Raw genomic sequence first — 115,343 nt, 5'->3', positions numbered from 1 at the left:
GGTGACGCGGTATTTCGTTGTCAAACGCAAACCCGCCATCCCGTCCGGTGTCAAAGCCGTGCTCTGTCAGGCCGCCGGCGTAGCCATGCCAGCGCAGCGGCTGGGGATGGATGCCGGCCAGCGGCCAGCGTCTGGCATAGGCGGGCCGCTGCGGATTGAAGGACAGGGCATGCTTGATGTCGGTGAGCAGCAGCTCCTGATGCTGTTGCTCGTGATGCAGGCCCAGCGTGACGAGTTGCGCGAGTTCGCCCTGGCCGGCCCGCCGGCCTGCAGCCAGCACGTTCAGCACACGTTCATTGACCTGTGCACGGTAAGCCAGTACTTCCTCAAGCGAAGGGCGGCTGATCAGGCCGCGCTGTGGCCGCGGGTATTTAGCCCCAACGCCGTTGTAATAGCTGTTGAACAGCACGCGGAAGCCAGGATTGAAAGGTGTGAAGCCCGGCTCGAACCTCTCCAGGACGAAGGTCTCAAAAAACCAGGTGAGGTGCGCCAGATGCCACTTGGCCGGGCTTGCCTCCGGCATGGACTGGAGCTGGCAGTCTTCAGCGCTTAGCGGCTGTATGAGAGCCTCGGTCTGGGCGCGGACCTGCTGAAAGCGCTTTTCCAGATCGGAAGCCGGCGTGACGGTGCGAAGCACGGGTTGTGAGGGAGTCATGGGTTATCGCCTTGGGGGTGATTTCCGCAGCTTTCCATAGCTTGCCCCCGTCAGCTGTCAGACAAAGCGCCGACCTGCACCCGGGGATTGAGCGCCGGATCCAGGGCCCGGCGTTCGTCAAAGACAAAACACTCGCCCTCAAAGTGGGCGTGGCCGCTTTCCTCAAAATACTTCAGGATGCCGCCGTCGAGCTGGTAAACATGCGCCACGCCTGCCTCCTGCATGAGAATCGCGGCTTTTTCACAGCGAATCCCGCCCGTGCAAAAACTTACAACGGTTTTGTCTTGCAACTCTTCACGGTGATCCAGCAAGGCTTGCGGAAACTCGGTGAACTTGTCGATGCGCCAGTCGATGGCATTCCTGAAGGTGCCGACATCGACCTCAAACGCGTTGCGCGTGTCCAGTGTCACCACGGGGCGACCCTGGTCATCGTGCCCGCTGTCCAGCCAGCGCTTGAGCGTGGCGGCGCCAACGGCTGGTGCCCGGCCGGCAGAAGGCCGGATAGCCGGGTGATTCGTGCGGATGATTTCAGGCTTGATCTTGATCAGCAACTTGCGAAAGGGCTGTCCTGCGGACCAGCTTTCCTTGGTTTCCAGGCCATGAAAACGGGCGTCGGTTCGCAGCCATGCCAAAAAATCATGAATGTCGGTGCGGCCGGCGGCCAGAAAGAGGTTGATGCCTTCTTCCGCGAGCAGCACGGTGCCCTTGATGCCGCGCGATTGCGCGGCCGCCAGCACCCCTGCCTGCAGCTCGGGCAGGCCGTCCAGCGCGACAAATTTATACGCTGCAATGTTCAGAATTTGCATGATGCGGCTAATTGTAGGCAAGGCGCGGGCGGGCAATGGGGGTATTGGCGAAATGGGCGGTGGCCCCAGCCCTAAAATGAAGCACATGTTTGTCCATTTACGTATCCACACCGAGTTTTCAGTCGTCGACGGGACCAACCGCATTGATGAGATTGTTCAGGCCACCGCGGCCGACCAGCAGCCGGCACTGGCCATTACCGACCTGAGCAACCTGTTCGGCACGGTCAAGTTCTACAAGGAAGCCCGTGGCGCCGGGGTGAAGCCTTTGATAGGTGCCGACGTCTGGGTGCAGGTTCCGGGAAAAGATGCTGCGACGCCTGCGGCCCGCCTGCTGCTGCTGGTGCAAAGCCACAGGGGTTACCTCAATCTGTCGGAGCTGCTCACGCGCGCCTGGACCAAAAACGTGGTGCGCGACCAGGCCGTGATCAAGCTGGAGTGGCTTGAAGAACTGAACGAGGGCCTGATTGCGCTGTCGGGCGCCCAGGGTGGCGCCGTGGGCCAGGCCTTGCTTCAGGGGGACGACGCACGGGCGCTGGAGTGCGCCCTGCACCTGGCGGGTCTGTTTCCCCACCGCTTTTACCTGGAGCTGCAGCGCGCCCAGCGTCCGGATGACGAGCGCCATGTGGCGGCGGCCGTCCAGCTGGCTGCCCGGCTTAAGCTGCCGGTGGTGGCCACGCATCCCGTGCAGTTCCTCACCTACGACGACTACGAGGCGCACGAGGCGCGTGTCTGCATTGCCGAAGGTGAAATACTGGGGAACACACGCCGTGTGCGCAAGTTCACGCGCGAGCAATATTTCAAGTCGGCAGCGCAAATGACGCAGCTCTTTGCCGATGTGCCATCGGCGCTGGCCAATACGCTGGAAATTGCCAGGCGCTGCAACCTCAAGCTCGAGCTGGGCAAGCCCATGCTGCCCGACTATCCGACGCCGGAAGTCGATGGTGTGCGCCTGCCCATTGATGCCTACTTTCGCCATGCCTCGTTCGAAGGGCTGGAAGAGCGCCTGGCGCACCTGTACCCTGATGCGGCCTTGCGCGACCAGAAGCGGCCGGGCTATGTCGAGCGGCTGGAGTTCGAGATCAACACCATCCTGAAGATGGGGTTTCCGGGCTACTTCCTGATCGTGGGCGATTTCATCAACTGGGCCAAGAACAACGGCTGCCCGGTGGGGCCTGGCCGCGGCTCGGGTGCGGGCTCGCTGGTGGCCTATGCCCTGAAGATCACCGACCTCGACCCGCTGCAGTACAACCTGCTGTTCGAGCGTTTCCTGAATCCTGAGCGGGTTTCCATGCCCGACTTCGATATTGACTTTTGCCAAACCAACCGCGATCGCGTGATTGACTACGTGAAGGACAAATACGGCAAGGAGGCGGTGAGCCAGATCGTGACCTTCGGCACCATGGCGGCGCGCGCCGCCATTCGGGACGTGGGGCGTGTGCTGGATTTCCCGTACGGGTTTTGCGACGGCATTTCCAAGCTGATTCCCAACAAGCCGGGCCAGCACATCACGATTGAAAAGGCCAAGGAGGCCGAGCCGATCCTGGCCGAGCGCGAGCGCAAGGAAGAAGACGTACGCACCCTGCTGGAACTGGCGCAAAAGCTGGAAGGCCTGACCCGCAACGTCGGCATGCACGCCGGGGGCGTACTGATTGCGCCGAGCAAGCTGACCGATTTTTGCCCGCTCTACGCCCAGCCCGGCAGCGACTCCGCGGTGAGCCAGTTTGACAAGGACGACGTGGAGGCCATTGGCCTCGTGAAGTTCGACTTCTTGGGTCTGGCCACCCTCACCATTCTGGAAATAGCGCGGGAATTCATCATCCAGCGCCATCCGGCGCAAAAGAATTTCAGGTTCGAGGACCTGCCGCTGAACGACCAGAAGGTGTATGCCCTGTTTGGCAGCGGTCAGACCGAAGCCGTGTTCCAGTTTGAAAGTATCGGCATGCAGCGCATGCTCAAGGATGCCAAACCCAACCGGCTGGAAGACCTGATCGCGATGAACGCGCTCTACCGCCCCGGGCCGATGGAGCTGATCCCGACTTACATTGCGCGCAAGCAGGGCAAGGAAGAACCGGAATACCCCGACCCACGCGTCAAGCCCATCCTGGAAGAGACCTACGGCATCATGGTCTACCAGGAGCAGGTGATGCAGACCGCGCAGATCCTGGGCGGCTATTCACTCGGCGGCGCCGACCTGTTGCGCCGTGCGATGGGCAAGAAGAAGAAAGAGGAGATGGATGCCCAGCGCGAGGTGTTCCGCAAGGGCGCCGGCGAGAACGGCCTGACGCTGGAAAAAGCCGACGAAGTCTTTGACCTGATGGAAAAGTTTGCAGGGTACGGCTTCAACAAGTCGCACTCTGCCGCCTACGCGCTGCTGGCCTACCATACGGCCTGGCTCAAGGTGCACTACACCGCCGAATTCTTTGCGGCCAATATGACCGTGGAGATGGACGACACCGACAAGCTCAAGGTGTTGTTCGGCGATGCCCAGAAAATGGGCATCCAGTTTGAGTCCCCCGACATCAACCGCGGCGACTACCGGTTCGAGCCGATCAGCGCCACATCGGTGCGCTATGGCCTGGGCGCTGTCAAGGGCACCGGCCAGCAGGCGATTGCGGCGATCGTGGTGGCCCGCAAGGAAGGCGGCCCCTTCACTTCGCTGTACGACTTCTGCGTTCGCGTGGACCGCAGCAAGTTGAACAAGCGCACCGTGGAAGCGCTCATCAAGGGGGGGGCGTTTGACAACCTGCATCTGAACCGTGCCGAGCTGCTCGCGTCGGTCGACCGTGCCTTCGAGTTTGCCGCCGCCACTGAAGCCAATGCCAACCAGGGCGGACTGTTTGACATGTCCGACTCGCATGCCGCCAGCACCCAGGAGCCGGCGCTGGTCGAGGCGGTTCCGTTCGGCGTGAAAGCGCGCCTGGTGCTTGAAAAAACCGCCATCGGCTTTTACCTTTCAGGCCACCTGTTTGACGAGGTCGAGACCGAAGTGCGGCAGTTTGCCAAGCGCAAGATTGAAGACCTGATTGACTCCCGAGAGCCACAGCTGCTGGCCGCCATTCTCAGTGATTTGCGGGTGATTAACGGCAACCGGGGCAAGCTGATAATTTTCAAGCTCGACGACAAGACCGATGTGCTGGAAGCCTCGGTGGACGAGACTGTCTTCAACGCCAACCGCAACCTGCTGAAAGACGACGAACTGGTGATTGTGCAAGGCACGCTGCAGGGCGCTTCCGAGCGTTTCGGGCGGCGCTTCAAGGTCACACAGGTCTGGGACCTTGAGACGGCGCGCTGCAAGTTCGGCAAATATTTGCGCGTGGCGGTCAATGGCGCAGCGCCCGATATTTCGAGGCTGGTTCGAGACTTTCCACCGCGCCCCGAAATGACGGAGCAGGGGGAACTGAAGCGCGGTTTACCGGTGCGCCTGAGCCTGCGCCGGCAAGACGGCAGGGTGGGCGCCACCGCCGAACTTCATCTGGGTGAAGCCGCCCGGTTCTTTCCGACCGATGCCGCGCTGGCCAGCTGGATGGCGCAGGCCGACCGGGGGTTGGTGCAGATTGTTTATGAGTGAAAAAAGGCCTGAGCCGAACCGATGCAAGGACAGTAAGCTACTGTATTGATAGCGGTCGTCGGTCGTCGTACCGACATGCGGGCCTGTGCCAGGCCAGCGCATGCTAGCCCTTGGGCCTGAATTCCAGAATCATCGGAGTGGGAACCCGCCCGTCGTCGTCGCGCGGCAGGGTGCCGGTACGAATGATGGCTTTGATCACCGCCTCATCCCAAGCCTTGTTGCCGCTTGACTTGACCAGCCGCTGACCGAGGATGACGCCGTCGGGTGTGCTGCGCACTTCAACTTCGGCCGTGGGGTTGCCGGCAATATCTTCGGTGAACACCACATTGGGCAGGACCCTGGCCCTGACCTTTCCGGCGTACCCGGCAGACGGTCCGCTGGATTTTTGGCCTGAACCTTTGGCGTTGGCGTCACCCGTGGCGCCAGCCAGTCCCATCATGCGGTTCAGTGCATCCTGCCGTTGCTTTTGTGCCAGGGCTTCAGCCTGTTTTTTCTTCTCCAGGTCTTTGGCATCCTGCTTTTTGGCTTCAGTTTTCTGGGCTTCTTCAGCGGCTTTGCGCTTGGCCAGTTCTTCCTTGGCCTTTTGCTCTTTTTCTTTTTTGGCCTGCAGCTCGGCTTTCAGTTTTTCCTGCAGCTTCTGCGCCTTCAGCATCTCGGCTTCTTTTTGCTGCTGTAGCAACTTGCGTTTTTTCTCTTGCTCCAGGGCAATGTCCACATTCGGTGTGGGTGGAGCCACCCTGGCTTCCGGCGCTTTGGGCTCCGGTGGCGGCGGAGGTGGTGGCGGTGTTTCGACCAGCTTGGGCGCCGCCTCCTGCGGCACACTGGACCACAACTCGGCTTCAAACGAGGCGGCCCGGTCACTGCGTTTCCAGTGAACGCCCCAGGTCAGTGCGGCCATCAACAGGATGTGGGCAAGCAGTGCCAGGGCGAAAGCGCGCAAGTAGCCCGCATCGCGAGGCGGGCCAAACTCAAGGCGGTCTGCAGCGCTGGGCATGGTGAAGTTGGTGAGGATAGTGGAGATGGTGGATATGGTGAGGAGGGTAGGTTTGAGCCGGCTTGGGGTCAGTTGCTGGTTTGTACCGACAGGCCAACCCGCGACACACCGGCCTTCTGCAGGTTGTCCATGACCTGGACCACGGTTTCGTACTTGATGGACTTGTCGGCACTGATGACGACCGGGACCGCGTCTGCGCCTGCCGCCTGGACGGCCGGCTCCCGCTTCACGATGTCGGCGGCCACGTTGCGCACGTTGCTGGGCAGGGCGTCCGTCTTGATCCTGATCTGGACCTTCTCGTCCTTGCCGATCTCGATCTGCACCGGATTGGGCGGTTTGCTGCTGGCCTTGCCAACCTTGGGCAAGGCAATCATGCTGGGCGTGATCAGCGGTGCGGTCACCATGAAGATGATGAGCAGCACCAGCATGACGTCGATAAACGGCACCATGTTGATCTCGCTGATGGTGCGTCGGCCGCGGCCGCGGGAAGTGACAGCTGGCATGGCGATCTCCTAGGCGGACGGCCGCCGCGAAGGGCCGCCCCGAGATAAATTGGCCCCCGAGGGGCTGGAGCCTGCGGCTCCAATCCTGCTTGAGCAGGATTGGACAGGCGACAGAGGCGAAGCGTCTGGCGAGCCGCGGCCTGCAAGGCCTCGCGCATTACACGAAGTGAAAAGCGTGGGGGTCAACATTTCAGTGGCCCGAAGGCGACTGGGCGCCCAGGTTGCGCTGCAGGATGTTGGAAAACTCCTCGATGAAGGTTTCCAGCCGGTTCGCTACGCGGTCAATGTCATGGGCGAATCGGTTGTAGGCCACCACGGCTGGAATGGCAGCAAAAAGGCCGATGGCGGTGGCCACCAGTGCTTCGGCGATGCCGGGGGCTACCGTGGCCAGCGTGACATGCTCCAGGGCCGCCAGTCCGGTGAAGGCGTGCATGATGCCCCAGACCGTGCCGAAGAGGCCGACATAAGGGGAGACCGAGCCGACAGTTGCCAGAAACGACAGGTTGACTTCGATGGCATCGAGTTCGCGCTGGTAGCTGGCGCGCATTGCCCGGCGCGCGCCATCCAGCAGCGTGCCCGTGTCGGCGATGCGGCGCTCGCGCAGTTTCTGGTATTCACGCATGCCGCTGGCAAAAATACGCTCCATGGCACCCGAGTGCTTGGCGTTTTGCGCGGCCCCTGCAAACAAATCATTCAGGCTGGTGCCGGACCAGAACTCACGGTCGAAGTCGTCGTTGAGTTTCTGAACCTTTTTAAGCGCCACAATTTTCCTGAAAATCGCGGCCCAGCTGGCTATGGAAACGCCAACCAGCAGCGCCACTACCAGCTGGACGACCCAGCTGGCGTTGAGGATGAGGCTGACAATGGAGAGGTCTTGGTTCATGTTGAAGCTTTGCCCGGTTTTAAGCTGTCAGGAAAGGAAGCAGGAAATTATCGATTCGGGTATGCGCGCGGGCTTGAGGCTGGCGGCCTCGACCCAGCCAATCCTGATCGTGCCTTCACAAAGCAAGAGGGGCGATTGCCCGGCCGCCTGCTCTGTTTTCAATAGCGCCTGCTGTCTGATTATCAAAGACGCGCGGCCTGTTTCGACCATGCATGCCGTAACAATCAGTTCATCGTCGAGCCGGGCAGGGCGGTGGTAGCGGATCTGGGTGTCGCTCACCACAAACATGCCCCCCGTGCTGTCCTTCAGGCGCTGCTGTTCAATGCCCAGTGATCTGAGCCATTCCGTGCGCGAACGTTCAAAAAATTTCAGGTAGTTGGCGTAAAAAACGATGCCGCCGGCGTCGGTGTCTTCCCAGTACACCCTGAGCGGCCATTCGAAGACCTGTCGGAGCTGCGGTTGCCGCAACCCCTCGACAGGCTCGGGACGAACGAATGCGCTCATGCCAGCAAGGTCCTGAGCCGCGCCACTGCTTCCCGCAATTGCTCCATGGAGTTGGCGGTTGAGAAACGCACAAACTTTTCCGGTGCTGCCTGTCCGAAGTCGCGTCCGGGCGTGACGGCCAGATGCGCGCGCTTCATCAGCTCGAACGCGAGGTCCCAGCTGCCGCTGACGCCCAGTCGCGCGGCGGTTTCCGTGCAATCGGCATACGCATAGAACGCCCCGTCCGGCATGACCGGAACGCGCAGGCCCAGCCCGTTGAGTTCTGGAATGAAGTAGTCACGGCGCGCCTTGAATTCGGCGCGGCGGCGCTCGTATTCCAGCAGGCTGTCGGGCTCAAAGCAGGCCAGCGCGGCATGTTGCGCCACGGTGCTGGCGCAGATAAAGAGGTTTTGCGCAATGCGCTCCACGACGGGCGCCAGTGCCTCGGGCACCACCAGCCAGCCCAGCCGCCAGCCCGTCATGTTGAAGTATTTGCTGAAGCTGTTGATGCTGACCACACTTTGCCCCAGCTCGCCGGGCATGGCCAGCGCGGAATGCCCGAAGTGTTCTTCATAACTGAGGCCCAGATAGATCTCGTCAATCAGGGTCACGCCGCCCTGGCCATGCACAAACTCATGGATGCGCTGCAGTTCTTCAGGGGCAATGGAGGTGCCCGTCGGGTTGGAAGGCGAGGCCAGCAGCACGCCGCGGGTCTTGTCATTCCACGCCGCCTGTACCTTCTCGCGCGTGAGCTGAAATCGCTCCTCGGCTGTGGTTGGAATCAACACCGCATTGCCTTCCGCCGCGCTGACGAAATGCCGGTTGCACGGATAGCTCGGATCGGGCATCAGGATTTCATCCCCTACCTCGATGAGTGCCAGGCACGCCAGCTGCAGCGCCGCCGACGCACCCGCCGTAACGATGATGCGGCTGGGCGCCACCTGGACACCAAAGCGCGAGGCGTACCAGCCGCTGATGCGTTCGCGCAAAGCCGGCAAGCCCGTCGCCTGCGTGTACTGCGTGGTGCCCCGGGCGATGGCGCGTGCGGCTGCTTCCTGCACCAGCGGCGGGGCCGTGAAGTCCGGCTCGCCGATGTTCAGGAAGATCATGGGTTTGCCGCTGCCGGCAAATTCCTGGGCCAGCGCCGAGGCTGCCTTGGCAACCTCCATGACGTAAAACGGCTCAATCCGCTGAGCCCGCTGGGCGATTTTCACGGCAAGCCTTTCATGGTCAGCAATTTATTTTGTCTGGTCAGCGGCGACTTCGGCGGCGCGCAGGGAGGGCGCCATTTTATGCAGAACCCCGTTGACGTATTTGTGCCCGTCGGTGCCGCCAAACGCCTTGGCAAGTTCGATGCACTCGTTGATCACGACGCGGTAGGGAACGTCCAGGCACTGCCTGAATTCGTAAGCACCCATCCAGAGCACGGCATGTTCAACCGGTGAAATTTCGGCCATGGGCCGATCCAGCAGGGGGGTAATGACCGCGTCAAGGGCGCTGGCGCCCTCAATGCAGCCATGCAGCAGCGCATCGTAGTGCGCCGAGTCTGCCTTGTGGAAACCGACCAGGTCGCGGGTAAAGGCATCAATCGAGTCGGCGTCGTTACGGCCCACCAGGTGCTGGTACAGCGCCTGCAGGGCGAACTCGCGCGCTCGGGTGCGGGCCGATTTGTCGGCTGCTTTTTTGACACCCGTGTCGGTCAGGCCGGTGCGGATTTGGGGTGGTCGTTTGGGTTTGTTGAGGGGTTCAGCCATGAAGCGCCGGTTGGTAATAAATGTTTTCTGGAACTGGGCTTACGCAAGCTCGTCCAGCAGATTGGCCATTTCGACGGCAACGCGCGCCGCATCACGTCCTTTTTCAACCTGGCGCACCTCGGCCTGCGCCAGGTTCTCGGTTGTCAAAATCGCGTTGGCAATCGGTAACTGGTAGTCAAGCGCCAGGCGTGTCACGGCCGAGCCGCTTTCGTTGGCCACCAATTCAAAGTGATAGGTCTCACCGCGAATGATGCAGCCCAGGGCGATCAGGGCATCGTATTTGTCACTTTCGGCCATGGCCTGCAGCGCGCAAGGCACTTCGAGCGCGCCGGGAACCTTGACATGCTTGATGTTTTTTTCTTCCACGCCCAGGGCTGCAAGCTCCTGTTTGCAGGCTTTGGCGAGGGCATCGGTGACGCTTTCATTGAAGCGCGCCTGCACAATGCCAATGGAAAATTTCCTGCCGTCAAGCTTGTCAATCGAACCTTTTTCTGCACCAAACACAATGAGCTCCCTTGATTGAATTATTGAATGAAGTTATTGAATTACTGAGTGATGTAGCCGACGATCTCCAGGCCATAGCCGGTCATGCTGGGCATGCGGCGCGGGTTGCCCATGAGGTTCATTTTGTGCACGCCGCATTCGCGCAAGATCTGCGCGCCGATGCCGTAGGTGCGCAAGTCCATGCGGCCGCGTTCGGGTGCCTGGCTGGCACGGGCGGTGCCTTCAAACTGGGCCAGCAGCTGCGCCGCGCTTTCACCGCAGTTCAACAGCACGGCCACACCTTTGCCTTCCCTGGCGATATGGCTCAGGCTCTGGTCCAGGCTCCACGAATGCATGGAACGCTGGACCTCCAGCGCGTCGAGGACTGACAGTGGCTCATGCACCCGCGCGGCGACGGTATCGTCCGCCGACCACTGACCCCGGACAAGTGCCAGGTGCAGGCCCTGGCTGGGTTTATCCTTGAACGCATGTACGGTAAATTCGCCGAACGCGGTTTGCAGCGTGCGGTTGCCAATTTTCTCGATCAGCGACTCGTTGCGGCTGCGGTGCTCGATCAGGTCGGCAATGGTGCCAATCTTCAGCCCGTGTTCAGCGGCAAATAACAGCAGGTCCGGCAGGCGGGCCATGGTGCCGTCGTCCTTCATGATCTCGCAAATCACGGCGGCCGGTGAGCAGTCGGCCATGCTCGCCAGGTCACAGCCCGCCTCGGTGTGGCCAGCGCGCATCAGAACGCCGCCATCGACAGCCTGGAGCGGAAAGATGTGGCCGGGCTGCACCAAATCGCTGACCTTGGCGTTTTTGGCTACGGCGGCCTGTACCGTGCGAGCCCGGTCAGCGGCAGAAATACCCGTGGTGACGCCTTCGGCCGCTTCAATGGACACGGTAAAGGCCGTCGAATGCTTGGTGCCGTTACGGGTAGCCATGGGGGGTAATTGCAGTAACTCGCAGCGTTCGCGCGTCAGTGTCAGGCAAATCAGGCCACGACCGAAGCGGGCCATGAAGTTGATGGCCTCTGCGCTGACGTGGTCTGCTGCCAGAACGAGGTCGCCTTCGTTTTCGCGGTCTTCTTCATCGATCAGGATCACCATGCGGCCGGCGCGCATGTCGGCAACGATGTCTTCAACAGGGGAAATTACAGTGGTCATGGTCAGCTTTTTCGGGGTGAATGGGTGTCTTTGAGCATGCGTTCAACATAGCGCGCGATCAGGTCGATTTCCAGATTGACTTGGGAGCCCGGCGCCAGTTGGCCCAGTGCCGTGTTTTGAACGGTGTGGGGGATGAGGTTGATGCTGATTTCGCTGCCGCCGGCATCGTCGTCCGTCAGGTCCACGACACGGTTCACCGTCAGGCTTGCTCCATTGACGGTGATGGAGCCTTTGTAGGCCAGGTATTTGCTCAGTTCCCGGGGCGTGCGGATGCGCAGTTCCCAGCTTTCGCCGACCTGGGCAAAGTGCGTCACACGGCCAATGCCATCGACATGGCCGGAAACAATATGCCCACCGAGGCGGTCATTTGCGCGAAGGGCTTTTTCCAGGTTGATGATGCCGGTTTGGGTCAGGCCGCTGGTTTTGGCAAGGGATTCGGCGGAGACGTCGACGCAGAAGCGGTTGTTGGCGCTGTCCAGTGAAGTCGCGGTCATGCAGGCGCCGTTGAGGGCAATGCTGTCGCCCAGACCCACATCGTCGAGATAACCCGCGGGTGTTTCAATGGTCAGTTGCTTGCCATGGTCTGAAGAGCTGCCCAGGCTATGGATGGCGACGATGCGCCCCATGCCGGTGATGATTCCGGTAAACATCCCGCCATTTTCGCAGGGAATCGAGCCATTGCGCCCCGAAAGGGCACTAAAGGCCTGGAAAAGAGCGCCTGAACACCAGATTCCCGGGTATCTGCGCGGCGTTAGAACCGGTCCCGTCCCGCGACGCGGGCGAGTACACGCAAATCGACACCTACCCTCTCGGTGGAAAGAAATTCCAGCGGGATTCCGTCAGAAAGTTGTTGCAAGGGGCCAAAAGAAGCCATGCCATGGCCAGCGCCGAGCAGTTTCGGGGCCAGGTAGACCAGGAATTCGTCGATCAGCCCTTCCCGGAGCAGGGAGCCGTTGAGCTTGTGACCTGCCTCAACGTGCACCTCGTTGACTTCACGCTGCGCCAGATCGCGCAACATGGCGGCCAAGTCCACTTTGTCCGGCGTTCCGGTTTGCCGGCCGGGCAAATAGATCACGGTGGCTCCGCGCTCTTCCAATGCAGTCTTCCTGGCATCATCCGGCACGGCAGCATAGACATAAATCGTGCGGTTACCTGTGAAAAGATTGGCGTTCAATGGCAGTTGAAGCCGGCTGTCCACCACCACCAGATGGGGCTGGCGAGGCGTGGCAGCCAATCTGACATCCAGGCGCGGGTTGTCTTCAAGGACCGTGCCGATGCCGGTGAGGACGGCGCTGGCACGTGCGCGCCAGGCATGCCCGTCCGTGCGTGCCACTTCCGAGGTAATCCACTGGCTTGCGCCATTTTCCAGCGCTGTTTTGCCATCCAGCGATGCCGCAATCTTCATGCGTACCCAGGGGGTTTTGCGGATCATGCGGCTGAAAAATCCGATGTTGAGTTCCCGCGCTGCCAAAGCCACGGGATTATCCGGGTTGAGCACGCTCACTTCGATTCCCGCCTTCTGCATGCGCGCGATACCCTGTCCCGCCACCAGGGGATTAGGATCCTTCTGCGCCACCGCTACCCTGGCAATGCCGGCTTCAATCAATGCATCGCAGCATGGGGGGGTGCGGCCGTGGTGGGAGCATGGCTCCAGCGTGACGTAAGCGGTAGCGCCGCGCACATCGAAGCCCGCCGCACGCGCGGCCCGCAATGCCATGATTTCTGCATGCGCCTCCCCCACGCGCTGGGTATGGCCCTGTCCCAGTGTGCGGCCGTTGGTATCCACGATGATGCAGCCGACGCGGGGGTTTGGATCGCATGCCAGGGTGGCTTGCACGGCTTGCGCGGCGGCTTGCTGCATGGCAGTCTCTGAAGGAAAAGGAGTGGGCATAAACCTGTTTTTACCATTTGTCCGGATGGACCGACCATTTGTCTGCTGCTGCTGGCGGGCGATGGTGGGGCTGCGAATAATCCGGGCATGAAGGAAAAACTTTTGATGCGATGCTTCCGGCAAAGGGGCTTTACCCTGATAGAGCTCATGATCACTGTGGCCGTGATCGGCATTCTGGCTGCTGTGGCCTATCCTTCGTACACCCAGTACATCGTCAGGGCCAACCGCTCTGCGGCGCAGAGCTTCATGTTCGCTGTGGCCAACAAGCAGGAGCAGTACATGCTGGATCGCCGTTACTACGCGGGGGGAGCTACTGCGGTGACGGACTTGAGCATGACGGTGCCTGCGGATGTGTCAAGCAAATACACCATCACTGCCATCTGCACCATGCCCACGGCCGTCGGAAATTGCACGGCATTGGCAGGCATACCGACTTATGTCATCACCGGTACACCGATTGGCGCGCAGTTGACCAACGATACCAAGTGCGGCACCCTGACCCTCAACCAGTTGGGCGCCAAAACGCCTGGCACTTCCGGTTGCTGGTAAGAGGAACTCGCAATGCAATCCAGGTCCCGTGGCTTTACCCTGATCGAGTTGCTGGTGGTGGTCACCATCGCGGCCGTGATGTTGGGCTTGGGCATGCCTTCGTTCAAGAACTTTGTTGCCGGGCAGCGTGTGAAGACGGCGGCTTCGGATTTTTCAAGTGCCGCGGTCTATGCGCGTTCCGAGGCCATCAAGCGCAACGCAGAGGTCGGCGTGCTGGCTGCTGCAGGCGGCTGGAAGGACGGCTGGAGCGTCAAAACCGGTACCGTCACGCTGAATGTGCAGGCGGCCTATCCAGCGCTGACGATGACGAGCGCTGTCACCGAGATCGTTTATCTCGGCAGCGGCAGGCTGAAGGAGCAGGCGCTCGCGTCGAGCCTGCAAGTCGCGGGCGAGGGCGGCAGCCCGGCGCGCTGTGTGTCGTTCGATCTGAGCGGCTTACCCAAAAGCAGACTGGGAAATTGCTGATGAATCCTACCTTCAGGCAACGCCAATCCCAGCGGGGATTCGCCCTTATAGAGGTGCTTGTGACGCTGGTCATCCTGATGCTGGGTCTGCTGGGGCTGGTCGGCCTCATGGTGCAGAGCCAGCGGTCCCAGATGGAGTCCTATCAGCGTGTGCAGGCGCTCGTGGTGATCCAGGACATGGTGAATCGCATGAATACCAACCGCAAGGCCGCGGTTTGCTATGCGGTCACCACGGCGGCGAATGGGGCCCCTTTCTTGGGGACAGACTCTGCTGTGACGCCTACGTGTACCGTAGGAACGGCAGAACAACAGAGTCGAGCTGTTCAGGATTTGACGGAGTGGAATAACCTGTTGCTGGGAAGCGCCGAGAAGTCCGGTACAAGTGATGTGGGTGCCATGCTGGGTGCACGCGGGTGTGTCAGTGTTGTATCTCCCGGGGTGTACCAGGTCAGTGTCGTGTGGCAAGGTAACGGTAAAACAGTGGCGCCTGCGGGCGTGACCTGTGGTACGGGTCTCTATGGGGATGAGGCACAGCGCAGAGCGGTCACTGTCCCCCTTCAAATTACCAGTTTGAGTTGAGATGCCGCACATGAAACCGACCCCATTCCCGAATCCGCGTCCCCGTCCCTTGCAAGGGCGGCGCCATCAGCGGGGCATGACACTGATGGAGTGGATGGTCTCCATCACCATCGGTCTTATCCTGCTCACGGGCTTGGCGGCCTTGATCGCCCGGCAAAGCGGCACCCAGGCGGAACTTGAAAAATCGAGCCGGCAGATCGAGAACGGACGTTATGCCATGCAGCTTTTGCAGGATGACATTCAGCTCGCTGGCTACTATGGAGCGTTTTCCGCTGTGTCTACCCTGGCCGTCCCGGCCTCCCTGCCCAATCCCTGTCTGGTTGCGCCTGCCGACCTGACCAGTGCCGTGCCGTTTGCAATCCAGGGCTACGATTCCCCGGGGGCTTCTTTGCCCGCGGCATTTGCCGACTGCCCGTTGAATGCAGCGAATCACTTAAGTGGAACCGATATCCTGGTTCTGCGGCGCGCCGATCCTGAAGTGGTCACGGGGGCGCTGGTGCCGGGGCAGGTTTATCTGCAGGGCGGCTTGACCGCGTCCGGGCTTGAATTCGGCTATGTGGTGGACAAGGCAACCACCACATCGGTCGATACCGGGGTCTTCAACCTGAAACTGAAAGACGGCATTTCAACCGCCCCCCTTCGCAAGTACCTGGTGCATATTTATTTCGTAAGTCCCTGCAGCGTACCGGCTTCGGGTTCGAATTGTTCAGCCGCCAATACGGATGATGGCGGTGTGTCCGTGCCGACGCTCAAACGTCTGGAGCTATCCGTGCAGGGAGGTGTTTCGAAATTCCTGACGACTTCGCTGGTTGAAGGTATCGAGACGATGCAGGTTGATTATGGGTTCGACTCGACCGGTGACGGTGCCCCCGATAGTTATGCGAAGGATGCGGCGGCGGTGGCGGATTGGGCCAATGTGATGGCTGTGAGGCTTAACCTGCTGGCGCGCAACAATGAACGCTCAGCCGGTCATCAGGATACGAAAACCTACAACCTGGGCCTGGAAGGCACGACGGCTGCGACCAATGACGGTTTCAAGCGCCGGGTATTCAGTCAGTTGATCCGGGTGGTCAACCCGAGTTCACGGAGGGATCAATGAATTCCCCGAAAAACGAGAGGGGGGCCACCTTGCTGGTGAGCATGATCATGCTGGTGGTGCTCACCCTGCTGGTGGTGTTCAGCATCCGGTCCGGCAATATCAATCTTCGCATTGCCGGCAATATGCAGTCCCAGGCGGAAGCCGCTGCTGCGACCCAGCAAGTCATAGAACAGGTGATCGAGCAGATCAAGGGCACTGAAAACATCGCCCTGATCCCCGGGCAGTCGGTGGTGGTTCCCATGGGAGCAACAACTTATACGGTAAAGGTCGAACCCATCACCAAGTGTGCTGTGGAGATTCCCGTGCTTAATTCATCATTGGATCCGACCATCGCGAATGACATCCCCTGCTTTGAAAGCCTGGATGAGGACAAACCGATCAAGGTCGATGGCACGCTGGCGACCAAGCCCTCGGCTTGCAAGTTGCAGCAGTGGGACATCCAGGCGGGTGTGACAGATGGTGCTACGGGCACGAAAGTCACCCAGGTTCAGGGAATCGCCGTCCGGGTGCCGGCAACGGTGGATTGTCCATAAATTTGCACGGGTTATGCCATGAAAACTTTCCGAATTCTCCTCCTTTGCCTGTTGCTTGGCATGTCCTTATTCACCCAAGCCGAAGACATTGATATCTACAGCGACAATGCCGGCACGACAGGGGCGCCTAACGTACTGCTGGTGCTGGACAATGCGGCCAATTTTTCAGCCAGTGCCGGTAATTGCACCTATGTAGATGGTACGGCGCCATCTCTCAACGGGACGGCAGGTGGTATTGAGCAGTGCGCGATTTACAACGTGATATCAAGCTTGCCGGCGGGCTCGGTCAATATCGGCCTGATGGTCTATAACGCCAACAATATTCACGACATTAACAACGCCAATTGCGGTGGCTCGAATGGGGGATGTCTGGTCCAGCCGATCACGCCCATGACCGGCACTGCCAAGTCAAATTTCCTGGCCTGGATCAAGACCTGGAAAACCTCGGGAGGGGCGGGCGATGGTTATATCAAGGCTAACGGCGAGGCCACCGGGGCCACCATGCAGGAAGCCTGGGCCTACTATGCCGGCAACACCGGCCTGTCCGGGCGATCTTACGCGGGCATCCAGCCAACGGCGGGTTGCCAGAAGAACTTCGTCATCTTCATTGGCAATGCGTTCACTACCGCGGGCACGCCGGGCGACGGTGGCAGCACCAGCCCCATGAGTGCTTTGAATACCGCGCCTGGTGTCACGGCAGCCCAGAAGGTAAACATCACCATTCCTTCGGGGTCCTACGGAACCAGCGCTTTCAGCTGTGGCAACTACACCATGGGTACGCACTCGGATTCGTCAGGCCTGTACGCGGACGAGTGGGCGCGCTACATGTACCAGACCGATATTTACGGCGGATTTTCCGGCAATCAGGGCATCACGACCTACACCGTGGGACTGCTTGGATCGAGCTGCAAGCCCGATTTTCCGGCCCTCCTGAGCAGCATGGCCAAGTATGGTGGCGGGAAGTACTTTGCCACGTCGAGCTATGACGAAATCACAACCGCCATCCAGAAAATCCTCAATGAAGTTCAGGCAGTCAACAGCGTGTTCTCGGCAGCCAGCCTGCCGGTCAGCGTTAATGCACAAGGCACGTATCTGAACCAGATCTTTCTGGGCATGTTCCGTCCTGACGCGAGCGCCAGTCCGCGCTGGCTGGGCAATCTGAAGCAGTACCAGTTCATACTGGAGTACCCGGATCCCAGCAATCCCGATCCGAACAAGGCCACACTCAGGCTGGGCGACGCCAATGGTAATCCCGCTATCAGCGCGGCGGGAACCGGCTTCATCACGTCGGACGCGGTCAGTTACTGGACTCAAAAAAATACCGCAACAGCACCCGATTCGACGGGTGGCTTCTTCATCAATGATCAGCGTGGCGCTGGTCTGGCCTTCGATTCGCCTGATGGTGAACTGGTCGAAAAGGGAGGCGCGGCGCAGCAATCGCGCCTGAGCAACCTGACGGTGAATTACAACAGCACACCGTCTTCCCCCCGCAAGCTTTACACGTACTGCCCTGCCGGTTCGGGATGCAATGTGAGCTTGTCAGACAGCAGCAACGCATTTGCAACGACCAACAGCGCCATTACCGACGTCATGTTGAGTTCATCTTCGGGTTTTGCTGTGTCCTCCATTGTGAGAGGCGGCACGGTTGCTACGGTCACAACCGGCTCGAATCATGGTTTCACCACGGGCGATTCCGTCACCATCAGCGGCGCCAACCAGACGGAATACAACGGCAAGAAGGACCTGATTACCGTACTGAGCCCCACCTCCTTTAGTTTCACCGTCGCGGAATACCCGCCCAGCCCGGCAACTGGCGCCTTCACGGCCTCAACCCCGGGCACTCCGCAGGCGGTGAGTTCCATCACACGCACCGGTACCGTGGCAACCGTGACCCTGCCGGGGCACGGTTATTTCCAGGGGCAATCCGTGACCATCACCGGGGCTGCGCAGACCCAGTACAACGGAACCTTCGCGATCACGCTGATCGATGCGAATTCTTTTTCCTACCCTGTCGTGGAGGGGCCTGCATCGCCTGCGGGAGGCGGCACAGCGACGGTCGGAAGCACCAGCCGCACGATCGAGGCTTACAACAGCAATCCAACCCCGGGCGTGGTGCGTGTCGCAGGCAGCACCACGGTCACGGTGACCACCACGTCGAACCATGGTTTTTCGACTGGAAACGTTGTGACCATCGCCGAAGTGCGTGACACGACGGGCGCACTGATTCCGGAATACAACATCGGTCCGGTGAGCTTGACGAAAACAGGAAATAAATCGTTCACCTATACGATTTCAGCTACGACTCCTACGACTCCGGCAACCGGAACCATCAAAGCCGACGGCAGCACATCGCCGAAAACGATTTCCAGCCTGACACGCAGCGGAACAGTGGTCACCGCGACGGCTGCCGGGCATGGTTTCGTCAATGGCGAGACGGTAAGCATCGGCGGCACGGCGGGCACCAATGAAGGAGGCTACATTGGCAGCTTTGTAATATCCGGTGTTACGGCCAACACCTTTAATTACAGCGTGGTGACAACACCTGCCTCACCAGCGACGGGAACGATCATCGTCCAAAAGAGTGGCATCAGCGACCGCACGGCCCTGATCAACTGGGTGCGCGGTGAAGACAATTTCGGTGACGAAGCCAGTCCCGGCAGCGGGTACACGGTCCGCCCGTCCATTCACGGCGACGTGTTGCATTCACGACCGGTCGTGATCAATTATGGAGACACCCGAGGCATTGTGGTTTATTACGGGGCCAATGATGGCGTGTTCCGTGCCGTGAATGGCAGCCAGACGGGCTCCATAGGTTCCGTTCCTGCCGGCGGCGAATTGTGGGGTTTGGTATTGCCTGATTTTTTCGGCAAACTCAATCGCCAGCGGGTCAACAGTCCGGAGTTGAAGCTGCCATCTACCGTGCTTCCCAGTGCCCAGCCCAAAGATTATTTTGTTGACGGCTCAATGGGTGTTTTTCAGCAGCTCAAGGCTGACGGAACCATCGACAAGGCCTACATTTACCTGACCATGCGCAGGGGCGGGCGTTTCATTTATGCCCTGGATGTGACGGAGCCGACCAACCCGAAATTCATGTGGAAAATCAGCTCTACGGATGCCGGGTTTGATGAGCTTGGGCAGACTTGGTCGCGCCCCCGGGTGACGCTGGTCAATGGTTATGCAAACCCCGTGCTGGTGTTTGGCGCCGGCTATGACCCGGCCGAGGATGCCGAGCCACCTACTGCCGACACGATGGGGCGTGGTATTTTCGTGGTGGATGCGGTTACCGGCGTGCGGGTGTGGAAAGCGGTCTACACAGCGGGCGCATCGTCCTGCAGCGGTACCAGCACCCAGGCAACATGCGCAGTGTCCGGCATGAACTGGGCCATTCCGGCGGACATCAGTTTTGTAGACCGCGATAACGACGGAAAGACGGATCGTTTTTACGCTGCGGATGTGGGCGGCAATGTTTGGCGTGTGGACCTGGAACCTGCGGCGGGCAGAACCCCTGACAAGTGGCAGGTCACCAAGCTCGCCGCTCTGGGTTGCGCCACGGGCACCTGCGCGATTGGCACAACGCCGCGTAAATTTTTCTTTCCTCCCAATGTTGTGTCAATCGGCGCCACAGGAGCGACCGGTTCTTACGATGAAATCCTCTTGGGATCGGGGGACCGGGAGCATCCGCTCATAAGCACGGCGACAGGCTCTGCCTACAACGTGGTGAACCGTTTTTACATGCTCAAGGACACCAAGACTGGCAAGGATGCCAATGCCTCACCTGCAAGTACCGTCATTACGGAGGCGGCTTTGTTCGATGCGAGCTCCGTGGCTTATGCGGGCACCGACAAAGGCTTTTTTGTTACCCTTCTTTTCACGGATGAAGATGGCAATTTGCTACGGGGTGAGAAGTCCGTGAATGCGCCCACCACGGTCAGGGGAACGACATTTTTTGGGACCAACGCACCCAAGTTGCCGAGTGCAACATCATGCGTGTCGAACTTGGGCGTCGCCAGGGGTTATGCCTTGAATCCATTTACCGGGGCACTCAGTTTCACGGAGTACGACGGTGGCGGCTTGCCGCCCAGTCCGACGACGGGCATCGTCACGATTCAGACTGCCAATGGACCCGTGAAGAAGACCTTTTGCGTGGGCTGCGGCGGCGGTGGTGGCGGCGGAGGCGGCGGCGGCGGCGGTGGGGATTGCAAATCAGCACTGGGGGTGTGCGATCAGACCAAGCCAGTACCCAAGAACGCGCGCCGGACCTACTGGTACAAGCAATAAGGCCTGCCTGATTGGTGCCACGCTTGTTGTTGGGTTGTGGTTAATGCCCCGGACTTATCCTCCAAATGCAGGATGGTAACTTCTTGATACTTTAGATACGATTTCGGCCATACCCTGTCTCGCCCTTGAGGTAGGAACTGGCCGGCTCAAGACCGGTCTCAACTATCGGGTGGAGGCGGGTTTGAGCAAGCATGGACGTTCCAGGTCTGGCGGCGTCACTTTGATCGAGTTGCTGGTGCTGCTGACGATTGTGGCGATAGTTCAAACGTTGGCGGCTCCGGCCCTGTCGGGGTTTGTCGATTCCATGAGGTTAACTGCGGGGATCAATACACTGTTCTCCAGTGTTCACTTCGCACGCAGTGAGGCGGTCAAGCGTAGTGCCCGGGTTGTACTATGCAAGTCGGCCACGGGTAACGGCTGTACCAGCACGGGTGGATGGGAGCAGGGGTGGATCGTTTTCCACGATGCCAACAACAACGCCTCGCTGGATGCGGGAGAAATACGGCTGTTATGGGAGCAGGCCTTGCCTCACCGATTACGGCTCGCAGGCAACAGCCAGGTCGCCAGTTATGTGTCCTACACCTCCGCGGGGACTACAGGCCTCACGTCGGGCGCATTTCAGGCCGGTACCTTCACACTTTGCCTGCAGTCATCTACTCCTGTGGAAGCCCGGCAGATGGTTATCAGCAGTGCAGGGCGATCCCGTACAACGAAGGCAATGGTGAGTCAGTGCCTTTGAGTCCATTAGACCTCAGGTCATCCAAGGCAGAAACACCTTGCGCCTAGCGCCTCACCTCATCCACCAGTGTCTTGAATTCATCAATGTCTTCAAAGCTGCGGTACACGCTGGCAAAGCGGATGTAGGCTACCTTGTCGAGTTTCTTCAGCTCCCGCATGACCAGCTCGCCGAGGCGGTTGGAGGCGACTTCCCGAACGCCCAGGCTGAGAAGTTTTTCTTCAATCCGCTCGATGGCTGAGTCGATTTGCTCTGTGCTCACCGGCCGCTTGCGCAGCGCCAGGTTCATGGAGCCCAGGATTTTGCCGCGCTTGTATTCAATGCGGCGTCCATCTTTTTTGACAATCGCCGGAAAATTGACGTCTGGCCGCTCGTAGGTCGTGAAGCGCTTTTCACACGCGCCGCACTGGCGGCGGCGGCGTATGAAATCTGCATCTTCCGACACCCGCGTTTCCACCACCTGGGTCTCAAGGTTGCCGCAGAAGGGGCATTTCATCGGTTTGCCAAGACGTCGACGTGCGCTTCAGCGGTAAACAGGGAAGCGGCTGGTCAGGGCATTGACCTTGGCGCGAACCGCTTCGATATTGGCGGCATCGCGGGGGTTGTCCAGCACATCTGCAATCAGGTTGGCCGTGATGCGCGCCTCTTCGTCCTTGAAGCCGCGCGTGGTCATCGCTGGCGTACCGATGCGCACGCCACTGGTGACCATCGGCTTTTCCGGGTCATTCGGAATCGCGTTTTTATTGATGGTCATGTGGGCGCTTCCCAGTACGGCTTCAGCTTCCTTGCCGGTGATTCCCTTGGCGCGCAGGTCGACCAGCATCACGTGGCTCTCTGTTCTGCCGCTGACAATACGCAAACCGCGTTGCGTTAGCGTTTCGGCCACGATGCGCGCGTTCGTCAGCACCTGCTGCTGATACGTCTTGAATTCGGGGGAAAGCGCTTCCTTGAAAGCCACCGCCTTGGCGGCAATCACGTGCATCAGCGGGCCACCCTGCAGGCCGGGGAAGATCGCGCTGTTGATGGCTTTCTCGTGCTCGGCTTTCATCAGGATGATGCCGCCGCGCGGGCCGCGCAGGCTCTTGTGCGTGGTGGACGTCACGACGTCGGCGTGCGGCACCGGGTTCGGGTATACGCCTGCAGCAACCAGGCCCGCGTAGTGCGCAATGTCGACCATGAAGATGGCGCCTACGGCTTTGGCGACTTTGGCAAAACGCTCGAAATCGATGCGCAGGCTGTAGGCCGAGGCGCCGGCGATGATGAGCTTGGGGCGGGTCTCGTGCGCCTTGCGCTCCATCGCGTCGTAGTCGATCTCTTCCTTGTCGTTGAGTCCGTATGAGACAACGTTAAACCACTTGCCGCTCATGTTGAGTGCCATGCCGTGGGTCAGGTGACCGCCTTCGGCCAGGCTCATTCCCATGATGGTGTCGCCGGGCTTCAGAAAGGCAAGAAACACCGCCTCATTGGCGGAGGCACCGCAATGCGGCTGCACATTGGCGGCATCCGCGCCAAAAATCTGCTTGATGCGGTCAATCGCCAGCTGCTCCGCCACGTCCACATACTCGCAACCACCGTAATAACGGCGGCCGGGGTAGCCTTCGGCGTATTTATTGGTGAGCTGCGAGCCTTGGGCGGCCATGACGGCGGGCGAGGCGTAGTTCTCGCTGGCAATCAGCTCGATGTGGTGTTCCTGCCGGGCGTTTTCAGCCTGGATGGCAGCGAAAATTTCGGGGTCGGTCTGTTCGACCAGAATATTGCGATGGTACATGGCAGTCCTTCAAGACTTTGATCCTTGTCCTTGGGTAGCAAGGAAACAAGGGCTGCCCAGGCGAACGGCTGAACGCTGTGGCCAAACGGCTTTGAGCGGTGCGCTTCCCAGTGGTGTCCCCACGTCAGCATCAATGGCCGGCAAGACCATGATACCTATCGCCAGTCGCGCACCTCGCTAGTGTAACTGAGGCCGGGCGTTCGGGGGCAGGCGTGGGTTCAAAAGTAAAAAGCCGGGGAGAAGCCCGGCATGGAAGGAGCGTGCGCCGAACCACCCGCAAAGGTCTGGCGGCCAGCAAGAAGAGGGGCTCAGGACCGGCTGAGGAGCGCTACTTTCTCAGGCGTTTTGCTGCCGTCGCCAGCATCTACCGCGCCGGGTTTTGCCGGCAACGAGGCTGGCATGGGGCGCGCAGGCGCCGGGGAAGCAAAGAACGGCGAGGGCAAAAGGCGCTTGCTCCCCACCACCGCCAGCAGGCGGGCGTGCTCGGCCATGACTTTCCCGGCGTAACCGCCGTCATCTTCCATGTTCGCCGCACCCACGTAATACTTCAGGCCACCCTCGATCGAGCCGGCCCTGGCAATGCACTCCTGCAGCACCTTGACCCCGACGCGAAGGTTGGTAACCGGGTCAAACGCCGCCAGTTTGCCGCCAAAGTTTTCATACTTGTCGTGATGCACCTTGGTCATCACCTGCATCAAACCCTGTGCGCCGACCGGGCTTTGGGCAAAAGGGTTGAAACCCGACTCGATCGCCATGATGGCCAGAATCAGGGTGGGGTCAAGCTTGGCCTTCTGGCCAATCTCAAACGCCTCCGACACCAGAACGCTCAGGGGCTCCGCCGCCACGCCGTATTTTTTACTCAACCAGTAAGCCACTGCCGCCTGTTGGGACGGCAGGTCTTTCGGGTTGGATGCGGTGGCCCGGTCAATGGCGGCGGGCTCGGTAAAGCCGATCGCTTCCTCCTGGCGCTCCTGCAGCCAGGTGATGAGTTCGGATTCACCGGCCTGACGCAGATCGGGCCGGGCAACAAGCGTAATCACCGCGAACACAACGGCCAGCCCCAGCAGGGCAAAGCTGTTGTGGATGATCTCGAAAAAGCCTTGGGCAATGTCGTCAGCAATATTTGAAACACTGCTGCGTGCACTTTTGAAGTGCGCCTCAAGGTACGGCATCAAGCCATGGTTTCCTAGCGCTGTCATAGCACTCCTTTCTACGCCTGCAAAGGCGCGGGGGCCATGCAGACTTTGATTGGGTCGCCATCAAACCAAGGCTTGGCCTTGCGGGTGTTGACCCTCGTTTGACGTTGCCGGGATCGGCAGCGGATTCGGGTTGCCCCTAGGTGGTTTTGGGAGCAAGCCGAATTTTAGTGGCCGCTTTAATAACCTGTCAAGAATAACAAAGTGGTTTGATATGCATTTTTGTGAGATTAGACCCTGCTTTTTATCGAAAAATGGCCAAAGAGCGAGCTGTAGCGCTGCCTTTTAAAGAACCGCCCCAGTTAAATTTACTTACTCAAATTTCACTGTCATCCAAAATCCCGTGTGTCTGCCAGATAGCTTCTCATTGCAGGCGCAGGGCTCCCCCGGCGCTGCCTCAAGAAAACGGCAATCACTCCTGTGCCGACGATTGAAAATTTGGACTTGCCCCCGGCCTGTCGAGGGTTTAACCTCTAATTGCCTGATTAATTCAGGCTCCCGCTGGGTAACCAACCCCGGTAAAACTGGAAGCAATCACTTGCTTCTATCGCACTGTGAGACGATTACTCTCTCCTTTTGCGAAGACCGACGGCATGAGCATTACGCCCGCCGTCAACCCCGGTCAGTCAAGCTGGTCGGGGTTTTTCGTTTTGAATCACCACTTTTTTCAAATAAATCATTGACCTTTTGGCCCGGCCATAAAAAACTCGGGTCTTATGCCAAGCAATGAATTGAAGAACAAGTGGTGGGAGAGGGGACGGAAATTTCAGGCCAAGGTCGGCGTTTGGGTCCGGTCACCGTCGTGGCGGCGCCGTGCGAGCTGGGCTTTCGGGGGGCTGTTGCTGTTGTGGGTGCTGGCCTATGCGGTGGTCCCCGTCATCCTGACATCGCAACTGGAAAAAATTGCCTCTGAAAAGCTGGGTCGCCGGGTGACCGTGGGACAAGTGGACTTCAAGCCGTGGTCGCTGGAGCTGACACTCAATGACCTCGTCATCGCAAAAACCAGCCGCGCCGGCGCCACTACACCGGGTGCAGCCGGGAGCGCCCAGGCCGGCGCAGCGGCTCAGCTCACGATCAAGCGTATCTATATAGATGCGGAACTCGAGTCCCTGCTGCGGCTGGCACCGGTGGCCGATGCGATCGTGGTGCAGGAACCCGTGGCTTCGCTGACTTATCTTGGGGAAGGGCGTTACGACATTGACGACATCCTGGACCGTTTCAAGGCCTCCGCAGGCGAGGTGCCTGGCGAGCCGCCGCGGTTTGCCCTCTACAACCTGGAGCTCAATGGCGGTCAACTGGACTTTATCGACCAGTCGGTGAGCAAGACCCACGTGCTGCGGGACCTGCAACTCACCGTGCCTTTTTTGAGCAACCTGAAGTCCCAGCGCGAGATCAAAACCACGCCGCACCTGGCTTTCCGGCTCAATGGCAGCAGTTTCGACACGGCGGCCGTCGGTACGCCCTTTGCACAGACCCGCAAGACCGACGCCAGCGTCACGCTTAGCGGCTTTGACCTGAGCCCCTACCTGGCTTACTGGCCAGCCAGCCTGCCGTTCCGGCTGCAAAGCGCGGTGCTGCATGCCGATGCCAAGGTGGCGTTCGAGCAGACGCCGGATGCCGTAGTCAGGATATCAGGAACGGCCACGGCAGAGAAAGTTCGCCTGCTGACTGTTCCAAGCCCCGCCCTGCCGGAGGCTTCATCGTCAAGCCGGGACTTCCTGTCCTTCGATCGGCTGCAGATCAGCATGGACGACGTGCGCCCGCTGGAGCAATTCGTCAAACTCTCTGCGGTGGAGCTCGCCGCGCCTACGCTGCAGATCACGCGGGACCGGGCTGGGCGCCTGAATGTGCTGCCTTCCAGTGGACAAAGCGCTACAAAAAACATAGCTGCCGACGGCCAAAAACCGGGAGCAAACCCGCCAAACGATGTCCAACCAAAGGCCGCGGTCAGCGCACCGGTGATCCCGCCCGCTGCAGCGGTTTCCACGGCGGCGACGCCCTGGAAAGTGCAGGTGGGCAAGGTCACCGTGCGCGGTGGTGCACTGAACTGGCTGGATGAAACCCTGAGCTCGCCTGCCCAGATCCGGCTGGCTGGCATCGCACTGGACGCGTCGGCCATTGCCGTGCCGTTTGCTGCCGGCGCACCCTTGCAGTTCAACGGATCGATAGGGCTGGATCAGTCCGTCCAGGAGCCGCCCGCTGCAGCGGCAGGTGCCAACGCAAGCGCACAGACAAAGGCGAAGGCGGCCGGGGTTTCTGCGAAAGCCACCGCGCCCGAGCCGGCCGCCACCCCGGCGTTGTTGACCTTCAGCGGAACGGCCACTGACCAGGCGGCCCAAGTCACGTCCACAGTGGCTGCCTGGCCGCTCAACATGGCAGCCAAGTACGTTGGCGAGTTTTTGCTTCCGGCGTTGAATGGTCAACTCGATGCCCAACTGGGCGTGACGTGGCAGGCCGCTAGCGGCGACAAGGGCCAGGCGCTGCAGGTCACGGCCCCGCAGATCGCCGTCAGCGACGTGGTGCTGGCGCAAGGCAAAACTTCGCTGGTGTCCATCAAGCGTGTGGACCTGTTTGAGGTGGGCATCGATGTGGCCGGCCAGACCTTCAAATCCGCCAAAATGCAGCTGACCCAACCCAGGGCGAAGATCGACCGCGACAGCGACAAACGCTGGATGTACGAGCGCTGGATGGTGAGCCACAGCACGCCATCGCCATCGTCGCCGTCAGCGCCTGTCGCCACCAAAGCAGACGCGCCTTCCTGGGCGGTGGCCATTAACGAGGTGCTGCTCGATGGTGGCGCCATATCGTTTTCCGACAAGGCCGGCGCCAAACCGGTCGCGTTTGAGGTTTCGGCGGCCAGGGCTCAGCTGGGCGGGCTGGTGCTTGATGACCGGCCTTCGGCCAGGGCGCAAGCGGCCAAGCCCATGCCGCTCACCGCCTCTTTGCGTCTGGCTGCCGGGCATTTTGAACCCGGCAAGCTTGACTTCAAGGGCAGTGTGGGTCTCGTGCCGCTGCAGGCACAGGGCCAGCTGGTGGTGGACCGGCTGCCGGCGCAGGCGTTTGAACCTTACTTTGCCGACACGCTCAACATCGAACTGCTGCGCGCCGACGCCAGCTTCAAGGGCCGCGTGGCCTACCGCCAGACCCCGGCCGGGCCGCAGGCCCAGATTGCCGGCGATGTGGCGCTGGAAGAGTTCAAGGCCAATACGCTGGCACCCAGTGAAGACTTGCTGGCCTGGAAGGCGCTGAACCTGCGCGGCCTGAATGTGGCGCTGGATCCGGCCAAGGCCACGCGGGTGGACGTGAAGGAAACCGTGTTGACCGACTTCTTCGCCCGCGTGATCGTCACCTCCGAGGGCCGCATCAACCTGCAGGACCTGCTCAAGCCGGCCACGTCTGCCAGCACCGCGGGGGGCACGGCAACGGTCGCTGCTTTCACGCCTGCATCTCAAGCGGCTACCAAAACCATAGCTGGTGGTGTCCGTCAAACAGAGGCTGTAGCGCCAAAAGGCTTGCAAACCGTAGCGCAATCGCCTGCTTCGACCCCTCCCGTAGCCAGCCCCGGCCCGCCTCCGGCAGTGAGTTTTGGCCCCATGAGCCTGGTCAACGGCAAGGTGCTGTTTTCGGACCGTTTTGTCAAACCCAACTATTCGGCCAACCTGAGCGACCTGACCGGCAAGCTCAGCGCGTTCTCCTCGGTATCCCCGGCGGTGCCATCCACGCCGGGCAGCGGCACAGCTACGACGCCCAACATGGCCGACCTGGAGTTGCGAGGTCGGGCCGAGGGCACGGCGTCGCTGGAGATTTTGGGTAAGCTCAATCCGCTGGCCAAGCCGCTCGCGCTTGACATCACCGGCAAGGTGCGCGACCTGGAACTGCCGCCGCTCTCGCCCTATGCCGTCAAATACGCCGGTTACGGCATCAACCGCGGCAAGCTCAGTATGGACGTGAACTACGTGGTGCTGCCTGACGGGCGGCTCATCGCCACCAACAAGCTCATCCTCAACCAGCTCAGTTTTGGTGACAAGGTCGAGGGTTCCACCGCCAGCCTGCCGGTCAAGCTGGCGGTAGCGCTGCTGGCCGACCGCAATGGCGTGATTGACCTGGACTTGCCCATCAGCGGCTCGTTGAACGACCCGCAGTTCAGCCTCGGCCCCATCATCGTCAAGGTCATTGTCAATGTGATCGTCAAGGCGATTACCGCACCGTTCAGCCTGCTGGCCAGTGCGCTGGGTGGTGGCGGGGACGAGTTGAGTACCGTCAGTTTCAAGGCCGGCAGCGCCCAGCTGGGGCCAGAAGCCAGGGCAGGGCTCGACAAGGTGGCCAAGGCGCTGGCGGATAGACCCGCCCTCAAGCTCACGGTAGTTGGCACCAGCAGTTTGGAGGCCGAACGTGAGGGTTTCAAGCGCGAGCGGCTTGATGAACTGGTAGGGGCCGAAAAGCGCCGCAGCACAGTCAAAGAGGGCGGTACCGCCGGGGCCGCGGTCAGCATCAGCGCCGCCGAGTACCCCGCCTTGCTCAAGGAGGTGTACAAACGCGCGGACATGCCCAAACCGCGCAACCTCATTGGCCTGGCCAAAGAGCTGCCTGTGCCCGAGATGGAAAAACTGCTGCTGGCCGCCATCAATGTGAGCGATGACGCCATGCGCGAGCTGGCGGTGCAGCGCGGCATGGCAGTCAAGGACTACCTCGCCACCCGAAACCTGCCACCTGATCGCCTCTTTCTGGGGGCCGCCAAAGCGGTGCCGCCAGAGGCCAAATGGACGCCACGCGCCGAACTTAATTTGGCGATGCCCTAAAAACAGCGAAAATACGCGCAGTGCTTTATTTTTTAAAGCGTGAGGGTGGGGCGCAGGAGGCAAAGGCCTTGTACGCCGCGACCCGCTTTCCCCGCTGACGGTTCACCACCCATTGCCCTACCTGTGGCAGCAAGTGCTGGCAGGCGCAAGCATCCCGGAGCACAGGGCGCCCCGGCTCGCGTGCCGTCTTCGGCTGTTTTTCTCGAACCGAGTGTTATTAATTTTTTATGCTGCGTTTTCCCATGTCCAAATCTTCCAAAGCCGACGCCACCCCGGCACATGCATCCGCCGTGAAAACCGGCCCGGCCAAATCGGCTGAAGCCCATCCGCTGGACGGCCTGACGGGCGGCGCGTTTTCAGCGCCCACCTCGGGCGAGCGCACGGCGCGCATCCGTCAGTGGCTGGCGACGGAACCCACGGCAGAGCAGATGGCCGAGGTCTACAAGGACCTGGCCAACCGCGACAAGGGCGCCGCCAAACCCCTCAAGGAAAAGCTCGACGAAGTCAAACGCAGCAAAGGCCAGGAAGCCGTGGCGGCTGAATGGGCGGAAAAAGCGCAGGGCCTGCTTGCCTTGCCCAAGCTCAATCTGGCCGATGCCCTGGCCTGGCAGCGCGATGCCGCCAAAGCCGGCGCCCCCTTGTCCCGGGATCCCCTGGCCAGCCTGAAGGTACAACTGGCCGAGCGCGTCAAAACCATCGAGGACCTGCAGCATCGCACCCAGGTGCAGCGCGAAGCCGCCGTGCTGATTGCGCAGCGCATCGAGGTGCTGTCGATCAAACCCTGGCGCGATGCGGAAGCGGCGCTCGATACGCTGCGCACCGACGTGACGCACTGGCAGAACCAGGCCGACGAGATCATGCACGACGCCAACTGGGCCAGTGTCGATGCCAAGTTTCCACCGCTGCTGGATGCCTCGCGTGGCCAGTTGCTCGCTGTGTGGGACGCGTTCCAGGGGGCCCTGGCCGTGGCTGTGAAAGCCGCGGAGGACGTGGCGGCGCCGCTGCCCGCCGTGCCGGTGTGGGCCGACGAACTGCGTGCCGCGCGCGGTGTGCCGGCGCCCGCGGGCGAGCAGCCGGCGCGCGCGCCCAAGGCCAAAATCGACCCCGCCGTGTTGCAGGACATGCGCGAGAAGGCGACGGCGGCCGTGCAGGAGGCGCTTGCCAGGCTGGAGCACGAAGTCACTGAAGGCCATGGCAAGTCCACGCCCAAAGTCGCCGCTGACCTGCGCCATGCACTGAAAGAGCATGTCCGCCACATCGACAGCAAGCTCGAAGCCGCCGCCCACGCCGCGTTGACCGCTGCCGGTGAACTGGAAGGCTGGCAGCGCTGGCGCGCCGACCAGATCCGTGAAGAGCTGGTGGTGAAAGCCGAAGCGCTGGTGGCGCACCCCATGGGCGGCCGCAAGCAACAGGAAGCCTTGCGCGCCATGCGCGAGCAATGGAAGACCAGCGATCAGGGCGGCACGCCCAACCATGCGCTGTGGAAGCGCTTTGACGACGCCTGCAATGAAGCCCATAAAGTGGTCGAGACCTGGCTCGAAAAAGTCAAGGAGCAGACAGAGGCCAGCAAGGCTCAGCGCCGCGCACTGATTGATGAAGTGCTGGCCTGGGCCGAAGCCAACAAGACCAACACCGACTGGAAGCACCACATTCGCAGCCTTAACGGGTTTGTGGAGAAATGGCGCGAAGCCGGGCACCTGGGTGAAAAGGCCTTTGCCGAAATCCAGCCTGTCTGGAAAGCCGCCATGGATGCGGCTGATGCACCGCTGACGGCCGCCCGCAACGAGAGCCTGGCGCACCGCAAAGCCATGATTGAAGAGGCGCAAGTTCTGGGGGCTGAGCCCCAGTTGCGCATTGATGCCGTCAAGACCCTGCAGCAGCGTTGGCAGCATGAGGCGCAAAGTGTGCCGATTGAGCGCAAGCAGGAGCAAAAACTGTGGGATGCTTTTCGCAAGCCGATTGATGACGCCTTCCAGCGCAAAACCGCCGAGCGCGAAAAAGCAGCGGCTGCGCTTGGCGAGTTCGACCGCATGGTGCTCGAGGCCTCCAAAGCGGTGGAAGCCGCCACGGCCAGCGGCGATGCGCAAAAAATCCACGCCGCCGCCAAGGCGCTTGAGGCGATTGTTCGCGGCCAGGTTCCCGTGCCAGCCCCTGTGCCCGTGCCTGCACCTGCGGCTACATCGGAGTCCGACGTGCCGTCGGCTCTTTCGGTCGAGGCTGTGCTTGCCGCCGCCAATGAAACGCATGTTGCAGCAGGAGATGATGCTGAAGCCATTGTTGAACCTGCGCAGGAAGCTACAGAAACAGCAGCAGACCAATCGCCCGTCATGGAAGCCGCTTCTGAAGCGGCCGCCGCCGAGTTTGCGCAAGCCGGCGAGCCTGCCTCTGCACCCGCTGAACCCCCGCCGCCGCCCAAAGCCGCACCCAGGCCTATCGTGGCCATGCGCGGTGACGACCGCCCAGGCATGCGCAAGGCTGAAGCAGCGCCCGCAGGACGAGGCGGCAAATTCGGTGACCGCAAGGATTCGCGCCCAGGCGGCCCGCGCCAAAGCACGGACAACAAGTTCGAGCCTTACCGCCCCGACCGCGATGGCAGCCGTCCCGGCCGTGACGACCGGGGCCCTCGCGGCAATGACCGCCCGGCCTTCGAAGACCGTGGTCCGCGCCTGGGCGATGCCGCTTTCCGCGCCCAGCGCGAAGCCTTTGAGGCCGCCAACCACGCGCTGAAAAAGCTCGCCATGCAGGCCCATGGTGAAGTGCTGACCCACTTGATCACCGCCTGGGAAAAGCGCGATCCGTCGCTGCTGCCCGGCGCGCAGGAGCTGGGCAAGCAGGTCGCGCCCGCCGTGCGCAACCGCTGGGTTCAGGCGGTTGGCGCGCCCTCGGGCAAGGATGCGTCCGAGGCCTTGCTGCGCCTGGAGATTGCCGCCGAACTGCCCACGCCTGCCGAGCACCTCAGCGCCCGTCGCATGTTGCAACTGCAGCTGCTGACCCGGCGCAACGCGCCCGCGCCCGCTGAAACCTGGGGTGAAGACGCCGCCCAGGTGCTGGCAGCCGACTTCGATGCCGGCAACGCCAGGCGTGTGCAGAACGTGTTGAAGGTGTTGCTCAAGCGTTGAGCTGAACTTTAAGCTGACCTCCCGCCCCGCATGGGTTTGAGTTGGGCTTTCACGCTCCCGGTCTGCGTTCTTCGTGTTGCGTTCTGGTGCGGCATGGATGCATGAGGCAGCCGGGAGTGTTCATCTCAAGGATGTCGGTGCCAGCGGCCTGACATCACTGGGCAGGAAATGGGCGGTGCAGTCGCTCATGGCTGGCCGGCTATCGCGTCGACATGCCGTACGAGGAAATACTCAAGCACCTGCCAGCTGCGAATTTCCCGTGCATGCGGTCAGGATGCTATTAAATAGATAGCTTCTTTCTCCTGCACTTCTCTGCTCTTCTCTTCCCTGTGCTTCCCTGTCCTTAATGGGCTGAGGCCCTGTTTCTCTTGAAGTACTCATCAAACAGCCCAGCCAGGGCCGCAAAGTCCTGCGCAAAGCGGGAACGGTTCACAAAATACGCTTCGCAGGTCACGGCGAAGAATTCGGCCGGTGACGTGGCGCCGTAGCGGTCCAGCCAGGGCGGCGCACCGCCAAAACGTTCGGCCATGGCCACCTGTTCGCAAAAGTCGTCGTAGGCCGGTTGCATCACGGCTTGCCAGGCCTCGCGTGCAGCACGCGAGGGCAGGGGTGGGCAACCGTTCGCGGCGCCGTCACGCATGTCGATCTTGTGGATGAATTCGTGAACCACGACGTTGTAGCCGTGGCTGGCCGATTCACCAGCGGCAGCGACATCCTGCCAGCTCAGGGTGACGGGGCCCCGATCCATCGCTTCGCCCAGCAGGACTTCGCTGTAGCGGTGCACCACGCCGCTGCCGTCCGTGACCTCGCGGCGCGCCAGCATGGCCCCCGGGTGCACCACGATGCCTTTGAAGTCGTCGTAATAGTCGAGGCCCAAGTGCAGCACGGGCAGGCAGGCCTGCGCAGCAATCGCAACCGCCATCTTGTCCGTCACGACGAGGCCGTGCGCACCGCTGAATTCCTTTTGGGTCAGAAACTGGCTGACCAGGGTCCGCAGGTGTAACTGCTCGGCCGCGGGGCGCCGGGCCAGAAAAGGGTAGTGGGCCAGCGTGTCCAGCCACAGGGTCTCGGGAATGGCGCCAGGATCGGCGCGGACGAGCCCCAGCAGTGTTCGCAACCAGTTCAGCATGAAGCGGGTGTGTCGATTGCAGGCTTTTGTGAGCAGGCCGGCAGCCGGACCTACAGCAGGGGAATGCGCCGCAGGCCGCCGGCAGAAAGGCGCAGCACTTCGGCGCGCGGCGGTTTGGCCTCTGCGTGCCAGTCGCTGAGGACCACACGTGCAAAACCCTGGCCGAGGTCATGCACCGCCGGTTGGTGGGTGTGGCCGTGAATCAGGGTGCGTGCCCCCGCAGCCTCCAGCCACTGGCGGGCGGCCTGGGCGTCCACATCGGCATAGCCGGCCCCCGATTGCCGGCGGCGTTCATGCTGCTGCTGGCTTTGCTGGCGCAGCCCGCGCGCAATGGCCTGGCGTTCGGCCAGTGGTCTGGCCAGGAAGGCCCTCTGCCAGTCGGGGCTGCGTACCTGCTGGCGAAACTTCAGGTAGTCCACATCACCCAGGCACAGCGCGTCGCCATGCGACAGCAGCCAGCGGTGGGCGGACTGGCCTGGAAACACCAGCACAGTCGGGTCGGCCAGCAGGGTGATGTTGCACAGGTCCATCAGCGTCGGGCCGGTCGGGGTCTGGCCCACCAGGAAGTCGCGGTTGCCGTGCATGAAAAAAACAGCCAGCCGGCCAGCCGTCTCGCCCAGCAGGCGGGCGCAGCGGTCTTCAAAGCTGGTTTCCGGTTTGGTCTCCAGGCCAGTCGCTGGGGCCGACAGATCAGCACTTACCGCGTCGTCGCCGACCCAGACTTCAAACAGGTCGCCCAAAATGAACACCGCATCGGCAGGCGTGCTCTCAAGGTAATGCCTCCAGGCCGTGAAGGTGGCAGGCTCCCCGGCCTGCAAATGCAGGTCAGCAATGAAATCGACCGTGCGCCAGGAAGGCGGTGCATGGAACTCCGCGATCTGGGGCACGGTCAAGGAGGATGTCACGGGCTGGACTTGGGCAGGCTCAGTCCGAAGGGCTTCAGGCCAGCGCTACCGCTTTTTCGATCACCACGTCTTCGAGCGGCACGTCGTCATGAAAGCCTTTGCGGCCGGTCTTGACAGCCTTGATCTTGTCAACGACCTCGGTGCCCGCCACCACCTTGCCAAACACGGCATAGCCCCAACCCGATGCGCTGGGTGCGGTGTGGTTCAAAAAGCCGTTGTCAGCCACGTTGATGAAAAACTGTGAGCTGGCCGAGTGCGGCGCATTGGTGCGGGCCATGGCGACGGTGTAGTTGTCGTTCTTCAGGCCGTTGGTGGCTTCGTTCTCGATCTCGGCGTCGGTGGGCTTTTGTTTCATGCCGACTTCAAAGCCGCCGCCCTGCACCATGAAGCCGGGAATCACCCGGTGAAAAACGGTGTTGGCGTAGTGGCCCTTGTTGACGTAGCTCAGGAAGTTGGCGACGGTCTTGGGTGCCTTGGCGGCATCCAGCTCCAGCGTGATCACGCCGTAGTTCTTGATGTGGAGTTCGACTTTTGGATTGCTCATGGTGGTTCCTGTATCAGTGAGTCAATTGATTAATTGACGAGGGTTGCAGATTGGATGAGAACGGGCGTTTTAGGCACGTCCGTGGGGAAGGGGCCGCCGGGGCCGGTGGGCACCGATTTGATTTTGTTCACCACGTCCATGCCGCTGATGACCTTGCCAAACACCGTGTAGCCGTAGAGCTGGGGAGCGTTGACGAGTTGCGCGCGTGGCGTGTTTTCATAGACCTGGCCCTGGTACTCAAACCGTGGCACCGGGTCGCCCGGCGGGATCGGCGTCGGGTTCAAAAAGTCGTTGTCCTTGACGTTGATGAAAAACTGCGATGACGCCGAATGGGGGTCGTTGGTGCGGGCCATGGCCAGTGTGCCCACCACGTTTTTGGTGCCGCCTTTGGCCAGGGCTTCGCGGCCTTCATGGACCACCGGCGGACGGGTCTTTTTCTCGGCATATTTCGCATCGTAGCCACCGCCCTGCACCATGAAGTTGCCGATCACGCGGTGAAAAATGGTGCCGTCGTAGTGTTTGTCCTTGACGTACTGCAAAAAGTTTTCAACTGTTTTGGGCGCTTTGTCGGGGTAGACCTCGACCACGAACTCGCCTTCGCTGGTCACAAACTTCACCTTGGGGGCACTTTGCGCCAGGGCCGGGCCGGCAAGGCAGGTGATGACGGCAGATGCAGCCATTGCTGCAAGCGCTGCGCGGCGAGCTGCGCTGAATGGGGTCAACGTGGCGGACATGGTGAGCTTGGCAAATGCCATTGAATTACCTCTTCAAAAAAATATTTTTCACTGGCTACCCCGGCGAGGGCTACTACCACTGCGGGTGGCTGGCCCGGCCTGTTCCAACGTCCCAGACCAGTTTGCTAAAGGTTACCACCATCGTGTCGCTGCTGTCGGTCCAGCGCAGGTCTCAGGGCAGCGGCTCATGCAATGCGAAGCACGTGCTACCGGGGCGATGCCCCGGATGCAGGGGCGGGCCTGGCAACCGTCGGGCTGGATGCCTGCGCGCCAGCGGCGGCCGGCTTTTGGCCTTTGGGGTCGGCTGACAACAAGGTGCGGATCAGCGCCAGCTTGGACGGCACGCTGGTGTTGCCACCGTCAAGCTGCAGGGCTTTGCTGTAGGCCTGGCTGGCGAGCTTGGCGTAGACGTCGCCCAGGTTTTCGTGGGCGGTGGCGTAGCTGGGGTTGGTGCGGATCGCCATTTCAAGCGCAGCCCTGGCCTTGTCAAACTGGTTCTGGCCGGCGTAGAGCACTGCCAGGTTGTTGTAAGGCTCCGGCAGCTCGGGATATTCTTCCGTGATTTTGGTGAAGGTGGCAATCGCGTCGCCGGTCTTGCCGGTTTCGGTCTGGATGACACCCTTGAAGAAACGCATCTGGGGGTCGCGTGGCTTTCCGGCGATGTACTGGTCGGCCTTGGCCAGCGCTTCGGGGTATTGGCCGGCCCGTATCAGGTGGCTGACATCGGCGTAGTCGTCGGCATGGGCTGCGGATACCGACAGCATGGCGGCCAGCAACAGCATGCGCAGGGCCGCCGGCAAGGGGTTGCGTGAGTTGCTTGAGAACGGTGCGCGCGTGGGCATGAGAAATCTCGCAATTGTTTGGAAGCGTTGGTTACCCGTCGGGCAGAAAATCGCCATGAAACAGTCCGGCTTTTCAGTGGCCCCTGGATTTGCCGCATGCTGCATGCTGTCAGGTCGGCTGGATATACTGACCAATTGTAGCTGAGGGGGTATAGTTCGTTGCCGCCCGAAAATCGTGCTTTCCCCTTTATGGCAGCTTCTTTTGCATTCCGTTTTTATATTTTTCTGCGCCCAAAACTGTCCGCCAGATTCCGTTTCCTGTCTCCCCTCTGACCGATCGACCGATTCCAGTCAGGCCACGCATCCAGATACTCCATGAGCCTTCGCATTTACAACACGCTGTCGCGTGACGTGGAAGATTTTTCTCCCCTGGTCCCCGGTCATGTCCGCATGTATGTGTGCGGCATGACGATTTACGACCTGTGCCACATCGGCCATGCGCGCATGATGATGGCGTTTGACGTGGTGCAGCGCTGGCTCAAGGCCAGCGGCCTGCAGGTGACTTATGTGCGCAACATCACCGACATCGATGACAAGATCATCAAACGGGCGGTCGAGCGCGGCATCACCATTCGCGCACTGACCGACGAGATGATCGTCGCCATGCACCAGGACATCGGAGCCCTGGGCATCGAGCCGCCCACCCTGGAGCCGCGCGCGACGGAATACGTGCCGCAGATGCTTTCATTGATCGGCACGCTGGAGGCCAAGGGCCTGGCCTACCGTTCTTCGAATGGGGACGTGAACTATGCGGTGCGCAAATTTCCGGGCTACGGCAGGCTTTCCGGCAAATCACTCGACGAGCTGCGGGCGGGCGAGCGCGTGGCGGTGCTGGACGGCAAGGAAGACCCGCTGGACTTCGTGCTCTGGAAACGCGCCAAGCCTGCCGAGCCACCGGAAGCTAAATGGGATAGTGACTATGGGTCCGGCCGGCCAGGCTGGCATATCGAATGCTCTGCCATGAGCTGCCAGACGCTGGGCGAAACTTTTGACATTCACGGCGGCGGGGCCGACCTGCAGTTTCCGCACCATGAAAACGAAATTGCGCAGAGCGAAGGCGCCAACGGCAAGCCGCTGGCACGCTTCTGGGTGCACAACGGCTTTGTGCGGGTTGATAACGAGAAGATGTCCAAGTCGCTGGGCAACTTTTTTACCATCCGTGAAGTGCTGCAGAAATACGACGCCGAAACGGTGCGGTTTTTCATCGTTCGTGCGCACTACCGAAGCCCGCTGAATTACAGCGACGCCCACCTCGACGACGCCCGCAATTCGCTCAAGCGCCTCTACACGGCGCTGGATCTCGTCAGCCCGGCCGACGTGTCGATTGACTGGGCCAATCCGTTTGCAGCGCGCTTCAAGGCTGCCATGGACGAGGACTTCGGCACACCCGAAGCCGTGGCGGTGCTGTTTGATCTGGCCGGTGAAGTCAACAAAACCCGTTCCGCCGAACTGGCCGGTTTGCTGAAGAGCCTGGGCGGCTGCCTGGGCTTGCTGCAGGGCGCCCCCGGTCGCTACCTTCAGGCCGGCGCGGGGCTGGATGACGCCAGCATCCAGAAACTGATCGCTCAGCGTGCCGATGCCAAGAAAGCGAAAAACTTCGCCGAGGCAGACCGCATCCGCAACGATTTGCTGGCCCAGGGCATTGTCCTCAAGGATTCACCTGCAGGCACTACCTGGGAGGTGCAATCGTGAGTTCAGGGCGTAATCATTTTTTTGCGCATTCTGGCTACCCGTCGGCGCAGTGCGGGCGCGGGCAACCATGAAAAAGATAGTAAAAACCGGCCCCGCCAGCGTTGAACTGGCCGATGTTCCCGAGCCCGCCACCACGGTGCCAGAGTACTGGGGCGACGCCTGCAAGCACCTGGTCAAGAAAGACCGGGTGATGAAGCGGCTGATTCCCCAGTTTGGTGATGCCTGTCTTCATGCAAGAGGCGATGCCTTCAGCACGCTGGCGCGCAGCATCGTGGGGCAGCAGATCTCCGTGAAAGCGGCCCAGAGCGTCTGGACAAAGTTCTCGGCCCTGCCCAAGAAAATCACGCCCGCCAACGTGCTCAGGCTCAAGGTTAACGACATGCGGGCTGCGGGCCTGAGTGCACGCAAGGTGGAGTACCTGGTAGACCTGTCGATACACTTCGATACCGGCGCGGTCCATGTGAAAGACTGGCAGGCAATGGACGACGAAGCCATCATTGCCGAGCTGGTGGCCATCCGCGGCATTGGCCGCTGGACGGCCGAGATGTTCCTGATTTTTTACCTGATGCGTCCCAACGTGCTGCCGCTGGACGATCTCGGCCTGATCAGCGGCATCAGCCAGAACTATTTTTCGGGTGAATCCGTCAGCCGCAGCGATGCGCGCGAGGTGGCTGCGGCCTGGGCGCCGTATTGCAGTGTCGCAACTTGGTATATTTGGCGCTCGCTGGACCCATTACCGGTTCTGGGTACCGAGCAAAAATAACGGTAACAGGCCTTAAGTTTTAAGAAGCCTTGAGGAGCATTACATGGCGAAAAAAACCTTTCTCGATTTTGAGCAGCCCATTGCGGAGCTTGAAGGGAAAATTGAAGAGCTGCGCTACGTGCAGACCGAGTCGGCTGTAGATATCTCGGAAGAAATCGACCAGCTGGCCAAGAAAAGCCAGCAGCTGACCAAAGACATCTACAGCGACCTGAACCCCTGGCAGATCACCAAGATCGCCCGCCATCCGGAGCGGCCTTACACGCTGGATTACGTCAACGACATCTTCACCGATTTTGTGGAGCTGCACGGCGACCGGCATTTCTCGGATGACCTGAGCATTGTGGGCGGCCTGGCCCGCTTCAACGGCACCGCCTGCATGGTGCTGGGCCACCAGAAAGGGCGCGACACCCGGGAGCGCGGCCTGCGCAACTTCGGCATGAGCAAGCCCGAGGGCTACCGCAAGGCCTTGCGCCTCATGAAGACCGCCGAGAAGTTCAAGCTGCCGGTGTTCACCTTTGTGGATACCCCCGGCGCCTACCCCGGCATCGATGCCGAAGAGCGCGGCCAGTCGGAGGCCATCGGCCGCAATATTTTTGAAATGGCGCAGCTCGAAGTGCCCATCATCACCACCATCATCGGCGAGGGCGGCTCCGGCGGCGCGCTGGCCATTTCGGTGGCCGACCAGGTGGTGATGCTGCAGTATTCGATTTACTCCGTGATCAGCCCGGAAGGCTGTGCATCCATTCTCTGGAAAACCTCGGAGAAGTCGCAGGAGGCCGCCGATGCGCTGGGCATCACGGCGCACCGGCTCAAGGCCCTGGGCGTGATCGACAAGATCGTCAACGAGCCCGTGGGCGGCGCCCATCGCGACCACAAGCAGATGGCGGCATTTTTGAAGCGGGCACTCAACGACGCGTTCCGGCAGGTCAGCGACCTGAAGGTCAAGGAGCTGCTGGACCGCCGCTACGAACGGCTGCAAAGCTACGGCCGTTTTACCGATACCAAAGCCGACGCCGGGAAATAGGGCGCCACGGCAAGCTCAAGCGAACAAGGCCATGGCCAGCCTGTCCGATCAGGAAATCCGGCACTACCGGGAGCAGGGCTACGTTATTCCGCAGTTCCGGCTCAGCGATGCCTGGGTCCTCCGGATGCAGGATGCGCTGAACACGTTGATCCGCAACAACCCGGGCGTGCGCCCGGAAAAGCTGGTGAGCGCCCATATCGAGGGCCAGAACGATGAGGGTGTGCGGGGCAGCCGGGATTTTTTCGATCTCGCCATGAACCCGGATATCGTTGACCTGGTCACGCAGGTGATCGGGCCCGACGTCATCCTGTGGGGCTGCCACGTATTCTGCAAGCCGGCCAGCGAAGGTTTTGAAACGCCCTGGCATCAGGACGGCCATTACTGGCCCATCCGCCCGCTGGCCAACTGTACCGTCTGGGTGGCGCTGGAGCCGAGCACGCGTGAGAACGGCTGCCTGCGCGTGATCCCCGGCTCGCACGCCGCCAAAGTGCTCTATCCTCACCTGCATGAAGACCGCACCGACCTGACCCTGAACCAGCGCATGGCCGAAGGCAGCTTTGACGTGAATGAGGCGGTCGATCTGGAACTTGAGCCCGGCCAGATGTCTTTGCACGACATTTACATGATCCACGGCGCCCAGGCCAATACCTCTGGCACCAGGCGCACCGGCGTGGCGTTGCGCTACATGCCGGGCACCTCACTGTTCGACCGCAGCCTGCGCCCGTCGGACGGCGAAACCGGCGTCCCGGTCAGCTTCGCCACGCGGCCTTTGTGGCTGCTGCGGGGCGAGGACCGAACGGGACGCAATGATTTTTCGGTGGGCCACCGTGGCTCGTAGCGGACCGGCGCACGGCTTATCCGAAGCGCTGGCTTCTTTCTCTCCGGGCCTGCCTTTCGCTGTAGCGCTCAGCGGCGGCGCCGATTCAACCGCCTTGCTGGTGGGCTGCGCCGAGAAATGGCCCGGTCAGGTCCGGGCCGTTCATATCCATCACGGCCTGCAGGCTGCGGCCGACGACTTTGAACGGCACTGCCAGGCCCTGTGTGCGCAGTTGAACGTGCCGCTTGCCGTGAAACGCGTGCAGGCCCGCCATGCATCCGGCGAAAGCCCCGAAGACGCGGCCCGCAAGGCCCGCTATGCGGCTTTTGGTGCTGTAGCTAATGAGGAATGGGCGCAGATTGGTATCAGAGACATAGCAATTGCCCAGCACGCCGATGACCAGGTTGAAACCATGCTGCTGGCGCTGTCGCGCGGTGCGGGGCTGCCGGGACTGGCAGCCATGCCGGCGCGGTGGGAGCGAGACGGCATCACCTACCATCGCCCGCTGCTGGCGGTGCCCGGGGCGCTGCTGCGCGCCTGGCTGGTCGAACGGGGCGTGCCCTGGGTGGAAGATCCGACCAATGTCGACGAGCAGTTCACGCGTAACCGCATTCGGGCCCGGCTGTTGCCCGCGCTGGCGGACGCCTTTCCGCAGTTCCGCGAGACCTTTGCGCGCAGTGCCCGGCATGCGGCCCAGGCCCAGGCGCTGCTGGTGGAGGTGGCGCAGCAGGATCTGGCCGCGGTCGGCTTGCCGCCTGCCATCACGGCCCTGCAGGCGTTTTCGCAGGCGCGCCAGGCCAATGTGCTGCGCCATTGGCTGCAGCTGCAACAGGCAACGCCCAGCGCGGCGCAACTCGATCAGTTGCTGGTGCAAGTGGCCTCCTGCACCACCCGCGGGCACAAGATTCACCTCAAGGTGGCGACAGGCCACGTGACGCGCGCCGGTGCGGTGCTGCACTACACCGCCGGGGCGGGCCAGACGGACGATTAGGTAATAGCCCTGGGTATAATTGAGGGCTTTGCTGGCTGCCAAAGCCTTCTTCTCACCTTCTTCTCAGAATGCGGGAAGGGCGTCAGGGGCCTGCAAAAAGCAGCACGCAATGTTCGCAACCAACTCCTGAATTGACATCCTGCAATGGCTTTGATCGTTCATAAATACGGCGGCACATCGATGGGCTCAACCGAGCGCATCCGCAATGTGGCCAAGCGCGTCGCCAAGTGGGCGCGGGCCGGCCACCAGATGGTCGTGGTTCCCAGCGCCATGAGTGGCGAAACCAATCGTTTGCTGGGCCTGGCCAAAGAGCTGGCCCCCGGACGGCCCGGTGACGACTATCACCGTGAACTCGACGCGCTGGCCGCGACCGGCGAGCAGGCCTCCAGTGCGCTGCTGGCCATTGCGCTGCAGTCAGAAGGCATGCAGGCCGTGAGCTACGCCGGCTGGCAGGTCACCATCAAGACCAACAACGCCTACACCAAGGCCCGCATCGAATCGATTGACGACGAGCGCGTGCGCGCCGACCTGGACGCCGGCAAGGTCGTGATCATCACCGGCTTCCAGGGCGTGGACGAGGGCGGCAACGTCACCACGTTGGGTCGCGGCGGCTCGGACACCTCGGCCGTGGCGATCGCGGCAGCCCTGAAAGCCCACGAGTGCCTGATTTACACCGACGTGGACGGCGTATACACGACCGACCCGCGCGTGGTGCCCGAGGCACGCCGCCTGCACACCGTGAGTTTCGAGGAAATGCTGGAGATGGCCTCCATGGGCTCCAAGGTGCTGCAGATCCGCTCGGTGGAATTTGCCGGCAAGTACAAGGTGCCGCTGCGCGTGCTGTCCAGCTTCACCGACTGGGACATCGACATCAACGAAGAAGCCAAATCAGGCACTTTGATCAGTTTTGAGGAAGACGAAAACATGGAACAAGCCATCGTATCGGGCATCGCTTTCAACCGCGATGAAGCCAAAATCTCCGTCCTCGGCGTGCCAGACACCCCGGGCATTGCCTACCAGATCCTTGGCGCCGTGGCCGACGCCAACATCGAAGTCGATGTGATCATCCAGAACATCAGCAAGGACGGCAAGACGGACTTCAGCTTTACCGTGCACCGCAACGACTATTCCAAAGCCGTTGACCTGCTGAAAACCAAGGTGCTGCCGGCGCTGGGCGCACAGGAAGTCACCGGCGACGCCAAGATCTGCAAGGTCAGCATCGTGGGTATCGGCATGCGCAGCCATGTGGGCGTTGCCAGCAAGATGTTCCGCGTGCTCAGCGAAGAGGGCATCAACATTCAGATGATCTCGACCAGCGAAATCAAGACCTCCGTGGTCATTGATGAAAAATACATGGAGCTGGCCGTTCGTGCCTTGCACAAGGCTTTTGACCTGGACCAGCCCGCCGCCTGAAAACCGGCGTTAAGTCGTGAGATAATCGCTTTATTGGAAACGTGACCGAGTGGCCGAAGGTGCTCCCCTGCTAAGGGAGTATGGGGTGTAGAGCCTCATCGAGGGTTCGAATCCCTCCGTTTCCGCCAGTACAAAAAGCCGCCTTCGGGCGGCTTTTTTACGTCTATCCCAGGCTGGCCGACAGATCAACTGGACAGCCGGGTTCCACGGGCCACCAGCAGCTCATTTGGCCCTTCCCAGCCGCCTGGCGACTGAAATGCGCTGAGCCTGCTTTCCATCTCAGCCCAGGCGGCGTCCTGTGCTTCCTGGCTCAAGTTGCCCAGAATCTGCACGATCGGCGAGGCCGACGTGCGTATGAAAGTCAAATAGTCCTGGGTCGAGGGCAGGCGAAAGGGCGCAGAAACCCGGGTGCTTGTCACGTCTGTGAATCCCGCGGCGTGGAACAGCTCGTCAAGCAGGCCCGGCTTGCCCAGACTCATCAGACTGCCGGGTTGGTATGGATCTCTCGGCGGCAGGCCTGCATGCTTGAGCGCCGTTGACATCAGGATGCCGATGCAGGGGTTGTGTTGCGGCTCGGAGAACACCAGCACAGCGGCATGCCCATCGGGTCTCAGGGCGTGGTGAACCTGCTGCAGGGCCTGCAGGGGATCGGGGCAGAACATGAGGCCGAGCCGGGACACGGCCGCATCGAAGCTCGCAGCATCAACGCCCAGATGTTCCGCATCGCAGACACGGGTTTCGACATTGGGCAAACCGGCATCGCGCGCGTTGTCTTGTGCGAACTGCAAAATCCCTGGGGAAATGTCGGTGGCCAGCACATAACCGCCGGGCCCGACCCGCCGGGCGATGTCCAGCGTCTGGTCCCCGGCGCCTGCGGCGATGTCGAGCACCCGCATGCCGACTGTGATGCGGGCAGCATCCAGCATGGCCGGTGTGGCTTGTGCGAGCCAGCCATGGATATGCTGTGTTTGAGCGTTCCACCCGCTGGCAGACTTATCCCAGGCTTGCCTGGCGGCCGCCTTGAACTGTTCCGGGCTCAATGCGTTCATGAAAGCTCCCTGGGAGAAACGCGCGGCAGCCAGTTTGATCCGAACCAGTTGCGAACGCAAGCGTAAGCGTTTCCCCTGCCATCCCGATACACAATTTCAGGACACAGCTCGCAAACGTTCGCTGGCTATCGGGTGCCCGTGCGCCCGGTTGACGTCGCCGCACACCATAATCCGGAATTGTTCGAAAAACCGAGTCAACAGGACACCCATGCGCCTTCGCCACATCGAAGTTTTCAATGCCGTCATGCTCACTGGCAGTGTCAGCGGTGCGGCGCGCCTGATCAATGTCACCCAGCCGGCTGTCAGCCGTGTCCTGCAGCATGCGGAGCTGCAGCTTGGTTTCGCGCTCTTTCAGCGCGGCAAGGGCCGACTCACGCCAACTTCTGAAGCGCTCACCCTGTATCCGCACATCGAGCGGCTGTTTGCCCAGCTCGATGAGGTGCAGCGTCTGGCGGCCAACCTCAAGACGGGCGAGAGTGCCAGGGAGTTGCGCGTCCTGACCGTGCTGGCGCTGAGCTACGAAATCCTGCCGCACACCATCAAGCTGTTTCGCGTCAGGCATCCTGATGTGGCCATCACGGTCAAGGCGCTGCATTCGCCGCAAATTGTCTCGGCATTGGCGTTGCAGGAAGGGGATGTCGGCTTTTTGTTCAGCCCGGTAGTGCATTCAGCGCTGGCGCAGGAGCATCTGGCCGACGGCCGCATGGTCTGTATCGCGCCCAAAGGCATGCTGGCCGCGCGCCTGACCAAACGCGGCAGCGTCACGCTGACGGATTTAACCAAGGTGCCCGTCATCGGGCTCGACGTCCTGGATCCGGTGGGCCGCAGCCTGAACCAGGCTTGTCGTGAGGCCGGGGTGGGGCTGGAGTTTTCCATTACCGTGCAGACCTACCATTCGGCGTTAGCACTGGCGCACCACGGGCTCGGCATTGCCGTGGTGGATACCTGCACGGCGGTATCCGCCGATCTGTCGCGCGTGGATGTGTTGGCGTTGGAGCCCCTGATTCCGGTGCCCATCAAGGCTGTGTTGCCCGCGGGCAAGCCGGGCTCGGTCGTGGTGCGGGCGTTTGTGCGATGCTTTCAACAGGCGCTGGCACGGACAGTCTGAACGGGCTCCCGTGGTCCGTGCGGTATCGTGCTTGGTCGTGCTCGGGGGGTAGGAGTCAGGGGCTCAGCAAGCGGCTGATGCGTTGTGCCGAACCAAATGCCAGCGTAAAGCCCAGTGCGCCATGGCCTGTGTTGAACAGCAGGTTGCGAGGGCCTTTGGCGTGCTTGCCGATGATGGGCAAGCCGGTGGGCGTCGCCGGGCGCATGCCGGCCCAGGGGCTCAGGTCCGCCAACGCATTGCATTGCGGGAAAAGCATTTGGGTCGTGGCCTTCAGTGAGGCGATCTGTGCGGGGCAAACAGCGGTGTCATACCCCGAGAGCTCAGCCATGCCCGCCACCCGCAGGCGCGAGCCGATGCGCGCAAACACCACTTTGCGGGCGCTGTCCGTCACGCTCACGGACGGCGCCGCGCGTGGCGCCTCGCCCACCTCCACCGTGATGCTGTAGCCCTTGAGCGGGTAGACGGGAAGGTGCACGCCGAGCGTGCGGGCCAGGCGGGGGGAGTGGGCGCCCAGCGACATCACATACTGGTCGGCTTCGACGAGGCCTTGCGGCGTGGCTGCCGCCACCACCAATCCGCCGCGCACCACCAGTTGCTCAATGGGCGAGGCGAGTAAAAACCGCACACCCTGGCGGCGCAGCACAGCCATCAGCGCACGGCAGGTTTTCAGGCAGTCGGCGGCGCATTCACTGGGCGTGTAGATGGCGCCGGCAATGTGGCGATGGCGGCTTGTCAGCGCAGGCTCAATCTCCACGCAACGGTCGGCACCGACCGCTTCCTGTCTGCTGCCCAGTTCACGCTGCAGCAGCATTTGCCGGCGCGCGGCCGTGAATGACGGCTGGTCCGGATACAGTACCAGCTTGCCGGTGGTGGAAAAATCGCAGTCCAGTTGTTCCTCGTTCATCATGGCGTCGAAGGTCTGCCGGCTGAGCGCCGCCAGTTCGAGCAGCCGGGCCGTGGTGCTGCGCGACGTGCTGCCCTTGCATGCGGCCAGAAACTGTGCGCCCCACAACCACTGTCGGGGGTCCAGGCGCGGACGCAGTTTCAGCGGCGATGAGGGCGAGAGCAGCAGTTTGGGGAGTTGCCGCCAGATGCCCGGATCAGCCAGCGGCTGAACATAGGAGTAACTCAGCTGTGCACCGTTGCCGCCACTGGCGCCGCTGCCGGGACTGGCGCGGTCAAGCACCGTGACCTCGTGGCCGGCACGGCGCAAGCTGTAGGCCGTGGCCAGCCCCACAATTCCCGCGCCGAGTACACAGACATGCATGAAAGTCCTTTCGTCTTTTGTTCTTGAAAGAGGGCCACTTTACGCAGCGCTGGCAGGTTTGAACAATGCTGAATTCGGCACCGCCCATGACCTGTGGTTATGCCCGCGGGCCTGACGCCCCGGAATGGGTAAACCATGAGTTTTTGGCATGGGTTTGCCGTGAAAATGAATGGCACGCATCCTGCTCATGTTCCTACACTGGCAATGCCTTCTTCCTGAAATTCCCAACTCCCTGCCCCCGAAAGGACTCGCATGAAATTCTCGACCCTCATGACCGCCGTGCTGCTGACAACAGGCTTGGCCGCCACCGCCAGCGCGCAGACGCTGAAAAAAGTGGCCGACAGCAACAAGATCACCGTGTCTTACCGCGAGGCGTCGGTGCCTTTCAGCTACCTGATCGGATCGACCAAGGCGGTGGGTTTTTCGGTCGAGCTGACCGAAGCCATCATTGATGACGTGCGCAAGAAGACCAAAAAACCCAATCTGGAAGTGGCCTACATGCCCGTGACGTCCCAGAACCGCATCCCGCTGCTGGTCAACGGGACGTACGACCTGGAGTGCGGCTCGACGACGAACAACTCGGTGCGCGGCAAGGACGTGGCTTTCTCCATCAACATGTTTTACACCGGCACGCGCCTGCTGACCAAGAAGACCTCCGGCGTCAAGAACTACGCAGACCTGGCCAAGAAAACCGTTGCGAGTACCACAGGCACCACGAACGCCCAGGTGATTCGCAAGTACAACACTGAAAAGAACCTGGACATGCAGCTGATCCTCGGTAAGGACCATGACGACTCGCTGCTGCTGGTGGAAAGCGATCGCGCCGTGGCCTTTGCCATGGACGACATCCTGCTGTTCGGTCTGATGGCCAACTCCAAGAATCCGGCTTCCCTGCAAGTGGTGGGTGACTCGCTGCAGGTTGAGCCCTATGCCTGCATGCTGCGCAAGGATGACCCGGAGTTCAAGAAGCTGGTGGATGGAACCATTGCGCGCCTGATGAAGTCCGGCGAATTCACGAAGCTGTACACCAAATGGTTCGAGTCGCCCATGCCGCCAAAAGGCACGAACCTGGGCTTGCCCATGAGTCAGCAGCTCAAGGACAACCTGAAGGCGATGAGCGACAAGCCCGCCACTTAATTCCGAATTCCAGCGAGGCGGGGTTCGCTCACGCCTTGCTGACCGCGCCGTGCTGGCCTCGCGCAAGGCCGCACAGCTCTCACTTAAAAAAAAGACGGGTTTCAGCCCCTTCCGGCCAAGCCGGGAGATGGGCCTTGGCGCGAGCATGCGCGCCGGTTTTACAGGAGCGGCACCACATCATGAATGGGCTTATGCACAAGACAAGGGTTGTAGGCATTCTGGGCGGCATGGGGCCGGCCGCAGGCGCGGACTTTGTCCGGCTGTTTGTACAGGCCTGCGCAGACCGCATGCGCGAGCAGAATATCCCCGTATCGGACCAGGCGTTTCCCGAGCACTGGCTGGCGCAGGTGCCGGTGCCGGACCGCAGCACGGCCCTTGGGTCGCCCGGCCCGGGCGGGCACCAGCCGCTGGACCCAATGCTGCAGGCCATGGGCAAGCTGGCCGCGCTGGGAGCCACCACGGTGGCGGTGGCCTGCAACACGGCGCACGCCTGGCATGCTGAACTGCAAGAGCGCTTTCCGCAGCTCGAAGTGCTGCATGTGGCACGTGAAGTGGCCCGCGCGCTGGCCGGCCGCGGTGTGCGTGAAGTGGGCTTGCTGGCCACAGAAGGCACCTACCGCGCCGGGTTGTATGACCAGGCGCTGCGCCAGGCCGGACTGCAATGCCACATTCCGCTGGCCGAAGAACGCGAACGCTTGATGGACGGTATCTACCACGGCGTCAAGGTCGGCAACATGGCGCTGGCCCGAGACTGCTTTGCCGGTGTGGCCCAGGCGCTGGCCCGGCGGCACGGGCTGTCCACGCTGGTGCTGGGGTGTACGGAAATTCCGCTGGCGCTCGGCGCTGTTCCGGAAATGGATGAGCTGGTTCTGGTGGACCCGGCGGCTTTGCTGGCGCGGGCGCTGGCCAGACGGGCTTACGCCGCCTGAAGGGCTTGGAAAAACCGGATATTGGATAAAACGGGTTCCGGGTGAGTCAGGGTTTATGCAACGTGCTATAAAAAAATAGCAAATTACCCGCCGCCACCACGGCGTGTCATTTCACCCGCTGCACCATCAAAACCCTGCGCGCGTCAGCCGGGTACGCAATGAAAAGCGCTCTGCCGGGTGGTGCGTCACGCTGATCTCAACGACTTCACCCTGCTGGTTGAGGTAGTGGCGCACGATGCGCAGTCCCGGCGCTTGCGGCTCCACGCCAAGGCGGCGGGCCACGGAATCGGGCAGGGGGACGGCACACAGGTCTTGCGTCATCTCCTTGATGTGCTGGCCGTAGTGCGTCTCCAGCAGCGTACTCACCAGTGTGCCGGGGGACTCGCGCACGCGTCCTTCCAGCCCGTCGTAGTCGGGTGCGACATAGACCTCGGTCCAGCCAATCGGTTCACCCTGCGGCTTTTTGGAGCCGGGCCCCTGGCCGTCCAGGCGCAGGCTGGCAATGCGCAGCCAGGGCGTGCCCTCGGCACAGTGCAGCAGGCGCGCCAGCGCCGCCGGGGTGGCAATGCGGTCAATCTGTTGCACCACGCGCGAGTGGGTGGCCCCAAATTGCACCAGATCGTCAATGGACGCCAGCGACTGATGAAAGCCCACGCTGGGGGTGACTGACTCCACCCGCGTTCCCGCATTCTTGCGGCGCGACACCAGCCCCTGTTGCTGCAATTCCTGCAGGGCGGCGCGTACCGTGTGGCGGCTGGTCTGGTAGTGGGCGCACAACTCCAGCTCGGTGGGCAACACGCTGCCCACGGCGAAATGACCAGTGCGGATGGCCTCGCGCAGGTGGTGCGCAATGTCGGAAAAACGGGGCTTGGCAGTCATGGCATCAAGTGTAGGGTGCGCGGCTTGCCATGGTCTTGGCGTGACGAGCAGGGCTGTACGGGTAACTACTGATTTTATTTATGTCCGGACTTATTAACATTCAATATGTCCGAACATATAAAGCCATTTCTGCTTGAACCTAAACCATGAAAACACCGCCACCCCTCTTCAGCGCCAGCACCGTGATGGATTCCATCCTGTTTCGTGATGCCTTCGGCACCCAGGCCATGCGCAACCTCTTTTCAGACCAGGCACTGGTTCAGCGCTACATCGATGCCGAGGTGGCGCTGGCGCGCGCCGAGGCGCGCTGTGGCGTGATTCCGGCTGAAGCCGCCGAAGTGATTGCGCGCGAATCCCGCCTGGACCGCATCGACTTCGACCACATGCGCGAAGAGACCGACATCGTGGGCTATCCCATCCTGCCGCTGGTGCACCAGCTGGTGGCCATGTGCGGCGAAGCCGGGCGCTATGTGCACTGGGGCGCCACGACGCAGGACATCATGGACACTGCCGTGGCCCTGCAGGTGCGCGATGCGCTGGACAGCATCGACGCGGACATCCGTGCGTTGCGCCAAATCCTCGCCAACCTGGCGAAGAAACACCGCGACACGCCCATGGCGGGCCGCACCCACTTGCAGCAGGCCCTGCCCATCACCTTTGGCTACAAGGCCGCCATCTGGCTGGCGATGTTTGACCGCCATCAGCAGCGTCTGGCGCAACTGCGCCCGCGCGTGGCGGTGGTGGAGTTTGCTGGTGCGGCGGGCACGCTGGCGTCACTGGGCGACAAGGGGTTTGCGGTGCAAAAAGCCATGGCCGACGAACTGGGCCTGGGTGTGCCGGCCACCACGTGGCATGTGGCGCGCGACGGTTTTGCCGAGGCCGTGAACCTGCTGGCCCTGGTCACCGGCTCGCTGGGCAAGATCGCGCTGGACATCATGATCATGGCCTCGACCGAGTTTGCCGAGGTCTACGAGCCCTTCGTCAAGGGGCGCGGCGCCAGCAGCACCATGCCGCAAAAGCGCAACCCGATCTCCAGCGAGTTGATGCTGGCAGCCTCCAAGGCCGTGCGCCAGCATGCGGGTTTGATGGTGGATGCCATGGTGCAGGACTTTGAACGCGCCACCGGCCCCTGGCATGCGGAGTGGATTGCCATTCCCGAGAGTTTCATCCTCACCGCCGGGGCGCTGCACCAGGCCCGGTTTGCCTTGGGCGGCCTGGTGGTGGATGCCGACCGCATGCGCCACAACCTCGGCATCACCCGCGGCCTGATCGTGGCCGAGGCGGTGATGATGGGGCTGGCCCCGCACATGGGGCGCCAGCAGGCGCACGACGTGGTGTATGACGCCTGCCGTACCGTCAACGAACAAGGTGGCACTCTGGCCGAAGCGCTGGCCGCCTTGCCTGTCGTCACGCAGTACCTGGACCGCAGCGCCATTGATCATCTGTGCGACCCCGCCAATTACCTGGGCCTGGCGCCGCAAATGGTGGACAGGGCGCTGGCGCTGTCGGCCGGGGTTTGACTGTTCTTTTCTCTTTCTCCCTCCCTTCTTTCCTCCCCCGCTTTTGCATTCATCACGGAGACTTTCATGCGTCCCAGCCCTTTTGTTCGCCCCATTCGCCTCGCTCTCATCGCGCTCGCCGCTGCCGCCTGCAGCTTGCTGGTTCATGCCCAGGACTATCCGCAAAAACCCATCAGCTGGGTGGTGCCGTTTGCGGCAGGGGGCCCCACCGACGCGCTCGCCCGTCACATTGCCGAGCGCGTCGCGCGTGAACTGGGGCAGCCCATCATCATTGACAATTCTCCAGGTGCCGGCGGCACGGTAGGTGCGGCCAAGGTGGCCAAGGCCACGGCCGACGGCTACACCTTCCTGGTCGGCCACATGGGCTATATGGGCGCAGCGCCGGCGCTTTACCGAAAACTCGGCTACGACCCGGTCAAGGACTTTGACGCGGTGTTTCGTTTCCCTGACACGCCGCTGGTGCTGATGGTGCGCGCAGGGCACCCCGTCAAGGACATTGCAGGCCTGATCGAATTTGGCAAGAAGAACCCGGACAAGCTGTTCATCAGCAATGCAGGCGCAGGTTCCAGTTCGCACCTGATCGCGGCACTGGTCGCCAACTCCGCCGGCATCAAGGTCACCATGGTGCCTTACAAAGGGGCCGGCCCCGCACTGGTGGATGTGATTGGCGGGCAGGTTGACGGCATGTTCGACCAGACCAATACTGCCATGCCGCAGATCAGCTCGGGCAAGGTGCGCGCGCTGGCTGTGACCTCCAAGGTGCGACTGCCCCAGTTCAAGAATGTGCCGACGCTCAGCGAGACCGTACTGCCCGGCTTCGAGGCCAGTACCTGGTACGGCATTTACGCTCCCAGGGGCACGCCTAAAGCCGCGCTGGACAAGGTGCAGAACGCCTACCTGAAGGTGATGAAGGACACCGTCTTCACCGGCAAGATGGCCGAGCAAGCGATCCAGATGCTGCCGCCCGAGCAATACACCGGCGCGGCGCTGGCCCGGCATACAGAAACCGAAGTGGCCCGCTGGCGAGCCGTGGCCGCCAAGTCGAACCTGGCCCTGGACTGACGGCTGCTACTATTTTGATAGCTGCTTGCGACCATCGCACAGGAGCAAGCGGCCTTTTTATTCCAGAAACCACCGCTATGCGCCCCATCACCCAGGAAGACCTGGTTCAAAGCATTGCCGACGCACTGCAAGTCATCAGCCACTGCCATCCGGCTGATTTTGTGCAGGCCTTGCGCCGCGCCCATGATGCCGAGACCCATGCTCCGGCACGGGATGCCATGGCGCAGTTGTTGATCAACAGCCGTCTGAGTTATTTCGGCAAACGGCCGCTGTGCCAGGACACGGGTGTGGTGCAGGTGTTTGTGCGTCTGGGCGCCGAGGTGCAGTTCACGCGCGTTGACGGCCAGCGCCTGCGCAGCCTGCAAGCGCTGGTCAACGAGGCCGTGCACCAGGCTTACACCGACCCGGCCAACCCGCTGCGGGCGTCCATGGTGTGCGACCCGCTGGGCACGCGCAGCAACACCCGTGACAACACGCCCGGCATCGTGCAGGTCGAATTGACGGAAGGCGATGCGCTGGAAGTGCTGGTGGTGGCCAAGGGCGGCGGTGGCGACGTGAAGGCGCGCTTTGCCACCCTGAACCCCAGCGACAGCGTGGTGGACTGGGTGCTGGCGCAGCTGCCGGGCATGGGCGCCGGCTGGTGTCCGCCGGGCGTGCTGGGCATAGGCATAGGCGGCAGCCCCGAGCAGGCCATGCTGCTGGCCAAACAAAGCCTATTCAGCCCCATCGACATTGACTTGCTGCGCGAACGCGCTGGCAACGCGCTCGAACTGACCGCCGAAGAGGCGCTGCGGCTGGAACTGCACCAGCGCATCAACGCCCTGGGCATAGGCGCGCAGGGCCTGGGGGGCTTGACCACCGTGCTGGACGTGAAGGTGGTCACCGCTGCCTGCCACGCCGCCACGCTACCGATCGCCCTGGTGCCCAACTGCGCCGCCACCCGCTACACCCGTTTCACGCTGGACGGCAGCGGCCCGGCCACACTGACCTTGCCCCCGCCGGAACTGTGGGACGGCATTCCCGAGCGATTTGAATCACCGCAGGCCACGCGCGTCAACCTCGACACCCTGGACGCGGCCCAGGTGGCCCGCTGGTGCAGCGGCCAGACCCTGCTGCTCAGCGGCCGCGTGCTGACCGGGCGCGACGCGGCGCACAAGCGCCTGGTTGACCTGTTGCATGCGGGGCGGCCCCTGCCGGTCGACCTGAAAGGCCGCGTCATCTACTACGTGGGCCCCGTGGATGCGGTACCCGGTGAGGCCGTGGGCCCGGCAGGCCCGACCACCGCCACGCGCATGGATAAGTTTGTGGACACGCTGCTGGCCCAAACCGGGCTACTGGCGATGATCGGCAAGGCCGAACGCGGCCCGGCCGCCATCGCTGCCATCCAGAAGCACGGCGCCGCCTACCTGATGGCCGTGGGCGGCGCCGCCTACCTGCTGTCCAGGGCCATCATTCACGCCAAAGTGCTGGCCTTCGACGACCTGGGCATGGAAGCGATTCACGAGTTTGAACTCAAGGATTTTCCGGTCACGGTGGCGGTGGATGCGACGGGGCGGTCGATCCATCGGCATATCGAGATAAACGACCTGGTGGATTGAACGCGGTCATGGTGTGATCCGGGTTTCATGGCGCGGCAGGTGTTCTTCAGGCTGCCCGGCTGACAGCTTGGTTTGCAGCCAGCGCAGCAAAGCCTGCACCCTGGCAACCTGAATGCGGCTTTCCGGCACCAGGGCCTTGAGCCACAGGTCCGTTATCGGGTAGTCACTTAATACCGGCACCAAGGCCACGGTACGCAGTGCCGGGGCGGCAAGGTAGGCCCCCAGAATCGCAATGCCATTGCCTGCGAGGGCGGCAGACAGCAACAGTTGCGCCTCGTTGGTACTGAGACGGGGCTCTAACTCCACCCGCAACGGGCCGGTGCCGCTGCCAAACTCCCAGGTGTTGCCGGTGGGCAAAAAATTCAGCGTGTCATGCTGCGCCAGCTCACGCGGATGCGCAGGAATGCCTTTGCGCGTCAGATAAGGGGGTGAAGCACAGAGGATGCGTGGCATGGCACATAGCGGCACATCGACCACACCACCAAAGGCGTAGGGCATCAGGGTGAGGGCCATGTCAAAGCCCTCGTCTATCGGATTGACGGCGCGGTCCAGCGCAATAACTTCCAGACGAATCAGCGGGAACTGCTGCGCAAAAGCATCGAGCAAGGGACCAATCAACACGGCTGCAACCGTGCTCGGCACTTTCAGCCGAATACTGCCTTGAAGGCTGTGGGCCGAACCTTGCACCTCGCTGAACAGGTCATCCACGTCGGCCAGCAGGCGTTGCACCGTGGGCAGGTAGCGCTGGCCTGTCGGCGTCAGGCTGACGCGACGTGTGCTGCGCTCGAACAGCGGGCTTTTCAGGCGCCACTCGATCTGGCTGATGCGCTTGGTGACGACCGAGGGGGCCACCTTCAACTCGCGCGCAGCGCCGACAAAGCTACCCGTGCGTGACACCGCCAGGAAGGCTTTGAGATTGGCCAGAGTATCCATGATTATTCTCGATTAGAAAATTCACTGTTCTTATCTTGATCTATTGTTCTCAAATTCTATCGAAACTAGGATCAAAGCCTCAGCAATAAATGCCCGACCGGGCAGGAGACCAAAACATGCAGACCACAGCCAAGCCAATGACCTTGATGGAACCCAGCCGCCAAACCCCGGTTTGGGGTAGCTATGACGTGGTGGTGCTGGGGGGCGGCCCGGCAGGCATTGCAGCTGCGACCGCTGCGGCACAAACCGGACAATCCACCTTGCTGATCGAGGCTTATGGCTTCCTGGGCGGCATGGGTACGGCGGCCGGGGTGACCAATTTTTGCGGCCTGCATGCCAATGTGCACGGCACCATTGAGCAAGTGGTGCATGGCGTGGCGGGCGACTTGTTGGCCCGCATGCGCGCCTTGGGTGGCCTGAACGAGCCGCATGTCATCTTTGGCAACAGGATTGCCGCCCAGGCCTATGACAACGCAGCCTTCAAGGTCGCGGCCGATGCCCTGGTGCTGGCCAGCGGCGCCCAGCTGTTGTTCCACGCCCAGGCGGTCGGGGTCATCATGAACAAGCCCAACGAAATTGGTGCGGTGCTGATCGAGACCAAATCAGGCCGCTACGCCGTGGTAGCCAAAACCTTTATTGACTGCTCGGGCGATGGCGACCTGGCGACCCATGCCGGTGCGCCGTTCGAGAAAGGCAAGGGGCCGAACGGTCAGGGCCACGACATGATGTACCCCTCCACCATGTTCCGCGTGAACGGCGTGGACCCGGTACGGGCTGGCGACGCCTGGAATCACTTTGGCCATCTGATGGACGAGGCCGAAAAGCTGGGCCGCGAGTTCCCTCGCAAAAGCCCCATCATCCGCCCGCAAAAGAACCCTGCCGAGTGGCGCGCCAACGTGACGCAACTGGCCAATGCCGATGGCAGCCCGGTGGACGGCACCAATGCCGCACAACTGAGCGATGCCGAGGTGCAGGGGCGCAGGCAAATTGTGGATTTCTTTCAGTTTCTGCGTGAATCCGCGCCGGGCTTCGAGCAGTCCTACATCCTGGAAATCGCCCCCCAGGTGGGCGTGCGTGAAACGCGCCGTATGGTGGGCCAATACCAGCTGAATGAAAGCGACGTGCTGCAATGCGCCAGCTTTGACGACACCGTGGGTGTCAACGGCTGGATGATTGAAGAGCATGTGGCGGGCAACATCGCCTTCAAATGGCAAGACATTCCCAACTGCCGTGGCTTTAACCACCTGCCGTACCGCATGCTGTTGCCGCTTCAGGTGGACAACCTGCTGGTGGCGGGCCGTTGTGCTTCCATGACGCACATGGGCCAATCCGCCGCACGGGTCTCGGGTGGTTGCTTTGTGATGGGCCAGGCTGCGGGCACGGCCGCTGCGCTGGCGATCCAGGCGAATGTGCGTCCCCGTGATTTGAATGTGAAAACCCTGCAAGCCAGGCTGGAGGCCGATGGTGCTTACCTGGGGCGAGACAAGTCCTGAGCACCGCATTCCCGATCCATAAATCAACTGGAGACTTTCATGAAAAAACGCAGTCTGAACATCGCGGCATTGGCCGCCACCCTGATCGCCATGGCCCCGCTGGCACAAGCGCAAGCCAATGCCCCTGTCGTGCCGCCATGGCCGACCAAACCAGTGCGCATTCTGGTGGGTTTTCCCGGCGGTTCCACCCCTGATATTGCGGCGCGCACCTTGGCTGAAGCACTCTCCAAAGTACTCGGGCAGCCCGTGATCGTGGAGAACAAGGCTGGCGCGTCGGGCAATATCGCCGCCGACCAGGTGGCCAAGGCCACGGACGACCACACGCTGGGCGTGGTGATCAACGGCAACCTGACCTCCGCCAAGATGCTCTATCCGAAGCTGCCGTATGACCCGGCCAGGGATTTCAGCTACATCTCGCTGCTGGCAACCGCGCCCTTGCTGCTGGTGGCCCCCACCAGCGTGCCCGACGGTGCTGCCTTTATGGCTGCAGCCAGCCAAAACGGCGACCGGTGGAGCTACGGCTCGGTCGGCAACGGCTCGGTGGCGCATTTGGGCATGGAGTTACTCAAATCGAAGACCAAGGGCCTGACGCCCATGCATGTGCCCTTTCAGGGCAACCCTGCCGTCATCACGGCGCTGCTGGGGGGCCAGATTCAGATGGCCTTGGTGCCGCCAGGCATTGCCATGCCGCAAGTCAAAGCAGGCAAGCTCAAAGCCATAGGCCTCACCAGCGGGCGCAGCGCCCTGGTGCCAGAAGTGGCCCCCTTGGCCGATGCCGGTGTGCGCGATTTCAACCTGGAAGTGTGGACCGCGCTGGTCGGACCGGCCAGTCTCTCCAAAGCAGCGCAGGACCGGCTGAATGCCGAAGTGCCCAATATCATCCGCAATGCCGACACACGGCAAAAGCTGTTCAACCAAGGCTGGCAAGCCGTGGGAACTTCACCGGAGGGTCTGAAGAGCCGGGTTAAAGAAGAGGCCAGCATCATGAACGGCATCATTTCTGCGCGGGGGATCAAGCTGGAGTAGTTGCCAGATTTGAGCGCAAGGATTTCCCGGTCCCGGTCCCGGTCCCGGTCACCGTGGCGGTGGATGCGACGGGGCGTTCGATTCATCGGCATATTGGTTTGCGTCTTACGCGCAGCCTGAATAGCTTGAAAAAAACCTGAATAGTGAATAAAACCGGCTTTCGGCCCAATCAGGGCGGACGCAAGCAGCTATTAAAAAAGTAGCAGACAAGCGCCGCGCGGTTAATCCGTCGACGCGCTCCAGCGGCTGTTCCAGGCCTTGTCACGGGTCTTGTCCATCTCGCGGCGGTCGCGTTTGGTGGGGCGGCCGTGTTCCAGGGTGCTGGCCGGGTCGCTGTTCAGGCGGCGCTCTTCGGCCGCCTGCGTCCGCAGCGCCTGACTTTCCGCGGTTTCTTCATACAGCTGTTGCGCCACCGGCGCCGGGCCGCGCTGGCTGCTGATGCCGCGTACCACCAGCGTGCGCATGACCGGGCCTTGCCGCAAGCTCAGGGTATCGCCCACCTTGACCTCTCGGGCAGGCTTGGCTTCCTGGTCGTTGATGCGAACGCGGCCCTTGTCGATTTCTTCAACCGCCAGGGAGCGGGTTTTGTAGAAACGCGCGGCCCACAACCACTTGTCGATGCGTAATTTGTCCATCGATAGGCATTTTGGATCAGGTCGACCGGTTTTCAAGGGTTCAAATTCAACTCCGGGTTTTCCATGGGGTCGCCCATTGGATCGTCTAAACCGGGAAAACCCGTTGGGTCCGTGTCTTCCATGGACCGAAGCGTTGGGCGCCTACGCGGCCAGCGGCAGTCGAACCGTGGCATCCAGCCCCGTCACCTGGCCATGCACCACGCGATTTTCCAGGGAGATGGTGCCGCCCAGCGCCTCGGTGATTTCCCGGCAAATGGCCAGGCCCAGCCCGGAGCCGTGGCGCACATTGCCTGCTGAAAAAGGCTGGTACAGGCGCGTCGACAGCTCGGCTGAAATGCCGGGGCCGCCGTCGCTGATGGTCAGGGCGACATACACGGCATCGCGCACGATGCGCACCGCCAGCGTGCCGCCGGCCGGCGTGTGCTTGATGGCGTTGTGCAGCAGGTTGCGTGACAGCTCGCCCAGCATCCACTCATGCGACAGGATGGGGGCGGGGACTGTCTCGATTTCAAAGTCGATGTCTTTTTCGGCAATCAGGGGGGAAATGTCCAGCGCCACTGAACGCACGACCTGCGCCAGGTCGATGACCTGCAGGTCGGCCTGCTGGCGCAACTGCTCGACCTTGGCCAGCGCCAGCATCTGGTTGGCCAGCGTGGTGGCGCGGTCCACTGTCTGGTTGATTTCGCCCAGGGCTTCGCGTGCATCGATGTCGCCGCGCAACGCGGACTGCACCTGCACCTTGAGCACGGCCAGCGGCGTGCGCAACTGGTGCGCCGCGTCGCGCACAAAGCGTTTCTGGTGTTCCAGCAGGTGTTGCAGGCGGCCCATCACCTCGTTGGTGGCGTCGACCAGCGGTTGCAGTTCGCGCGGCGCATCGGGCGCGGCGATGGCTGTCAGGTCGCCTTCGCGCCGGGCCTGCAATTGGGCGCTGAGCCGGCGCACCGGCCGGGTGGCGCGCTGCACCACGATCACCGCCACCAGGGCAATCACGGCCAGCAGCACGGCCTGTCGCCAGAGCGTATCGATCAGGATCTTGCGGGCCAGCGTCTTGCGCAACTCCAGTGTTTCCGCCACCTGGATGACGGCCATGGCGCGCCCCGTGGGGCTCGCCACCGGCTGAAGCAGCACCGCCACACGCACAGGCTCTTCCAGAAAAACGTCGTCATAAAAATCCACCAGCGCGGAGTAGGGCGGCCTGGGCGGGATGCGGCCTCGCCAGAAGGGAAGCTGTGCAAAGCCCGAAACCATTTCGCCTTTCAGGCTGGATACGCGGTAAAAGAGGCGGCTCTGGTTGTCGGCCTCGAACGCTTCAAGCGCTGCATAGGGCACCGTCACGCGCAACTCGGAATGCTCGTCGTAACCCGACACATCAAGCTGCTCGCCAATCGATTTGGCAGATGCCAGCAGGGTACGGTCGTAGGCTGTGTTGACGGCAGCCAGCGCCTGCTGGTAAAGGCTTACGGTGTTGACCACCACCAGCAGGCCGACAGGCAGCAGGATGCCCATCAGCAGATACCGACGCAGGGACATGGCCCCCGCGCTTGAGGATGTAGCCCCCACGCTCGCCACTGCGTGTGCTTCGCTGCCCCCCGAGGGGGCTATTTCGGCTTGGGGCGGCCCGGCGCCGAAATGCGGCGCCCCCAGCGTTGCCGCGCCTTGCCTTGTGCTGCTGTCGGAAGGGGTTGGCTCGCCGGTACTCACGCATCCACCTTCAGCAAATAACCCAGGCCGCGCAGGGTGACCAGCGTGACGCCGGTATGGGCGAGTTTCTTGCGCAGGCGGTAGACCACCACTTCCACCGCTTCGTACTGCACATCGGCTTCGCCCGGAAACACCAGTTCAAATAACCGTTCCTTGGACACCGCATGGCCGGGCTTGACGATCAGGGTCTGCAGCAAGGCCAGTTCGCGCGGGGTGAGCTCCAGGACCTGGTCGCGATAGTAAATCGCACCGCTGTCTTTTTCATAGCGAAGATTGCCCACGAATTGTGGGGCAGGGCCTGATTCAGTGCCCGAAGCAGGGCGCCTGCGGCTGAGGGCGCGCAGGCGGGCTTCCAGCTCGTCCAGGTCAAACGGTTTGGGCAGGTAGTCGTCCGCACCCGTATTCAGGCCGATGATGCGGTCACCCACGGTGCCGCGGGCCGTCAGGATGAGCACGGGTGTGGCCAGCCCCTGCCGGCGTGCCTGTTCCAGCACCTGCAGGCCGTCCATCCCCGGCAGGCTGAGGTCGAGCACGACCACGTCGGGCTGCACGGTGGTCCATTGAGCGATCGCCTGCCGGCCGTCGGTACAGCCCGCGACCTCGATGCCGCGCCGGCTCAGCGCGCGCTGCAGGGCGGTCTGCATGGAGGCATCGTCCTCGATCAGCAGCAATTTCATGGTTGGCATCATGGGCAGGACATTAGCACTTTCCCCAATGCTTCCGGACAGCCGTTTGACAGGAAGGAGGCGCATGATGGCGAGGTTACTACCCATCCAAGGAGACAATCCATGCGTCGCGATACCTTTTTGAAATCCATGGCCGCGCTGGCCGCAGCGGGGGCCTTGCCCATGCCGGCCTTGGCTGCAACCAACGTGAAAATGATGATTCCGGCCAATCCCGGCGGCGGCTGGGACACCACCGGCCGTGCCCTGGGCAAGGCCTTGATGGATTCCGGTGCAGCAGCGACCGTGACCTACGAAAACAAGGGCGGCGCCGCCGGCGCGCTGGGCCTGGCCCAGTTTGTCAACGGCAGCAAGGGCGATGGCAATGCAATGATGGTCATGGGCGCCGTGATGCTGGGTGGCCTGATAACCGGCAAGCCGCCGGTCAGCCTGTCGCAGGCCACACCGATCGCTCGCTTGACCAGCGAATACAACGTGTTTGTGCTGCCCGCCAACTCGCCGTTCAAATCGATGAAAGACGTCATTGAACAGCTCAAGAAAGACCCCGGCAGCGTGAAATGGGGCGGCGGCTCGCGCGGCTCCACCGAGCACATTGCGGCGGCCATGATTGCGCGTGAAGCGGGCGTGGACCCTTCCAAAATCAATTACGTGGCTTTCCGCGGAGGCGGAGAGGCCACGGCTGCCATTCTGGGCGGCAATGTGACCATAGGCGGCAGCGGCTACAGCGAATTCTCGGAGTACATCAATTCCGGCAAGATGAGGGCGCTGGCGGTCACCTCCGAAACGCGCCTGAAGGGCGTCAATGTGCCCACGCTCAAGGAGCAGGGCGTGAACGTGGTGATCGGCAACTGGCGCGGCGTTTATGGCGCCCCCGGCATTTCGGCCGAGCAGCGCAAGGTGCTCACCGAGATGATTCTCAAGGCCGTCAAGTCCAAGAGCTGGATCGAGGCTTCTGAGAAGAACAACTGGACCCCCGCAGTGCTGACGGGCCCGGCCTTTGACAAGTTCGTCGATGACGACTTTGCCAGCCTGCGTGCCACCATGGTCAAGTCCGGCATGGTCTGAGGCTGCGGCCTCCACCTTCCCACGGCGCGTCGCCTGACCCAGGCGGCGTGCCGTTTTCATATTTAGTTCGACGTGTTGGAGAACCGTAACAATGACAACTTTAGATGCCTTGGCCGACGGGCCATCCGATCAGGCCGCGCGAGCCGCCGAGGCCGTCTGGCCGCAAACCCTGGTGGGTGCCGGTGTGCTGCTCACCGGGCTGGCGCTGGCCTTCGGCGCCATCAGTATTTCTTCTGTGGCAGGTTACGGTGGTGTCGGACCGAATTTTCTGCCGTGGCTGGTGTCTATCATGCTCACCGTCTGCGGCGGGTGGATCATCTGGGAAGCGCGCACCGGGGGCTTTCGTGAGCTGGATCTTCCCGCCGGTGCCCCGCGAGCTTACTGGCCAGGCTTTGTCTGGGTCTCCGCCGGCTTGCTGCTCAATGCGGCGCTGCTCACCACGATCGGCTTCATCCTGAGCTGCACGCTGTGCTACCTGCTGGCGGTGCAGGGCCTGCGGCGCGCCAGCGGTCAGCCGTCGGGCGCGGCGCGCACCTGGGTCATCGACATCGTGACCGGTCTGCTCATTTCAGCGCCAGTGTTCTGGATGTTCACGCAATTCCTGGCCATCAACCTGCCGGGCCTGACAGCAACCGGGTGGCTCTGACATGGATATCTTCAACGCATTGATGCATGGCTTCGCGCTCGCGATTACCCCTGCCAATCTTCTCTGGTGCCTGGTGGGCTGTGCCCTGGGCACAGCCGTCGGCGTACTGCCTGGCATCGGCCCGGCCGTGGCTGTGGCCATGCTGTTGCCCATCACCGCCAAGGTCGATGTCACGGCTTCGATGATTTTCTTCTCGGGTATTTATTACGGAGCCATGTACGGCGGCTCCACCACCTCCATCCTGCTGAACACGCCCGGTGAAACGGCGAGCATGGTCACGGCCATGGAGGGCAACAAGATGGCCAAGAGCGGCCGTGCGGGTGCTGCGCTTGCCACGGCCGCCATAGGCTCCTTTGTCGCCGGCACCATCGCCACCGTCATCGTCACGCTGTTCGCACCCTTTGTGGCGGACTTCGCGGTCAAGCTCGGCCCACCGGAATATTTTCTGCTGATGCTGCTGGCCTTTACCACCGTGAGCGCGGTGCTCGGCAAGAGCACGCTGCGCGGCATTACGGCGCTGTTCATCGGCCTGGCTGCGGGTTGTGTCGGTCTCGACCAGATTTCAGGCCAGAGCCGCTACACCGGCGGCATTCCCGAGTTTCTGGACGGCATTGAAATCGTGCTGGTGGCGGTTGGGCTGTTCGCCGTGGCGGAAGTGCTGTACGCCGTGCTGTACGAGGGCCGGGTCGTGGAGGAGCAGAACCGGCTGAGCCGCGTGCACATGACGGCGCGCGACTGGAAGCGTTCGATCCCGGCCTGGCTGCGCGGCACGGCCATTGGTACGCCGTTCGGCTGCATTCCGGCCGGCGGGACCGAGATACCCACGTTCCTGAGCTATGCGATGGAAAAAAAGCTGGCCAAGGACCCGAAGGACAGGGCGGAGTTTGGCAGCACTGGCGCCATTGAAGGTGTGGCTGGACCCGAGGCCGCCAACAATGCCACCGTGACTGCCGCGCTGATTCCGCTGCTGACGCTCGGCATTCCCACCTCCAATACCACGGCCATCCTGTTGGGCGCTTTCCAGAACTACGGCATCCAGCCCGGCCCGCAGCTGTTCACCACCTCGGCGGCTCTGGTGTGGGCGCTGATCGCCTCCCTCTACATTGGCAACGTGATGCTGCTGGTGCTGAACCTGCCGATGGTCGGGTTCTGGGTCAAGCTGCTCAAGATTCCCAAGCCGCAGCTGTATGCCGGCATCCTGATCTTTGCAACGGTGGGAGCTTATGGCATGCGCCAAAGTGCGTTTGACCTGTTCCTGCTGTATGGCATCGGCGTGCTGGGTGTGTTGATGCGCCGCTTTGACTTTCCGACCGCACCGGTGGTCGTTGGCATGATCCTCGGGCCACTGGCGGAAGCGCAGTTGCGCAATGCCATGTCCATCGGCGAGGGCAGCGCGGTGGTGTTTTTCCAGCGCCCCATGTCGATCACCCTCATCGTGATCATCGTGGCCGTGCTGGTACTGCCGCGGCTGGCAAAGTTCTGGTCGATGCGCAAGGCGGCGATATGATTTTTGCGTTGAGAAAGCCATCAAGTTCACTGGATCACTGGAGCAAAACATGCTGAAAATTCAACGACGCGCGGCTTTGGGTGGACTGGCCATTGCCGCACTGGGCGGCACGGGGTCGCTCTGGGCCCAATCGCCCAAACCCGGCGCGGCCAGCGCGGGAGCGGCTTCCACCAAGGGCAGGGTGGTCAAATTGGCGCCCAAGCTGCGCATCGTCATCCCGGCCAACGCCGGCGGAGGCTGGGACCAGACCGGCCGCGCCCTCGGTACGGCGCTGCTGGGCGCGGGTGCAACGGACGAGATCGAGTATGAAAACAAGGGTGGCAAGGGCGGCACGATTGGCCTGGCCCATTACGCTGAAAAGTACAGCAACGACCCCAACACCCTGCTGATGGGGGGCATGGTGATGGTCGGGGCGGTGGCGCTGCAGAAGCCCGCTGTGGACATGACCCGCATCCAGCCCATTGCCCGGCTGACCAGTGACTACCTGGTGGTGGTCGTGGACGCCAATTCCCCGATTCGCACAGCGAGCGACCTGGCGGCGCGTATACGCGCCAACCCCAAAGAAGTGCCGATTGCCGGTGGCTCGGCCGGCGGCGTGGACCATGTGTTTGCCGGCGTGTTCATGCGGGGCTCGCAGAGCAAACCGGAGGAACTCGTCTACCTGCCATTTGCGGGGGGTACCGAGGTGGTGCAGGCGGTGCTGAGTGGCAAGGCGGTGGCCGGCATTTCAGGCTTCAGCGAATTCAGTGAACAGCTGGCCAGCGGGAAATTGCGCGCCATTGGGGTGTCGTCCAAACGCTCGGTGTTTGGTATTCCCGCGATTCGCGAGCAGGGAGTGGGTGTGGACATGGCCAACTGGCGGGGTGTGTTCACCGGACAGGGCGTGACGGCCGCACGCCAGGCAGAGATGATTGAAGCTGTGAAGGCCGCCACCTTGCATGACTCGTGGCTGAAAACCCTGAAACAGAACCACTGGGAGTCCTCCTGGCTTGCCGGCCCCGCCTTTGGCAGCTTTATCGACTTTGACTTGACGACTTCGCGTGTGATGGTGCATTTGCTCAAGCTGAAAGCCTGAGATATCTGCGCGGGGCCACCTGCGCATGGAAAGCGTCTGCTTCATCCAGCGACCCACTGATGCGGTCTGTCGGCTAAAAGTCGTTGTCGTAAAGCTTTTTGCCGCGTCTTCAAAAATCATGGCGCACTCGCCACAAAAATTTAATCAGCGTGGCCAAGCAGTCACTTTTGCATAAGCGTCGAAAATCATTAGGCATGTAAGTAAAAAGCATAATATTTTTGACAACATGCTTGAATTTGTCTGGCTTGCACCGCACAAAAGTTCGCGGGTGCAGGTTGTCAAGCGAATTTCATGCCCTCGAAATTGTCACTATTTCCCTGAAACAACACCCATCCACCTGTGACGCGCCATGTGCTCACTGATAGCATCACGCGGGGCCCGCGGATGCGGTTTGATGCATCAAAACGAGCTTGCAAGCTGGTGCCTATAAAACTGGTGATGTTAAATTTCGAGGAGGAAATATGGCTTTCAATCCTGGCGATATCTTGCCCGCGCAATACAACCTGATGTATGTGCTGGGGTCTTACGTCGTGGCGGTGATGGGGTCCTTGATGGCGCTTTACCACGCAGGGCATATTCGCCGTAGCGATGGGTCCATTGACAACGACATGGTGATCGGTGCCGCGGTGTCTTTGGGCGGCGTCGGTATCTGGTCCATGCACTTCATCGGCATGCTGGGCTACCGCTTGCCCATGACCGTAGTTTATGACGGCACGCTGACCTTCGCGTCGTTGCTGGCGGCCGTGCTTATTTCCGGCATCGCACTGCGGCTGGCAGGCGGCAGAAGCCAGTTCAGCATCGGGGGCTGGTTGGCGGGAAGCGTGCTGGCAGGGTTGGGAGTTTGCGTGATGCATTACGGCGGCATGTATGCCATGCATTTGCGCGCTGAGATGGTGTTCAACTGGTCGATGGTGGCCGGCAGTGTCGTGATCGCCATCTGTGCGGCGGCGGCGGCTCTCTGGATTGCGTTCAATATCCGCAAGGCGAGCTACCGTTTTGTGGCTGCCTTGATCATGGGCCTGGCGGTGTGCGCCATGCACTACACCGGCATGGCCGCTGCGGATTTTGTGTGTGTTGCCAGCAAGGCATCACCGGGCTGGACCATTGGCGGCAGCTTGCTGCCTTCGCTGGTTTTTGGCACCGTCGGGTTGGTGCTGGTGGTGCTGCTCTGGAATTTGATGGGACGACTGGTCGAGCCTGTGAGAAAGCCACTTAAACAGGGCTGAAAAATCCGGGCATGTAATGCCGCACTAGCGTGGCGCGCCCAGGGCCACTGCCCGTTCGCGTGAACGGTGCAGGGCTTCGGCCTCCGTTGGTGTCCCGGTTGGCCAGCCCGCCAGTTGCTGCGCGCTGAACTCTGCCAGCGCAGCCATCCACACGGGGCTGTCGTTCAGGCACTCGATGTAGTAAAACTCCTTGCCGCCCGCCTGTAAAAAGGCGTGGCGCGCTTCCATTGCGATTTCTTCCAGGGTTTCCAGACAGTCGCCGGTAAAACCCGGGCACACCACATCGACCCGCTGGACACCGGCCTGCGCCATCTTGATCAGCGTGGGTTCGGTATAGGGTTCCAGCCATTTGGCCTTGCCAAAGCGTGACTGGAAGGTGACCTTGTAGCGGTCCTTTCCCAGCCCCAGCTTCTCGGCCAGTAGGCGCGCTGTCTTGTGGCATTCGCAGTGGTAAGGGTCACCCAGCGTGAGCGTGCGCTCGGGCACGCCGTGAAAGCTCATGACCAGTTGCCCGGCCTGGCCATAGTGCCGCCAGTGCGTGCGAATCCGGTCGGCCAGCGCGTTGATGTAGCCGGGGTCATCGTGGTAGTTGTTGACGAAGCGAAACTCGGGAATCCGGCGTATCCGCGCGGCCCAGCTGTAAACCGCGTCGAACACGCTGGCGGTCGTGGTGCCGCTGTACTGCGGATAGGCCGGCAGGATGAGGATGCGGGTGGCGCCGTCCGCCTTGAGCTGGTCCAGCTGCGAGGCAATCGATGGGTTGCCGTAACGCATGGCGTAACGCACCTCCACGGTGTGCCCGCGCGTCGCCAGGTAGCCACGCAGCATCAGGGCCTGCTTTTGCGTCCAGACCTTCAGCGGTGAGCCCTCCGGCGTCCAGATGCTGGCGTATTTGGCGGCGGATTTTTTGGGGCGCAGGCGCAGGATGATGCCGTGCAGGATCAGCCACCAGACAGGCCTGGGGATTTCGACCACGCGCGGGTCGCTTAAAAATTCGGCGAGGTAGCGGCGCAGCGCGGGTGCGGTGGGTGCATCGGGTGTACCGAGGTTGCAGAGCAGGATGGCGGTGGTGGAGGATGCAGCCGGTGGCTTGCCATGAACGAAGGACGGCTCTGAGGCAAAAGACATGGGTTATTCTAGTGCGGGGTGGCGCAACACCGTATCCATGAACTTACCTATGCTTGACCTGACCATCATCAAAGCCATCTCGCTGGACCTCGACGATACCCTGTGGCCGATCTGGCCCGCCATTGAACGGGCCGAAAAGGTGCTTGACGACTGGCTCAGCCAGCATGCGCCCATGACCGCTGCGCTGTTTGCCAATCCCGCGGCTCGGCATGAGATTCGTGAGCACGTGATGCGTTCGCGTCCCGAACTCAAGCACAACCTGAGTGCCATCCGGCGCGAGGCTATCCGGCTGGCGCTCTATCGCTCCCGGGAAAATCCCCTGCTGGCTGAAGATGCGTTCGCGGTTTTTTATGCCGAGCGCAACCGGGTCACGCTGTTTGAAGATGCCTTGCTGGCCCTCGAATTTTTGTCCAGCCGCTTTCCGCTGGTGGCCCTGTCCAACGGCAATGCGGATATTCAGCGCATTGGTATCGGCAACTATTTCCGCACCAGCATCAGTGCCCAGCAGTTTGGCGTGGGCAAGCCTGATCCCCGGATTTTTCACGCGGCTGCGGGGTCCGTCGAGGTGGAGCCTGCTCATGTGCTGCATGTGGGTGACGACGCCACGCTGGATGTGCTGGGGGCCCTTAACTGCGGCATGCAGACGGTGTGGGTAAACCGGACAGAGCATTTATGGACGCACACAGGTGAACCCCATGAAACGGTGGCCTCGCTCACCGAATTGTGTGACCTTTTTCCTCAATGAAGGGGACGGGCTGTCCTGGAGCTGATTGACATGACCCTCAAAATCTACGGCACAGCAGCCTCGCGTGCGGCACGGCCGCTGTGGGTGGCCCAGGAGCTGGGCCTGGCCTATGAACACATTCCCCTGCCTTATCTGAGCGGTGCCACGCGCACGCCGGAATTTCTGGCGATCAACCCGAATGGCCGCATTCCCGTGGTGGATGATGACGGTGTGCTGGTCTGGGAGTCCATGGCGTGCGCGCTGTACCTGGCCGAGCGGTTCAAGCCCCCTGGCGCGCGATCGCTGGCGGCACAAAATGATGTCAACACCCCCATGCTGGCGGCGCGGAGCCATGCCGAGCTGGCCGAGATTTTGCGCTGGAGCTTCTGGGTGGTGACCGAGTGCGAAAAGGATGCGCTGACCATCCTGATGCACCGGGTGCTGATGCCGGCAGAACGGCGCAAGCCGCAACTGGCCGATGAAGCCGAGCGGCGGCTGGCCGGTCCGCTGGGCGTGCTGGAGCAGCATTTGCAAACGCGCAGTTATCTGGCCGGCGAGCGTTTTACCGTGGCCGATATCTGTGTGGCTTCCGTGCTGACATGGGCGCAGAGTGCCATCGAATTGATGGCGCAGTGCCCGCGCACGGCTCAATGGCTGCGCGCCTGTCTGGCGCGCCCCGCTTATAAGGCCGTCAGGGCCATGGCACAAGGTGCATGACCTCGATGATCCGGGGGGCCTTATTGCTATTTAATGGGTAGCAATAGCGTCGGGATTCATCAGGATTAGCCGGGATTAGCCAGGATTGATCGGGATTGTTCAATGCAGGCGCCTGGCCACCTCCAGGCCGGAGCGCACGGCACCTTCCAGGGTGGCTGGATACGGCCCGGCAATGTAGTCCCCACACGCCATCAGGCCCGGAGCGACGGCGGCGCCGGGCCGCTGTACGCCGGGGGTGCAGGCAAAGGTCGCACGCTTTTCCACAATGGTCTGCACCGGCTGCAGCGGGTTCAGCGAATTCAGCCCCAACTGCCGCGCGGCTTGCGCCAGCACCTGCTGCGTCAGTGTGGCGTTGTCGCCCGAACTGGCACTGATCACGAACGCCRGCAAGCCCGCGGGGCCGCCGAGTTGTCCGCGGTCGAACACGAATTGGGCCGGCTCCCTGGCACTTGAAGGCAGCGCCAGCATGGGCTGGGCCAGGCGTGCATCGGACGCGTGGGCATAAACGGTGGTGAGGGCCTCGTGCTGCAAGCCGCGCGTCTGCATGAGCCATTCGTCAGCCGGCACGCCACTGCCTTCGACAAGGCGCGCTGCCTCGTGGGGCGGGCAGGCAAGCACCACGCAATCAAAGGCGACGCTGCTATCGGTGGTCACGACCCAGCTTGAACCGAGAGGGGCGATGGTGAGCACACGAGCGCCCAGCTGTGCGGGGCTGCCCTGCTCATGGAGCCAGGCCAGCGTGGCATCCGGCAGCAGGGCGCTCAGGTCCTTGCGGGGCAAGAGCAGGTTGGAGCCGCCGCTCTGCAGAAACAGCGCATCACGGATCACGCGCAGGAACACCTGGCCACTGGCGCATTGCGCCGGCGTGTTCAGCGCCGACACGCACAAAGGCTCGATCAGCGAAGCCATGGCGCCTGGTGTCAGGCCCTGGCATATATCGGTCACCGACTGGCCCGGATCGCACTGAAATCCCTTGAGTTTCCAGCCCAGCGCCACCTTAAGCAGCGACAGCTTGTCCGCCCATGACCAGCCACGGGCCACGAGGATGCCGGCGAGCGCATCCAGCGGCGCCGGCCACCGGGGCAACTGCAGGCCGCTGCCATTGGGGAAGCGCATGCTCAAGGGCAGACGCAGCATGGCAGCATTCACGTCAACGCCCAGGTCTTCCATCAGGCGCAGGGTTTCGGCATAGGCGCCGATCAGGATGTGCTGGCCATTGTCGAGCGGGACAGACCGGCCCGCCACCGTGCCGCCCAAGCGGCGGGCCCGCCCGCCAGCGGTGCGGGACGCTTCAAAAAGGGTGACCTGATAACCCAGGCGCGTGGCCTCGACGGCTGCGGCGCAGCCCGCCCACCCGGCACCCACGACGGCGACTCTCATGTTCCCACCAACCACACGTGTTAAACCACCCGCCCAAAGGCCTGCGTTTTCCAGGCCAGCCAGAATTTTCGCAAGGGTGTGAGGCTGACCCGCTGGTGCAGCACCTGATAGCCGTCGGCGGCGATCTCGCGCAGCAGCGTGCGGTAAATGCTGGCCATCATGAGGCCGGGCTTCTGGGCCCGGCGGTCAGCCGGGGGCAGCAGGGCCAGCGCCTCGTCATACAGCGCCAGTGCGCGCTGGGTCTGGAACTGCATGAGCGCGGTAAAGCGCTCGGAATACTGGCGTTTCAGGATTTCGTGCGCCTTCACATCAAACTGCTGCAGCTCGTTGATGGGCAGGTAGATGCGGCCGCGCATCGCATCTTCACCCACATCGCGAATGATATTGGTGAGCTGGAACGCCAGGCCCAGCTTGTGTGCGTAGGTGGTGGTGGCTTCGTCCGTCTGGCCAAAAATGCGCGCGGCTACCTCGCCCACGATGCCCGCCACCAGGTGGCAATACTGCATGAGGCCGGGGAAGTCGAGGTAGCGGTTTTGCTCCAGGTCCATCTGGCAGCCCTCGATGACCGCCTGTAAATGGCGCGCTTCAATGCCGTAGCTCCCGGCCAGGGGCATCAGCGCCTGCATGACCGGATGCGTCGGATTGCCGGCATACGACTTGGCCACCTCGGCCTGCCACCAGGCCAGCTTGGTTTGCGCCACGCCGGGGTCGGTCACTTCATCGACCACATCGTCTATTTCGCGGCAGAAAGCGTAAAACGCGGTGATGGCGGCACGCCGCTCGGGGGGTAAAAACAGGAAGGCGTAATAGAAACTGCTACCGGATGCGGCGGCTTTTTGCTGGACATACTGCTCGGGATTCATGCGGCGATTGTTGCACGTGGAAATGACCCCCACGCTTTTCACTTTGTGTAATGCGCTGCCCCCCGAGGGGGCTATTTTTTCTAGGGGCGGCCCGTCGGAAAAATGCTTGGTTCCTGTTATGGGCCGCCTGTGAGTGTCGTGCCTACATCCATAAAGCACGCCAGCCCATCACCGCCACATCCCAGGGCCCGAGCTTGGGGCGTTGCTGCAGCGTGTTGAAGCCCAGCGCTTCGATTTTGTCCAGGATGCGCAGGCCGCCTTGCACCACCAGCCGCAGCTCCCAGCCGCCGCGCCCTGGTATCCTTTTCACCAGCGGGGAGCCTTTGAGCATGGCAGCCCTTGCGGATTGGACGCAGTCAGCTATTAATTTAGTAGTGGCTGGGTTGCTGTCCAAAGCCAGTAGTTGCGCTTCATCGACGCCATGGCGCGCCCAGGCATCGGCCGGCAGGTAGATGCGTCCGCGTGGAATGTCCACGCTCAGGTCCTGCCAGAAGTTGATGAGTTGCAGGGCGCTGCAGATGTTGTCACTCATCTGCAGCGAGTCGCCGTCGTGCACACCATACAGGTGCAGCAGCAAACGGCCCACTGGGTTGGCTGAACGGTTGCAGTAGTCGAGCAGTTCGGCCTGACTGGCGTAGCGCTGTTTCACCACGTCCTGCTCAAAGGCGCTGAGCAGATCGGCCAGCAAATGCACCGGCAGGGCAAATTGCGTGATCACGGGGCCCAGCGGGTCAAACACGGCGGCCCAGCGCGGGGAGGGCGAGAGGCCAGCAGCGGTCGCCATGAGATCGGCGTGGTAGGCGGCCAGGTCGTCCAGACGGGTCTGGGGCAGGGCGTCACCCTCGTCGGCGATGTCGTCTGCGGTGCGGGCGAACCAGTAGATGGCGGCGATGGCGGGTCGCAGGTGCGGCGGGCACAGGACAGAGGCGACCGGGAAGTTCTCGTAATGGTCAACGCCCGCCTTGCGCGTGGTCATAGAGGTCGTGGTCCTGGTTGGGGAAGCGACCGGGGAGGTTGTGGGCGCGTCCGTGCCGGCCGGGTCTTGCGGCAAAGGTCTTGATGTCACTGGCATGCCCGTCAAACCGCCAGCCTGCCTGGCATGCGGGTCATGAAATCGGCGAGGTAAGTCGCTTCCTCCGAGGCCCCGGTGCGGGCATACAGGCCAATCCCGATTTGAATCGGGTTCGGGAATTCAGGCGTTGCCGCGAGCACGCGGCAGCCGGGCGGAATGGTGGCTGAAATCATGGGCCCGATGCCGATGCCCACCTGCACAGCGGTAGCCATGGCCACCAGCGTGGAGGCCTCGCACACCATGCTCCAGCGCAACTGGGCGTCGGCCAGCGACTCCATGACCCGGGTGCGCCAGGGGCAGGCGTCGGTGAACAGAACCACCGGCAAGGCATCGTCCGGCGGCAGCGTCAGGTCGGAGCGCACCACCCACAGCAGTTGCTCGGGCCATTCGACCAGGGGCTTGTGTGCCACCTCCTGGGTGTCGCAGATCAGCAAATCGAGTTTGTCCTGCTCAAACAGCGCGGCCAGCTGCCGGTTGCCCGCGATGATCAGGTCCAGATGCACCTTGGGGTTCTGGTCGCGAAAGGACTTCAAAATCTCAATCAGTCGCGTTGCGGCGAAGTCTTCCACCACCCCCAGCTTGACGCGGCCTTCCATGCGCTGGCCGCTGATGCGTTGCCGGGCTTCTTCATTGAGGGTCAGGATTTCACGCGCATAGGGCTCCAAGACCCGCCCCTCGGCGTTGGCCGTCAGGCCCTTGGGCGAGCGTTCGAACAGCGGGGCACCCGCAATATCTTCCAGGCGCCGGATCTGCATGCTGACAGCCGCCTGGGTGCGATGCAGTGCGGCAGCTGCGCCATTGACGGTGCCGACGTCAATCACCGACAAGAATGCACGCAACAGGTGCGGGTCCAAGTCTTGCATTCAGTTTTATTGATAGGTACGCGACAATTTTGTGACTATCGCTACTTTAGCAGAGCCATTACGATGACTTTGAGATTTTTTGAGGGCTGCGAAACGGGTATTCAGCAAGTCAACAAATTATTCTTATATGTACACCCACACAGGAGAAACCGATATGACACACGATATCCAACGGCGCACCTTGGTCAAGGCAGGCGCTGCGCTGGCCTCGACAGCGCTGGGCTTTCCGGCACTCAATGCGCTCGCCCAAAATCGCAAGTTCTCAGGGAAAACCCTGCGTATCCTGACCTGGTCGGACGATACGGGCCTGGCGGTGCTACGCAACATCGCGCAAACCTTTGAAGCCCAAACGGGTGCCAAGGTCATTGCCGACCGCACGGGCAGCACGTCCGAGATGGTGGCCAAACTCAAGGCGGGCGGAAATCGCCCGCAATACGATGTGATCACGCTGGCAGGTGTCGGCGCCGTCACCCTGGCCAATGCAGGCCTGCTGGAAAAGCCCGACCTGAACCAGTTACCCAACCTCCAGAGCGTGGACGCGCGTTTTCGCACCGGTGCCGATGGCCACGGCATTGGCTATCTGCTGTGGACCGGTGGCATGCTGTACAACACTCGCACCTTCAAGGCGGCACCGACCAGCTACGAGGAAATGTGGAACCCCAAATATGCCAAGCGGGTGTTTTTGCCGCCGGCGACCTGGACGGATTCGCTGGACACCATCGTGGCCGCAGCCAAGCTGACCGGCGGCAGCGCGACCAATGTGGAAGGTGGTTTCAAGAAGCTGGCCGAGCTCAAGGACCGGGTGCTGACCTTCGGCGAGAACCCGACGCAAATCGCCGAACTGTTTCGCTCCAACTCGCTGGACATTGGTGCGGTGTACGCCCCGGCCTTCTTTGCCAAGGAACTCAAGGATCCCAACTCCGGCCTGGGCGCCACGTACAACCTGAAGGAAGGTTTTTTTGCCGACCTGATGTACACCATCATGCCCAAGGCCCACCCCGGCGAATCGTCGCTGATCCATGCCTTCATCAACCATTCGCTGGATCCCGTTGTGCAGGGAAAAATGGCCGAGGACGTGCTCAACGGGCCGGTCAACCTCAAGGCCGTGCTCTCACCCGAGGCGCAAAAGAGCCCCTTCATCATCAAGCCCGAGCAGCTCGGCTCCACGGCGGTGATTCACGACAAGGCGGTGATTGCCTCGGTACGCGACAGCTGGATCAAGCGCTACACGCAGACCTTCTCCTGATCGTCTGCAGTTGATAAACGGCCGGACCGCTTCCCGCGGCCCGGTCGTCAGGAAAGTTTTGACCATGTCCACTCTGAATTCTGGCCGCCTCCGGCTGGCCCTGCTGGCCCTGCCGGCCATCGTGCTCTTGCTGCCCTTTCTGCTGGCTGTTGTCTTCGTGCTCCGCTTTTCCTTTTCGGCGGACACGCAGTCTATTGACGGTTTCAGCCTGGAGCGTTACCTGGGCCTGCTCGACCCGTTTTTTCTTCGCTCGGTCGTTCTGACGCTCAAGCTGGCGGCGCTGAGCACGGTCATCTGCCTGGTGCTGGCGGTGCCCGTGGCCATGCTGATGGCGGCGATTACCCAGCCCATCTGGCGACGCGTGGTCACCAGTCTCATCCTGCTGCCCATGATTTTGAACCTGCTGATTCAGTCCTATGGCTGGATCATGGTGCTGGGGCCCAACGGCATCATCAATGGCGTATTGCTTAAGCTGGGTGTGCTGGACCGCCCGGTGCAGCTGCTGTTCAATGAGATCGGTGTGCTGGTGGGCCTGGTGCAAACCGCCTTGCCGCTGGCCGTGTTTCCCATCCTCGGCTCGATGCGGGCCATCTCGGCGCAATACCTGGAGGCCAGTGCCAGCCTGGGCGCTGCGCCCTGGCGCTCGTTTCGCGACATCACGCTGCCGCTGCTCAAGCCCGGGCTGATCGGTGCGGCCTCGATTGTGTTTGCCTTCAACGCCAGCGCTTTCGCCGTGCCGCTGCTGCTCGGCGGCCGCCGTGTCCAGACCATGGGCGTGGCCATCCGCGACATGATTTCACCGATGTTTGACTGGGCAGGTGCGGCGGCGGCGGGCGTCACCCTCATCGCCATCACGCTGGCAACCCTGATGGCCGCCACCTGGCTGTCCACACGCACCACCCAATGGCAGGGAGCACGATGATGGCAACGGCAACTTCAATTACCCCTTCAGTGACTTCTCCAGCTGCGTCCTCAACCACTTCCCGTGCCGGCCGCGGATCGTTTGGCTGGGTCATGGGCACCCTGGCCGGGCTGGGCCTGCTCATCGCGGCGTTGCCGGTGGTGATCATCCTGATCATGTCGTTTTCGGGCGGCACCAACCTGGATTTTCCGCCGCAGTCCCTGTCGCTGCGCTGGTACGGCGCTGCCTTCGATGTGCTGTTTGGCGACAAGAGCGAGGGCACGATGTCGGCCTTCAGCGCCATGACCAGCAGCCTGATCGTGGGCCTCATCACCATGCTGGCCAGCGTCAGTGTCTGTGTGCCGCTGTCTTATGCCGTGGTGCGCAGCCAGGGGCGCTGGCGCCATCTGGCCGAACTGCTGTTCACCCTGCCCATCGTGTTTCCGCTGGTGGTGCTGGGCGTGGCCTACCTGCTCATGACCGAAGCACTCAGCCGCGAGACCGGCGTGGACCTGGGCCTGTTTCGCCTGGCCATTCCGCACATCACGCTGGCGCTGCCTTTTGTTTTACGCAATTGCCTGAGTGCCATGAATGGCGTGGGGCTGGACCTGGAAGAAGCCGCCATGTCGCTGGGGGCCTCGCCTTTGCGCGCCATCCTGCATGTCGTCGTGCCGCTGATGAAGCCGGGAATCATGGCCGGGCTGATCTTCGCCTTCATCATTTCCTTCAACGAGTTCACGGTGACTTTCTTCATGTACACGATCGACGTGCGCACGCTGCCGATCTGGATGTACAGCCGCACCGTCTCGTCGCTGGATCCCACCACGCTGGCCATTTCGACCCTGATCATTGCGCTGGACGTGGCGCTGATCGCCTGGGTCGACAAGCTCGTGGCCGGCAAGGGCAGCCTGTTTTGAGCGCTGCCCCCAAGAACCTGATTAACGAAAGACTGTTGCATATGGACAAGCATCTGGAACTCCGGGGCGTCAGCAAACGCTTCGGCACGGCGAACGTCCTCAGCGATGTTGACCTGACCATCGCCCGCGGGGAATTTGTATGTTTGCTCGGCCCCTCGGGTTGCGGCAAGACCACGCTGCTGCGCATCATTTCCGGCTTCGAGAGTGCCAGCAGCGGCCAGCTGCTGCTGGACGGCCAGGAGATCAGCCATGTGGCTCCGCATCTGCGCGGCTTTGGCATGGTGTTTCAGTCGCTGGCGCTGTTCCCGCACATGACGGTGGCCGAAAACATTGCCTACGGCATGAAGCTCAAGGGAGTCGCCACGGCGCAGCGCGCCAGCCGCGTGGAAGAACTGCTGCACATGGTGCAACTTCCGGCAATTGCGGATCGCCCGGTGTCGGCACTCTCCGGCGGGCAGCGCCAGCGCGTGGCCATTGCGCGTGCGCTGGCCGTTCCGCCCAAGCTGTTTTTGCTGGACGAGCCGTTGTCGGCCCTGGACGCCCAGCTGCGCGACAGCATGCAGATCGAGCTCAGGCAACTGCAGCAGCAGTTCGGCGTGACCACCATCGTGGTGACGCACGACCAGCACGAAGCCATGATGCTGTCGGATCGCCTGGTCGTGCTCAAGGGCGGGCGCGTCCAGCAATGCGATACGCCCTCGCAGGTGTACCGCAAACCGGCCAATGCGTTCGTGGCCGAGTTCCTCGGGGCCGCCAACCTGCTGCCCGGCATGGTGCGCAGCCCGGGCGTGATCGAGGTGCTGGGCAGCGCCCTGGCGCTTCCCACCAGTTTGCCGGCCGGCAGCGCCGTGACGCTGGCCGTGCGCTCCGAAGACCTCAGGTTCGAGCCGACCCATGCCGATGCACCGGCGCGGCCCAACAGCATTTCAGGGGAGATTGATTTCCTGCGCGACCTCGGTGCCAAGTCGGAACTGATCCTGCGCTGTGGCGATGAGCGCCTGCGCTGCCACGGCGGCGATGCCCAGTTTCAAAGCGCGCGCTGCGGGCAGCGTGTGAATGTGTTGATTGATGCCGAACGCTGTTCGGTGTTCGCTGCTTGAGCGGGGAGGGCGCCATGGAAAATTCTCCATCCACGATTTCCCCGGTTTTTATTGATGCCGCGAGTGTGGCCCGCCATTTACCCTGGCCGGAGCTGCTGCGGGCCCTGCACAGCGCCTTTGCCGCCACCGACCTGAGCACGCCCACGCGGGGGCATTACCACATGGAAGGCATGGGCAGCGCCAGCACACCGGTGTTGCTGTCCATGCCGGCCTGGAGCCCCGGTTTAGGGGTGGGGGTCAAGCTCGTGGCGGTCTATCCGGATAACCATACGCTGGATCTGCCATCCATTCACGGGCTTTACGTGTTGATGGAGGGCGCCAGCGGCCGTCCGCAGGCGGTGCTGGACGCTGGCGAGCTGACGGCGCGTCGCACGGCGGCGGCCTCGGCCCTGGCCAGCCGGTTTCTCTCGCGCCCCGACAGCCGCACGCTGCTGATGGTCGGGACAGGGCGGCTGTCGCAGTACCTGCCCCTGGCCCATGCCCAGGTGCGACCGATTGAGCGCGTGCTGGTGTGGGGCAGGTCGCCAGCCAAGGCGCAGGAGAGTGCGGACGCCTTGCGGGCGCAAGGCGTGAAGGCAGAACCTGTCACCGCGCTGGAAGAGGCTTGCGCCCAGGCCGACATCATCAGCTGCGCCACGCTGTCGAAAACCTCGCTGTTGCACGGTGAGTGGCTGCGTCCAGGCACGCATGTGGACCTGGTTGGCGCCTTCACGCCGCAGATGCGCGAGGCAGATGACCAAGTGTTCATACGCGCCACTTCAGTCTGGTGCGACACCACCGCGGGCGGCTTGGCGGAGGCGGGCGACTTGATCCAGGCGTTGGCGTCCGGTGCCTTGGCGCGCAACCGTATTCGGGGCGAGCTGGCTGACCTGTGCCGGGCGGGCGCACCCATTGCGCGCCGCGACACCGATATCACTGTCTTCAAATCCGTCGGAGCGGCACTGGAAGACCTTGCCGCTGCGCGGCTGTGCCTGGATCGGCTGTCGCGCGGCAGCGCGGCGCCGCAGGCGTGAGCGGCGGCAGCTGCCAGCCTCCCGATTTTTTCCAACATGAACCATTCCATGCATTCCATGACTACCAACGCAGAACATTTGGCCAGATTGCGGGCCCGTTATGCCGGCGCTTCGGGCGCCGACATGTTTGACCCGGCATTCAAGGCCGTCGCTGAACAGATCTTCAGCAGCTCGGACCGCCGCAAGTGGCCGTTTGCCGACGTCCCCACATTTCTCGATGCCCCTTACCGCGCGGATGGCCTGGCCCAGCCTGAGCCGAATCTGGCGGGCCTGGATGTGGCCTTGATCGGCGTGCCGATGGACCTGGGCGTGACCAACCGCGCCGGGGCCCGCCTGGGGCCGCGCGCCGTGCGCAATGTGGAGCGTATCGGACCTTACGAGCATGCGCTGGGCCTGGCGCCGGTGACCCGCCTGAAGATGGCCGACATGGGCGATGTGCCCATGCGCAGCCGTTTCAGCCTGGACGAATGCCATGCCGACATCGAGGCCTGCTTCAACCAGGTTGTGAAAGCGGGTGTGATTCCGCTGGCTGTGGGCGGTGACCATTCGATCACGGGCTCCATCCTGAAAGCGGTGGGACGCGACCGGCCGGTGGGCATGGTGCATATTGATGCCCACTGCGACACCGCCGGAACCTACGAGGGTTCCAAATTTCACCACGGCGGCCCCTTCCGGGAGGCCGTGCTGGCGGGCGTGCTGGATCCGCGCCGCTGCGTCCAGATCGGCATTCGGGGCGGGGCCGAGTATTTGTGGGAGTTTTCGTTTGACTCCGGCATGACCGTCATCCATGCTGAAGAGTTCTCGAAAATGGGGGTGGAAGCCGTGATCCGGCGCACCCGCGAAGTGGTGGGCGACGGCCCGACCTATGTGACGTTTGACGTGGACAGCCTGGACCCCGCGTATGCGCCGGGCACGGGCACGCCCGAGGTCGGTGGCCTGAGCCCGCGCGAAGTGCTCACCTTGCTGCGCGGCCTGGCGGGCCTGAATATCGTCGGCGGCGACGTGATGGAGGTCGCCCCACAGAATGACCCCTCCGGCAACACGGCTCTGGTGGGCGCGCAGATGTTATTCGAGATACTGTGCCTGGTTGCGTTGTCGCCGGCCATGGCGAACCGATAACCGGCGGGAATCATTCCCTCTGTTTTTTTATTTTCACCTTACAACACCTACGAGGAAGACCCCTATGTCCATCCAGCGCATTGAAACCGGCCCCCGCATGTCGCAAGCAGTCGTGCACCAGAAAACCATTTACCTGGCCGGCCAGGTAGCCGACCACGATGCCGGGCCCAGCGTCTTCACGCAGACGCAGCAAGTCCTGGCGAGCATCGACCGCCTGCTGGCCGCTGCCGGCAGCGACAAGACCCGCATACTGAGTGCGACCATCTGGCTGACCGACATGGACACCTTTGCCGACATGAACCGTGCCTGGGAGGCCTGGGTAGTGCCCGGCAGCACCCCGGCACGCGCCACCGTGCTCAGCGCCCGTCTGGCCGCAACCGAATACCGGGTGGAGATCGGCGTGATTGCGGCGCAGGCCTGATCCTTCGTCTGCACTGCCGGCGCCATGCCGGGTTGGCTCGCCCTGGCGACGGCTCCAGGGCCTCACGGCGGCGGCGCGCTGTCCGCCCATGCGTGCGGATGTGTGCAGTGACGTGCAGGTGCGCATGCGTGGTGAGCTGACGGCAGGGTGGCCCGCCCCGCCCGGGCGCTGAAACCTGCGCCCCAACCGGGGCACCTTGCTGCCGCTCTGCCCCATGCCCGGTCAACTTGACCATTGATTCGGCGCGCGGGGCCCCATCGCCCCATCGTTTGAGCAATTTCGAGGCCGCACTCGTCCTTGTCGTCCTCGTACAGGCGGCGGCGTTCAGCCGTGTCTCGGTGTCCCCCATGTCCCATCGGTACTGCCGCGGGTAAATTTTCCCCGGTATTCGGGTGATTTATGCCGAGGCCAAGTGCTTGACAAGCCTCCCCATTTATCCTAGATTACTAACCAGTCAGTCAGTAATTGCCTGGCCTGACCTCCTGCTGATTTCCTGATTCGATCTCCTGTCCCGACTCTTCATCTGAACCAGACCATGAAAAAAACCGTCTTTTCGCTGGTGAGCATTGCCGTCGTACTGGCCGCCTGTTCTCCATCCGCTCCACCTGAGGAGCCGGTACGTGCCGTGAAGGTCATGACTGTAGGGACTGATGCGTTTTCTTCCAGCCACGAGTATGCGGGGGAGGTCAGGGCCCAAGTCGAGTCCCGCCTGGGCTTCAGGGTTGGGGGCAAGATCATCAAGCGGCAGGCCGAGCTGGGCCAACGCGTCAAGGCCGGCCAGGTGCTGGCCCAACTGGACCCGCAGGATTACAAGCTGGCCGCCGATGCAGCCCGCGCCCAAGTTGCAACGGCAACGACCAACCGGGATCTCGCCGCGGCTGATTTCAAGCGCTACAAAGAGCTGAAAGACCAGAATTTCATCAGCGGCGCGGAACTGGAGCGCCGCGAAACGACCTTCAAGGCGGCCCAGGCACAACTGGAGCAGGCCCAGTCGCAGCTGGCCGTGCAGAGCAACCAGGCGGGTTATGCCGCGCTGGTGGCTGATGTCTCGGGTGTGGTGACGGCGATAGAGGCGGAGCCGGGTCAGGTGGTGGCAGCGGGGGTGCCGGTGGTGCGCATTGCGGCCGACGGCGTTCGCGACGTGGTGTTCTCGGTGCCTGAGGACAAAGTGGCCGGCATCAAGGTCGGTGCACCCGTCAGGATTCGCCTTTGGGCGCAACACACCGATTTACCCGGCAAGGTGCGTGAGGTGGCTGCGAGCAGCGATCCGGTGACGCGGACTTACCCCGTCAAGGTTTCCATCGACGCCAAGGAGCCGCCCGTCCTGGGTGCCACGGTGTCCGTGGTGCCTGAAGTGGGCGACGCCGTCGGTATGCCAGTCATCAAGCTGCCGACCACGGCCTTGCGCCAGGAAGGCAATGCCACGGCGGTGTGGGTGCTCGACAAAGGCAGCATGACCGTCAAGCCGCAGGTGATCCAGGTCGCCACCGCCGACGGCAACGATGTGGTGGTGGCGTCGGGCCTGCAGCCGGGCATGCTGGTGGTCAGCGCCGGCGTGCATGTGCTGTCGCCCGGACAGAAAGTCACTATTTACCGGCCCAGCGTGGCGGTGACGACCGCCAGTCCGGCGCAAACAGGTCCTGATTCGATAGCAAAACCTGCGACGGCTGCTTTGGCTTCCAGCGCATCAGCGTCGGTTGCGAAGTGAGGCCGGCATGACGCAGGCAGGCAACGGCACCGGCAGCCAGGCCGGCAACAACCTTGGCAACAACTTCGCCGACAGCGCTATTGACAGCGCTCTTCCTTCTCCCCGGTTCAATCTATCCCGCTGGGCGCTGGAGCATGCGGCGCTGACGCGCTACCTGCTGGTCGTGCTGATGGCGCTGGGTTTTGCATCCTATTTTCAGCTCGGGCAGGACGAAGATCCGCCGTTCACCTTCAGAGCCATGGTGGTGCGCACCTATTGGCCCGGCGCCACCGCGCAACAGGTGGCAGAGCAGGTGACTGACAAGATAGAGCGCACGCTGCAGGAAGTGCCCTACGCCGACAAGATACGCAGCTATTCGAAGCCTGGCGAGTCGCAAATCATTTTCCAGATCAAGGATTCCTCCAAACCCGGCGACGTGGCCAACGTCTGGTATTCGGTGCGCAAGAAGGTCGGCGATATGCGTGGCACCCTGCCGGGCGGTATTCAGGGCCCCTTTTTCAACGACGATTTTGGTGATGTCTATGGCGTGATTTACGCCCTGGAATCCGATGGGTTCAACTATGCTGAGCTCAAGACCTTTGCGGACGATGTGCGCCAGCGCCTGCTGCGTGTGCCGGATGTCAACAAGGTTGAACTGTTCGGCGTACAGGACGAAAAGGTTTTCATTGAAATTTCCCAGAAACGCCTGGCGCAGCTGGGGCTGGATTTCAACCAGGTGCTGTCGCAACTGGGCCAGCAAAATGCCATCGAATCGGCGGGTGCCGTGCAGACCCCGCTGGATGTGGTGCAGGTACGGGTAGCCGGCCAGTTCGAAGCGGTGGAACAGCTGCGCGCCATGCCAATTCGCGGGGCAGGTTACGGGGCGGGAACCAGTGCCGGGGGCAGCCAGCTGCGCCTGGGTGACATCGCGGAAATCAGGCGGGGCTATGTCGATCCCCCGTCCGTCAAGGTTCACCACCAGGGCAAGGAAGTGATTGCGCTGGGCGTGTCCATGGTCAAGGGCGGCGACATCATCGGGCTGGGCAAGTCGCTGGAAAAATTGTCCGAAAGCATCGCCGGCGCCTTGCCTGCCGGTATCAAGCTGGTCCATGTGCAGGATCAGCCCAAGGCAGTGTCGAGGTCTGTGAATGAATTTGTCGGGGTGTTGATCGAGGCTGTGGTAATTGTGCTGGCGGTCAGCTTCATCAGCCTGGGTCTGCATAAACGCCCGCATGAGGGGCTTGGCCGCCTGCCGCTGTGGCGGCGCTATTACATCGACATGCGGCCCGGACTGGTCGTGGGCATCACCATTCCGCTGGTGCTGGGCATGACCTTTCTGGCCATGTGGTACTACGGTATCGGCCTGCACAAGATATCACTGGGATCCCTGATTATTGCGCTGGGCCTGCTGGTGGACGACGCCATCATTGCCGTGGAAATGATGGTGCGCAAGATGGAAGAGGGCTACGACAAGGTGCGCGCCGCCACCTTTGCGTATGAAATCACCGCGATGCCCATGCTGACGGGCACGCTCATCACCGCCGTCGGGTTTTTGCCCATTGGCCTGGCCAAATCGACCACGGGTGAATACACCTTTGCAATTTTTGCGGTGACCGTGATTGCGCTCGTGCTCAGCTGGGTTGTGTCGGTGTATTTTGTCCCTTACCTGGGCACGCTGCTGCTCAGGGTGCCACCGCACGTCAAGGAGGTCGCTGCCGGCCTGGACAGCCCGCACGAGATGTTCAACAGCCCCTTCTACAACACCTTTCGCAAAACCGTGAACTGGTGCGTGCAGCATCGCTGGATCACGATCGGCGCCACGGTGTTGATCTTTGCTTTGGGCATTGTGGGCATGGGCAAGGTGCAGCAGCAGTTTTTCCCCGACTCCAGCCGCCCCGAAATCATGGTGGACATCTGGTTCCCCGAGGGCACCTCTTTTGCGGCCAATGAGTTCACCGCCAGGCGCGTCGAGCAGCGCCTGATGCGGGAAGCGGGCGTGACTTCGGTCAGCACCTGGGTGGGTTCGGGTGTGCCGCGCTTTTATTTGCCGCTGGACCAGGTGTTCCCGCAGACCAACGTGTCGCAGATGATTGTGCTGGCCAAGGACCTGAAGGTGCGCGAGACCCTGCGCATCAAGCTGCCGGCCCTGCTGGCGACCGAGTTCCCCGAGGTGCGGGGCCGCGTCAAGTTGCTGCCCAACGGACCTCCGGTGCCTTACCCGGTGCAGTTCCGGGTCGTGGGTATTGACCCGCTGGTCCTGCGTGAGCGCGCCGATGAGGTCAAAGCGGTGATGCGGGAAAGTGCGAACACGCGCGGCGTCAATGACAACTGGAACGAATCGGTCAAGGTGTTGCGCCTGGAGGTGGACCAGTCGAAAGCACGCGCGCTGGGCGTGAGCAGCCAGTCCATTGCCCAGGCCTCCCGGACCATTCTGGCGGGCACCCCGGTGGGCCAGTTCCGCGAAGGCGACAAGCTGATCGACATCGTGCTGCGCCAGCCGCTGGACGAGCGCAACGCCATCACCGACATTGCCAATGCTTACCTGCCCACGGCTTCCGGGCGTTCGATTCCGCTGACGCAAATCGCCAAGCCGGTCTTCACTTGGGAGCCGGGGGTGATGTGGCGCGAAAACCGCGATTACGCCATCACGGTGCAAAGTGACATTGTCGAAGGGCTTCAGGGTGCAACGGTGACCCAGGAGCTGATGCCCAGGCTCAAGGCGCTGGAGACCCAATGGCACGGCAGCGGCATGACGGGCTACCGCATCGAGGTAGCGGGCGCGGTGGAAGAAAGCAGCAAGGGCTCGGCGTCCATCGCTGCGGGCATTCCCGTCATGCTCTTCCTGACCTTCACGCTGCTGATGCTGCAATTGCACAGCTTCAGCCGCGCCATGCTGGTATTTTTGACCGGCCCGCTTGGCATCGCAGGGGTGGCCGGGGCGCTGATTTTATTGGGGCGGCCGTTCGGTTTTGTCGCTTTGCTCGGCGTGATCGCGCTCATGGGCATGATCCAGCGCAATTCCGTGATCCTCATCGATCAGATCGAGCAGGATCGTGCCCGGGGCGTACCCGCCTGGGATGCGATTGTCGAGTCAGCTGTGCGCCGGTTGCGGCCTATCGTGCTGACGGCCGCAGCGGCGGTGCTGGCCATGATTCCGCTGTCGCGCAGCGTGTTCTGGGGTCCCATGGCCGTGGCCATCATGGGGGGACTGGTGGTGGCGACGGTGCTGACGTTGCTGGCGTTGCCGGCCATGTATGCGGCGTGGTTTCGCGTCAAGCGCGAGCCGGAGAACCCCCTGGCAGTCCCCTGAATGGCACCGGGCGGGTCGATGCCCGTGAAATCGGGCTGCGATAACGGCTAAAATAGAGAGTTGACCGATTTCAAGCGGGGATTCGGAGGTTTTTCGGATTCCCGTTTTTATTTCAGGCGCGCGGGTGGCGAAATTGGTAGACGCACCAGGTTTAGGTCCTGACGCTGGCAACAGTGTGGGGGTTCGAGTCCCCCCCCGCGCACCATCCTTGAGGGTTTACGGGAAGCAGGTGAAGTGCTGCTTCCGGGCCTTCAGGCATTGCGGTATTGCCGCAGCATGTCAGGTGCAAGCCCTGTTTTGAATATTTTTTGATTTTAGGAAACCATCATGGCCGTGACTGTTGAAACCCTTGAAAAGCTCGAGCGCAAAATGACGCTGACGCTGCCCCTCAATACCATCCAGTCGGAAGTCGATACGCGCCTCAAGCGCCTGGCCCGCACGGTGAAGATGGACGGTTTCCGTCCCGGCAAGGTGCCCATGAATGTGGTGGCCCAGCGCTACGGCTACTCGGTGCATTACGAAGTCATGAACGACAAGGTGGGCGAAGCGTTTGCCGTGGCTGCCAACGAAGCCAAGCTGCGTGTTGCGGGCCAGCCGCGCATCAGCGAAAAAGAAGGCGCCCCCGAAGGCGAACTGGTATTTGACGCCGTATTCGAGGTCTATCCCGACGTCAAGATTGCCGACCTGACCCAGGCGGAAGTCGAAAAGGTCAGCGCTGAAGTGAGCGATGCGGCTATCGACAAGACCGTGGACATCCTGCGCAAGCAGCGCCGCACCTTTGCCCAGCGCGCAGCCGATGCGCCGGCCCAGGATGGCGATCGCGCCACCATCGACTTTGAAGGCAAGATCGACGGCGAAACCTTTGCCGGCGGCAAGGCCGAAGATTTCCAGTTCCTGGTCGGTGAAGGCCAGATGCTCAAGGAGTTTGAAGATGCCGTGCGCGGCATGAAAAGCGGCGAGAGCAAGACTTTCCCGCTGAACTTCCCGGCTGACTACCACGGCAAGGATGTTGCCGGCAAGCAGGCTGACTTTCTGGTGACTGTCAAGAAAATCGAAGCAGCTCACCTGCCTGAGGTCAACGAGGCACTGGCCAAGTCGCTGGGCATCGCGGATGGGACTGTGGAAGCCCTGCGCGCCGACATCAAGAAAAACCTCGAGCGTGAAGTCAAGTTCCGCTTGCTGGCCCGCAACAAAAACGCCGTGATGGACGCGCTGGTGGCCAATGCCGAACTCGAGCTGCCAAAGTCCAGCGTGCAGGCCGAAGTCGACCGCATGATCGAAGGCGCGCGCGCCGACCTGAAGCAGCGCGGCATCAAGGATGCTGACAAGGCGCCGATTCCTGACGACGTCTTCCGCCCCCAGGCTGAAAAACGCGTGCGCCTGGGCCTGGTGGTGGCCGAACTGGTTCGCGCCAACAGCCTGCAGGCCAAACCCGAGCAACTCAAGGCCCACATTGAAGAGTTGGCTGCCAGCTATGAAAAACCCCAGGATGTGGTGCGCTGGTACCTTGGCGACAACCGCCGCATGGCTGAAGTGGAAGCCGTTGTCATTGAAAACAACGTGACGGAGTTTGTCCTTGGGAAAGCCAAGGTCAATGAAAAAGCCATTTCGTTCGACGACCTGATGGGTCAGAACTGATAAGGCGAAATTTCTCCTGAAGCTGGGGCTTGTGCCTGACTTGAAGTTGGGGGCACAGGCCCCAATTTATTTTAGGTACAGTACAAACATCTCTGGAGAAAACATGATGGTCCCAAACAGCATTTATGGCGGCGCCTATGGTGGCCCGCAAGCCGGCGCGCAGGATGTGCAAGGCCTGGGCATGGTGCCCATGGTGATTGAGCAGTCCGGGCGTGGCGAGCGTTCGTACGATATTTACTCCCGCCTGCTCAAGGAGCGCGTCATTTTCCTGGTTGGTCCGGTCAATGACCAGACCGCCAACCTTGTGGTGGCGCAGCTGCTGTTCCTAGAAAGCGAAAATCCTGACAAGGACATTTCCTTCTACATCAACTCCCCGGGTGGTTCGGTGACGGCGGGCATGGCCATTTACGACACCATGCAGTTCATCAAGCCGGATGTCTCGACGCTCTGCGTGGGCATGGCCGCCAGCATGGGGGCATTTCTCCTGTCGGCGGGTGCCAAGGGCAAGCGCTTTTCGCTGCCCAATTCGCGTGTGATGATTCACCAGCCCTCGGGCGGTGCGCAGGGCCAGGCGACCGACATTGAAATCCACGCCCGTGACATTCTGAAAACGCGCGACCAGCTCAATCGCATCCTGGCGGACAACACCGGCCAGCCGATCGAGAAAATTGAACGCGACACCGAGCGCGACTATTTCCTGTTTGCGGAAGACGCCAAGGCGTACGGCCTGGTTGACCAGGTGATCTCCAAGCGCCCCTGAATCCGGAAAGCTTCAGGCTGCCCTGCAGCAACGGCGTTTTCTGTAACTGAAAACGCCGTTTTTTATTGGTTATCATTAGGTAACACTTCCTCCAACTCCTCTAGCTCCTCTAGCCATCCTTAAAGGCAACCCACCAATGGCCGAGAAAAAAGGCTCCTCCGGCGAAAAGACTCTTTACTGCTCTTTCTGCGGCAAGAGTCAGCACGAAGTTAAGAAACTGATCGCTGGTCCCTCGGTCTTTATCTGTGACGAGTGCATCGATCTTTGCAACGAGATCATCCGTGACGAATTGCCTGCCGGCGAAGATGTCCACGAGACGCGCAGCGATTTGCCGACACCGGCAGAAATCAAGGCGACACTGGACGGCTATGTGATTGGCCAGGAGCCCGCCAAGCGTACGCTGGCTGTGGCTGTCTACAACCACTACAAACGCCTGCGCCACAAGGACAAGGCCAAAAAAGACGATGTGGAGCTGACCAAGAGCAATATTTTGCTGATCGGGCCCACAGGTTCAGGCAAGACCCTGCTGGCCCAAACGCTGGCACGTACGCTCAACGTTCCTTTCGTCATGGCCGATGCCACCACGCTGACGGAAGCGGGCTATGTCGGTGAAGACGTTGAAAACATCATCCAGAAATTGCTGCAGAGCTGCAATTACGAGGTTGAGCGCGCCCAGCAGGGCATCGTCTACATCGACGAAATCGACAAGATATCGCGCAAATCCGACAACCCTTCCATTACCCGTGACGTGTCGGGCGAGGGGGTGCAACAGGCTTTGCTCAAGCTGATTGAAGGCACCATGGCATCGGTGCCACCACAGGGCGGGCGCAAGCATCCCAACCAGGACTTCCTGCAGGTCGACACGACCAATATCCTGTTTATCTGTGGGGGTGCGTTCTCCGGCCTGGAAAAGGTCATCGAAAACCGCACCGAAGCCTCGGGCATTGGCTTTGGCGCCTCCGTGAAAAGCAAAAAGGCCCGTTCGCTGACGGAGTCGTTCAAGGAGGTCGAGCCGGAAGACCTGATCAAGTTCGGCCTGATTCCCGAACTGGTGGGCCGCATGCCGGTCGTGGCGACTCTGGCGGAACTCACTGAAGATGCCCTCGTGCAGATCCTGACCGAACCGAAAAATGCGGTGGTCAAGCAGTTCAGCAAGCTGCTTTCCATGGAAGGGGTGGACCTGGAAATCCGGCCTTCCGCGCTCAAGGCCATCGCCCGCAAGGCCCTGGCCCGCAAGACGGGCGCACGGGGCCTGCGCTCCATCCTTGAACAGTCACTGATTGACACGATGTTTGACTTGCCCAATGCCAGCAATGTCGACAAGGTTGTGGTGGACGAGTCCACAATCGAGGAAAACAAGGCACCCTTGCTCGTGTACCGCGAAACTGCCAAGAAAGCCTGATCCGGAAAGGGGCGGGTGCAAGGCTTGAAAAGCAATTCTTGCGCCCCACTTCTGGGTTGACTACGCTACTCCTGGCCATGAAACTGGTCGCCACGGCTTACGTTTAAGGTTTTATATGTCCGGACAAACTTCATTGCCTTCCACACCCATCGATTTGCCACTTCTGCCTCTGCGGGACGTGGTGGTCTTTCCCCACATGGTCATTCCGCTGTTTGTGGGTCGGCCCAAGAGCATCAAGGCGCTTGAATCGGCCATGGAAGCTGAACGCCGCATCATGCTGGTGGCCCAAAAGGCCGCAGCCAAGGATGAGCCCTCGGTTGAGGACATGTTCGAGGTGGGCTGTGTGGCCACGATCCTGCAGTTGCTCAAGCTGCCAGATGGCACTGTCAAGGTCCTGGTAGAGGGGCAGCAGCGCGCCAAGGTCAATAAGATCGAGGAAGGCGAACAGCACTTCACGGCCAATATCACCCCTGTTGAGCCCACCGTGGTGGTGGTAGGCGACAAGGGCAGCGAGATTGAAGCCTTGCGCCGCGCCGTGATGCAGCAGTTTGATCATTACGTCAAACTCAACAAGAAAATTCCGCCGGAAATCCTCACCTCGATTTCCAGCATCGACGATGCGGGTCGGCTGGCCGATACGATCGCCGCTCACCTGCCGCTCAAACTCGATGCCAAGCAGGTCATTCTGGATCTCGACAACGTCAAGTCCCGGCTCGAAAACCTTTACGAGCAGCTTGAGCGCGAGGTGGACATCCTCAATGTGGACAAAAAAATCCGTGGCCGTGTCAAGCGCCAGATGGAAAAGAACCAGCGGGATTTTTACCTCAATGAGCAGGTGAAAGCCATCCAGAAAGAACTGGGTGAGGGTGAAGAGGGCGCGGACATCGAAGAGATCGAGAAGAAGATCAAGTCGGCCAAGATGCCGCAGGATGCGCGCAAAAAAGCCGAAAGCGAACTCAAAAAACTCAAGCTGATGTCTCCCATGTCGGCTGAAGCGACGGTGGTGCGCACCTACATCGATGTACTGACCGGCTTGCCGTGGAGCAAAAAGACCAAGATCAAACACGATCTGGTCAACGCCGAGAATGTGCTCAATGAAGACCACTATGGCCTTGAAAAAGTCAAGGACCGCATTGTGGAATACCTCGCGGTGCAGCAGCGGGTTGACAAGCTCAAGGCCCCGATTCTTTGCCTGGTGGGCCCTCCTGGCGTGGGCAAGACTTCTCTGGGCCAGTCGATCGCCAAAGCGACGGGGCGCAAATACGTACGCATGGCTCTGGGCGGCATGCGTGATGAGGCGGAGATTCGTGGCCACCGCCGTACCTATATTGGCGCCTTGCCCGGCAAGGTGCTGCAAAGCCTGACCAAGGCGGGTACCCGCAATCCCCTGTTTCTGCTGGATGAGATCGACAAGCTGGGCACCGACTTTCGCGGTGATCCGTCGAGCGCCTTGCTGGAGGTGCTCGATCCCGAACAAAACCACACTTTCGGTGATCATTACGTCGAGGTCGATTTCGACCTGAGCGACGTGATGTTTGTGGCAACGTCGAACTCGATGAATATTCCTCCGGCCCTGCTGGACCGCATGGAAGTGATCCGGCTTGCGGGCTACACGGAAGACGAGAAAACCAGCATTGCAATGCGCTATCTGCTGCCCAAGCAGCTCAAGAACAATGGCGTCAAGGAAGGCGAGCTGGAAGTGCAGGAGCAGGCCATACGCGACATCGTGCGTTACTACACGCGGGAGGCCGGTGTGCGTTCGCTGGAGCGGGAGCTCTCCAAAATCTGCCGCAAGGTGGTCAAGGGCATTCAGCTCAAGAAAATGGTGGCCAAAGTAGTGGTCGGACCGGATAACCTGAACGACTTCCTGGGCGTGCGCAAATTCGACTATGGCCGTGCCGAACAGCAGAATCAGGTCGGCCAGGTGGTTGGCCTGGCCTGGACGGAAGTCGGTGGCGATTTGCTGACGATTGAGGCGGCCCTCATGCCCGGCAAAGGCGTGATCACGCGTACTGGCTTGTTGGGCGACGTGATGAAGGAATCGGTGGAGGCCGCGCGTACGGTGGTTCGCAGCCGCTCCAGGGTGCTGGGTATCAAAGATGAGATGTTTGAGAAGCGGGACATCCATATTCACGTGCCGGACGGTGCGACGCCCAAGGACGGGCCGAGTGCCGGAGCTGCCATGACAACCGCCTTTGTGTCGGCCCTCACAGGTATTCCGGTGCGCGGCGATGTCGCGATGACGGGTGAGATCACTTTGCGTGGTGAGGTGACCGCCATTGGCGGCCTGAAAGAAAAGTTGCTTGCCGCCTTGCGCGGTGGCATCAAGACGGTATTGATCCCGGAGGAAAATGCCAAGGATCTGCAGGAAATTCCGGACAATGTAAAAAGCGGCCTGAACATCGTGCCCGTGAAGTGGATAGACCAGGTGCTGCAGGTTGCACTGGAGCGTCAGCCCATTCCGCTGAGTGATGAAGAAGTCGCTGTTGCCGCTGCGGCTGCTGTCGCTACACCTGCCGAAGTTGCAGGCACAGTGAAGCATTGAAGCAAAACAGAAGCAAACTTTTTTCGATTTATTGAAAAGCCTGAAAAGTTACGCTATAATTTGAGGCTGTTATCGCGGGAGTAGCTCAGTTGGTAGAGCGCAACCTTGCCAAGGTTGAGGTCGAGAGTTCGAGACTCTTCTCCCGCTCCAATTCAAAAGGGCAGCACTTTAAAAATGCTGTCCTTTTTCTTTGGGACATTCGGTAATCGATAGTCGGTAAAGCTTCCGGGCTTTGGCGATTGAGTGAATCAGATAGAAACACGGCGCGGTAACAAAGCGGTTATGTACCGGATTGCAAATCCGAGTAGGTCGGTTCGACTCCGGCCCGCGCCTCCATCCAGTCATCAACATTGAGCCCCGTCACGGGGCTTTTTTGTTTGACAATACAGAACTGCGACGATACGTTTCGGCCTGAGTGGTGAAATAGGTAGACACAGCGGACTTAAAATCCGCCGCTTCCCTAACAGGGGCGTACCGGTTCGATTCCGGTCTCAGGCACCACCATCGGGCCAACCACCCATGTGCCGGTTGCGCCCCCGAAAACTGGGTAAGATTAAATCCATGGCCCGCTACAACACACCATTTGAAATTCACGTTCACGGCGAAGTACCTTTGCGCGCGGACGTCACCTTTGAGCAGCTGCAGGAGGCCCTCAAGCCCTTGTGGAAGTACGCGGGCTCAAAGTCCCTGGCGGCGGGCGCTGCAAGTGCCTACGAGGAGGAGCCCGGCATACAGTTTGATGTTCACAAGCACCTGCTCCAGATGTGCTGGACCGTGCCCGGTGACGAGGATTTTCGCCAGGCGCTCGACGAAATGTGCATGGGGTTGAACGATCTTGCCGAGATGGGGGCGCCCATTGAAGTGACTTTTTACGACTCTGACTTCGACGAAGAAGAGGGCGCCGAGGATGACGAGGCGCGTGATGACTTTGCCATGTACTTTGTGGGCCCCACGCCGGCCGCCATCATGCAGGTACAGCGCGATTTGCTCGTGCAGGACATGATAGGCCTCATGGAGCGGCATTTCGACGCCTCGGAGTTGGGCGAGGTCGTGGCGGCGGTTGATAAATTATTCGAGCAGCGCTTCGATGCGCTGGTCAATTCCATGCAGCTCGGCAAGCCACCGCGCGGGCTTGGCGGGCCGCAGGGTGGGTCGGGCCACGGGGGCGGCGGGCGCAAGCCCAGGCATTTGCACTAATTTGCACTAGGAAGGCGTTGGCGCAGTCCCTGCTGGTGTGGCGGGGGATGGTCCACCGTTAAAGCCGAGCCCGCCAAGGTAGACGTTCATGACGCTCTGGCCTACCTCGAGAAGGTCAAAAGCCTCCGGGTCCAGCAGCCAGTTTTGTATCAGGCCGTCTATCAGGGCGTGAAACCCCTGTGCGGCAACAGAAGCGGGCATCGAAAGCTTCAATGCCGTCTGGCGGGAGGCGAGGTCAATGCTCTGTTCACAACGGTTCAAGAACCCGTTGCGCACCGCCAGATGCCGAAGGCGGACGGCTTGAAGCTCCTCTACATATTCCACCTTTTGTGTCGCCACTTCAAAAACCCGACGGGTCTGTGTGTCGTTAACGATCTGCTTGAGAGCGTTGACGGTGGCGCGCCGGATGCGGTCAAGCGCGTTGGCGCTGGTGTCAGCGGCTTCTTGCTGATCAGCCCCCTCCTGGTCGAAAGATTCTTCCATGGGCAGCGTCACCCGCTCCATCATGGCGTTGAAGAGGTCGGCCTTGTCCTTGAAGTGCCAGTAGATGGCTCCGCGCGTGGCGCCGGCGCGCCGGGCGATGTCCTGCAGGCTGGTGCGCGACACGCCCTGCGCCTGAAACAGGTGTTCGGCGGCATCAAGCAGCTTGTGGCGAGTCGCCAGTGCCTCTTCTTTGGTTCGGCGGGCCAATGGGTGTCTCCTGAAATCAATTTTCGGGGTGTCTATATACATTCATAAATGTATGTAAACTATAACACTCGTAAAAACCCTTACCCTTTCCCTTTTCGGTGAATGTGCTTGCGTATGCTCTGCACTATTCGCCGACGCTGCGCCACTTTCGCGCTTTTTCCAACATCCGAGGAACAGCATGCCTACGTCCCGCGTTGCCCAGTCTTCCCAGTCTTATTTCCTGCCCTCGTCGTTTATGGGGCTTCAGCCGTTGGCGCTAATTGCTGCGGTCTCAGTTTTTTTGGCCGGTTGCGGCAATGGGGGAACCGCGCAAGGCGGGGCCACCCCACCTCCCGCGCAGGTGGGTGTGGTGACGGTAACCCAGGGCGATGTGGGCCTGGTGACCGAGTTGCCCGGGCGTCTTGAAGCCTCGCGCGTCGCGCAGGTCCGGGCGCGGGCGGCCGGCATTTTGCAAAAGCGGCTGTTTCGGGAAGGCAGTGACGTCAAGGCCGGTCAGCCGCTGTTCAGCATTGACCCAGCGCCCTACGCTGCGGCAACTGCCAGTGCCAAAGCCGGCCAGGCGCGCGCTGAAGCCAATCTGGCGCAGGCGAGCGCCCTGGCCGAGCGCTACAAGCCGCTGGTTGAAGCCAATGCGATCAGCAAGCAGGAATACGCCAACGCCGTGGCGGCGCAAAAACAGGCCGAAGCCGATGTGGCGGTAGGCAAGGCCAATGTGCAGACGGCCGGCATCAATCTGGGCTATGCATCGGTGACGGCTCCTATCTCGGGCCGCATAGGCCGCGCGCTGGTCACTGAAGGCGCGCTGGTCGGGCAGGGCGACGCCACCCAACTCGCCGTGATCCAGCAGATCAACCCCGTGTACGTCAACTTCACGCAATCCGCCTCCGAGGTCATGAAGCTGCGTGCGGCCATGGAAAGCGGCCAGTTCAAGCGCGCCAGCGGGGAAGATGCGGCCAGCGTGCGCATTGTGCTGGAAGATGGCACCGAATACCCGCGTCCCGGCCGCTTGCTGTTTTCAGACCTGACCGTCGATGCCACCACGGGCCAGGTGACCTTGCGCGCGGAGGTTCCCAATCCGGGCGGCCAGCTGCTGCCGGGTCTGTATGTGCGGGTGCGCCTGGAGCAGGCGCAAGCGACCAATGCCGTCACCTTGCCGCAGCAGGCCGTGACGCGTACGGCGCAGGGTGACAGCGTCATGGTGGTGGATGCCACTGGAAAAGTCGCATCGCGCCCGGTCAAGATTGGCTCCGCCAAGGGCTCGCAATGGGTGGTGCTTGACGGGCTGAAAACAGGTGAACAGGTCATGGTGGATGGTTTCCAGAAACTGCAGCCCGGCGCATTGGTCAAGCCTGTGCCGTGGCAGCCGCCGGGTGCCAATCCGGCTGGCGCGGCTTCTGCTCCGGCTGCTGCGGCATCGTCGGCGGGCGCTGCCCAACCGGCGGCATCGGCTGCATCCGCAGCCGCGACAAAATAAGGAGCCCGGCACATGGCCAAATTTTTTATTGATCGGCCGATCTTTGCCTGGGTGATTGCCTTGTTCATCCTGGTGGTCGGCGGCGTGTCGATCACGCAGCTGCCGATTGCCCAGTACCCGCCCGTGGCCCCGCCCGCGATCGTCATCAATACGGCCTACCCCGGCGCGTCGGCCCAGACGCTCGAGGACAGCGTGCTGTCGGTGATTGAGCGTGAAATGAACGGCTCGCCCGGCCTGATCTACATGGAGTCGGTCGCGCAGGCCGACGGTTCCGGCAGCATCACGCTGAGCTTCCAGCCCGGCACCAATGCCGAGCTGGCGCAGGTGGACGTGCAGAACCGCCTGTCGCGCGCCTCGCCGCGGCTGCCAGCCGCTGTGACGCAGCAGGGCGTACGCGTAGACAAGTCGCGTGCCAACTTCCTGTTGTTCACCATGCTGTCGTCCGACAACCCGGCGCATGACCCGGTCGCGCTCGGCGACTATGCCTCGCGCAACATCGTGCCCGAACTCCAGCGCCTGCCCGGCATTGGGCAGGCCCAGCTGTTCGGCAGCGAACGCGCCATGCGCATCTGGCTCGACCCGGCCAAGCTGACGGGCTTCAGCCTTTCGGCGAACGATGTCAATACAGCGATTCGTGCGCAAAATGCCCAGGTGGCCGCCGGCAGCATCGGCGACCGGCCCAACGTGGCAGGCCAGGGCATTGCAGCCACCGTGGTGGTCAATGGGCAGCTCGCCAACGTCGGGCAGTTTGGCAATATCGTGCTGCGCGCCAACCCCGATGGCTCGTCGGTGCGCCTGAAGGATGTGGCACGTATCGAACTGGGCGGACAGTCCTATGCGACGTCGGCGCGTCTTAATGGCCAGCCCGCCGTCGGTATCGGCGTGCAGCTCGCGCCCAGCGGCAATGCGCTCGCATCCGCCAAGGCCGTGCGCGCGAAGATGGCCGAGCTTGAGCGCTACTTCCCGCAGGGCATGAAATGGGACATCCCCTACGACAGCTCGCGCTTCGTCAGGATATCGATTTCGCAGGTGGCCGAGACGCTGTTCGAGGCGGTGGCGCTGGTGTTCCTGGTGATGTTTCTGTTCCTGCAGAACTGGCGCTACACCATCATCCCGACCATCGTGGTGCCGATCTCGCTGCTGGGCACTTTCGCCACGCTGCTGGCGCTCGGGTTTTCAATCAACGTGCTCACCATGTTCGGCATGGTGCTGGTGATTGGTATCGTGGTGGACGATGCGATCGTGGTGGTCGAGAACGTCGAGCGCATCATGACCGAAGAGGGCCTGCCGCCGCTCGAGGCCACGCGCAAGGCGATGAAGCAGATCTCCGGCGCCATCATCGGCGTGACCGTGGTGCTGATCTCCGTGTTCGTGCCGCTGGCCTTCTTCGCGGGCTCGACCGGCAATATCTATCGGCAGTTTTCGGCGGTGATGGTGTCGTCAATCGGCTTCTCGGCATTCATGGCGCTGTCGCTCACACCGGCGCTCTGCGCCACGCTGCTCAAACCGGTAGAGGCCGGGCACCACCACGAAAAGACCGGTTTCTTCGGCTGGTTCAATCGGGGCTTCACACGCACGGCCAAGGGCTATGAAAGCGTGGTTGCGCGCATCCTCAAGCGTGCGGCGCGCTATCTGGTGATCTACGCAGCGATCATCGGCGCGATCGCCGTGGTCTTCCTGCGCCTGCCCACCTCGTTCTTGCCCAACGAAGACCAGGGCAACCTGCTGGTGAATGTGCAGCTGCCTCCGGGCGCGACGTACGAGCGCACGCTCTCGGTGATGCAGACCGTCGAAGCGTTCATCCTCAAGCAGCCTGAAGTGGAAAGCATGGTCGGCGTGCTGGGTTTCAGCTTCTCCGGCCAGGGTCAGAACGCCGCGCTCGCGTTCGTGACGCTCAAGGACTGGAAAGAGCGCGCGGGTGAGCAGCATTCGGCCGGAGCGGTTGCGGGACGGGCCTTCGGTGCGCTCATGGGTGTGCGTGATGCGTTCATCTTTCCGCTGAGCCCGCCGCCAATTCCCGAACTGGGTACGGCGTCGGGATTCAGCTTCCGTTTGCAGGATCGCGGCGGCGCGGGCCATGAGGCGCTCGTCAATGCGCGCAACCAGTTGCTGGGTCTGGCATCCAAGAGCCCGGTCCTCGCGCAGGTGCGTCCCGATGGCCTGGAAGACGCGCCGCAACTGCAGATCGATATTGACCGGGACAAGGCCAATGCGCTGGGCGTACCGTTCGACGCGATCAATTCGGTGTTGTCGACCTCGCTGGGCTCCAGCTACGTGAACGACTTCCCGAACCAGGGGCGCTTGCAGCGTGTGGTGGTGCAGGCCGATGCACCGGCGCGCATGCAGCCCGATGACCTGCTAAAACTGAACGCCAGCAACAGCAAGGGGCAATCGGTGCCGCTCTCGGCATTTGCCACGACGCGCTGGGCCAAGGGCGCGATGCAGACGGTGCGCTACAACGGCTATCCGGCGATCCGCATCGGCGGCAGCGCCGCACCGGGCTACAGCACCGGCGCCGCGATGGCCGAGATGGAGAAGCTGGCGGCGCAGCTGCCGCAGGGCTTCGGCTATGAGTGGACCGGCCAGTCGCGAGAGGAAAAACTCGCCGGCTCCCAGGCGACCCTTCTCTATGGCTTCGCGATCCTCGCGGTGTTCCTGTGTCTCGCTGCGCTATACGAGAGCTGGACCATTCCACTGGCGGTGATTCTGGTGGTGCCGCTGGGCGTGATCGGCGTGTTGCTGGCGACCCTGCTGCGCAGCTATTCGAACGACGTGTACTTTCAGGTGGGCCTGATCACCATCATCGGCCTGTCGGCGAAGAACGCCATTTTGATCATCGAGTTTGCGAAAGACCTTCAGGCGCAGGGCAAGGGCGTGATCGAGTCGGCGCTGGCCGCGGCCCATCTGCGTTTTCGCCCCATCATCATGACCTCGCTGGCTTTCGGCCTCGGCGTGATGCCTCTCGTGCTGGCTTCGGGCGCCGGCTCTGCTAGCCAGCGTGCCATCGGTACCGCCGTGATCGGCGGCATGGTGACCGGCACGGCGCTCGCGGTGATTTTTGTCCCGGTGTTCTTTGTCGTGGTGCGCGGCTTTTTCAAAGGCAGTGCGCGGCAAAACAGGATCTATTCGGAGCATGCCAAAGCGGCAGGCATCTCGGGAGATGAAGGAAATGAAGGTAAAGCCCATGCGTAAATCCAGGCTCCCCCAACTCCTGACGGTGGGCGCCGCGGCGCTGCTGGCGGGGTGCTCGATGATTCCCAAATACGAGCGGCCGGCCGCGCCGATTGCCGCAGAGTGGCCGGCCTCGAGCTGGATGGCTGAATCGGCCCAGGCGACCACCGGTGCGAGCCCTGCCGTGGCAACGGCACCCGCCGTGCCGGCGGCCGACATCGAATGGCAGGGTTTTTTCAGTGACCCCAAGCTCAGGCAACTGATAGAGGCGGCGCTGCGCAACAACCGCGACCTGCGGATTGCGGTGCTCAATATCGAGCAGGCCCGGGCCCAGTTCCAGATCCGGCGCGCCGACCAGTTTCCGACCGTCAATGCCGGGCTCTCGGGCTCGCGCCAGCCCAAGGCCGATGGCAACGGCGACAGCAGTATCACCAGCACCTACTCCGCCGGCTTGCTGGTGACGTCGTATGAGCTCGATTTCTTTGGCCGCGTGGCCAGCCTGAAGGAAGCCGCGCTGGCGCAGTACCTGGCGACTGAAGAGGGCCGCAAGACCACCCAGATCAGCCTGATCGCGGCCGTGGCCAACACCTACCTCAGTCTGCTGGCCGATGAAGAGCTGCTGGCCATCACGCAGCAAACGCTGGCGACGCGCGAAGAATCCTTCAAGCTGAGCAAGCTGCGCTTTGACAATGGCGTGACGTCCGAGCTGGATTTCCGGCAGGCCGAGTCGCTGACGGAAGCGGCCCGTGTCTCCCTGGCCCAGCTGGTCCGCCAGCGTGCCCTGGATCAGAATGCCCTGACGCTTTTGCTGGGCCAGCCCCTCGCGGGCGAGTTGGCAGTGGCGCCGCCGGCGGGCAAGGGGCTGGCTGACACGCCCATGCTGGTCGATGTGCCTGCCGGACTGCCCTCCGACCTGCTGACCCGCCGCCCCGACATTCGCCAGGCCGAGCAGCAGCTGCTTGCCGCCAATGCGGATATCGGCGCAGCCCGCGCCGCATTTTTCCCACGCATTTCGCTCACGACCAGCGCCGGCAGCGCCAGTTCGCACCTTTCGGGCCTCTTCAAGAGCGGCTCTTACGGCTGGACGCTGGCGCCGCAGTTGCTCCTGCCTATTTTTGATGCGGGGCGCAATCGTGCGGGGCTGGATTCGGCCAATGCCGGGCGCGACATCGCCGTGGCCCAGTACGAGAAATCGATCCAGACGGCCTTCCGCGAAGTTTCCGATGCGCTGGCAGGCCGCGCCACGCTGGGCGAGCAGTTGCGCGCGCAGCAGGCACAGGCCAACGCCGAAGCCACGCGCTTCAAGCTGGCTGACCTGCGCTACCAGAACGGGGTGGCCAGCTACCTTGACCTGCTCGATGCCCAGCGCTCGCTGTTCGCCGCGCGGCAGGCCGTGGTGCAGACCCGCCTGGCCCAGCTTCAGAGCCAGGTCACGCTTTACAAAACGCTGGGTGGTGGCTGGAAAGAGCCGGCAGCCTCCGCAGCGCCCTGAGCACATCCTGAGCGTTGGGTAGGGCGATTTTGCCGCCGCGCCCACAGGTATTTGTGAGCGAATGTGAGCGAAGTTGCTCTCAATTGAATAGCATCTTGCGCATGGCATTTATGGGCCGGATGCCTATTCAAACATTGCAATGCCATCCAGACCGGTTTCGCGCGGCCCGCCCCACCGGGTTCGGAGCCATCAAGGCGTTTTGTGTTTTCCGCTTCACCGCGCAAGGGTTCTGCCAGGAGGGCTGCATTGAGCGCGCCAGCCGTATCCGGTTGTGCTTGCAAACGGCTGGTACTCGGCGATGGCTGCCACCTCGGGCACACTTTTTGCGATTAAATTTTTGCGGATAAAGGCGCGCGCCGCGTAACCCATGATGAAAGGGCTTGAAGTCCTTGCTGAAGGGTTAGCCCCTACGAAGGAGCTGTTGGGGCGGCTGTATATTCGCAGCCGAAAGACACGCAAGCGCGGCCTCTCCCCATTGGAGACCCGCCGAACCATGAAGCACAGCGGGCCAAAAGTTCGCCAGTTTTTTATTCAGGAGTGCTACAAGCATGAAGTCAAATCGAACGATGAAGGCGCTGGCAGGCGCTGTGTTGCTGGCCTGCGCTGGCCTGGTTTCTGCGGCCACGGTGCCTGCGGGCGTGAAGCTGCATGAAACGCAGGAACTGGTTCGCAACAATGGCTCTGAGCCCGAAACCCTGGACCCCGCGCTGGCGTCGGGCGTGCCGGCCAATAACGTCATCCGTGACATGTTTGAGGGGCTGACGGCAACCGATGCGAACGGCAAGGTTGTACCCGCAGTCGCGGAGAGCTGGAAGCAGACCGATGAGAAAACCTGGGTCTTCAAACTGCGCAAGAACGCCCGGTGGTCCAACGGCGATGCAGTGACCGCAGATGACTTTGTTTACGGCATGCGGCGCTTTGTGGACCCGGCGACTGCCTCGAAATATGCCGCCACCTACGGTATCTTCCTGCTCAACGCCAAGGAAATCATTGAGGGCAAGAAGCCCGGCACCGAGTTGGGCGTCAGGGCCGTGGATCCGTACACGCTGGAAATCAAGACTCCCTTTCCTGTCGGATTTTTGCCTGATGTCGTTTCCAACCTCCAGCTGGGTCCGGTCCACAAAGCGACGGTGGAAAAGTTTGGCAAAGACTGGACCAAACCTGCCAACATGGTGAGCAATGGCGCTTTCGTCCTGAAAGACTGGCAGGTCAACAGCAAGATCACGCTGGCCAAAAGCCCCACCTACTGGGATGCCAAAAATGTCCAGCTGAACAAAATGACCTACCTGTCGGTCGAAGACGGCAACGCCGATGTCAAGCTGTACGAGTCGGGCGAGAACGACTGGGTGTATCAGCTCCCCCCGGGTACTTTTGACAAGTACAAGGCACAGTACCCGAAGGAAATTCGCAACACGGACATGCTGGGTTTGCGCTATTACTCCCTGAACAATGCGGATCCGGTCCTCAAGGACATTCGCATGCGCCAGGCGCTGTCCATGGTGATTGACCGCGACATACTGGCGCAGCGTGTGACGGCCGATGGGCAGACCCCTGCCTATGGCGTGATCGTGAAGGGCACGGCGGGTGCGGATGTCACCGCCTACGACTGGGCCAAGTGGCCCATGGCCAAACGCGTGGAGGAGGCCAAGAAGCTGATGGCGGCCGCTGGCGTTGCGCCTGGCACCAAAATCAAGTTTTCCTACAACACCAGCGATTACCACAAGAAAATGGCCATTTTTGCGGCCTCCGAGTGGAAAACCAAGCTGGGCGTAGACGTTGAACTGGAAGCGATGGAGTTCAAGGTCCTGATCAAGAAACGCACGGATAAAGACTATCAGATGGCCCGCAATGGCTGGGTTGCAGACTACAACGACGCGACCACCTTTTTGACGCTGGTGCAATGCGATTCGGACCAAAACTACCACAACAGCTGCAACCGCAAGGCCTCCGCGCTGATCGATGAAGGCAACCAGTCGCTGGACCCCGCCAAGCGCAAGACATTGCTGACCCAGGCGGCGAAGATGATCATGGACGACTACCCCATGATTCCCTTGCTGCAGTACACCGTGCCGCGACTGGTCAAGCCCTATGTAGGCGGTTATTCGACGACCAATGCCCTGGACCGCTACCGCGCCAAGGACCTGTACATCATCAAGCATTGATGTCCGGGCTGAGCTAAAGATGGGGCAGACGTCACCACGATGCCTGCCCATCGGTGACCTGCTTTTTCTGACGTTTCCTGACGCCCCATGAGTCGTTCAGGGCCAAGCTGTGGTCGGTTCTCGCTTTCGCTTTCGCTCTCACACTGACATCGACCGGAGATATTCCTCATGTGGTCTTACACCCTCAGGCGCATCCTGGCGACGATTCCGACCTTGCTGGCTGTTGTCACCGTCTGCTACCTCCTGCTCCATGCCACACCGGGTGGGCCGTTTGACGACGAACGTAAGGTGTCCGCAGCGGTTCTGGCCAATCTGCAGGCTAAATACCACCTGGACTTGCCGCTGTGGCAGCAATACCTGCACTACCTCAACAGCCTGCTGCACGGTGATCTGGGCGCCTCATTTCGCTATGCCGACTGGTCGGTCAACGAGTTGGTGGCCAAGGCGTTGCCGGTGTCCGCGGTGATCGGCGGAGGCGCCATTGTGATCGCCTTGTTTGTGGGGGTGCTGCTCGGCACCATTGCCGCCTTGCGCCAGAACAGTGTGGTCGACTACCTCGTGATGTTGCTTGGCAATGCCGGGCACGCCTTTCCCTCGTTTGTGATTGGCCCCGTGCTGATTCTGGTTTTTGCCGTCTGGCTCAAGGTCGCGCCGGCCGGGGGCTGGAACGATTTCTCGCCGCGGTTCATGGTCTTGCCGATGATGTTGCTGGTTTTCATCAACGTCGCCACCATTGGGCGCGTCATGCGCGGCAGCCTGATTGAAGTGCTGCACAGCAACTTCATCCGCACGGCGCGTGCCAAGGGCCTGCCCATGCGCACCATCATCCTGCGCCACGCTTTCAAGCCCGCGCTTTTGCCGGTGGTCTCCATCATCGGGCCCCTGGCTATTTCATCGATCACCTCGGCCATCGTGACCGAGTCGGTGTTTTCGCTGCCGGGACTGGGAAAACTGATTGTGAACGGCGCCGCCAATCGTGACTACACCCTGGTGCTGGGCCTGGTGGTGCTGGTGACGGTGATTGCCGTGACGTTCAATCTGCTGGTCGATCTGGCTTATGCCCTGCTTGACCCGAAGATCCGGTACTGACCGTACTGACCGTATTACCTACGTTGATTGAAAATCAGTATGTTATTCAGGAACAAACAGGAGAAAGATGCTCTGGTCGCGGCCCTGGATACGCTGGAAGTGGCCGATATCTCGGGGCGCAGTCCCTGGGCCGATGCGCGTGGACGTTTTTTGCGCAACAGGGCAGCGGTGTTCAGCCTGTGCCTGCTGGCCTTCATCACGCTGACCTGCATCGCCGGGCCATGGTTGCTGCCGCACGCCTTTGACGCCGCCGACTGGGATGCCATGAGCATGCCGCCCATGCTCAAGAACTGGCACTTTTTTGGCACCGACGAGTCTGGCCGGGACCTGGCTGTTCGCAGTCTGGTTGGCGGCCGCGTCTCCCTCATGGTGGGCTTTCTGGCCACCTTGTCTTCCGTCACCCTGGGCATCGTCTGGGGGGCGACGTCGGGTTTCATGGGCGGCAAGGTGGATGCCTTCATGATGCGCATCGTGGACATGATGTATGCCGTGCCCTATTTGCTGATTGCCATCTTGATGGTGACCATGCTGGGACGGGCGTTTTACCTGGTGGTGATCACCATCACGATGTTCTCCTGGATGGACATGGCCCGTGTGGTGCGCGGCCAGACCCTGTCGCTGCGCTCCAAGGAGTTTATTGAGGCAGCCCGAGCGCTGGGCGTGCCGACGCGCCGCATCATCTTTCAGCACATCGTTCCGAATCTTTTGGGCGTGGTGGTGATTTACACCACGGTCACCGTGCCGGCCGTGATCCTGACCGAGTCCGTGCTGTCCTTTCTGGGACTGGGGATTCAGGAGCCGATGACGAGCTGGGGCGTGCTGATTCACGATGGTGCGTCCGTCATGGAAGTGTCTGTGTGGATGCTGCTGTTTCCGGCCGGCCTGCTGTCCACGACCCTGTACTGCTTTAACTACATCGGGGACGGCCTGCGCGATGCGCTGGATCCCAAAGACCGCTGATTCGCATGAATACGCCATGAGCCTGATTGAAGTCAAAAACCTCGGGGTCCGGTTTCAAACCCAGGACGGGATGATCTACGCCGTCAACGGCATCAACTTTGCGCTGGACCGGGGTCAAACCCTGGGCATAGTGGGCGAAAGCGGCTCCGGCAAAAGCCAGAGCGTGCTGGCCATGATGGGCCTGTTGGCCAAGAACGGCAAAGCCAGCGGCCAGGCCTTATACCAGGGCCAGGATCTGCTGGCCATGAAGCCGGCCGAGCTCAACAAGATACGCGGCAACCGCGTGGCCATGATTTTTCAGGACCCGATGACCTCGCTCAACCCTTACCTGACGGTGGAGCGGCAGATGACCGAGGTGCTGCAGTTTCACAAAGGCATGGATCGCAAGTCCGCGCGCGCCAGGTCCGTCGAACTGCTCGATGCCGTCAAGATACCCGACGCCGCGCGCCGCATCGCGATGTACCCGCATGAGTTTTCCGGGGGCATGCGCCAGCGTGTCATGATCGCCATGGCCTTGCTGTGCGAGCCCGAGGTGTTGATTGCCGACGAACCCACGACGGCGCTGGACGTCACGGTGCAGGCGCAGATCGTTGCCTTGTTGCGTGACCTGCAGCGCGACTTCGGTACCGCCATTGTCATGATCACGCACGACCTGGGCCTGGTGGCCGGCCTGTGCGACGAAGTGATGGTGCTGTACGGCGGGCGTGTGATGGAGCAGGGTGACGCCAACAGCATTTATTACCGCGCGTCCCATCCCTATACCGTGGGCCTGCTCGGCGCCATACCGCGTCTGGACGCGGAGGATGACCTGCTGGTCGCCATTCCCGGTGCGCCGCCCAACATGGCCCGGTTGCCCAGGGGCTGCCCGTTCAGCGAGCGTTGCGCACTGGCCGACGCCGAGTGCCGCGACGTGCTTCCCCCATTGCAGGCGGCCGAGAACAATCCGGCCGTGCACAGAGCCTGCCACAGATCGATTCAGGCCGTGTCCGAACTCGCGGCGAAAGGGGTGAGCCATGTCTGAGGCGGCTCCGCCGATTCTGTCGGTGCGCGATTTGAAAGTGCATTTCAAGGTCAAAACGGGCAGCGCCTGGCCCTGGTCGCCGGCCCGTACCCTGAAGGCCGTGGATGGCATTTCTTTTGACATTCATGCGGGTGAGACGCTGGGCGTGGTGGGCGAGTCGGGTTGCGGCAAGTCGACTTTGGCCCGTGCTGTGCTGAACCTGATTCCTGTCACCGCCGGCAGCATCGTCTGGATGGGTCAGGAAATGACCGGAGCCTCCAGCCAGGTCTGGTTGAGCGTGCGAAAAGACATTCAGATGATTTTTCAGGACCCGCTGGCTTCGCTGGATCCGCGCATGACCATCGCGCAAATCATTGCCGAACCCTTGCGCACGCACCACGCCGACCTGCCCGACGATCAGGTGATGAAGCGCGTCAAGGCGATGATGACCCGCGTCGGCCTGACGGCGCAGCAAATCAACCGCTACCCGCACGAGTTTTCTGGCGGCCAATGCCAGCGCATCGGCATTGCCCGGGCCCTGATTCTGGAGCCCAAACTCATCATCTGCGACGAGCCAGTGTCGGCGCTCGATGTCTCGATCCAGGCGCAGATCATCAATCTGCTGAAGGAGCTGCAAAAGTCCATGGGCCTGGCGCTGATTTTCATTGCCCACGACCTGGCCGTGGTCAAACACATCAGTGATCGTATTTTGGTGATGTACCTAGGGCACGAGATGGAACTGGCCGGGAAGAAAGCGCTGTATGCGACGCCCCGCCATCCCTACACGAGGGCGCTACTTTCAGCCATTCCGATCCCAGACCCGAAGCTGGAGCGAAAAAAGGTGATCCAGTTGCTGCAGGGCGACCTGCCTTCGCCCATGGCCCCGTCTTCGGGATGTGTGTTTCGGACCCGCTGCCCCCTGGCCATCGCACGTTGTGCGCAGGAGGTGCCGGCATTTCGCCGCCTCGATGACCAAACGGAAGCGGCCTGTTTGCTGGCCTGAAGGGTCTTGGAATCTGAAGAAGCGAAGAAGCGAAGAAGCGCCGGCGGGCGGGGCGGCGCCGCTGATCAGTCGGCGAGCGCGGCAAACCCTTGCTGCAAATCACGCAGCAGATCGGCCGGGTCTTCCAGCCCGATGTGCAGCCGGATGACCTGGCCGCGGCCCGACCAGTCGGCCACGCTGCGGGCGCGGCGCATGTCGGTCAGCGTGACCAGGCTTTCATAGCCGCCCCACGAAGCACCTATGCCGAACAGCTGCAGGCTGTCGATCAACCGCTCGGCGGCGGCCTGGTCGAATGCATGCTGCAGCTCGAAAGACAGCAGGCCGTTGGTGCCCGAGCAGTCCCGTTGCCACAAGGCGTGGCCCGGGTGTCCGGGCAGGGCCGGGCAGAACACCGTGGCTACTTCGCCGCGGGTTTGCAGCCATGCCGCCACCTGCAGGGCGCTGCTTTCATGCAGGGCCAGGCGCGCGGCCAGGCTGCGCGCACCGCGCAGCACCAGGTAGGCGTCGTCAGGGCTCACCGTCATGCCGAAGGCGTCGCTGCGCTCGGCCAGCGCCTGCCAGGCGTCCTGCGTGGTGGCTACGGTGCCCATCATCACGTCGGAATGGCCCGACAGGTATTTGGTGGCGGCCATGATGGACACGTCGGCGCCCAGCGCCAGCGGCCGGTATTGGCAGCCGGAGCCCCAGGTGTTGTCGGCCACCAGCAGCAGGCCCCTGGCGTGCGCGATGTCGGCCAGGCGCGGCAGGTCGCACATTTCATAGACGAGCGAGCCCGGGCATTCGGCGTAGATCATGCGCGTGCCGGCCTCGATTTTTTCTTCCACATCGCTGCCGTCGGCCGCAAAGAAAGTGCAGCGGATGTTGTAAGGCGTGAGGAAGGAATGCACTAGCTTGCGCGCCGGCTCGTAGACGCTGTCCGACATCAGCAGGTGGTCGCCGGGCTTGAGGTAGGACAGCAGCGTCATCGCGATGGCGGCCAGGCCGGTGGGGAAAAGCCGCGTGCGGTGAGCGCCTTCTAGTTCGCTCACCAGGTCTTCCAGCGCGAAATTCGTCGGGTTGCCGCGGGCCCCGTAGGTGAACAGGCGCTCATCGCCGCGCCGCATGCGCATCTCGCGCTGCTGCGCCGTGTTGTCAAACAGCACGGTGCTGGCGCGCACCACGGGCGGGTTGACCGGCCGGCCGCCGTCGAAGGCGGGCTGCTTGCCGGCGTGGACCAGACGGGTCAGGGGCGACGCACCGGATGGTGAGGTAGCCGGCGGCGATTTTTTATTCATGCAGGGAGCGCCTTGGTGAACGACAGATCAGGGACACATCGGGGACACGTCAGTCCAGTTTTGCACCTGACAGCTTGACGACGCGCGACCAGCGGGCGATGTCTTCCTTGAGCTGCGCGGCAAAGGCCGCCGGCGTGTTGCCCACCACTTCGCTGCCGCCGTCGGTGATCAGCTTGCTGACTTCCGGCGACTTGAGGGAGCGCACGATGCTGTCGTGCAGGTAGGCTACGCGCTCGGGCGGCGTGCCGGCCGGCGCGAAAAACCCGTACCAGTCTTCAAAGGTGGAGTTGCGGTAGCCCAGCTCTTCCAGTGTCGGGACCTTGGCGAACACGCCGATGCGGCGCGGGCTGGTGACGGCCAGGGCGCGCATCTTGCCGTTCTGTATGAAGCTGGACACCGAGGCGGTGGAGGTGATCAGGATGTCCACCTGGCCGCCCAGCAGGTCGGTGATGGCCGGGGCCGCGCCCTTGTAGGGCACATGGGTCATGCTCAGGGCGCTGTCTTTTTCCAGCACCACGCCGACCAGGTGCGACAGCGTGCCGTTGCCCGGCGTGGCATAGGTGACGCGGCCGGGCTGGGTCTTGGTCTGCGTGGCCAGGTCGGCAAAGCTTTTCAGGGGCGAGTTGCTGGCCACCACTAGCACCAGCGGCGCCGCGTTGATCTGGGTGATGGGCAGGAAATTTTTCAACGGGTCAAAGCCCGGCGAGGCATACAGCGTGGGATTGACCGCCATCAGCGAGACCTGGCCCGTGAGCACCGTGTAGCCGTCGGGCTTGGCGTCGGCCACGGTCTTGGCGCCTATGTTGCCGCCGGCGCCGCCGCGGTTGTCGACCACGGCGCTCTGGCCGGTGATGTCGGACAGGCGGCTGGTCACAAAGCGTGTCGTGGCGTCATTGCCGCCGCCGGCCGGGAAGGGCGACACGAACTTGATGGCCTGGTTCGGGAAACCGCCGACCTGCGGCATGGGCTGCGCCGAGGCGGTGCCGTGCACGGCAAGCACGGCCCAGCAAAGTGAGGCGGCAGTGAATTTCAGCGTGGCAAGCATGGCGGGCTCCTGAAGAAAAGTGAATAAAAAGCAGGTGAAAAAGCGAAAGGCTAGGCGCTTGCGTGGGCAAGCCCAGGTGCGGCATCCGGCAGCCGGAAGGCCTGCAGCTCCTGCGCATCAAGCTGAGCAATCAGGTTGACTTCCCAGGCCAGGTATTGGCGTGCCGCCTCCTTGTTGCCGTCGTGCCGGTCATGCACAAAGAACAGGTAGTCGATGCAGTCGCTGTCGGCCGGAATGTGTTCAGTGGCCTGCAGCGGCAAACCGGCGGCGCGCCAGGCGGCCAGGCCGCCTGCCAGCAGGCTGACCTCCAGACCCAGCGCTTGAAGGTCGACGGCGGCGCAGGCCGCCACGGCGGGCTCGTCGGCAACCAGTACCACGGGGCGGCTGTCGCCGGCCAGTGCCGCCGCCAGGCGCGGCCGGATGGCCCAGCGCGCACCGGGAATATGGCTTTGGCGAAACTGCATGCTGGGGCGCAGATCGATGGCAAGCGCCGCACCGCTTGTCAGCCCGGCGGCCAGGGCTTTGGCGCTGGTGACGGGTAACACAGGCAACACAGGCAAGAGCGCCGGCTGCGCTTCAGGCAAGGCCAGGCCGCTGACCAGGCCCTGGTCCAGCACGCTGGCGTCGTGGCCCAACTGGCGCAGCCAGCTGGCCACCGTCAGCGCACGGATGCCGTCCGCATCGAACAGCACCAGCCGGGCCTGGCGCACGCCCACGTACTGGTCGGTGGCCTGGATCAGTTGGCCGCCGGGTGTGTGCTGCGCGCCGGGCAAGCTGCCGCGTGCGTATTCTTCGGGGCTGCGGACATCGCACAAAAAGAGCGTGCGCTGTGCATCGCCAGCCCAGCCGCGCACGGTCTGCGCATCGACAACGGGCACGCCGAAACGCTTTGCCAGCGCCTGGGCCGCCGCGCGCATGCCGGCGGACTCGCCGGGCTGGGCCGGTTCCTCCGCTTCCTTGTAGCGGCGCGTGCCGCCGTGTTCGAGTTTCAGGTCGGCCAGGTACCAGCCCTGGGTGCCGTTTTCGAGCGCGGACACGGGATTGCGCAGGCCCAGGTTGATCAGCGTCTGCGCACCGATGATGCTGCGCGTGCGCCCGGCGCAGTTGATCACGATGTGGGTCTGCTCGCTGGGCACCAGCTCGCGGATGCGCAAGGCCAGTTCGCCATTCGGGCAGCTGATCGCCGTCGGGATGTTCATCTTGCGGAATTCCGAAAACGGCCGCCCGTCCAGCACCACGACGTCGTCCTGCCGCGCCAGCATGGCCGCCAACTCGGTCGCGCTCACCCGGGGCGTGTGGTAGACCTGCTCGGCCAGCTCGCCAAAGGTCTTGGATGGCACGTTGACGCCGGCAAACAGCGGAAAACCGGCGGCCTGCCAGCCAGCCGTGCCGCCCTGCAGCACCTGCACATCGCTGTAGCCGAGCGCGGTGAGGCGGCGCGCGGCCAGGGGCGCTGCGCCGCAGCCATCGCCGTCATACACCACCAGCCGCACGCTTTGGCGCGGCGCCAGGCGTGGCGCGTCCAGTTCCAGCCGGCTATAGGGCAGGGGAATGCCGTAAAACAAATGGGACTGGCCGTACTGGCCGTGCTCGCGCACATCAAACAGGGCGATTTCCTCGCCGTCGTGCAGCCAGGTTTTCAGCGTGGCGGCGTCTATAAAACGTGTCATGGATAGGGAGCGCGTGGAATGTGTGGAGTGCGTGGAGTGGGAGGGCAAGGTCATCAGCGGCGGGTCTGCACGCCGATCCCCATGGTTTCGTACGTGCCCTTTTCCAGGTCGTAGCCGGTGCGTGTGTTCAGCGTTTCAAGCGCGCGGCCATACATGTGCAGGTGGCGTATCACCTGACCGGCCGGGATCTCCACCGAATGGATGTCTTCCGGCATCAGCGCGATGCCGGTGCCGGGCTCGACCACGACCGAGCTGACTTCCTTGAGCTGTGCCTTGCCCGGCACCGAGGCGTCGTCCTGGCGTTCGTACACGCGGTTGAGCTCGGTCCCTTCCACGGCGCTGATGCAGGCCCAGGTGGTGTGGTTGTGCGGCACGATGCGTTTGCCGGGGCGCATCACGTTGAGGTAGAGCGCGAAGCTCTGGTCAGCGTCTTCGGCGATCAGGTAGCGCGCCTGCAGCTCGGGGCTTTCAGGCGGCGCGAAATCTGCGGCGCTCCACAGGTCCTTGCGGCCGGCCAGCTGGTTCAGCACGGCCAGCACCCCGGCCAGGGACTGGCGCGTCGCCTCGCCGTTTCCAACAATATTTTTAATGTTTTTAATGGCGGCACCAACCACCTGGTTGCGCTCTGCTGCTGCGTTCATGGGTGTTTTCCTAGTGAAATTTCGATTTGATGGACCTAATATAGTCAAGTCATATTTCTGAAACAACTCAAAAATAGAGATAAATACATTAGTATTTGTAATATGTAAATCTTGCTGATGGCTTTGCTGATGACTTGCTGGTGACCTTGAATGAACACGCTTGACCTGGAATTGCTGAGGACCCTGGTGGCCATTGAAGAACGGAACAGCTTTGCCGGCGCCGCCATCCAGCTGGGCAAAACCCAGTCGGCGGTGACGCAGCAGATGCAGCGCCTGGAAGACCAGATCGGCCACCCGCTGTTTGAAAAGCAGGGGCGCCACAAGCGCCTGACGCCGCACGGGCAAAAGCTGCTGGATTACGCGCGCCACCTGCTGGCCATCAATGACGATGCCTTGCGCAGCCTGCAGCAGGGCAACCTGGAGGGCGTGCTGCGCATAGGCGCGCCGCACGACGTGGCCGACACCATGCTGCCGACGCTGCTGGCGCAGGTGGCGCGCGCCTCACCCCTGCTGCAGCTCGACATCCAGGTGGGGCGCAGCCCCTTCCTCATGGAGTCGCTCAAGCGCGGCGAGCTCGACATGACCATCTCCAACCGCAACGACCCGGCGCTGGACGGTGTGGTGTTGCGCACTTCGCCCACGGTGTGGCTGTGTTCGGCCAGCTACGTGCATGACCGCGCCAAGCCGGTGCCGCTGATCCTGGTGGAAGGGCCCAGCGTGTTTTACCGGCTGGCGCGCGAGGCGCTGGACGCCGCCGGCATTCCGTGGTCGCCCAACTACACCGCCTCCAGCCTGATCGGCATCAAGGCCGCGCTGCGGGCGGGCCTGGGCGTGACCGCGCGCGGCATCGAGATGGCCGGCGCCGACCTGCGCGTGCTGGGCGAAAACGACGGCCTGCCGCGTCTGCCCGACCTGGACTACTACCTGTTCATTCGCAGGAACGTTATCAACCCGGTCACGCGCAAGGTGTTCGACATGCTCAAGGCCAACCTGGGTTTGATCCGCAGCGCGGCGGACCCGGGCCCTTCGGCCGCGCAGCCCGTGGCGGAGGCGTGAGCGCTGCCGGCGGCGCCGGAACGCCCGTTGGCCCAGGGTTAATGACGTTTTAAGGCTCTAGCCCTTGCGTGGTGGGTGATGGTTGCTATTATTTTTGTGGCGATTCCAGCGTCGGCCGCAGCGTCAATGCCGCGCTCGATGCGGTCCGGGCAGTACCGGCAACGGCGGTGGCCGGCGACCGCGCCATCGGCACTGACATCTCCGTGAACTATGCTTGGCCCCTCTTCAGGAGCTGAATCATGGCCCTTTTTTCCCAGGATGCCCTCAACCCCGGCGTACGCAAACGCGAGGTGTTTGGCTGGGCCATGTACGATTTTGCGAACTCGGGCTACACCACCGTTGTGATCACGGCAGTGTTTGCCGCCTATTTCGTGGGCGGCATTGCGCAGAAGGCCGAGTGGGCCACCTTTGCCTGGACGGTGGCGCTCAGCGTGTCCTACGCGATTGTCATGCTCACCATGCCCAGCATCGGTGCCTATGCCGACCTGCGCGCAGCCAAGAAACGGCTGCTGATGCTGACGACGGTGGGTTGTGTGGTGACCACCGCAGCGCTCGCGTTTGCAGGGCCTGGCAGCGTGGCGTTCGCCATGTTGTTGATCATCCTGTCGAACACCTTCTTTTCGTATGGCGAATCGTTGACCGCCGCCTTCCTGCCGGAGCTGGCCAGGGCCGAGGCCTTGGGCAAGGTCAGTGGCTGGGGCTGGAGTTTTGGCTATTTTGGCGGCATGCTGGCGCTGGGGCTTTGCCTGGGCTACGTGATCTGGGCCCAAGGCCAGGGCATCAAGGCCGACCAGTTTGTTCCCGTCACCATGCTGATCACGGCGGTGATCTACGGCCTGGCATCGCTGGTCACGTTTCGCCTGCTCAATGAACGGGCCCAGCCCAACCCGGCTGCCTTGCGTCAGAGCGGCATGAAGGCTTCGCTTGCGCAACTGCGCCAGACTTTTCGCCAGGCCAGGCGTTACCAGGATTTCATGTGGCTGCTAGCCTGCGCGGTGTTTTACCAGGGGGGCGTGGCCGTGGCCATCGCGCTGGCTGCGATTTACGCCGAGCAGGTGATCGGCTTCCAGCCGCAGGAAACCATGGTGCTGATCTTCGTGCTCAACCTTGCAGCCGCCGGCGGCGCGTTCGCCTTTGGTTATTTCCAGGATCGCATCGGCCACAAGCTTGCGCTAGGCATCACGCTGGTGGGCTGGATCGCCACTTGCGTGATCGCTGCTATCACAACGACCAAGGGCGGCTTCTGGTACGCAGCCGCGATCGCGGGCCTGTGCATGGGCTCGAGCCAGTCGGCCGGCCGCGCCATGGCCGGCATGTTCGCGCCCGAGAGGCAACTGGCGGAGTTCTACGGGTTGTGGACCTTCGCGATCCGCCTGGCCAGCATCATCGGGCCGTTAAGCTATGGCGCCATCACCTGGATGACCGGTGGTAACCAGCGCATGGCCATTCTGTCGACGGCCGCGCTGTTTGTCGTGGGGCTGGTGCTGCTGATCCCGGTGAACATGCGGCGCGGGCGCGAAGCGGCGCTGCAGGCCAACGCCATCCAGGCCAACGCCATCCCTTAAAGCGAGAGCCAGCGTGCGGCGGCAGATCTTAGCTGCCCAGGCTCGCCGGTCGTCAGCAGCGTCACGCTGCCCATCCCCTCGTTCCTCAAAAGCATCCCGGCTTCCAGCAGTCGCCTTGTCTGCCGTGCGACGGGCTCACCGGTTTCGATGAGTTGGACTGTCTCGCCTACCAGCGACCGAAGAACGTGTTGGGCGAAAGGGTAGTGCGTGCAGCCCAGCACCAGCGTGTCGATCTGTCCGCTTTGCGTGCCGAAGGGCCCCAGGGCCTCCATGTACCGCGCGCAAAGCGTTGTGATCTGCGCCATGTCGTCGTTCTGGATGGCATCGGCCAGGCCGTCGCAGGGCTGGAATACAAACTCGGCCTGGTCTTTCAGCGAGTCGTGCAGCATGCGGACTTTGGTGCTGGCCAGCGTGCCGCGCGTGCCGATGACGCCGACGCGCCGGGTCTTGCTCAACGCCACCGCCGGCTTCAGCGCGGGCTCGACGCCTACCAGCGGCAGCTGCGGATACTCTGCGCGCACCAGGTGAATGGCGGCAGCGGTTGCTGTGTTGCAGGCGATCACCAGGGCCTTGACGCGATCCTCCTGTACCAGGCGCCGCACCACGGTGCGCGTCCGCTCGATCACGTAGCTGTCGCCACGCTCGCCGTACGGCGCAAAGCCGGCGTCGGCAAGATAGATGAAGTCCTCGGCCGGCAACTCGGCGCGCAGCGCCCCGAGGACGCTCAGGCCGCCGACGCCGCTGTCGAAAACGCCGATCAAGAAGAGCCCCCACGGTTGCTCACTGCGTGTAGCGCCCTGCCCCCCGAGGGGGCCGCTGCGCCTGCGGCCCGGCAAAGCCGGTTCCGCGGCCCCGGCTTGAAGTGAAGAAGGGACTCACGCATCTTGCCGATGCTCAAACGCTGGTGACCGGAATCTGCTTGAACTCGCCGGTGGCGATTTTCTTCTGCCACTCGGCTGGGCCGGTGATGTGCGCGCTGGTGCCGCCGGCATCCACAGCCACGGTAACCGGCATGTCCACGACGTCAAACTCGTAAATCGCCTCCATGCCCAGGTCGGCAAAGCCCACCACTTCGGCATGCTTGATGGCCTTGGACACCAGGTAGGCGGCGCCGCCCACGGCCATCAGGTAAGCGCTCTGGTGCTTCTTGATGGCCTCAATCGCGACGGGGCCGCGCTCAGCCTTGCCCACCATCGAAATCAAACCGGTTTGCGCCAGCATCATTTCGGTGAAGCCGTCCATGCGGGTCGCGGTGGTCGGGCCGGCGGGGCCGACCGCTTCACCCTTGACCGGGTCCACCGGGCCGACGTAGTAAATCACGCGGTTGGTGAAATCGACCGGGAGCTTTTCGCCCTTGAGCAGCATGTCGGCGATGCGCTTGTGCGCGGCGTCGCGGCCCGTCAGCATCTTGCCGTTCAGCAGCAGCGTGTCGCCGGGCTTCCAGCTGGCGACTTCTTCCTTCGTGAGTGTGTTGAGGTTGACCTTTTTGCTCTTGTTGTAGTCGGGTTCCCAGTTCACATTGGGCCAGAGGTCCAGCGACGGCGGGTCCAGGTAAACCGGGCCGCTGCCGTCGAGCACAAAATGCGCGTGGCGCGTGGCCGCGCAGTTCGGGATCATGGCGACGGGCTTGCTGGCCGCGTGCGTGGGGTACATCTTGATCTTGATGTCGAGCACGGTGGTGAGACCACCCAGGCCCTGCGCGCCAATGCCGAGCGCGTTGACTTTCTCGAACAGTTCGAGGCGCAGCTCTTCGGTTTTGGTCAGTTTGGCACCCGAAGACGATTTGGCCTGCAGCTCATACATGTCCAGGTCGTCCATCAGGCTTTCCTTGGCCATCAGCACGGCTTTTTCGGCGGTGCCGCCGATGCCGATGCCCAGCATGCCGGGCGGGCACCAGCCGGCGCCCATGGTGGGCACGGTTTTCAGCACCCAGTCGACCACCGAGTCGCCGGGGTTGAGCATGACCATCTTGCTCTTGTTTTCACTGCCGCCGCCTTTGGCTGCCACCGTGACTTCAACCGTGTTGCCGGTCACCAGCTCGGTGAAGATCACGGCGGGCGTGTTGTCCTTGGTGTTCTTGCGGTCGAACTGGGGATCGGCCACCACGGAGGCGCGCAAAGTGTTGTCGGGGTGGTTGTAGCCGCGGCGCACGCCTTCGTTGATGGCGTCGTCCACGCTGCCGGTAAAACCCTCCCAGCGTACGTCCATGCCAACCTTCAAAAACACATTGACGATGCCGGTGTCCTGGCAGATCGGCCGTTGGCCCGTGGCGCTCATCTTGCTGTTGGTCAGGATTTGCGCAATCGCGTCCTTGGCCGCCGGGCTCTGTTCGCGCTCGTAGGCACGGGCCAGATGGGCGATGTAGTCGGTGGGGTGGTAGTAGCTGATGTACTGCAGGGCGGCGGCAACGGATTCAATCAGGTCGGCTTGTTTGATGATGGTCGTCATGGTCAGGTGCTTGGGTGGGGGAATGGCTTTTTCCGGGTTGCTTTTTCGGGGCGGTCTTTTCGGGGCGGTCACTCTGTGCTACGGTAGCCGCAACCCCGTATTTTGACAGGTGTGAACAGGTGGCCCTGCGCCATGAGGAAATGACCATGAAAACCCGTACCGGCACACATAGCAGCACACATAGCAAAACACGTACTGAACACGACACCTTTGGGCCGATTGAAGTCGCGTCCGAGCGGCTGTGGGGGGCACAAACCCAGCGCTCCCTGCAGAATTTCGACATCTCCGGCGAGCAGCAGCCGCGCGAAATTATCCGGGCGCTGGCGGAAATCAAGCGTTCGTCCGCAAGGGTGAACCACGCGTTGGGTTTGCAGGGCGAAAAAAAGACGGAGGCGATTGTGGCCGCCGCCGATGAGGTGATCGCAGGCCGGCATCCCGACGAATTCCCGCTCGTGGTCTGGCAGACCGGCTCGGGCACCCAGACCAATATGAACGTCAATGAAGTGCTGGCCAACCGCGCCAGCGAGCTGCTGGGCGGCGAGCGTGGCGAAAGCCGGCTGGTGCACCCCAATGACGACGTGAATCGCAGCCAGTCCTCCAACGACGTGTTTCCCACGGCCATGCATGTCTCGGCGGTCGAGGCCATCACGCGCCGGCTGTTGCCGGCCATCGCAAAGCTGCGCGCCACGCTGGCCCAGAAGGCCAGCGACTTTGGTGACATTGTCAAGATTGGACGAACCCATCTGCAGGACGCCACCCCGCTGACGCTGGGCCAGGAATTCTCGGGCTATGCGGCGCAACTGGAGCAGGGTGAAAGGCATGTGGGCGCGGCACTGCCGCACCTCTATGAACTGGCACTGGGCGGCACGGCGGTGGGCACCGGCCTGAATGCACCCAAGGG

The 115,343-nt window shown here is 62.0% G+C and carries 95 protein-coding genes, 5 tRNA genes and 1 riboswitch (2 of these 101 cut by a window edge); of the genes, 61 read left to right on the top strand and 39 right to left on the bottom strand.

The features are described 5' to 3' along the window. Together egtB and AC1DUR_RS02115 are read right to left on the bottom strand one after the other, a co-directional pair. On the bottom strand, positions 1-655 hold the beginning of the coding sequence (egtB, locus tag AC1DUR_RS02120; protein WP_477717132.1) for an ergothioneine biosynthesis protein EgtB. The gene continues 677 nt to the left of window position 1, outside the view; 655 of the gene's 1,332 nt are visible here — the first part of the coding sequence; the start codon lies at positions 653-655; the stop codon falls past the left edge of the window. 50 nt (positions 656-705) lie between these two features. Further along, positions 706-1,461, bottom strand: coding sequence for a sulfurtransferase (locus tag AC1DUR_RS02115; RefSeq protein WP_477717131.1), 756 nt, complete (start codon positions 1,459-1,461; stop codon positions 706-708). 85 nt (positions 1,462-1,546) lie between these two features. Between AC1DUR_RS02115 and dnaE the strand changes: the two genes are divergently transcribed. Then, on the top strand, positions 1,547-5,029 hold the full coding sequence (gene dnaE, locus AC1DUR_RS02110) for a DNA polymerase III subunit alpha (RefSeq protein ID WP_477717130.1): 3,483 nt from the start codon (positions 1,547-1,549) through the stop codon (positions 5,027-5,029). Between the two features lie 103 nt (positions 5,030-5,132). Here the strand turns inward: dnaE and tolA are convergent, their stop codons facing one another. The 10 genes from tolA to ribD all read right to left on the bottom strand — a co-directional run bounded on the left by tolA (position 5,133) and on the right by ribD (position 13,186). Next, complete coding sequence (gene tolA, locus AC1DUR_RS02105; protein WP_477717129.1) at positions 5,133-6,023, bottom strand: cell envelope integrity protein TolA; 891 nt, start codon at positions 6,021-6,023, stop codon at positions 5,133-5,135. Positions 6,024-6,091: 68 nt separating this feature from the next. Continuing rightward, a complete protein-coding gene (locus tag AC1DUR_RS02100) occupies positions 6,092-6,526 on the bottom strand; it encodes an ExbD/TolR family protein (RefSeq protein WP_477717128.1) in 435 nt (144 codons plus the stop codon). A gap of 190 nt (positions 6,527-6,716) precedes the next feature. Next, positions 6,717-7,409, bottom strand: a complete 693-nt coding sequence (gene tolQ, locus AC1DUR_RS02095; protein WP_477717127.1) for a protein TolQ — start codon at positions 7,407-7,409, stop codon at positions 6,717-6,719. 27 nt (positions 7,410-7,436) lie between these two features. Next, the gene (gene ybgC / locus AC1DUR_RS02090) at positions 7,437-7,913 is read right to left on the bottom strand and encodes a tol-pal system-associated acyl-CoA thioesterase (RefSeq protein ID WP_477717126.1); all 477 of its coding nucleotides are present in this window, start codon (positions 7,911-7,913) and stop codon (positions 7,437-7,439) included. After that, positions 7,910-9,106, bottom strand: a complete 1,197-nt coding sequence (locus tag AC1DUR_RS02085; protein ID WP_477717125.1) for a pyridoxal phosphate-dependent aminotransferase — start codon at positions 9,104-9,106, stop codon at positions 7,910-7,912. The genes ybgC and AC1DUR_RS02085 overlap by 4 nt, the downstream gene beginning before the upstream one ends. 24 nt (positions 9,107-9,130) lie before the next feature. Further along, positions 9,131-9,646: a transcription antitermination factor NusB gene (gene nusB, locus AC1DUR_RS02080; protein WP_041388839.1), complete on the bottom strand. Its 516-nt coding sequence runs from the start codon at positions 9,644-9,646 to the stop codon at positions 9,131-9,133. 39 nt (positions 9,647-9,685) lie between these two features. Next, the gene (ribH, locus tag AC1DUR_RS02075; RefSeq protein ID WP_477717124.1) at positions 9,686-10,150 is read right to left on the bottom strand and encodes a 6,7-dimethyl-8-ribityllumazine synthase; all 465 of its coding nucleotides are present in this window, start codon (positions 10,148-10,150) and stop codon (positions 9,686-9,688) included. A gap of 41 nt (positions 10,151-10,191) precedes the next feature. Next, complete coding sequence (gene ribBA / locus AC1DUR_RS02070; protein WP_477717123.1) at positions 10,192-11,295, bottom strand: bifunctional 3,4-dihydroxy-2-butanone-4-phosphate synthase/GTP cyclohydrolase II; 1,104 nt, start codon at positions 11,293-11,295, stop codon at positions 10,192-10,194. A 2-nt stretch (positions 11,296-11,297) separates the two neighbouring features. Then, positions 11,298-11,945, bottom strand: a complete 648-nt coding sequence (locus AC1DUR_RS02065; protein ID WP_477717122.1) for a riboflavin synthase — start codon at positions 11,943-11,945, stop codon at positions 11,298-11,300. A 101-nt stretch (positions 11,946-12,046) separates the two neighbouring features. Beyond that, on the bottom strand, positions 12,047-13,186 hold the full coding sequence (ribD, locus tag AC1DUR_RS02060; protein ID WP_477717229.1) for a bifunctional diaminohydroxyphosphoribosylaminopyrimidine deaminase/5-amino-6-(5-phosphoribosylamino)uracil reductase RibD: 1,140 nt from the start codon (positions 13,184-13,186) through the stop codon (positions 12,047-12,049). Positions 13,187-13,333: 147 nt separating this feature from the next. Between ribD and AC1DUR_RS02055 the strand changes: the two genes are divergently transcribed. From AC1DUR_RS02055 to AC1DUR_RS02025, 7 genes are all read left to right on the top strand, one after another. Continuing rightward, entirely contained in the window at positions 13,334-13,735 is a 402-nt protein-coding gene (locus AC1DUR_RS02055) for a type IV pilin protein (RefSeq protein ID WP_477717121.1), read from the top strand. 12 nt (positions 13,736-13,747) lie between these two features. Beyond that, positions 13,748-14,200: a GspH/FimT family pseudopilin gene (locus AC1DUR_RS02050; RefSeq protein ID WP_477717120.1), complete on the top strand. Its 453-nt coding sequence runs from the start codon at positions 13,748-13,750 to the stop codon at positions 14,198-14,200. Next, on the top strand, positions 14,200-14,778 hold the full coding sequence (pilV, locus tag AC1DUR_RS02045) for a type IV pilus modification protein PilV (protein WP_477717119.1): 579 nt from the start codon (positions 14,200-14,202) through the stop codon (positions 14,776-14,778). The genes AC1DUR_RS02050 and pilV overlap by 1 nt, the downstream gene beginning before the upstream one ends. A 1-nt stretch (position 14,779) precedes the next feature. After that, entirely contained in the window at positions 14,780-15,877 is a 1,098-nt protein-coding gene (locus AC1DUR_RS02040; RefSeq protein ID WP_477717118.1) for a PilW family protein, read from the top strand. Continuing rightward, a complete protein-coding gene (locus AC1DUR_RS02035) occupies positions 15,874-16,410 on the top strand; it encodes a hypothetical protein (protein WP_477717117.1) in 537 nt (178 codons plus the stop codon). Before AC1DUR_RS02040 ends, AC1DUR_RS02035 begins: the two co-directional genes overlap by 4 nt. Positions 16,411-16,428: 18 nt before the next feature. Further along, positions 16,429-20,688, top strand: coding sequence for a pilus assembly protein (locus AC1DUR_RS02030; RefSeq protein ID WP_477717116.1), 4,260 nt, complete (start codon positions 16,429-16,431; stop codon positions 20,686-20,688). 181 nt (positions 20,689-20,869) lie between these two features. Continuing rightward, entirely contained in the window at positions 20,870-21,427 is a 558-nt protein-coding gene (locus AC1DUR_RS02025) for a GspH/FimT family pseudopilin (RefSeq protein WP_477717115.1), read from the top strand. A 43-nt stretch (positions 21,428-21,470) separates the two neighbouring features. On the opposite strand, the gene nrdR is transcribed toward AC1DUR_RS02025, so the two are convergent. From nrdR to AC1DUR_RS02010, 3 genes are all read right to left on the bottom strand, one after another. After that, a complete protein-coding gene (gene nrdR / locus AC1DUR_RS02020) occupies positions 21,471-21,920 on the bottom strand; it encodes a transcriptional regulator NrdR (protein WP_477717114.1) in 450 nt (149 codons plus the stop codon). Positions 21,921-21,947: 27 nt separating this feature from the next. Next, positions 21,948-23,192 carry a serine hydroxymethyltransferase gene (gene glyA / locus AC1DUR_RS02015; protein ID WP_477717113.1) on the bottom strand — a complete coding sequence of 415 codons (1,245 nt, stop codon included), beginning with the start codon at positions 23,190-23,192 and terminating at the stop codon, positions 21,948-21,950. Positions 23,193-23,239: 47 nt separating this feature from the next. Continuing rightward, positions 23,240-23,371: riboswitch (ZMP/ZTP riboswitch) on the bottom strand. Positions 23,372-23,500: 129 nt separating this feature from the next. Further along, positions 23,501-24,364 carry a lytic transglycosylase domain-containing protein gene (locus AC1DUR_RS02010; protein ID WP_477717228.1) on the bottom strand — a complete coding sequence of 288 codons (864 nt, stop codon included), beginning with the start codon at positions 24,362-24,364 and terminating at the stop codon, positions 23,501-23,503. Between the two features lie 740 nt (positions 24,365-25,104). Here AC1DUR_RS02010 and AC1DUR_RS02005 point away from each other — a divergent pair. Together AC1DUR_RS02005 and AC1DUR_RS02000 are read left to right on the top strand one after the other, a co-directional pair. Beyond that, entirely contained in the window at positions 25,105-29,187 is a 4,083-nt protein-coding gene (locus AC1DUR_RS02005; RefSeq protein WP_477717112.1) for a DUF748 domain-containing protein, read from the top strand. Between the two features lie 242 nt (positions 29,188-29,429). Beyond that, positions 29,430-32,306 (top strand): DUF349 domain-containing protein, encoded by a 2,877-nt coding sequence (locus tag AC1DUR_RS02000; protein WP_477717111.1) that lies wholly within the window; start codon positions 29,430-29,432, stop codon positions 32,304-32,306. Between the two features lie 343 nt (positions 32,307-32,649). Here AC1DUR_RS02000 and AC1DUR_RS01995 read toward each other — a convergent pair whose 3' ends face one another. The 5 genes from AC1DUR_RS01995 to AC1DUR_RS01975 all read right to left on the bottom strand — a co-directional run bounded on the left by AC1DUR_RS01995 (position 32,650) and on the right by AC1DUR_RS01975 (position 36,460). Continuing rightward, positions 32,650-33,435 (bottom strand): M90 family metallopeptidase, encoded by a 786-nt coding sequence (locus tag AC1DUR_RS01995; RefSeq protein ID WP_477717110.1) that lies wholly within the window; start codon positions 33,433-33,435, stop codon positions 32,650-32,652. A gap of 50 nt (positions 33,436-33,485) precedes the next feature. After that, complete coding sequence (locus AC1DUR_RS01990; protein WP_477717109.1) at positions 33,486-34,340, bottom strand: UDP-2,3-diacylglucosamine diphosphatase; 855 nt, start codon at positions 34,338-34,340, stop codon at positions 33,486-33,488. A gap of 34 nt (positions 34,341-34,374) precedes the next feature. Then, entirely contained in the window at positions 34,375-34,884 is a 510-nt protein-coding gene (locus AC1DUR_RS01985; protein ID WP_477717108.1) for a peptidylprolyl isomerase, read from the bottom strand. A gap of 29 nt (positions 34,885-34,913) precedes the next feature. Continuing rightward, positions 34,914-35,639 carry a peptidylprolyl isomerase gene (locus AC1DUR_RS01980; protein WP_477717107.1) on the bottom strand — a complete coding sequence of 242 codons (726 nt, stop codon included), beginning with the start codon at positions 35,637-35,639 and terminating at the stop codon, positions 34,914-34,916. A gap of 185 nt (positions 35,640-35,824) precedes the next feature. After that, positions 35,825-36,460: a tetratricopeptide repeat protein gene (locus AC1DUR_RS01975; protein WP_477717106.1), complete on the bottom strand. Its 636-nt coding sequence runs from the start codon at positions 36,458-36,460 to the stop codon at positions 35,825-35,827. Between the two features lie 315 nt (positions 36,461-36,775). Here AC1DUR_RS01975 and cysS point away from each other — a divergent pair, with 315 nt between their 5' ends. The 7 genes from cysS (at position 36,776) to AC1DUR_RS01940 (ending at position 43,288) form a co-directional block, all read left to right on the top strand. Then, positions 36,776-38,152, top strand: coding sequence for a cysteine--tRNA ligase (cysS, locus tag AC1DUR_RS01970; RefSeq protein ID WP_477717105.1), 1,377 nt, complete (start codon positions 36,776-36,778; stop codon positions 38,150-38,152). A 67-nt stretch (positions 38,153-38,219) separates the two neighbouring features. After that, the gene (locus AC1DUR_RS01965) at positions 38,220-38,915 is read left to right on the top strand and encodes a DNA-3-methyladenine glycosylase family protein (protein WP_477717104.1); all 696 of its coding nucleotides are present in this window, start codon (positions 38,220-38,222) and stop codon (positions 38,913-38,915) included. A 43-nt stretch (positions 38,916-38,958) separates the two neighbouring features. Then, positions 38,959-39,939 (top strand): acetyl-CoA carboxylase carboxyltransferase subunit alpha, encoded by a 981-nt coding sequence (locus AC1DUR_RS01960; protein WP_477717103.1) that lies wholly within the window; start codon positions 38,959-38,961, stop codon positions 39,937-39,939. Between the two features lie 31 nt (positions 39,940-39,970). After that, positions 39,971-40,777 carry a phytanoyl-CoA dioxygenase family protein gene (locus AC1DUR_RS01955; RefSeq protein WP_477717102.1) on the top strand — a complete coding sequence of 269 codons (807 nt, stop codon included), beginning with the start codon at positions 39,971-39,973 and terminating at the stop codon, positions 40,775-40,777. After that, positions 40,746-41,747 carry a tRNA lysidine(34) synthetase TilS gene (gene tilS / locus AC1DUR_RS01950; protein WP_477717101.1) on the top strand — a complete coding sequence of 334 codons (1,002 nt, stop codon included), beginning with the start codon at positions 40,746-40,748 and terminating at the stop codon, positions 41,745-41,747. The genes AC1DUR_RS01955 and tilS overlap by 32 nt, the downstream gene beginning before the upstream one ends. A 144-nt stretch (positions 41,748-41,891) precedes the next feature. Then, positions 41,892-43,160, top strand: a complete 1,269-nt coding sequence (locus AC1DUR_RS01945) for an aspartate kinase (protein ID WP_477717100.1) — start codon at positions 41,892-41,894, stop codon at positions 43,158-43,160. 35 nt (positions 43,161-43,195) lie between these two features. Continuing rightward, positions 43,196-43,288 (top strand) — tRNA-Ser (locus tag AC1DUR_RS01940). A gap of 57 nt (positions 43,289-43,345) precedes the next feature. Here the strand turns inward: AC1DUR_RS01940 and AC1DUR_RS01935 are convergent. Then, positions 43,346-44,209 carry a class I SAM-dependent methyltransferase gene (locus AC1DUR_RS01935; RefSeq protein WP_477717099.1) on the bottom strand — a complete coding sequence of 288 codons (864 nt, stop codon included), beginning with the start codon at positions 44,207-44,209 and terminating at the stop codon, positions 43,346-43,348. A 208-nt stretch (positions 44,210-44,417) separates the two neighbouring features. Here AC1DUR_RS01935 and AC1DUR_RS01930 point away from each other — a divergent pair, with 208 nt between their 5' ends. Then, on the top strand, positions 44,418-45,317 hold the full coding sequence (locus AC1DUR_RS01930) for a LysR family transcriptional regulator (protein WP_477717098.1): 900 nt from the start codon (positions 44,418-44,420) through the stop codon (positions 45,315-45,317). Positions 45,318-45,372: 55 nt separating this feature from the next. On the opposite strand, the gene AC1DUR_RS01925 is transcribed toward AC1DUR_RS01930, so the two are convergent. Next, positions 45,373-46,584, bottom strand: a complete 1,212-nt coding sequence (locus AC1DUR_RS01925) for a D-amino acid dehydrogenase (protein WP_477717097.1) — start codon at positions 46,582-46,584, stop codon at positions 45,373-45,375. A gap of 252 nt (positions 46,585-46,836) precedes the next feature. On the opposite strand from AC1DUR_RS01925, the gene AC1DUR_RS01920 reads away from it, so the two are divergent. Together AC1DUR_RS01920 and AC1DUR_RS01915 are read left to right on the top strand one after the other, a co-directional pair. After that, a complete protein-coding gene (locus AC1DUR_RS01920) occupies positions 46,837-47,721 on the top strand; it encodes a transporter substrate-binding domain-containing protein (protein WP_477717096.1) in 885 nt (294 codons plus the stop codon). A 191-nt stretch (positions 47,722-47,912) separates the two neighbouring features. Next, complete coding sequence (locus AC1DUR_RS01915) at positions 47,913-48,650, top strand: aspartate/glutamate racemase family protein (RefSeq protein WP_477717095.1); 738 nt, start codon at positions 47,913-47,915, stop codon at positions 48,648-48,650. Between the two features lie 126 nt (positions 48,651-48,776). Here AC1DUR_RS01915 and AC1DUR_RS01910 read toward each other — a convergent pair whose 3' ends face one another. Further along, positions 48,777-49,529 (bottom strand): GntR family transcriptional regulator, encoded by a 753-nt coding sequence (locus AC1DUR_RS01910; protein ID WP_477717094.1) that lies wholly within the window; start codon positions 49,527-49,529, stop codon positions 48,777-48,779. A 146-nt stretch (positions 49,530-49,675) separates the two neighbouring features. On the opposite strand from AC1DUR_RS01910, the gene pcaB reads away from it, so the two are divergent. From pcaB to AC1DUR_RS01895, 3 genes are all read left to right on the top strand, one after another. Then, positions 49,676-51,049, top strand: coding sequence for a 3-carboxy-cis,cis-muconate cycloisomerase (pcaB, locus tag AC1DUR_RS01905; protein WP_477717093.1), 1,374 nt, complete (start codon positions 49,676-49,678; stop codon positions 51,047-51,049). A 66-nt stretch (positions 51,050-51,115) separates the two neighbouring features. Further along, the gene (locus AC1DUR_RS01900) at positions 51,116-52,111 is read left to right on the top strand and encodes a tripartite tricarboxylate transporter substrate-binding protein (protein ID WP_477717092.1); all 996 of its coding nucleotides are present in this window, start codon (positions 51,116-51,118) and stop codon (positions 52,109-52,111) included. Between the two features lie 77 nt (positions 52,112-52,188). Beyond that, complete coding sequence (locus AC1DUR_RS01895) at positions 52,189-53,709, top strand: fumarate hydratase (protein WP_477717091.1); 1,521 nt, start codon at positions 52,189-52,191, stop codon at positions 53,707-53,709. Between the two features lie 6 nt (positions 53,710-53,715). Here the strand turns inward: AC1DUR_RS01895 and AC1DUR_RS01890 are convergent, their stop codons facing one another. Beyond that, a complete protein-coding gene (locus tag AC1DUR_RS01890) occupies positions 53,716-54,642 on the bottom strand; it encodes a LysR substrate-binding domain-containing protein (RefSeq protein WP_477717090.1) in 927 nt (308 codons plus the stop codon). Positions 54,643-54,779: 137 nt separating this feature from the next. Here AC1DUR_RS01890 and AC1DUR_RS01885 point away from each other — a divergent pair, with 137 nt between their 5' ends. Together AC1DUR_RS01885 and AC1DUR_RS01880 are read left to right on the top strand one after the other, a co-directional pair. Beyond that, entirely contained in the window at positions 54,780-56,135 is a 1,356-nt protein-coding gene (locus AC1DUR_RS01885) for an FAD-dependent oxidoreductase (protein WP_477717227.1), read from the top strand. Positions 56,136-56,174: 39 nt separating this feature from the next. Then, positions 56,175-57,161 carry a Bug family tripartite tricarboxylate transporter substrate binding protein gene (locus AC1DUR_RS01880; protein WP_477717089.1) on the top strand — a complete coding sequence of 329 codons (987 nt, stop codon included), beginning with the start codon at positions 56,175-56,177 and terminating at the stop codon, positions 57,159-57,161. A gap of 221 nt (positions 57,162-57,382) precedes the next feature. Here AC1DUR_RS01880 and AC1DUR_RS01875 read toward each other — a convergent pair whose 3' ends face one another. The 3 genes from AC1DUR_RS01875 to AC1DUR_RS01865 form a co-directional block, all read right to left on the bottom strand. Further along, positions 57,383-57,796 (bottom strand): RNA-binding S4 domain-containing protein, encoded by a 414-nt coding sequence (locus AC1DUR_RS01875; RefSeq protein ID WP_477717088.1) that lies wholly within the window; start codon positions 57,794-57,796, stop codon positions 57,383-57,385. Between the two features lie 141 nt (positions 57,797-57,937). Next, the gene (locus tag AC1DUR_RS01870; RefSeq protein ID WP_477717087.1) at positions 57,938-59,326 is read right to left on the bottom strand and encodes a sensor histidine kinase; all 1,389 of its coding nucleotides are present in this window, start codon (positions 59,324-59,326) and stop codon (positions 57,938-57,940) included. A 167-nt stretch (positions 59,327-59,493) separates the two neighbouring features. Further along, on the bottom strand, positions 59,494-60,174 hold the full coding sequence (locus AC1DUR_RS01865; protein WP_477717086.1) for a response regulator: 681 nt from the start codon (positions 60,172-60,174) through the stop codon (positions 59,494-59,496). A gap of 111 nt (positions 60,175-60,285) precedes the next feature. Here AC1DUR_RS01865 and AC1DUR_RS01860 point away from each other — a divergent pair, with 111 nt between their 5' ends. The 5 genes from AC1DUR_RS01860 (at position 60,286) to AC1DUR_RS01840 (ending at position 65,699) form a co-directional block, all read left to right on the top strand. Beyond that, on the top strand, positions 60,286-61,245 hold the full coding sequence (locus tag AC1DUR_RS01860; RefSeq protein WP_477717085.1) for a tripartite tricarboxylate transporter substrate binding protein: 960 nt from the start codon (positions 60,286-60,288) through the stop codon (positions 61,243-61,245). Between the two features lie 91 nt (positions 61,246-61,336). Next, on the top strand, positions 61,337-61,891 hold the full coding sequence (locus AC1DUR_RS01855) for a tripartite tricarboxylate transporter TctB family protein (protein ID WP_477717084.1): 555 nt from the start codon (positions 61,337-61,339) through the stop codon (positions 61,889-61,891). Between the two features lies 1 nt (position 61,892). Continuing rightward, entirely contained in the window at positions 61,893-63,398 is a 1,506-nt protein-coding gene (locus AC1DUR_RS01850; RefSeq protein ID WP_477717083.1) for a tripartite tricarboxylate transporter permease, read from the top strand. Between the two features lie 49 nt (positions 63,399-63,447). Continuing rightward, entirely contained in the window at positions 63,448-64,473 is a 1,026-nt protein-coding gene (locus AC1DUR_RS01845) for a Bug family tripartite tricarboxylate transporter substrate binding protein (protein ID WP_477717082.1), read from the top strand. Positions 64,474-64,934: 461 nt separating this feature from the next. Continuing rightward, positions 64,935-65,699: an MHYT domain-containing protein gene (locus AC1DUR_RS01840; protein ID WP_477717081.1), complete on the top strand. Its 765-nt coding sequence runs from the start codon at positions 64,935-64,937 to the stop codon at positions 65,697-65,699. A 24-nt stretch (positions 65,700-65,723) separates the two neighbouring features. Here the strand turns inward: AC1DUR_RS01840 and hemH are convergent, their stop codons facing one another. Beyond that, the gene (hemH, locus tag AC1DUR_RS01835) at positions 65,724-66,827 is read right to left on the bottom strand and encodes a ferrochelatase (RefSeq protein WP_477717080.1); all 1,104 of its coding nucleotides are present in this window, start codon (positions 66,825-66,827) and stop codon (positions 65,724-65,726) included. Positions 66,828-66,876: 49 nt separating this feature from the next. On the opposite strand from hemH, the gene AC1DUR_RS01830 reads away from it, so the two are divergent. Together AC1DUR_RS01830 and AC1DUR_RS01825 are read left to right on the top strand one after the other, a co-directional pair. Continuing rightward, a complete protein-coding gene (locus AC1DUR_RS01830) occupies positions 66,877-67,572 on the top strand; it encodes an HAD family hydrolase (protein WP_477717079.1) in 696 nt (231 codons plus the stop codon). A 30-nt stretch (positions 67,573-67,602) separates the two neighbouring features. Continuing rightward, positions 67,603-68,268: a glutathione S-transferase family protein gene (locus tag AC1DUR_RS01825; RefSeq protein WP_477717078.1), complete on the top strand. Its 666-nt coding sequence runs from the start codon at positions 67,603-67,605 to the stop codon at positions 68,266-68,268. Positions 68,269-68,367: 99 nt separating this feature from the next. Here AC1DUR_RS01825 and hpnE read toward each other — a convergent pair whose 3' ends face one another. The 4 genes from hpnE to AC1DUR_RS01805 form a co-directional block, all read right to left on the bottom strand. Then, positions 68,368-69,648 carry a hydroxysqualene dehydroxylase HpnE gene (hpnE, locus tag AC1DUR_RS01820; protein WP_477721091.1) on the bottom strand — a complete coding sequence of 427 codons (1,281 nt, stop codon included), beginning with the start codon at positions 69,646-69,648 and terminating at the stop codon, positions 68,368-68,370. Positions 69,649-69,668: 20 nt separating this feature from the next. After that, a complete protein-coding gene (gene hpnD, locus AC1DUR_RS01815; RefSeq protein WP_477717076.1) occupies positions 69,669-70,511 on the bottom strand; it encodes a presqualene diphosphate synthase HpnD in 843 nt (280 codons plus the stop codon). A 142-nt stretch (positions 70,512-70,653) separates the two neighbouring features. After that, a complete protein-coding gene (hpnC, locus tag AC1DUR_RS01810; protein WP_477717075.1) occupies positions 70,654-71,487 on the bottom strand; it encodes a squalene synthase HpnC in 834 nt (277 codons plus the stop codon). Positions 71,488-71,588: 101 nt separating this feature from the next. Next, positions 71,589-72,446, bottom strand: coding sequence for a LysR substrate-binding domain-containing protein (locus AC1DUR_RS01805; RefSeq protein ID WP_477717074.1), 858 nt, complete (start codon positions 72,444-72,446; stop codon positions 71,589-71,591). A gap of 154 nt (positions 72,447-72,600) precedes the next feature. On the opposite strand from AC1DUR_RS01805, the gene AC1DUR_RS01800 reads away from it, so the two are divergent. The 18 genes from AC1DUR_RS01800 to AC1DUR_RS01715 all read left to right on the top strand — a co-directional run bounded on the left by AC1DUR_RS01800 (position 72,601) and on the right by AC1DUR_RS01715 (position 91,702). Then, positions 72,601-73,692, top strand: a complete 1,092-nt coding sequence (locus AC1DUR_RS01800) for an ABC transporter substrate-binding protein (RefSeq protein WP_477717073.1) — start codon at positions 72,601-72,603, stop codon at positions 73,690-73,692. Between the two features lie 64 nt (positions 73,693-73,756). Continuing rightward, positions 73,757-74,614, top strand: a complete 858-nt coding sequence (locus tag AC1DUR_RS01795) for an ABC transporter permease (protein ID WP_477717072.1) — start codon at positions 73,757-73,759, stop codon at positions 74,612-74,614. A gap of 92 nt (positions 74,615-74,706) precedes the next feature. Beyond that, positions 74,707-75,510: an ABC transporter permease gene (locus tag AC1DUR_RS01790; RefSeq protein WP_477717071.1), complete on the top strand. Its 804-nt coding sequence runs from the start codon at positions 74,707-74,709 to the stop codon at positions 75,508-75,510. A 41-nt stretch (positions 75,511-75,551) separates the two neighbouring features. Continuing rightward, positions 75,552-76,610 (top strand): ABC transporter ATP-binding protein, encoded by a 1,059-nt coding sequence (locus tag AC1DUR_RS01785; RefSeq protein WP_477717070.1) that lies wholly within the window; start codon positions 75,552-75,554, stop codon positions 76,608-76,610. Between the two features lie 14 nt (positions 76,611-76,624). Then, positions 76,625-77,623, top strand: a complete 999-nt coding sequence (gene lhpI, locus AC1DUR_RS01780) for a bifunctional Delta(1)-pyrroline-2-carboxylate/Delta(1)-piperideine-2-carboxylate reductase (protein WP_477717069.1) — start codon at positions 76,625-76,627, stop codon at positions 77,621-77,623. 57 nt (positions 77,624-77,680) lie between these two features. Next, positions 77,681-78,742: an agmatinase gene (speB, locus tag AC1DUR_RS01775; RefSeq protein ID WP_477717226.1), complete on the top strand. Its 1,062-nt coding sequence runs from the start codon at positions 77,681-77,683 to the stop codon at positions 78,740-78,742. A 64-nt stretch (positions 78,743-78,806) separates the two neighbouring features. Then, the gene (locus AC1DUR_RS01770; protein WP_477717068.1) at positions 78,807-79,163 is read left to right on the top strand and encodes a RidA family protein; all 357 of its coding nucleotides are present in this window, start codon (positions 78,807-78,809) and stop codon (positions 79,161-79,163) included. Between the two features lie 535 nt (positions 79,164-79,698). Then, entirely contained in the window at positions 79,699-80,871 is a 1,173-nt protein-coding gene (locus AC1DUR_RS01765; protein WP_477717067.1) for an efflux RND transporter periplasmic adaptor subunit, read from the top strand. 7 nt (positions 80,872-80,878) lie between these two features. Further along, the gene (locus AC1DUR_RS01760; RefSeq protein ID WP_477717066.1) at positions 80,879-84,160 is read left to right on the top strand and encodes an efflux RND transporter permease subunit; all 3,282 of its coding nucleotides are present in this window, start codon (positions 80,879-80,881) and stop codon (positions 84,158-84,160) included. Between the two features lie 118 nt (positions 84,161-84,278). Further along, positions 84,279-84,365, top strand: a tRNA-Leu gene (locus AC1DUR_RS01755). A 122-nt stretch (positions 84,366-84,487) separates the two neighbouring features. After that, positions 84,488-85,798 carry a trigger factor gene (gene tig / locus AC1DUR_RS01750; RefSeq protein WP_477717065.1) on the top strand — a complete coding sequence of 437 codons (1,311 nt, stop codon included), beginning with the start codon at positions 84,488-84,490 and terminating at the stop codon, positions 85,796-85,798. Between the two features lie 103 nt (positions 85,799-85,901). Continuing rightward, on the top strand, positions 85,902-86,558 hold the full coding sequence (gene clpP / locus AC1DUR_RS01745) for an ATP-dependent Clp endopeptidase proteolytic subunit ClpP (protein ID WP_477717064.1): 657 nt from the start codon (positions 85,902-85,904) through the stop codon (positions 86,556-86,558). A 136-nt stretch (positions 86,559-86,694) separates the two neighbouring features. Beyond that, complete coding sequence (clpX, locus tag AC1DUR_RS01740) at positions 86,695-87,960, top strand: ATP-dependent Clp protease ATP-binding subunit ClpX (protein WP_477717063.1); 1,266 nt, start codon at positions 86,695-86,697, stop codon at positions 87,958-87,960. 115 nt (positions 87,961-88,075) lie between these two features. Continuing rightward, a complete protein-coding gene (lon, locus tag AC1DUR_RS01735) occupies positions 88,076-90,505 on the top strand; it encodes an endopeptidase La (RefSeq protein WP_477717062.1) in 2,430 nt (809 codons plus the stop codon). Positions 90,506-90,579: 74 nt separating this feature from the next. Beyond that, positions 90,580-90,655 (top strand) — tRNA-Gly (locus tag AC1DUR_RS01730). A gap of 112 nt (positions 90,656-90,767) precedes the next feature. Then, positions 90,768-90,841 (top strand) — tRNA-Cys (locus tag AC1DUR_RS01725). A gap of 73 nt (positions 90,842-90,914) precedes the next feature. Continuing rightward, positions 90,915-91,006 (top strand) — tRNA-Leu (locus AC1DUR_RS01720). 60 nt (positions 91,007-91,066) lie between these two features. Continuing rightward, positions 91,067-91,702 (top strand): DUF6806 family protein, encoded by a 636-nt coding sequence (locus tag AC1DUR_RS01715; protein WP_477717061.1) that lies wholly within the window; start codon positions 91,067-91,069, stop codon positions 91,700-91,702. A gap of 6 nt (positions 91,703-91,708) precedes the next feature. Here AC1DUR_RS01715 and AC1DUR_RS01710 read toward each other — a convergent pair whose 3' ends face one another. After that, positions 91,709-92,392 (bottom strand): TetR family transcriptional regulator, encoded by a 684-nt coding sequence (locus tag AC1DUR_RS01710; RefSeq protein ID WP_477717060.1) that lies wholly within the window; start codon positions 92,390-92,392, stop codon positions 91,709-91,711. A 178-nt stretch (positions 92,393-92,570) separates the two neighbouring features. Here AC1DUR_RS01710 and AC1DUR_RS01705 point away from each other — a divergent pair, with 178 nt between their 5' ends. The 8 genes from AC1DUR_RS01705 (at position 92,571) to oppF (ending at position 104,743) form a co-directional block, all read left to right on the top strand. Next, on the top strand, positions 92,571-93,866 hold the full coding sequence (locus AC1DUR_RS01705; RefSeq protein WP_477717059.1) for an efflux RND transporter periplasmic adaptor subunit: 1,296 nt from the start codon (positions 92,571-92,573) through the stop codon (positions 93,864-93,866). Positions 93,867-93,878: 12 nt separating this feature from the next. Further along, on the top strand, positions 93,879-97,058 hold the full coding sequence (locus AC1DUR_RS01700; RefSeq protein ID WP_477717058.1) for an efflux RND transporter permease subunit: 3,180 nt from the start codon (positions 93,879-93,881) through the stop codon (positions 97,056-97,058). After that, positions 97,051-98,529: an efflux transporter outer membrane subunit gene (locus AC1DUR_RS01695; RefSeq protein ID WP_477717057.1), complete on the top strand. Its 1,479-nt coding sequence runs from the start codon at positions 97,051-97,053 to the stop codon at positions 98,527-98,529. The genes AC1DUR_RS01700 and AC1DUR_RS01695 overlap by 8 nt, the downstream gene beginning before the upstream one ends. 548 nt (positions 98,530-99,077) lie before the next feature. Continuing rightward, positions 99,078-100,691 (top strand): peptide ABC transporter substrate-binding protein, encoded by a 1,614-nt coding sequence (locus AC1DUR_RS01690; protein WP_477717056.1) that lies wholly within the window; start codon positions 99,078-99,080, stop codon positions 100,689-100,691. A 168-nt stretch (positions 100,692-100,859) separates the two neighbouring features. After that, positions 100,860-101,780, top strand: coding sequence for an oligopeptide ABC transporter permease OppB (gene oppB / locus AC1DUR_RS01685; RefSeq protein WP_477717055.1), 921 nt, complete (start codon positions 100,860-100,862; stop codon positions 101,778-101,780). 39 nt (positions 101,781-101,819) lie between these two features. After that, entirely contained in the window at positions 101,820-102,740 is a 921-nt protein-coding gene (locus tag AC1DUR_RS01680; RefSeq protein ID WP_477717054.1) for an ABC transporter permease subunit, read from the top strand. 16 nt (positions 102,741-102,756) lie between these two features. Next, complete coding sequence (locus tag AC1DUR_RS01675; protein ID WP_477717053.1) at positions 102,757-103,761, top strand: oligopeptide/dipeptide ABC transporter ATP-binding protein; 1,005 nt, start codon at positions 102,757-102,759, stop codon at positions 103,759-103,761. Next, positions 103,754-104,743, top strand: coding sequence for a murein tripeptide/oligopeptide ABC transporter ATP binding protein OppF (oppF, locus tag AC1DUR_RS01670; RefSeq protein ID WP_477717052.1), 990 nt, complete (start codon positions 103,754-103,756; stop codon positions 104,741-104,743). Before AC1DUR_RS01675 ends, oppF begins: the two co-directional genes overlap by 8 nt. 65 nt (positions 104,744-104,808) lie before the next feature. On the opposite strand, the gene metC is transcribed toward oppF, so the two are convergent. From metC to AC1DUR_RS01650, 4 genes are read right to left on the bottom strand one after another with little or no spacing between them, the layout of a single operon-like run. Then, positions 104,809-106,017, bottom strand: a complete 1,209-nt coding sequence (gene metC / locus AC1DUR_RS01665; RefSeq protein ID WP_477717051.1) for a cystathionine beta-lyase — start codon at positions 106,015-106,017, stop codon at positions 104,809-104,811. 49 nt (positions 106,018-106,066) lie between these two features. Continuing rightward, on the bottom strand, positions 106,067-107,062 hold the full coding sequence (locus AC1DUR_RS01660; RefSeq protein WP_477717050.1) for a Bug family tripartite tricarboxylate transporter substrate binding protein: 996 nt from the start codon (positions 107,060-107,062) through the stop codon (positions 106,067-106,069). A gap of 50 nt (positions 107,063-107,112) precedes the next feature. Next, positions 107,113-108,732 (bottom strand): rhodanese-like domain-containing protein, encoded by a 1,620-nt coding sequence (locus tag AC1DUR_RS01655; protein ID WP_477717049.1) that lies wholly within the window; start codon positions 108,730-108,732, stop codon positions 107,113-107,115. Between the two features lie 53 nt (positions 108,733-108,785). Continuing rightward, positions 108,786-109,373 carry a cysteine dioxygenase family protein gene (locus AC1DUR_RS01650; RefSeq protein WP_477717048.1) on the bottom strand — a complete coding sequence of 196 codons (588 nt, stop codon included), beginning with the start codon at positions 109,371-109,373 and terminating at the stop codon, positions 108,786-108,788. Between the two features lie 150 nt (positions 109,374-109,523). Between AC1DUR_RS01650 and AC1DUR_RS01645 the strand changes: the two genes are divergently transcribed. Both AC1DUR_RS01645 and AC1DUR_RS01640 read left to right on the top strand, forming a co-directional pair. Then, the gene (locus tag AC1DUR_RS01645; RefSeq protein ID WP_477717047.1) at positions 109,524-110,429 is read left to right on the top strand and encodes a LysR substrate-binding domain-containing protein; all 906 of its coding nucleotides are present in this window, start codon (positions 109,524-109,526) and stop codon (positions 110,427-110,429) included. A 239-nt stretch (positions 110,430-110,668) separates the two neighbouring features. Beyond that, positions 110,669-111,994: an MFS transporter gene (locus AC1DUR_RS01640; protein WP_477717046.1), complete on the top strand. Its 1,326-nt coding sequence runs from the start codon at positions 110,669-110,671 to the stop codon at positions 111,992-111,994. Here the strand turns inward: AC1DUR_RS01640 and murI are convergent. Both murI and AC1DUR_RS01630 read right to left on the bottom strand, forming a co-directional pair. After that, positions 111,991-112,755, bottom strand: coding sequence for a glutamate racemase (gene murI / locus AC1DUR_RS01635; RefSeq protein WP_477717045.1), 765 nt, complete (start codon positions 112,753-112,755; stop codon positions 111,991-111,993). The two genes, AC1DUR_RS01640 and murI, sit on opposite strands and share 4 nt — an antisense overlap. Before the next feature lie 133 nt (positions 112,756-112,888). Next, entirely contained in the window at positions 112,889-114,442 is a 1,554-nt protein-coding gene (locus tag AC1DUR_RS01630; protein ID WP_477717044.1) for a fumarate hydratase, read from the bottom strand. A gap of 146 nt (positions 114,443-114,588) precedes the next feature. On the opposite strand from AC1DUR_RS01630, the gene fumC reads away from it, so the two are divergent. Further along, a protein-coding gene (gene fumC, locus AC1DUR_RS01625; RefSeq protein WP_477717043.1) for a class II fumarate hydratase crosses the window boundary here: on the top strand, positions 114,589-115,343 show its 5' portion. It continues 664 nt past the right edge of the window; only the first 755 of its 1,419 coding nucleotides appear in the window; the start codon lies at positions 114,589-114,591; the stop codon falls past the right edge of the window.

Source organism: Polaromonas sp. P4_F4 (assembly GCF_056401355.1).
The sequence above is the reverse complement of the archived record's forward strand: the minus strand, read 5'-3'. Positions and strand labels throughout refer to the sequence as shown.

Excerpts from the sequence above, each read along its gene's own strand:
- AC1DUR_RS02115 (WP_477717131.1), bottom strand. The coding sequence starts at position 1,461 with ATGCAAATTCTGAACATTGCAGCGTATAAATTTGTCGCGCTGGACGGC.
- dnaE (WP_477717130.1), top strand. The coding sequence starts at position 1,547 with ATGTTTGTCCATTTACGTATCCACACCGAGTTTTCAGTCGTCGACGGG.
- tolA (WP_477717129.1), bottom strand. The coding sequence starts at position 6,023 with ATGCCCAGCGCTGCAGACCGCCTTGAGTTTGGCCCGCCTCGCGATGCG.
- AC1DUR_RS02100 (WP_477717128.1), bottom strand. The coding sequence starts at position 6,526 with ATGCCAGCTGTCACTTCCCGCGGCCGCGGCCGACGCACCATCAGCGAG.
- tolQ (WP_477717127.1), bottom strand. The coding sequence starts at position 7,409 with ATGAACCAAGACCTCTCCATTGTCAGCCTCATCCTCAACGCCAGCTGG.
- ybgC (WP_477717126.1), bottom strand. The coding sequence starts at position 7,913 with ATGAGCGCATTCGTTCGTCCCGAGCCTGTCGAGGGGTTGCGGCAACCG.
- nusB (WP_041388839.1), bottom strand. The coding sequence starts at position 9,646 with ATGGCTGAACCCCTCAACAAACCCAAACGACCACCCCAAATCCGCACC.
- ribBA (WP_477717123.1), bottom strand. The coding sequence starts at position 11,295 with ATGACCACTGTAATTTCCCCTGTTGAAGACATCGTTGCCGACATGCGC.
- AC1DUR_RS02065 (WP_477717122.1), bottom strand. The coding sequence starts at position 11,945 with ATGTTTACCGGAATCATCACCGGCATGGGGCGCATCGTCGCCATCCAT.
- ribD (WP_477717229.1), bottom strand. The coding sequence starts at position 13,186 with ATGCCCACTCCTTTTCCTTCAGAGACTGCCATGCAGCAAGCCGCCGCG.
- AC1DUR_RS02055 (WP_477717121.1), top strand. The coding sequence starts at position 13,334 with ATGATCACTGTGGCCGTGATCGGCATTCTGGCTGCTGTGGCCTATCCT.
- AC1DUR_RS02050 (WP_477717120.1), top strand. The coding sequence starts at position 13,748 with ATGCAATCCAGGTCCCGTGGCTTTACCCTGATCGAGTTGCTGGTGGTG.
- pilV (WP_477717119.1), top strand. The coding sequence starts at position 14,200 with ATGAATCCTACCTTCAGGCAACGCCAATCCCAGCGGGGATTCGCCCTT.
- AC1DUR_RS02040 (WP_477717118.1), top strand. The coding sequence starts at position 14,780 with ATGCCGCACATGAAACCGACCCCATTCCCGAATCCGCGTCCCCGTCCC.
- AC1DUR_RS02035 (WP_477717117.1), top strand. The coding sequence starts at position 15,874 with ATGAATTCCCCGAAAAACGAGAGGGGGGCCACCTTGCTGGTGAGCATG.
- AC1DUR_RS02030 (WP_477717116.1), top strand. The coding sequence starts at position 16,429 with ATGAAAACTTTCCGAATTCTCCTCCTTTGCCTGTTGCTTGGCATGTCC.
- nrdR (WP_477717114.1), bottom strand. The coding sequence starts at position 21,920 with ATGAAATGCCCCTTCTGCGGCAACCTTGAGACCCAGGTGGTGGAAACG.
- glyA (WP_477717113.1), bottom strand. The coding sequence starts at position 23,192 with ATGTACCATCGCAATATTCTGGTCGAACAGACCGACCCCGAAATTTTC.
- AC1DUR_RS02010 (WP_477717228.1), bottom strand. The coding sequence starts at position 24,364 with ATGCCGTACCTTGAGGCGCACTTCAAAAGTGCACGCAGCAGTGTTTCA.
- AC1DUR_RS02005 (WP_477717112.1), top strand. The coding sequence starts at position 25,105 with ATGCCAAGCAATGAATTGAAGAACAAGTGGTGGGAGAGGGGACGGAAA.
- AC1DUR_RS02000 (WP_477717111.1), top strand. The coding sequence starts at position 29,430 with ATGTCCAAATCTTCCAAAGCCGACGCCACCCCGGCACATGCATCCGCC.
- AC1DUR_RS01995 (WP_477717110.1), bottom strand. The coding sequence starts at position 33,435 with ATGCTGAACTGGTTGCGAACACTGCTGGGGCTCGTCCGCGCCGATCCT.
- AC1DUR_RS01985 (WP_477717108.1), bottom strand. The coding sequence starts at position 34,884 with ATGAGCAATCCAAAAGTCGAACTCCACATCAAGAACTACGGCGTGATC.
- AC1DUR_RS01980 (WP_477717107.1), bottom strand. The coding sequence starts at position 35,639 with ATGGCATTTGCCAAGCTCACCATGTCCGCCACGTTGACCCCATTCAGC.
- AC1DUR_RS01975 (WP_477717106.1), bottom strand. The coding sequence starts at position 36,460 with ATGCCCACGCGCGCACCGTTCTCAAGCAACTCACGCAACCCCTTGCCG.
- cysS (WP_477717105.1), top strand. The coding sequence starts at position 36,776 with ATGAGCCTTCGCATTTACAACACGCTGTCGCGTGACGTGGAAGATTTT.
- AC1DUR_RS01965 (WP_477717104.1), top strand. The coding sequence starts at position 38,220 with ATGAAAAAGATAGTAAAAACCGGCCCCGCCAGCGTTGAACTGGCCGAT.
- AC1DUR_RS01960 (WP_477717103.1), top strand. The coding sequence starts at position 38,959 with ATGGCGAAAAAAACCTTTCTCGATTTTGAGCAGCCCATTGCGGAGCTT.
- AC1DUR_RS01955 (WP_477717102.1), top strand. The coding sequence starts at position 39,971 with ATGGCCAGCCTGTCCGATCAGGAAATCCGGCACTACCGGGAGCAGGGC.
- tilS (WP_477717101.1), top strand. The coding sequence starts at position 40,746 with ATGATTTTTCGGTGGGCCACCGTGGCTCGTAGCGGACCGGCGCACGGC.
- AC1DUR_RS01945 (WP_477717100.1), top strand. The coding sequence starts at position 41,892 with ATGGCTTTGATCGTTCATAAATACGGCGGCACATCGATGGGCTCAACC.
- AC1DUR_RS01935 (WP_477717099.1), bottom strand. The coding sequence starts at position 44,209 with ATGAACGCATTGAGCCCGGAACAGTTCAAGGCGGCCGCCAGGCAAGCC.
- AC1DUR_RS01930 (WP_477717098.1), top strand. The coding sequence starts at position 44,418 with ATGCGCCTTCGCCACATCGAAGTTTTCAATGCCGTCATGCTCACTGGC.
- AC1DUR_RS01925 (WP_477717097.1), bottom strand. The coding sequence starts at position 46,584 with ATGCATGTCTGTGTACTCGGCGCGGGAATTGTGGGGCTGGCCACGGCC.
- AC1DUR_RS01920 (WP_477717096.1), top strand. The coding sequence starts at position 46,837 with ATGAAATTCTCGACCCTCATGACCGCCGTGCTGCTGACAACAGGCTTG.
- AC1DUR_RS01915 (WP_477717095.1), top strand. The coding sequence starts at position 47,913 with ATGCACAAGACAAGGGTTGTAGGCATTCTGGGCGGCATGGGGCCGGCC.
- AC1DUR_RS01910 (WP_477717094.1), bottom strand. The coding sequence starts at position 49,529 with ATGACTGCCAAGCCCCGTTTTTCCGACATTGCGCACCACCTGCGCGAG.
- pcaB (WP_477717093.1), top strand. The coding sequence starts at position 49,676 with ATGAAAACACCGCCACCCCTCTTCAGCGCCAGCACCGTGATGGATTCC.
- AC1DUR_RS01900 (WP_477717092.1), top strand. The coding sequence starts at position 51,116 with ATGCGTCCCAGCCCTTTTGTTCGCCCCATTCGCCTCGCTCTCATCGCG.
- AC1DUR_RS01895 (WP_477717091.1), top strand. The coding sequence starts at position 52,189 with ATGCGCCCCATCACCCAGGAAGACCTGGTTCAAAGCATTGCCGACGCA.
- AC1DUR_RS01890 (WP_477717090.1), bottom strand. The coding sequence starts at position 54,642 with ATGGATACTCTGGCCAATCTCAAAGCCTTCCTGGCGGTGTCACGCACG.
- AC1DUR_RS01885 (WP_477717227.1), top strand. The coding sequence starts at position 54,780 with ATGACCTTGATGGAACCCAGCCGCCAAACCCCGGTTTGGGGTAGCTAT.
- AC1DUR_RS01880 (WP_477717089.1), top strand. The coding sequence starts at position 56,175 with ATGAAAAAACGCAGTCTGAACATCGCGGCATTGGCCGCCACCCTGATC.
- AC1DUR_RS01875 (WP_477717088.1), bottom strand. The coding sequence starts at position 57,796 with ATGGACAAATTACGCATCGACAAGTGGTTGTGGGCCGCGCGTTTCTAC.
- AC1DUR_RS01870 (WP_477717087.1), bottom strand. The coding sequence starts at position 59,326 with ATGTCCCTGCGTCGGTATCTGCTGATGGGCATCCTGCTGCCTGTCGGC.
- AC1DUR_RS01865 (WP_477717086.1), bottom strand. The coding sequence starts at position 60,174 with ATGAAATTGCTGCTGATCGAGGACGATGCCTCCATGCAGACCGCCCTG.
- AC1DUR_RS01860 (WP_477717085.1), top strand. The coding sequence starts at position 60,286 with ATGCGTCGCGATACCTTTTTGAAATCCATGGCCGCGCTGGCCGCAGCG.
- AC1DUR_RS01855 (WP_477717084.1), top strand. The coding sequence starts at position 61,337 with ATGACAACTTTAGATGCCTTGGCCGACGGGCCATCCGATCAGGCCGCG.
- AC1DUR_RS01850 (WP_477717083.1), top strand. The coding sequence starts at position 61,893 with ATGGATATCTTCAACGCATTGATGCATGGCTTCGCGCTCGCGATTACC.
- AC1DUR_RS01845 (WP_477717082.1), top strand. The coding sequence starts at position 63,448 with ATGCTGAAAATTCAACGACGCGCGGCTTTGGGTGGACTGGCCATTGCC.
- AC1DUR_RS01840 (WP_477717081.1), top strand. The coding sequence starts at position 64,935 with ATGGCTTTCAATCCTGGCGATATCTTGCCCGCGCAATACAACCTGATG.
- hemH (WP_477717080.1), bottom strand. The coding sequence starts at position 66,827 with ATGTCTTTTGCCTCAGAGCCGTCCTTCGTTCATGGCAAGCCACCGGCT.
- AC1DUR_RS01830 (WP_477717079.1), top strand. The coding sequence starts at position 66,877 with ATGCTTGACCTGACCATCATCAAAGCCATCTCGCTGGACCTCGACGAT.
- AC1DUR_RS01825 (WP_477717078.1), top strand. The coding sequence starts at position 67,603 with ATGACCCTCAAAATCTACGGCACAGCAGCCTCGCGTGCGGCACGGCCG.
- hpnD (WP_477717076.1), bottom strand. The coding sequence starts at position 70,511 with ATGAATCCCGAGCAGTATGTCCAGCAAAAAGCCGCCGCATCCGGTAGC.
- hpnC (WP_477717075.1), bottom strand. The coding sequence starts at position 71,487 with ATGACCACGCGCAAGGCGGGCGTTGACCATTACGAGAACTTCCCGGTC.
- AC1DUR_RS01805 (WP_477717074.1), bottom strand. The coding sequence starts at position 72,446 with ATGCAAGACTTGGACCCGCACCTGTTGCGTGCATTCTTGTCGGTGATT.
- AC1DUR_RS01800 (WP_477717073.1), top strand. The coding sequence starts at position 72,601 with ATGACACACGATATCCAACGGCGCACCTTGGTCAAGGCAGGCGCTGCG.
- AC1DUR_RS01795 (WP_477717072.1), top strand. The coding sequence starts at position 73,757 with ATGTCCACTCTGAATTCTGGCCGCCTCCGGCTGGCCCTGCTGGCCCTG.
- AC1DUR_RS01790 (WP_477717071.1), top strand. The coding sequence starts at position 74,707 with ATGGGCACCCTGGCCGGGCTGGGCCTGCTCATCGCGGCGTTGCCGGTG.
- AC1DUR_RS01785 (WP_477717070.1), top strand. The coding sequence starts at position 75,552 with ATGGACAAGCATCTGGAACTCCGGGGCGTCAGCAAACGCTTCGGCACG.
- lhpI (WP_477717069.1), top strand. The coding sequence starts at position 76,625 with ATGGAAAATTCTCCATCCACGATTTCCCCGGTTTTTATTGATGCCGCG.
- speB (WP_477717226.1), top strand. The coding sequence starts at position 77,681 with ATGACTACCAACGCAGAACATTTGGCCAGATTGCGGGCCCGTTATGCC.
- AC1DUR_RS01770 (WP_477717068.1), top strand. The coding sequence starts at position 78,807 with ATGTCCATCCAGCGCATTGAAACCGGCCCCCGCATGTCGCAAGCAGTC.
- AC1DUR_RS01765 (WP_477717067.1), top strand. The coding sequence starts at position 79,699 with ATGAAAAAAACCGTCTTTTCGCTGGTGAGCATTGCCGTCGTACTGGCC.
- AC1DUR_RS01760 (WP_477717066.1), top strand. The coding sequence starts at position 80,879 with ATGACGCAGGCAGGCAACGGCACCGGCAGCCAGGCCGGCAACAACCTT.
- tig (WP_477717065.1), top strand. The coding sequence starts at position 84,488 with ATGGCCGTGACTGTTGAAACCCTTGAAAAGCTCGAGCGCAAAATGACG.
- clpP (WP_477717064.1), top strand. The coding sequence starts at position 85,902 with ATGATGGTCCCAAACAGCATTTATGGCGGCGCCTATGGTGGCCCGCAA.
- clpX (WP_477717063.1), top strand. The coding sequence starts at position 86,695 with ATGGCCGAGAAAAAAGGCTCCTCCGGCGAAAAGACTCTTTACTGCTCT.
- lon (WP_477717062.1), top strand. The coding sequence starts at position 88,076 with ATGTCCGGACAAACTTCATTGCCTTCCACACCCATCGATTTGCCACTT.
- AC1DUR_RS01715 (WP_477717061.1), top strand. The coding sequence starts at position 91,067 with ATGGCCCGCTACAACACACCATTTGAAATTCACGTTCACGGCGAAGTA.
- AC1DUR_RS01705 (WP_477717059.1), top strand. The coding sequence starts at position 92,571 with ATGCCTACGTCCCGCGTTGCCCAGTCTTCCCAGTCTTATTTCCTGCCC.
- AC1DUR_RS01700 (WP_477717058.1), top strand. The coding sequence starts at position 93,879 with ATGGCCAAATTTTTTATTGATCGGCCGATCTTTGCCTGGGTGATTGCC.
- AC1DUR_RS01695 (WP_477717057.1), top strand. The coding sequence starts at position 97,051 with ATGCGTAAATCCAGGCTCCCCCAACTCCTGACGGTGGGCGCCGCGGCG.
- AC1DUR_RS01690 (WP_477717056.1), top strand. The coding sequence starts at position 99,078 with ATGAAGTCAAATCGAACGATGAAGGCGCTGGCAGGCGCTGTGTTGCTG.
- oppB (WP_477717055.1), top strand. The coding sequence starts at position 100,860 with ATGTGGTCTTACACCCTCAGGCGCATCCTGGCGACGATTCCGACCTTG.
- AC1DUR_RS01680 (WP_477717054.1), top strand. The coding sequence starts at position 101,820 with ATGTTATTCAGGAACAAACAGGAGAAAGATGCTCTGGTCGCGGCCCTG.
- AC1DUR_RS01675 (WP_477717053.1), top strand. The coding sequence starts at position 102,757 with ATGAGCCTGATTGAAGTCAAAAACCTCGGGGTCCGGTTTCAAACCCAG.
- oppF (WP_477717052.1), top strand. The coding sequence starts at position 103,754 with ATGTCTGAGGCGGCTCCGCCGATTCTGTCGGTGCGCGATTTGAAAGTG.
- metC (WP_477717051.1), bottom strand. The coding sequence starts at position 106,017 with ATGAATAAAAAATCGCCGCCGGCTACCTCACCATCCGGTGCGTCGCCC.
- AC1DUR_RS01660 (WP_477717050.1), bottom strand. The coding sequence starts at position 107,062 with ATGCTTGCCACGCTGAAATTCACTGCCGCCTCACTTTGCTGGGCCGTG.
- AC1DUR_RS01655 (WP_477717049.1), bottom strand. The coding sequence starts at position 108,732 with ATGACACGTTTTATAGACGCCGCCACGCTGAAAACCTGGCTGCACGAC.
- AC1DUR_RS01650 (WP_477717048.1), bottom strand. The coding sequence starts at position 109,373 with ATGAACGCAGCAGCAGAGCGCAACCAGGTGGTTGGTGCCGCCATTAAA.
- AC1DUR_RS01645 (WP_477717047.1), top strand. The coding sequence starts at position 109,524 with ATGAACACGCTTGACCTGGAATTGCTGAGGACCCTGGTGGCCATTGAA.
- AC1DUR_RS01640 (WP_477717046.1), top strand. The coding sequence starts at position 110,669 with ATGGCCCTTTTTTCCCAGGATGCCCTCAACCCCGGCGTACGCAAACGC.
- AC1DUR_RS01630 (WP_477717044.1), bottom strand. The coding sequence starts at position 114,442 with ATGACGACCATCATCAAACAAGCCGACCTGATTGAATCCGTTGCCGCC.